Source organism: Luteibacter sp., assembly GCF_009912395.1.
Lineage (GTDB): Bacteria > Pseudomonadota > Gammaproteobacteria > Xanthomonadales > Rhodanobacteraceae > Luteibacter.
Genome location: NZ_WNDO01000006.1, coordinates 114,561 through 215,051 on the forward strand (window position 1 = coordinate 114,561; position 100,491 = coordinate 215,051).

96 protein-coding genes and 2 pseudogenes (1 of these 98 cut by a window edge) are annotated in these 100,491 nt (G+C 65.6%); 51 read left to right on the forward strand and 47 right to left on the reverse strand.

Features of this window, described 5'->3' with window-relative positions:
• The 4 genes from GAK28_RS08170 to GAK28_RS08185 all read left to right on the forward strand — a co-directional run.
• Positions 1–817, forward strand: the 3' portion of a protein-coding gene (locus GAK28_RS08170) for a hypothetical protein (RefSeq protein WP_343161848.1). It extends 3,929 nt beyond the left edge of the window; 817 of the gene's 4,746 nt are visible here — the last part of the coding sequence; its start codon lies beyond the left edge, outside the window; it ends in the stop codon at positions 815–817.
• Positions 818–1,048: 231 nt separating this feature from the next.
• A complete protein-coding gene (locus tag GAK28_RS08175) occupies positions 1,049–1,348 on the forward strand; it encodes a PadR family transcriptional regulator (RefSeq protein ID WP_291776948.1) in 300 nt (99 codons plus the stop codon).
• Positions 1,345–1,953 (forward strand): hypothetical protein, encoded by a 609-nt coding sequence (locus tag GAK28_RS08180; RefSeq protein ID WP_291776950.1) that lies wholly within the window; start codon positions 1,345–1,347, stop codon positions 1,951–1,953. Before GAK28_RS08175 ends, GAK28_RS08180 begins: the two co-directional genes overlap by 4 nt.
• A gap of 34 nt (positions 1,954–1,987) precedes the next feature.
• Positions 1,988–2,692, forward strand: a complete 705-nt coding sequence (locus tag GAK28_RS08185) for a DUF3108 domain-containing protein (RefSeq protein WP_291776952.1) — start codon at positions 1,988–1,990, stop codon at positions 2,690–2,692.
• A 23-nt stretch (positions 2,693–2,715) separates the two neighbouring features.
• Here the strand turns inward: GAK28_RS08185 and GAK28_RS08190 are convergent, their stop codons facing one another.
• Positions 2,716–3,063, reverse strand: a complete 348-nt coding sequence (locus GAK28_RS08190) for a helix-turn-helix domain-containing protein (RefSeq protein ID WP_291776954.1) — start codon at positions 3,061–3,063, stop codon at positions 2,716–2,718.
• A gap of 101 nt (positions 3,064–3,164) precedes the next feature.
• Here GAK28_RS08190 and GAK28_RS08200 point away from each other — a divergent pair.
• A pseudogene (locus tag GAK28_RS08200) lies at positions 3,165–4,218 on the forward strand (MDR family oxidoreductase).
• 40 nt (positions 4,219–4,258) lie between these two features.
• Here GAK28_RS08200 and GAK28_RS08205 read toward each other — a convergent pair.
• Positions 4,259–4,438 (reverse strand): CsbD family protein, encoded by a 180-nt coding sequence (locus tag GAK28_RS08205; protein WP_291776961.1) that lies wholly within the window; start codon positions 4,436–4,438, stop codon positions 4,259–4,261.
• Positions 4,439–4,566: 128 nt separating this feature from the next.
• A complete protein-coding gene (locus GAK28_RS08210) occupies positions 4,567–6,081 on the reverse strand; it encodes a helix-turn-helix transcriptional regulator (protein ID WP_291776963.1) in 1,515 nt (504 codons plus the stop codon).
• A gap of 157 nt (positions 6,082–6,238) precedes the next feature.
• On the opposite strand from GAK28_RS08210, the gene GAK28_RS08215 reads away from it, so the two are divergent.
• A complete protein-coding gene (locus GAK28_RS08215; protein ID WP_291776965.1) occupies positions 6,239–7,201 on the forward strand; it encodes a hypothetical protein in 963 nt (320 codons plus the stop codon).
• A 90-nt stretch (positions 7,202–7,291) separates the two neighbouring features.
• On the opposite strand, the gene GAK28_RS08220 is transcribed toward GAK28_RS08215, so the two are convergent.
• A complete protein-coding gene (locus GAK28_RS08220) occupies positions 7,292–9,697 on the reverse strand; it encodes a di-heme oxidoredictase family protein (RefSeq protein WP_291776966.1) in 2,406 nt (801 codons plus the stop codon).
• 226 nt (positions 9,698–9,923) lie between these two features.
• Between GAK28_RS08220 and GAK28_RS08225 the strand changes: the two genes are divergently transcribed.
• Positions 9,924–10,643, forward strand: a complete 720-nt coding sequence (locus tag GAK28_RS08225) for a hypothetical protein (RefSeq protein WP_291776968.1) — start codon at positions 9,924–9,926, stop codon at positions 10,641–10,643.
• Between the two features lie 22 nt (positions 10,644–10,665).
• On the opposite strand, the gene GAK28_RS08230 is transcribed toward GAK28_RS08225, so the two are convergent.
• Both GAK28_RS08230 and GAK28_RS08235 read right to left on the reverse strand, forming a co-directional pair.
• Complete coding sequence (locus tag GAK28_RS08230) at positions 10,666–11,166, reverse strand: SRPBCC domain-containing protein (protein ID WP_291776970.1); 501 nt, start codon at positions 11,164–11,166, stop codon at positions 10,666–10,668.
• Complete coding sequence (locus GAK28_RS08235; RefSeq protein ID WP_291777212.1) at positions 11,144–11,506, reverse strand: metalloregulator ArsR/SmtB family transcription factor; 363 nt, start codon at positions 11,504–11,506, stop codon at positions 11,144–11,146. Before GAK28_RS08235 ends, GAK28_RS08230 begins: the two co-directional genes overlap by 23 nt.
• Before the next feature lie 124 nt (positions 11,507–11,630).
• Between GAK28_RS08235 and GAK28_RS08240 the strand changes: the two genes are divergently transcribed.
• The 4 genes from GAK28_RS08240 to GAK28_RS08255 are packed head-to-tail and all read left to right on the forward strand — an operon-like array spanning position 11,631 to position 15,482.
• Positions 11,631–12,122 (forward strand): MarR family transcriptional regulator, encoded by a 492-nt coding sequence (locus GAK28_RS08240; protein WP_291776972.1) that lies wholly within the window; start codon positions 11,631–11,633, stop codon positions 12,120–12,122.
• A 12-nt stretch (positions 12,123–12,134) separates the two neighbouring features.
• Complete coding sequence (locus GAK28_RS08245) at positions 12,135–14,261, forward strand: FUSC family protein (RefSeq protein WP_291776974.1); 2,127 nt, start codon at positions 12,135–12,137, stop codon at positions 14,259–14,261.
• Complete coding sequence (locus GAK28_RS08250; protein WP_291776975.1) at positions 14,251–14,448, forward strand: DUF1656 domain-containing protein; 198 nt, start codon at positions 14,251–14,253, stop codon at positions 14,446–14,448. Before GAK28_RS08245 ends, GAK28_RS08250 begins: the two co-directional genes overlap by 11 nt.
• Positions 14,449–14,459: 11 nt before the next feature.
• The gene (locus tag GAK28_RS08255) at positions 14,460–15,482 is read left to right on the forward strand and encodes an HlyD family secretion protein (RefSeq protein WP_291776977.1); all 1,023 of its coding nucleotides are present in this window, start codon (positions 14,460–14,462) and stop codon (positions 15,480–15,482) included.
• 91 nt (positions 15,483–15,573) lie between these two features.
• Here GAK28_RS08255 and GAK28_RS08260 read toward each other — a convergent pair whose 3' ends face one another.
• Together GAK28_RS08260 and GAK28_RS08265 are read right to left on the reverse strand one after the other, a co-directional pair.
• A complete protein-coding gene (locus GAK28_RS08260) occupies positions 15,574–16,164 on the reverse strand; it encodes a GNAT family N-acetyltransferase (RefSeq protein ID WP_291776979.1) in 591 nt (196 codons plus the stop codon).
• A complete protein-coding gene (locus GAK28_RS08265; RefSeq protein WP_291776981.1) occupies positions 16,165–16,371 on the reverse strand; it encodes a DUF465 domain-containing protein in 207 nt (68 codons plus the stop codon).
• A 99-nt stretch (positions 16,372–16,470) separates the two neighbouring features.
• Between GAK28_RS08265 and ttcA the strand changes: the two genes are divergently transcribed.
• From ttcA to GAK28_RS08285, 4 genes are all read left to right on the forward strand, one after another.
• A complete protein-coding gene (gene ttcA, locus GAK28_RS08270; RefSeq protein WP_291776983.1) occupies positions 16,471–17,343 on the forward strand; it encodes a tRNA 2-thiocytidine(32) synthetase TtcA in 873 nt (290 codons plus the stop codon).
• Between the two features lie 36 nt (positions 17,344–17,379).
• Positions 17,380–18,567 (forward strand): amino acid aminotransferase, encoded by a 1,188-nt coding sequence (locus GAK28_RS08275; RefSeq protein WP_291776984.1) that lies wholly within the window; start codon positions 17,380–17,382, stop codon positions 18,565–18,567.
• A 76-nt stretch (positions 18,568–18,643) separates the two neighbouring features.
• Positions 18,644–19,552 (forward strand): recombination-associated protein RdgC, encoded by a 909-nt coding sequence (locus GAK28_RS08280; protein ID WP_291776986.1) that lies wholly within the window; start codon positions 18,644–18,646, stop codon positions 19,550–19,552.
• A 60-nt stretch (positions 19,553–19,612) separates the two neighbouring features.
• Positions 19,613–20,380, forward strand: coding sequence for a YgjP-like metallopeptidase domain-containing protein (locus tag GAK28_RS08285; protein ID WP_291776988.1), 768 nt, complete (start codon positions 19,613–19,615; stop codon positions 20,378–20,380).
• Positions 20,381–20,446: 66 nt separating this feature from the next.
• Here GAK28_RS08285 and GAK28_RS08290 read toward each other — a convergent pair whose 3' ends face one another.
• From GAK28_RS08290 to GAK28_RS08315, 6 genes are all read right to left on the reverse strand, one after another.
• Positions 20,447–21,442, reverse strand: coding sequence for an alpha/beta fold hydrolase (locus GAK28_RS08290; RefSeq protein WP_291776990.1), 996 nt, complete (start codon positions 21,440–21,442; stop codon positions 20,447–20,449).
• A 97-nt stretch (positions 21,443–21,539) separates the two neighbouring features.
• Complete coding sequence (locus GAK28_RS08295) at positions 21,540–23,390, reverse strand: M1 family metallopeptidase (protein ID WP_291776991.1); 1,851 nt, start codon at positions 23,388–23,390, stop codon at positions 21,540–21,542.
• 203 nt (positions 23,391–23,593) lie between these two features.
• Positions 23,594–24,343 (reverse strand): bifunctional demethylmenaquinone methyltransferase/2-methoxy-6-polyprenyl-1,4-benzoquinol methylase UbiE, encoded by a 750-nt coding sequence (gene ubiE / locus GAK28_RS08300; protein ID WP_291776993.1) that lies wholly within the window; start codon positions 24,341–24,343, stop codon positions 23,594–23,596.
• Positions 24,344–24,788: 445 nt separating this feature from the next.
• A complete protein-coding gene (gene plsB / locus GAK28_RS08305; protein ID WP_291776996.1) occupies positions 24,789–27,386 on the reverse strand; it encodes a glycerol-3-phosphate 1-O-acyltransferase PlsB in 2,598 nt (865 codons plus the stop codon).
• A 32-nt stretch (positions 27,387–27,418) separates the two neighbouring features.
• Positions 27,419–28,375: a hypothetical protein gene (locus tag GAK28_RS08310; protein WP_291776999.1), complete on the reverse strand. Its 957-nt coding sequence runs from the start codon at positions 28,373–28,375 to the stop codon at positions 27,419–27,421.
• Positions 28,376–28,634: 259 nt separating this feature from the next.
• A complete protein-coding gene (locus GAK28_RS08315; protein WP_291777002.1) occupies positions 28,635–29,546 on the reverse strand; it encodes an HAD family acid phosphatase in 912 nt (303 codons plus the stop codon).
• Positions 29,547–29,694: 148 nt separating this feature from the next.
• Here GAK28_RS08315 and GAK28_RS08320 point away from each other — a divergent pair, with 148 nt between their 5' ends.
• The 4 genes from GAK28_RS08320 to GAK28_RS08335 all read left to right on the forward strand — a co-directional run bounded on the left by GAK28_RS08320 (position 29,695) and on the right by GAK28_RS08335 (position 33,048).
• Positions 29,695–30,714 (forward strand): hypothetical protein, encoded by a 1,020-nt coding sequence (locus tag GAK28_RS08320; RefSeq protein WP_291777005.1) that lies wholly within the window; start codon positions 29,695–29,697, stop codon positions 30,712–30,714.
• 48 nt (positions 30,715–30,762) lie between these two features.
• Positions 30,763–31,785 (forward strand): hypothetical protein, encoded by a 1,023-nt coding sequence (locus GAK28_RS08325; protein WP_291777008.1) that lies wholly within the window; start codon positions 30,763–30,765, stop codon positions 31,783–31,785.
• Between the two features lie 671 nt (positions 31,786–32,456).
• Positions 32,457–32,741, forward strand: a complete 285-nt coding sequence (locus GAK28_RS08330; RefSeq protein WP_291777012.1) for a hypothetical protein — start codon at positions 32,457–32,459, stop codon at positions 32,739–32,741.
• On the forward strand, positions 32,728–33,048 hold the full coding sequence (locus tag GAK28_RS08335) for a hypothetical protein (RefSeq protein WP_291777015.1): 321 nt from the start codon (positions 32,728–32,730) through the stop codon (positions 33,046–33,048). Before GAK28_RS08330 ends, GAK28_RS08335 begins: the two co-directional genes overlap by 14 nt.
• Before the next feature lie 450 nt (positions 33,049–33,498).
• Here GAK28_RS08335 and GAK28_RS08340 read toward each other — a convergent pair whose 3' ends face one another.
• The 5 genes from GAK28_RS08340 to GAK28_RS08360 all read right to left on the reverse strand — a co-directional run bounded on the left by GAK28_RS08340 (position 33,499) and on the right by GAK28_RS08360 (position 38,638).
• Entirely contained in the window at positions 33,499–34,512 is a 1,014-nt protein-coding gene (locus GAK28_RS08340) for a spore coat protein U domain-containing protein (protein WP_291777018.1), read from the reverse strand.
• Positions 34,509–36,875 carry a fimbria/pilus outer membrane usher protein gene (locus tag GAK28_RS08345; protein ID WP_291777021.1) on the reverse strand — a complete coding sequence of 789 codons (2,367 nt, stop codon included), beginning with the start codon at positions 36,873–36,875 and terminating at the stop codon, positions 34,509–34,511. Before GAK28_RS08345 ends, GAK28_RS08340 begins: the two co-directional genes overlap by 4 nt.
• Positions 36,829–37,491 carry a molecular chaperone gene (locus GAK28_RS08350; protein WP_291777024.1) on the reverse strand — a complete coding sequence of 221 codons (663 nt, stop codon included), beginning with the start codon at positions 37,489–37,491 and terminating at the stop codon, positions 36,829–36,831. Before GAK28_RS08350 ends, GAK28_RS08345 begins: the two co-directional genes overlap by 47 nt.
• A gap of 68 nt (positions 37,492–37,559) precedes the next feature.
• Entirely contained in the window at positions 37,560–38,069 is a 510-nt protein-coding gene (locus tag GAK28_RS08355; protein ID WP_291777025.1) for a spore coat U domain-containing protein, read from the reverse strand.
• Positions 38,070–38,128: 59 nt separating this feature from the next.
• Entirely contained in the window at positions 38,129–38,638 is a 510-nt protein-coding gene (locus GAK28_RS08360) for a spore coat U domain-containing protein (RefSeq protein ID WP_291777028.1), read from the reverse strand.
• Positions 38,639–38,890: 252 nt separating this feature from the next.
• Here GAK28_RS08360 and GAK28_RS08365 point away from each other — a divergent pair, with 252 nt between their 5' ends.
• Genes GAK28_RS08365 through GAK28_RS08390 form a run of 6 tightly spaced genes read left to right on the forward strand, consistent with a single transcriptional unit; the run spans position 38,891 to position 43,857 of the window.
• A complete protein-coding gene (locus tag GAK28_RS08365; RefSeq protein WP_291777031.1) occupies positions 38,891–39,808 on the forward strand; it encodes an alpha/beta hydrolase in 918 nt (305 codons plus the stop codon).
• A 1-nt stretch (position 39,809) separates the two neighbouring features.
• A complete protein-coding gene (locus GAK28_RS08370) occupies positions 39,810–40,217 on the forward strand; it encodes a hypothetical protein (RefSeq protein WP_291777033.1) in 408 nt (135 codons plus the stop codon).
• Positions 40,214–40,408: a helix-turn-helix transcriptional regulator gene (locus GAK28_RS08375; RefSeq protein WP_291777036.1), complete on the forward strand. Its 195-nt coding sequence runs from the start codon at positions 40,214–40,216 to the stop codon at positions 40,406–40,408. The genes GAK28_RS08370 and GAK28_RS08375 overlap by 4 nt, the downstream gene beginning before the upstream one ends.
• A 4-nt stretch (positions 40,409–40,412) precedes the next feature.
• The gene (locus GAK28_RS08380; protein ID WP_291777038.1) at positions 40,413–41,954 is read left to right on the forward strand and encodes an alpha/beta hydrolase; all 1,542 of its coding nucleotides are present in this window, start codon (positions 40,413–40,415) and stop codon (positions 41,952–41,954) included.
• Positions 41,951–42,685: an ATP-binding cassette domain-containing protein gene (locus GAK28_RS08385; RefSeq protein ID WP_291777043.1), complete on the forward strand. Its 735-nt coding sequence runs from the start codon at positions 41,951–41,953 to the stop codon at positions 42,683–42,685. Before GAK28_RS08380 ends, GAK28_RS08385 begins: the two co-directional genes overlap by 4 nt.
• Positions 42,682–43,857 carry an ABC transporter permease gene (locus GAK28_RS08390; RefSeq protein WP_291777046.1) on the forward strand — a complete coding sequence of 392 codons (1,176 nt, stop codon included), beginning with the start codon at positions 42,682–42,684 and terminating at the stop codon, positions 43,855–43,857. The genes GAK28_RS08385 and GAK28_RS08390 overlap by 4 nt, the downstream gene beginning before the upstream one ends.
• A gap of 443 nt (positions 43,858–44,300) precedes the next feature.
• Here the strand turns inward: GAK28_RS08390 and GAK28_RS08395 are convergent, their stop codons facing one another.
• The gene (locus GAK28_RS08395) at positions 44,301–46,394 is read right to left on the reverse strand and encodes a TonB-dependent receptor (RefSeq protein ID WP_291777049.1); all 2,094 of its coding nucleotides are present in this window, start codon (positions 46,392–46,394) and stop codon (positions 44,301–44,303) included.
• Positions 46,395–46,574: 180 nt separating this feature from the next.
• On the opposite strand from GAK28_RS08395, the gene GAK28_RS08400 reads away from it, so the two are divergent.
• Complete coding sequence (locus tag GAK28_RS08400) at positions 46,575–47,411, forward strand: methyltransferase (RefSeq protein WP_291777052.1); 837 nt, start codon at positions 46,575–46,577, stop codon at positions 47,409–47,411.
• Positions 47,412–47,951, forward strand: coding sequence for an rRNA large subunit pseudouridine synthase E (locus tag GAK28_RS08405; RefSeq protein ID WP_291777055.1), 540 nt, complete (start codon positions 47,412–47,414; stop codon positions 47,949–47,951). It begins immediately after the preceding gene.
• 71 nt (positions 47,952–48,022) lie between these two features.
• On the opposite strand, the gene dgoD is transcribed toward GAK28_RS08405, so the two are convergent.
• From dgoD to GAK28_RS08445, 8 genes are read right to left on the reverse strand one after another with little or no spacing between them, the layout of a single operon-like run.
• Positions 48,023–49,174: a galactonate dehydratase gene (gene dgoD, locus GAK28_RS08410; RefSeq protein WP_291777058.1), complete on the reverse strand. Its 1,152-nt coding sequence runs from the start codon at positions 49,172–49,174 to the stop codon at positions 48,023–48,025.
• Between the two features lie 2 nt (positions 49,175–49,176).
• Positions 49,177–49,788: a 2-dehydro-3-deoxy-6-phosphogalactonate aldolase gene (locus GAK28_RS08415; protein ID WP_291777060.1), complete on the reverse strand. Its 612-nt coding sequence runs from the start codon at positions 49,786–49,788 to the stop codon at positions 49,177–49,179.
• A 4-nt stretch (positions 49,789–49,792) separates the two neighbouring features.
• Positions 49,793–50,593 carry an SDR family oxidoreductase gene (locus tag GAK28_RS08420; protein ID WP_291777062.1) on the reverse strand — a complete coding sequence of 267 codons (801 nt, stop codon included), beginning with the start codon at positions 50,591–50,593 and terminating at the stop codon, positions 49,793–49,795.
• Positions 50,590–51,477 carry an SMP-30/gluconolactonase/LRE family protein gene (locus GAK28_RS08425; RefSeq protein WP_291777065.1) on the reverse strand — a complete coding sequence of 296 codons (888 nt, stop codon included), beginning with the start codon at positions 51,475–51,477 and terminating at the stop codon, positions 50,590–50,592. Before GAK28_RS08425 ends, GAK28_RS08420 begins: the two co-directional genes overlap by 4 nt.
• Positions 51,477–52,478, reverse strand: a complete 1,002-nt coding sequence (gene araH / locus GAK28_RS08430; RefSeq protein ID WP_291777068.1) for an L-arabinose ABC transporter permease AraH — start codon at positions 52,476–52,478, stop codon at positions 51,477–51,479. Before araH ends, GAK28_RS08425 begins: the two co-directional genes overlap by 1 nt.
• 4 nt (positions 52,479–52,482) lie before the next feature.
• Positions 52,483–54,003 carry an L-arabinose ABC transporter ATP-binding protein AraG gene (gene araG, locus GAK28_RS08435; protein WP_291777214.1) on the reverse strand — a complete coding sequence of 507 codons (1,521 nt, stop codon included), beginning with the start codon at positions 54,001–54,003 and terminating at the stop codon, positions 52,483–52,485.
• Positions 54,004–54,005: 2 nt separating this feature from the next.
• Positions 54,006–54,995 (reverse strand): arabinose ABC transporter substrate-binding protein, encoded by a 990-nt coding sequence (locus tag GAK28_RS08440; RefSeq protein WP_291777071.1) that lies wholly within the window; start codon positions 54,993–54,995, stop codon positions 54,006–54,008.
• 28 nt (positions 54,996–55,023) lie between these two features.
• Positions 55,024–56,022, reverse strand: coding sequence for a 2-dehydro-3-deoxygalactonokinase (locus GAK28_RS08445; protein WP_291777074.1), 999 nt, complete (start codon positions 56,020–56,022; stop codon positions 55,024–55,026).
• Positions 56,023–56,126: 104 nt separating this feature from the next.
• Here GAK28_RS08445 and GAK28_RS08450 point away from each other — a divergent pair, with 104 nt between their 5' ends.
• Complete coding sequence (locus tag GAK28_RS08450; protein WP_291777077.1) at positions 56,127–56,999, forward strand: LysR substrate-binding domain-containing protein; 873 nt, start codon at positions 56,127–56,129, stop codon at positions 56,997–56,999.
• Positions 57,000–57,444: 445 nt separating this feature from the next.
• On the opposite strand, the gene GAK28_RS08455 is transcribed toward GAK28_RS08450, so the two are convergent.
• The 5 genes from GAK28_RS08455 to rpsU all read right to left on the reverse strand — a co-directional run bounded on the left by GAK28_RS08455 (position 57,445) and on the right by rpsU (position 61,074).
• Positions 57,445–58,062 carry a DedA family protein gene (locus GAK28_RS08455; protein ID WP_291777080.1) on the reverse strand — a complete coding sequence of 206 codons (618 nt, stop codon included), beginning with the start codon at positions 58,060–58,062 and terminating at the stop codon, positions 57,445–57,447.
• Between the two features lie 91 nt (positions 58,063–58,153).
• Positions 58,154–59,899, reverse strand: a complete 1,746-nt coding sequence (gene dnaG, locus GAK28_RS08460) for a DNA primase (protein WP_291777082.1) — start codon at positions 59,897–59,899, stop codon at positions 58,154–58,156.
• A 50-nt stretch (positions 59,900–59,949) separates the two neighbouring features.
• Positions 59,950–60,123 (reverse strand): DUF1328 family protein, encoded by a 174-nt coding sequence (locus GAK28_RS08465; RefSeq protein ID WP_291777084.1) that lies wholly within the window; start codon positions 60,121–60,123, stop codon positions 59,950–59,952.
• Positions 60,124–60,277: 154 nt separating this feature from the next.
• A complete protein-coding gene (locus GAK28_RS08470) occupies positions 60,278–60,721 on the reverse strand; it encodes a GatB/YqeY domain-containing protein (RefSeq protein WP_291777086.1) in 444 nt (147 codons plus the stop codon).
• Positions 60,722–60,858: 137 nt separating this feature from the next.
• Entirely contained in the window at positions 60,859–61,074 is a 216-nt protein-coding gene (rpsU, locus tag GAK28_RS08475) for a 30S ribosomal protein S21 (RefSeq protein ID WP_029213735.1), read from the reverse strand.
• Positions 61,075–61,157: 83 nt separating this feature from the next.
• Here rpsU and tsaD point away from each other — a divergent pair, with 83 nt between their 5' ends.
• The 5 genes from tsaD to GAK28_RS08500 all read left to right on the forward strand — a co-directional run bounded on the left by tsaD (position 61,158) and on the right by GAK28_RS08500 (position 65,487).
• Complete coding sequence (gene tsaD / locus GAK28_RS08480; protein WP_291777217.1) at positions 61,158–62,183, forward strand: tRNA (adenosine(37)-N6)-threonylcarbamoyltransferase complex transferase subunit TsaD; 1,026 nt, start codon at positions 61,158–61,160, stop codon at positions 62,181–62,183.
• A 185-nt stretch (positions 62,184–62,368) separates the two neighbouring features.
• Positions 62,369–62,728 carry a dihydroneopterin aldolase gene (gene folB, locus GAK28_RS08485; protein WP_291777115.1) on the forward strand — a complete coding sequence of 120 codons (360 nt, stop codon included), beginning with the start codon at positions 62,369–62,371 and terminating at the stop codon, positions 62,726–62,728.
• Entirely contained in the window at positions 62,725–63,990 is a 1,266-nt protein-coding gene (locus GAK28_RS08490; RefSeq protein ID WP_291777118.1) for a mechanosensitive ion channel domain-containing protein, read from the forward strand. Before folB ends, GAK28_RS08490 begins: the two co-directional genes overlap by 4 nt.
• Positions 63,991–64,494, forward strand: a complete 504-nt coding sequence (folK, locus tag GAK28_RS08495; RefSeq protein ID WP_291777121.1) for a 2-amino-4-hydroxy-6-hydroxymethyldihydropteridine diphosphokinase — start codon at positions 63,991–63,993, stop codon at positions 64,492–64,494.
• 138 nt (positions 64,495–64,632) lie between these two features.
• Positions 64,633–65,487, forward strand: coding sequence for a DUF6159 family protein (locus tag GAK28_RS08500; protein WP_291777124.1), 855 nt, complete (start codon positions 64,633–64,635; stop codon positions 65,485–65,487).
• Positions 65,488–65,509: 22 nt separating this feature from the next.
• Here GAK28_RS08500 and GAK28_RS08505 read toward each other — a convergent pair whose 3' ends face one another.
• Positions 65,510–66,247 (reverse strand): pteridine reductase, encoded by a 738-nt coding sequence (locus GAK28_RS08505; protein ID WP_291777127.1) that lies wholly within the window; start codon positions 66,245–66,247, stop codon positions 65,510–65,512.
• 52 nt (positions 66,248–66,299) lie between these two features.
• A complete protein-coding gene (locus GAK28_RS08510) occupies positions 66,300–67,220 on the reverse strand; it encodes a hypothetical protein (protein ID WP_291777130.1) in 921 nt (306 codons plus the stop codon).
• Between the two features lie 135 nt (positions 67,221–67,355).
• Here GAK28_RS08510 and GAK28_RS08515 point away from each other — a divergent pair.
• Positions 67,356–69,468: pseudogene (locus GAK28_RS08515) on the forward strand (TonB-dependent receptor).
• Between the two features lie 90 nt (positions 69,469–69,558).
• Positions 69,559–70,752 carry an SAM-dependent methyltransferase gene (locus GAK28_RS08520; RefSeq protein WP_291777133.1) on the forward strand — a complete coding sequence of 398 codons (1,194 nt, stop codon included), beginning with the start codon at positions 69,559–69,561 and terminating at the stop codon, positions 70,750–70,752.
• Positions 70,753–70,826: 74 nt separating this feature from the next.
• On the opposite strand, the gene GAK28_RS08525 is transcribed toward GAK28_RS08520, so the two are convergent.
• Entirely contained in the window at positions 70,827–72,821 is a 1,995-nt protein-coding gene (locus GAK28_RS08525; protein ID WP_291777136.1) for a UvrD-helicase domain-containing protein, read from the reverse strand.
• A gap of 122 nt (positions 72,822–72,943) precedes the next feature.
• Between GAK28_RS08525 and GAK28_RS08530 the strand changes: the two genes are divergently transcribed.
• Together GAK28_RS08530 and GAK28_RS08535 are read left to right on the forward strand one after the other, a co-directional pair.
• Positions 72,944–73,597 carry a thymidine kinase gene (locus GAK28_RS08530; RefSeq protein ID WP_291777139.1) on the forward strand — a complete coding sequence of 218 codons (654 nt, stop codon included), beginning with the start codon at positions 72,944–72,946 and terminating at the stop codon, positions 73,595–73,597.
• A complete protein-coding gene (locus GAK28_RS08535; protein WP_291777141.1) occupies positions 73,594–74,370 on the forward strand; it encodes a hypothetical protein in 777 nt (258 codons plus the stop codon). Before GAK28_RS08530 ends, GAK28_RS08535 begins: the two co-directional genes overlap by 4 nt.
• Before the next feature lie 51 nt (positions 74,371–74,421).
• On the opposite strand, the gene GAK28_RS08540 is transcribed toward GAK28_RS08535, so the two are convergent.
• From GAK28_RS08540 to GAK28_RS08565, 6 genes are all read right to left on the reverse strand, one after another.
• The gene (locus GAK28_RS08540) at positions 74,422–76,134 is read right to left on the reverse strand and encodes a hypothetical protein (RefSeq protein ID WP_291777144.1); all 1,713 of its coding nucleotides are present in this window, start codon (positions 76,132–76,134) and stop codon (positions 74,422–74,424) included.
• A gap of 339 nt (positions 76,135–76,473) precedes the next feature.
• Positions 76,474–77,286 (reverse strand): bifunctional DNA-formamidopyrimidine glycosylase/DNA-(apurinic or apyrimidinic site) lyase, encoded by an 813-nt coding sequence (gene mutM, locus GAK28_RS08545; RefSeq protein ID WP_291777147.1) that lies wholly within the window; start codon positions 77,284–77,286, stop codon positions 76,474–76,476.
• Between the two features lie 166 nt (positions 77,287–77,452).
• Positions 77,453–77,914, reverse strand: a complete 462-nt coding sequence (locus GAK28_RS08550; RefSeq protein ID WP_291777150.1) for a hypothetical protein — start codon at positions 77,912–77,914, stop codon at positions 77,453–77,455.
• 1 nt (position 77,915) lies between these two features.
• The gene (locus GAK28_RS08555) at positions 77,916–79,262 is read right to left on the reverse strand and encodes a Gldg family protein (protein WP_291777152.1); all 1,347 of its coding nucleotides are present in this window, start codon (positions 79,260–79,262) and stop codon (positions 77,916–77,918) included.
• The gene (locus GAK28_RS08560; protein ID WP_291777154.1) at positions 79,262–80,017 is read right to left on the reverse strand and encodes an ABC transporter permease subunit; all 756 of its coding nucleotides are present in this window, start codon (positions 80,015–80,017) and stop codon (positions 79,262–79,264) included. Before GAK28_RS08560 ends, GAK28_RS08555 begins: the two co-directional genes overlap by 1 nt.
• Entirely contained in the window at positions 80,014–80,736 is a 723-nt protein-coding gene (locus GAK28_RS08565) for an ABC transporter ATP-binding protein (protein ID WP_291777156.1), read from the reverse strand. Before GAK28_RS08565 ends, GAK28_RS08560 begins: the two co-directional genes overlap by 4 nt.
• A 235-nt stretch (positions 80,737–80,971) precedes the next feature.
• Here GAK28_RS08565 and GAK28_RS08570 point away from each other — a divergent pair, with 235 nt between their 5' ends.
• Positions 80,972–82,165, forward strand: coding sequence for a fatty acid desaturase (locus tag GAK28_RS08570; protein WP_291777158.1), 1,194 nt, complete (start codon positions 80,972–80,974; stop codon positions 82,163–82,165).
• A 224-nt stretch (positions 82,166–82,389) separates the two neighbouring features.
• Here the strand turns inward: GAK28_RS08570 and rpmG are convergent, their stop codons facing one another.
• Complete coding sequence (rpmG, locus tag GAK28_RS08575) at positions 82,390–82,554, reverse strand: 50S ribosomal protein L33 (RefSeq protein ID WP_036109728.1); 165 nt, start codon at positions 82,552–82,554, stop codon at positions 82,390–82,392.
• Positions 82,555–82,566: 12 nt separating this feature from the next.
• Positions 82,567–82,803, reverse strand: coding sequence for a 50S ribosomal protein L28 (gene rpmB / locus GAK28_RS08580; RefSeq protein WP_291777169.1), 237 nt, complete (start codon positions 82,801–82,803; stop codon positions 82,567–82,569).
• A gap of 301 nt (positions 82,804–83,104) precedes the next feature.
• On the opposite strand from rpmB, the gene secB reads away from it, so the two are divergent.
• The 5 genes from secB (at position 83,105) to GAK28_RS08605 (ending at position 88,458) form a co-directional block, all read left to right on the forward strand.
• Positions 83,105–83,596, forward strand: coding sequence for a protein-export chaperone SecB (secB, locus tag GAK28_RS08585; protein WP_291777172.1), 492 nt, complete (start codon positions 83,105–83,107; stop codon positions 83,594–83,596).
• 2 nt (positions 83,597–83,598) lie between these two features.
• Positions 83,599–84,633: an NAD(P)H-dependent glycerol-3-phosphate dehydrogenase gene (locus GAK28_RS08590; RefSeq protein ID WP_291777174.1), complete on the forward strand. Its 1,035-nt coding sequence runs from the start codon at positions 83,599–83,601 to the stop codon at positions 84,631–84,633.
• A 114-nt stretch (positions 84,634–84,747) separates the two neighbouring features.
• Positions 84,748–87,759, forward strand: coding sequence for a DEAD/DEAH box helicase (locus GAK28_RS08595; RefSeq protein WP_291777176.1), 3,012 nt, complete (start codon positions 84,748–84,750; stop codon positions 87,757–87,759).
• A 115-nt stretch (positions 87,760–87,874) separates the two neighbouring features.
• Positions 87,875–88,177 (forward strand): type II toxin-antitoxin system RelE/ParE family toxin, encoded by a 303-nt coding sequence (locus GAK28_RS08600; protein ID WP_291777178.1) that lies wholly within the window; start codon positions 87,875–87,877, stop codon positions 88,175–88,177.
• Entirely contained in the window at positions 88,174–88,458 is a 285-nt protein-coding gene (locus GAK28_RS08605; RefSeq protein ID WP_291777179.1) for an addiction module antidote protein, read from the forward strand. The genes GAK28_RS08600 and GAK28_RS08605 overlap by 4 nt, the downstream gene beginning before the upstream one ends.
• A 96-nt stretch (positions 88,459–88,554) precedes the next feature.
• Here the strand turns inward: GAK28_RS08605 and glk are convergent, their stop codons facing one another.
• Positions 88,555–89,628 carry a glucokinase gene (gene glk, locus GAK28_RS08610; RefSeq protein WP_291777181.1) on the reverse strand — a complete coding sequence of 358 codons (1,074 nt, stop codon included), beginning with the start codon at positions 89,626–89,628 and terminating at the stop codon, positions 88,555–88,557.
• Positions 89,629–89,843: 215 nt separating this feature from the next.
• Here glk and ugpC point away from each other — a divergent pair, with 215 nt between their 5' ends.
• Positions 89,844–90,938, forward strand: a complete 1,095-nt coding sequence (gene ugpC, locus GAK28_RS08615; protein WP_291777182.1) for a sn-glycerol-3-phosphate ABC transporter ATP-binding protein UgpC — start codon at positions 89,844–89,846, stop codon at positions 90,936–90,938.
• 199 nt (positions 90,939–91,137) lie between these two features.
• Positions 91,138–91,749: a glutathione transferase GstA gene (gstA, locus tag GAK28_RS08620; protein WP_291777184.1), complete on the forward strand. Its 612-nt coding sequence runs from the start codon at positions 91,138–91,140 to the stop codon at positions 91,747–91,749.
• 6 nt (positions 91,750–91,755) lie between these two features.
• On the opposite strand, the gene GAK28_RS08625 is transcribed toward gstA, so the two are convergent.
• Positions 91,756–92,664: a LysR family transcriptional regulator gene (locus GAK28_RS08625; protein WP_291777186.1), complete on the reverse strand. Its 909-nt coding sequence runs from the start codon at positions 92,662–92,664 to the stop codon at positions 91,756–91,758.
• Positions 92,665–92,721: 57 nt separating this feature from the next.
• Positions 92,722–93,288 carry a carboxymuconolactone decarboxylase family protein gene (locus GAK28_RS08630; protein ID WP_291777187.1) on the reverse strand — a complete coding sequence of 189 codons (567 nt, stop codon included), beginning with the start codon at positions 93,286–93,288 and terminating at the stop codon, positions 92,722–92,724.
• Positions 93,289–93,405: 117 nt separating this feature from the next.
• Between GAK28_RS08630 and GAK28_RS08635 the strand changes: the two genes are divergently transcribed.
• The 6 genes from GAK28_RS08635 to GAK28_RS08660 all read left to right on the forward strand — a co-directional run bounded on the left by GAK28_RS08635 (position 93,406) and on the right by GAK28_RS08660 (position 100,180).
• Positions 93,406–93,972: a TetR/AcrR family transcriptional regulator gene (locus GAK28_RS08635; protein ID WP_291777189.1), complete on the forward strand. Its 567-nt coding sequence runs from the start codon at positions 93,406–93,408 to the stop codon at positions 93,970–93,972.
• Between the two features lie 188 nt (positions 93,973–94,160).
• Complete coding sequence (locus GAK28_RS08640) at positions 94,161–96,470, forward strand: TonB-dependent hemoglobin/transferrin/lactoferrin family receptor (protein WP_291777191.1); 2,310 nt, start codon at positions 94,161–94,163, stop codon at positions 96,468–96,470.
• A gap of 14 nt (positions 96,471–96,484) precedes the next feature.
• Positions 96,485–97,558, forward strand: a complete 1,074-nt coding sequence (locus tag GAK28_RS08645; RefSeq protein ID WP_291777194.1) for a ChuX/HutX family heme-like substrate-binding protein — start codon at positions 96,485–96,487, stop codon at positions 97,556–97,558.
• Positions 97,555–98,394 (forward strand): hemin ABC transporter substrate-binding protein, encoded by an 840-nt coding sequence (locus tag GAK28_RS08650; RefSeq protein WP_291777196.1) that lies wholly within the window; start codon positions 97,555–97,557, stop codon positions 98,392–98,394. The genes GAK28_RS08645 and GAK28_RS08650 overlap by 4 nt, the downstream gene beginning before the upstream one ends.
• Entirely contained in the window at positions 98,391–99,428 is a 1,038-nt protein-coding gene (locus GAK28_RS08655; protein WP_291777198.1) for an iron ABC transporter permease, read from the forward strand. Before GAK28_RS08650 ends, GAK28_RS08655 begins: the two co-directional genes overlap by 4 nt.
• Positions 99,425–100,180 (forward strand): heme ABC transporter ATP-binding protein, encoded by a 756-nt coding sequence (locus tag GAK28_RS08660; RefSeq protein ID WP_291777200.1) that lies wholly within the window; start codon positions 99,425–99,427, stop codon positions 100,178–100,180. Before GAK28_RS08655 ends, GAK28_RS08660 begins: the two co-directional genes overlap by 4 nt.
• The last annotated feature ends 311 nt before the right edge of the window (positions 100,181–100,491 follow it).

Genomic DNA, 100,491 nt, shown 5'->3' on the forward strand with positions numbered 1-100,491 from the left:
GTCCAATGCCTATACGGACCAGCAGATCGGCAACGTTGTCAATAATGGAAGCAACGGTTCGTTCCGTACCAACGCCACCGGAGCGAACGGTGCGGTACCTGCTGCGGCCGGCGCCAACTCGGCGGCAGGCGGTGCTGGCGCGGTGGCATCGGCCACCAACAGCACCGCAGTCGGCAATAACGCCACTGCCACGGGCACCAACGCGATCGCGCTTGGTCAGGGCTCGGTAGCGAGGCGGGACAATACGGTTTCGGTGGGTGATGTTGGCAAGGAACGGCAGGTCGCCAATGTCGCCGCAGGCACGCAGGGCACCGATGCGGTCAACGTCAATCAGCTCAACACGATGAAGGCGGGTGGAGTGCGCTACGACCAGAATGCCGATGGCAGCGTAAACGCCAGCAGCGTCACCCTTAATCCAGGCAGCTCGCCCGCTACCGTACACAACGTGGCGGCGAGAACGGCGACGACGGATGCGGTCAACGTAGGTCAGCTCAGCAGTAGCATCAACCAGGTGCAGAACTGGTCCAAGAGCTACACCGACCAGCGCTTCGAAACGGTGAACAGGGACCTCAACAGGGTCGGCAACCGGGCCAATGCCGGTGTCGCTTCCGCGATGGCCATGGCGAGCCTGCCGCAGGCATATCAACCCAACCAGAATGCGGCGGCGGTATCGATGGGTAGCTTCCACGGAGAAACCGGCATCGCCATTGGCGTGTCGACCATCACGGAGAGCGGTCGCTACATACTCAAACTCAATGCCACGACCAACACCCGCGGCGATGCTGGCGTGGGTGTGGGGGCCGCGATGGTCTGGTGAGCCGTCTTCGCGATACATCCCCCCAGCGTGGCCGGGGGGGATGCCGATGGTCGTGGGGATCAACGCGACGAACCTCGCACTGCATCCGCGCCGGCTTCAATGCGGTCCGGGGCGAAGTTCATAGGACTTCCGCTTTCGGCCGCGCTCATCAGTAGCGGCGCTCATAGCGAGCACCGGGTCATGACTTTTCTCCCATTGCCGCCTTAACTCTACATATGTTGTAGTTGTGCCATGAAACGCCATCGTGCCCCCTCACCGCAAATGGAAACGCTGCTGGCCGTATTGGCCTCGGCACCGCGTGAGTGGTTCTACGGCTATCCCCTTATGAAGGCCGCCGGCTTGCAGTCCGGCACCTTGTATCCGTTGCTGGTGCGACTGGAGGCCAAGGGGCTCGTGGAGTCCGAGTGGCGGGAGCCCGAGCAGCCGGGCAAGCCGCCACGGCATGCCTATCGATTGACCTCCGCCGGTGTGGCGCTGGCGCGTACGGTGGTCGAGCGAGGGTCGGACCCCGACGGCGTGCGGGTGCCATGAAGCGTCGACTCGCCCGCCTGTTGATGTCGTGCGCGGTGCGCTGGTCGAGGCATCCATGGGCGGGCGAGGCGATGCGCGCGGAGTTTTGCGCGGCGGAGGAGGATGGCCAGGGTCTGCGCTTTGCCGTGGGTTGCGCGTGGGCTTCTGTGAAGGAACGGATCGATGGCCGTACCGCGATCGCACCCGGGTGGGCTCGACTCGCCGTGGCGATCGTCGTCATGGTTCCCATGGCCGTGTTCGAATTCGGTTGTGGATACCGGGGTATCCAGCTCGTCGTCACGGGGCAAGATCATTACTACGCGTCCCTGATATCCGGTGGTGCAACGGAACAGGCGATGGCCGAGGCGTATCGACGTGCCGCCAGCTTGATGACCACGTTGTTGCTCACCATGGCGATGTGCGAAACCGCGCTCGCGTGGAGCCTGATGCGTGGTCACGGGCATCGCGCGAGACAGATAGCGACCTGCGTGGTCGTCGCGGGACTCACGATGTCCACGCTCATCATGGCCCTCGGCGTCAACGGCGCGTCGCTCGCGCTGTATCTCTGCATTCCCGTCGCACAGTGGTGCGTCGTATCCCGGCTCGTTCCCGACGCCACGCGCTGAGCCCGACGTTTCGTCCCAACCTGGAGGTGTTCCGATGTTCGCAAGCCTTGCGATGTTGACCGTGGCCGCTATCACGACGCCCACCGTGCCCCTCGATGGCGCCCGTCTCTCGGCGGATAGTGCCTGCTACGACATCGTGGTTCGCGGCAAATCCGTGGGCACGACATGGCAACGTATCCGGCCAGCGGAAAAGAACGGGCGTGCGACGTGGGATATCGTCGTCCACCAGCGATTCGCCGATGGAAGCTTCGACATGCGCGATCATTTTGTCGTCGATCGGAAGACCATGCAGCCGCTCAGCCTGGAAAGCGACCGAGGCAAGGACACGACGGCCAAGGGGTGGCATCGCATTCGTATCGCCTATGGCGACCGCCATGCGAGCGGCACCCGGCAAACCGCCGAAGGCACCTCGCCCATCGATACGAACTTCGATCATGCGGTCTGGGACGGGAACCTATGGGGGCTTACCTTCACCGCGCTTCCGTTGAAGGAAGGCGCAACCTTCACCGTTCCGACATGGCAATACGACAAGGGCCTGGAACAACTTACCGTCAAGGTGGTGGGCAAAGAGATCGTGCATACGCCCAGCGGCGATGTATCTGCATGGACCGTGATGGCCGGCGGCTCCCCCGATCGGCTCGTGCATTACCGGATCGCGGTGGATGCACCTGCCGAGCTGGGCTACGAGGCGGGCCCGTTCGCACAGGTGCCGCGAGGCCCGTGCGTCGATCCTTCTTGAATCTCCGTTCCGGTTTGTTGCGGCTAGTCCATGGAGCGGGTCGTCAAGGTATCTCGATGAGCCTCGCCCCAATCACGCAACGCAAGTAATACGGGAACAAGGGTGCGTCCGAACTCCGAGAGCTCGTATTCGACCTTGGGCGGCACTTCGGGATAGACATGCCGAACGATCACGCCATCGGCTTCCAGTTCGCGCAACTGATTGGTGAGCATGGATTGCGTTGCATTGGGAACGCGGCGCGTGAGTTCCATGAAGCGCCGCTTCTCCTTCAGCAGATGAAAAAGGATGACGGGTTTCCAGACGCCGCCGATCACGGACAGCGTGACCTCCACGGCGCAACCGCTCTTACCGTCCCAACGTTTGGCGCGCATACGTACTCCGGAAAACCATAGTACCTACTGAAAATCGTCGTTCTTGTGACTACCAGGGTGCGAGCCTAGCATGGCGCCATCTCGTCACCGCAAGGCTCGTCATGACTTTCAAAGCGCTGCTTACCCGCAAAACGAACGATGGCGTTCATACCGAGTTGGTCGATTTCGACGAGGCCGACCTGATGGAGGGCGACGTCACGATCCAGGTCGAATACTCGACACTCAACTACAAGGATGCCCTGGCGCTATCCAATGAGCGTCCGGTCATTCAGCGATATCCGCTGATTCCCGGCATCGATCTTGCCGGCGTGGTGTTGGCATCGGGGCACGCCGATTTCAAACCGGGCGATCGCGTCGTGCTGAATGGCTGGCACCTGAGCCAGACGCATCATGGTGGTCTGGCGCAGCGCGCCCGCGTACGTGGTGAATGGCTGGCACCTGAGCCAGACGCATCATGGTGGTCTGGCGCAGCGCGCCCGCGTACGTGGTAAATGGCTCAACAAGCTTCCCGACAACCTTTCCACGCGCGACGCCATGGCCATCGGCACGGCGGGTTACACGTCCATGCTGTGTGTGCTCGCCTTGGAGGATGCCGGTGTGGAACCCTCCAAGGGCGACATCCTGGTCACCGGCGCCAATGGGGGTGTCGGCTCGATCGCCGTGGCGATTCTCTCCAAGCTCGGCTACCGCGTGGTCGCCGCCACCGGTCGGCCGGAGCATTCAGCTTACCTGCATGCCCTGGGCGCAGCGGAAATCTACGATCGCGACCGCCTTTCCGAACCGCGCGATACGCCGATGAGCACGGAACGCTGGGCCGGTGTCGTCGACGTGGCTGGCGGCCCGACGCTCGTCAACGCCATCGCCGAGAGGAAGTATCGGGGTATCGTGACGGCGTGCGGTTTGGCGCAGAGCGATGCGCTGGATGGTTCGGTGATTCCGTTCATCGTCCGCAACGTGACGCTCATCGGCGTGGATTCTGTCAACGCACCGCAGCCTGTCCGCCAGCGCGCCTGGGACCGTCTCGCGACGGATCTCGATCCTGGGAAACTCGAAAGCACCGTGCAGGTGATCGGCCTGGCAGACGTGCTGGACGTCTACCAGCAGATCATCCCGGGCAAGGTGCGCGGTCGCATCGTGGTCGATGTGAACGCCTGAACCTTGGCAGCGGCAAAGGGGATGCCGATGGCAGGGGTGATCAGCGCGACGAACCGCGCACCGCGTCGGCCGCCTTGCCGGCCTTGCGCTGCACCTTGCCAACGGTTTTCTCGGCCGTACCTTCCAGTTCGACACGTTTGTTGCCGGTCAGCTTGCCGATCGCTTCCTTGATCGAACCCTTGGCCTGGCGCACGGCGCCTTCGGTGCGATTCTTGTCCATGACATGATCCTCGTTGATAAGGGGCGTCGATCCTTCCGTGTGGAAGGTCGACGCGATCATGCTGCCAGGGTCCACAACGCCAGCCCACATGCGAATGCACCATGTGCACTGGTGCATTCGCGCCGGCTTCAGCGGCGTCGCCGCGGAGTGCGGCCCGGCGGGCCGGCTACGCCTCGTTCGCGCGCCCAGACGATGGCTTCGCTACGACTGTGCACGTCGATCTTCGAGTACAGGGCCGCCACGTGGTTGCGGACGGTGTTGGGCGAGAGGCCTAGCTCTGCGGCGATTTCCTTGTCGGCCAACCCTTCAGCGATATGGCCCAATACGTCACGCTCGCGGCCAGTCAGGTCGGCCAGGCCATAGCTGTCGTTCCCCTTCGGGCGGTTGGCCCGCCGCACGTTGGCCAGCTTTTCGAGCAAGGTCTGGCTGAACCAGGAGGCGTCTTGCATCACCGCTTCGATGGCGGTGACCAGTTCCATCTCGGTGCGCTTGCGGTCGGTGATATCCATCAGCGATATCAGGTAGCAGCGTACCTCGTGGATGGTCACCGTTTCGGCGGAGACCAGGCAGTCCAGGTGCCCGCCGTCCTTGCGTACCAGCGGATACTCGACGTTGAGCATGCTGCCGGTCGCTTCCAGCGTGCGACAGAATTGCTGGTACGCCTGTTGCGACGGAAACAGGCCTATTTCATGGATGGATTTGCCGGCGATATCCTCGCTGGCGTAGTGCGTGGTCTGCGTCACGGCATCGTTGATCTCGATGACCTGCATGGTTTCCGCCTGGCAGATGAGGCTCGGTACCGGCGTGATGCGAAACGCCTTGGCGAAGCGCTCCTCGCTTTGTCGTAGCGCCACCTCGGCGCGTCGGCGCGGTTCGAGATCCATGAAGGTGAACAGCATGCAGGATTCGTCGCCCAGTTCGATCGGCTGGCCGGCCACGACCACGCATTTCGTGGTCCCATCGGGAAGATTGAGCTCGGCCTGCATCTGCGGAATGGTCGCTCCTTCCGACAAGCGCTCCACCGCCAGTTCACGGCGATCCGCCATGGCCAATACATCCACTTCGAACACGCCCTTGCCGATCACCGCTTCGCGCGTGAAGCCGGTCATTTCCAAGAAGCCCTGATTGACCTTGATGTAGCGCTGGTCTTCCAGTCGGCAGATGATGGCCGGCGCGGGGTTGGCATTGAACGTACGCTCGAATCGTTGTTCGGCGCTTGCCCAGTCGCTGGCATCGGCCACGATCAGCACCAGGCAATCCGGATCGCCGTTGCTGTCGGTCAGCACCAGGCTGCGCACGCGATGCACCCATCGTTGCTCGTCGTCGTTGTCCCTTACCACCTCCACCACGACGTCCTCGAACACCTCGCCCGCGATCACGCGATCGATCGGATAACTCCCTTCCTGGAGTCGGTGGTTGTTGCGGTAGCGCAACTGGAAGCGCTGGCGGTACTCGGAGACGGTGGCGCCCAGTTCGGCCAGTTCAGAGGCGCCGTGCATGGTGAGGGCAGCCTCGTTGGCCCAGGTGATCGACTGGTCGGGTTCGATCAGGATGACGCCTTCGCTGAGCCCCGTGATGATTTGCTGGAGCTGCCGGCAATTGGTCGAGGTGGGCGGCGCGGTGGAGTCGGGGGAGGCGGACATGGCATACCAGGGAGGAAGGAGGGGGAGCCAGAAGCGTGCGGTCTGAAGGTAGTCGCGACCTGAGGCAAATGCACTAGCTCCCCTGGTGCAACTGTCTCAGGCGGCGTGGCTCGGCCGTGCGCACACTGATTCACCCCACCCATCGTGAGCTCAAACCATGGCCGTCATCACCACTCCCTTCCACCCGCGTCTCTCCTGGGGCGCCATTCTGGCGGGCTGCGCGCTGTCGCTCGTCACCTATCTCACGCTGAGCGTGCTGGGGACGGCGATCGGCGCGGGGAGCATCGATCCTCTTCACGAGTCCAACCCCGTGAGTGGCCTGGGCATCGGTGCCACGATCTGGCTGATCGCCTCCACGCTCATCTCGGTCGCCGTCGGCGCCTTCATCGCTGGCCGCACCGCGACCATCCGGGGCGGCCTGCATGGCTTGCTCTCGTGGGCGCTCATGTCCCTGGTGACGACCTGGCTGGTGGCCGCCTTGGCGACCAGCGCCGCCGGGGCCGTGACTGGCGTGGTCGGCAAGGGCGTGTCCCTGGCCGGTCAAGGCATCGCCGCCGCGGCGCCGTCCGTGGCGAAGGGTGTCAAGGATGAGCTTCAGCAGCAGGGCGTACAGATGGATTGGAACGACCTTCGCGGCCAACTGGACACCTTGCTCCGCCAGACCGGCAAGCCCGAGCTGAATCCGGACCACCTTTCGGCGCAGACCGATGCCGTGGCACAGGATGGCAAGTCCACGGCCGCGCAGGCCGCCCAGGCTCCGCAGGCGGCCGGCGACGAATTGAGCGCATGGTTCGATCGGGTTCGCTCGGCGGGCAAGCCGGCCATCGACGCCGCCGACCGCGACGCACTCGTGAACATCATCGCGGCGCGTACGGGCAAGTCGCATGACGAGGCGCAGCAGATCGCCGACAACTATGTCGCTACCTACAAGCAAGCCATGGAACGCTACGAAGAGCTGAAGCGCACCGCCGAGCAGAAGGCGCGCGAGGCGGCCGACGTCGCGGCCCGCGGTATTGCACGTGCCGCTTGGGGCACGCTGTTGATGCTTATTCTTGGTGCGGCCATCGCCTTCGCGGCGGGTACGCTGGGCCGCCGTAGCGATCCCATCGTCGAGGCCTGATCAAAGCGAAACGGACCGCCCCGGGATCGGGGCGGTCCGTTGTGCGGATGGGTCACATGAAGCAACGCGACCTATCGGCGAGCCGGACGATCAAAGCGATTGCAGGAACGCCAGCAAGGCCTGGCGGTCCGCCGCCGCAAGAGCCGCGAAACGCTGCTTCGCACGTTCGGCTTCGCCACCGTGCCACATCACGGCTTCAGTGAGGGTGCGGGCGCGACCGTCGTGCAGATAGCCGACCGTGCCGCCGGTGCCCATGACACGCTCCGTGTAGCCGATGCCCCAGAGCGGTGTCGTGCGCCACATCGAGCCGCTGGCGAGTCCTTCCGCATAGTTGTCCGCCAGGTCCGGGCCCATGTCATGCAACAGCAGGTCCGTATAGGGCTTGATCGTCTGGTCGCGCACTTCCTGGAACTCGTGGCCGGAGCCGGTCTTCATCTGCGCGGTGTGGCAGCTGGCGCAATGTGCCGACTTGAACACGGCTTCGCCGCGCGCGATCTTCGGCGGATCCACGTCGAGATACGGCAGCGGCGCCACGCCTTTGGGGAAGCCGCTTTCAACGCTGCGCTGCGCAGGCACGGCGACGAGCGAAAGGTACCGTGAAACGGCCTGCAGATCGGCGTCGGTGAGGCCTTTCTCGGCAGGTGCCGTCTTGCAGGTGGCCGGCCCGGACAGGCATTCCCGGCTTGGGAACACCGAGGTGGTCACCGACATGTCTTCCAGCAAGGCGGAGGCCGATTGGTGGCGCAGGCTGAACTTGCCGGCCTTCCAGCCGAAGCGGCCCAGCCTTACGGCACCGGTATCCGGATCGAAGACGAAGTTCGCCTGGCCTTTCACGCCATCCTCGTCGGGCGTGGCCCGGACGCGCGCAAGGATATCGGCTTCGGGAATGGCTTCGAGCAAGCCCAGGCCGATGATCGGCTGGGCCGCGCGCAGCGAGACGACCTGCGGGACAGGGCCGCTGAACGACAGCCGGGGCTTGCGCAGTTCGACGGACGTGCCGTCAGCCAGCGACACCGAATGCGTATCGAACCCCGCGACGCGGACACTGCGGCCCAGGTCCACCAGCTTGCCCTTGGCGTCGTAGGCGTTCATCTGCACCGTCACGCCATAGTTCGGATCGGGCAGAAGCTGGCCTTGCTGATCGTAGGCGCCCACGCGGACCACCATCTGGTCCACCTTCTGGTTCAGCGTCGCCGGCGCGGGGCTGCGGCCGTTGTTGACGTGGCAGGCGAAGCACGACGATTGATTGAAGCTCGGGCCTTGTAGTCCCACAACGTTCGGATTGCGATCGTTGCCCGGTTCGTTGTGGTCGCCGGTGGTCATGTTGCTATGGAGCAGGCGGCGGCCTTCGACGAAGCGCTGCATGTCCTGCATGCCGATATTGTTCTGCTGCTGCTGGAAGATGAAGGTGCTTCCGTCGCTGTAGTCGTAGGACACCGAGCCGGTGCCGCCTTGCAGCGTTTCATCCGGCAGCGGGGCGCTGTTCAAGCGCGGCTGTATGCCATACCAGGGACGCAACCCGGTGCCGACCACATAGGTCACTTCGGTCGTGTAGTAATGGAACGCGCCGTTGTCGCCCACGGCGGCCATGGCCTCCGGTGTCGAGAAGAAGGCCTGGGTGAACTCGACGGCATCGCCCACCTTCAGCGGACGACTGGGGACGTTCTTCCCGGGTACGAAGATCCCGGTCTCGCCGTTGGTGACGGCGAAGTCATAGAAGCGGGTGGCACCCGGAACGTTCTTGCTGGGGACGAGCACGCCGTTGGTGTCGTAGCTGAGGGCGTCATGTCCGGGAAAGCTGTTGACCGTTGCGCTGCATCCATCGTTGAGGCCGGTGTCCGGATGGAGCAGGGCACCGTTGGGCGGTCGCGGCACGACAGGGCAGTTGGCTTCATCGACACCGTAGAGCTTGGAATCCACGAGCTTGCCCGGGGACATCCAGCCGAAGCCGGTCACGCCGGGGCTGTCGAAGCGATGGAAGAACGAACGACCGCCAGCGCGCTGCGCTTCCTGGAAGTAGTTGTTGATCTTCAAGGTGGGAACGGTCACGCCGGCGACGCGGCTGTTGTCGATGATCTCGACGCCCCACGTGCGGTTCTGGAAATAGTTCTTCACGAAATCCAGATAGTGGCCCGGTCCCTTGTCAACGGGGTTGCCGGCCGCATCGACGGTTTCGTTTTTTCCGTAGCCGATTTCGGCCCAGCCTTCACCGCGTTCGCGGGCATGCCGATTCCTGCCCACCAGGCCGAAGCGGGTGACGAGCGTGCCGTCGGGCAGGGTGAACTGTGTCGACTCAATGGGCTCCGGCGACCCGGGCCACAAAGGCACCATGCCGGTGCCGTCGTGTGGAAACGGAAACGGCGACGTGGCGAGAGGGCGGGCGCCATCGGCGCGGGATTCGCCGCCGTAGGTTGTCAGCAAGGCGGCACCCACGAGGACCGTCAAGGCGCTGGCGGTGAGTCTGAAAAGCGGCAGGCGACCAGATCGTTGAGCCAAGACGTTCCCCTTAAACGTGTCGACATCGTGCGCCACGGTGGCAGGATCTTACGAGCCGGGCCGGCCGCATTGTGTCGATTCAGGCACGTTTTCGCAGTCTGCCTCCCGCCTTGGGAATCAGCTAGATTAGTACAACAACTAAGGACCCCACGGTGACAGGATGACGATGGCGAACGGAGGCCCGCGGACTTCGGCCCGCGACGTGGCCAGGGCGGTTTCGAGGCTGGTGCTACTTATCCTGACCGCCCATGCGGTGGCGTACTTTCTCCATGAATTCGCCCACGCGTTCGTCGCGTGGTTCCTCGATGCGAAGTCCAATCCGCTCGACCTCAACTACGGCGGTTTGTCGCCGGCCAATGTGCTCATGCAGGTCGATGTCGACGAGAACGTCGACTATGCGCCGCTGTTCGCATCGGGTCGTTCCTGGGCCATCGCCAGCATTGCGGCCGCAGGTATCGTGGTGGGCAATGCGTTACCGCTTTTTCTGTTGACTGCATGGATGCGCAGGATGCGAGCCGAGGCAAATACGCATCTCGGGCTCTTCGCGCTGTTCCTGGCGCTGATGTCCGCAGGCAACGTCTTCAGCTACATCCCGATGCGCGTGCTGGCCACGCACGGCGACATGGCGACAGTCGCCCACGCGTTTAACATGCCGGACTGGGTGCTGCTCTTGCTCGGCATCCCCTTGGCCGTGCTTACTCTTGTGGTCTTCTTCGGCCGGACACTCGCCTACGCTCGCCGATTCCTGGATCGGCTCCCTGCGTTGGACTCGGTCCTGCTGGTCAGTGCCATTCCTGCGGTCTACTTCGGATTCTTTGGCAGCGGTGCGGTGATCGGCGGAAGGTACGGCGATACGTCCGAACTCATGGGCCTCGCCTCATTGCTCGTGGGTCTCCCGTTGTCGGCGGCACTCATTGGCGGCCGTCATCGACAGGCGGTGGGGTAGGGCACCGCCTGTCGCGGAACCATCACGCGTTGTCGGCGAGCCAATCGTCCAACTGCGCGAACTGCTCGGGCAGGCCTTCCGCCGAACCGGCGAGGGCTTCCTCGAGGGCTTCTTTCGTGGGATAGATTTCGTGCAGGGTGACGTGCGTCTTGCCGTCATGCTCTTCGAACGTCACCGTGGTCACGGCGCCCTGGTAACTTTCTTCATTCGTCCATTGGATGCACTTGTCCGGGATTACTTCCTTGTACGTGCCGAAGAACGCCATCGGCTTCTCGAAAGCGGGATGACTGAACACGAGGCGATAGGTGCCTCCCGTGCGAATGTCCATGTCGTACGAGACCACGGACATGCCTGCGGACTTTGGAATCCACCAGCTGATAAATAAGTCCGGCGTGCTCCATGCCTTGAAGACCCGATGTACCGGGGCGTTGAACGTCCGGGTCACGATGAGCTCGCGGTCGGACTTGCGTTCGACCGTGGTGGGGTGCTTGGCGGTGGTACTAGCCTGATGTGCTTGGGTCATCGGTCTTCTCCTCGCGTTCCAGTGATTCGACAAGACGATCCAGCGCGTCGAAACGCGCGGTCCAAAGTTGACGGTGCTGCTCGATCCAGGCGGCTTCTTCTTCCAACTGGCGCGGTCCGAGCTTGCAGGTTCGGACGCGGCCGACCTTTTCCGTCGTCACGAGTCCCGCCTGCTCCAGGACGCTGACGTGCTTTTTCATGCCCGTCAGGGTCATGTGGAATCGCTGGGCCAGGTCGGTGATCGAGGCGTGCGAACCCGCAAGCTGTTCCAGCACGCCCCGGCGGGTGACGTCGGAGAGCGCGGCGAACGTGGCGTCGAGGCGAGTCTGATAGTGAACCATATGGTTCACTGTATGCCCCTGCATGAACGCTTGGCAAGTGGCCCTGCTTGCCTATTTGCTTCATGTATTGATATTTCAGAAATGAATAATATACTTCTGAGGTAAGTCGCCCCGGACCGTCCTGATGCCCGATTTCGCCCCCACCGAAGCCCGCCTGCTCGTCACCTGCAGCAAGTACCCGGCCTTTCCGCGCCAGGAAGCGGCGCTTGTCCGCCTGGTGAAGCACCTCTACAAGGAGCTGCACGACCAGGCCAATGCCTCCCTGCGGGAGTTCGGCCTGAACCACCCCGAGTACAACATCCTGATGATGCTGTACGGGTCGGCGGACAACGCCCTCAACCCGTCGCAGCTGGCCGACGCGGCCGGCGAGAAGTCGGCCAACGTCACCCGGCTGACCACCCAGCTCTGCGACAAGGGCCTGATCGCCCGCGCGGGCAGCGACGAGGACCGCCGCAAGGTCACCCTGACGCTCACCCCGAAGGGCGTCGAGACGATCGAGGGATTCATGCCGGACATCATCACGTTGCTTCACCGCCAGGCACGTAATCTGTCCGAAGGGGAGCAGGGGCAGCTCGAAGTCCTGCTCAAGAAAATGCTGGCCGGTTCCGGGGAGTAACGAGTACCCGTCATGTCGACCATGGACCCCACCAACACCGTCCCCGCCTTCCGCCAGGTGCTCGCCGAGAGCCTGCGCGAGGAAGCGAGCGTGTGGCTGTTCGTGGTGAAGACGCTCATTTCGTTCTTCGCCGCCGGCTGGCTGGCCATGCGCTTCGACCTTCCGGCACCGTCCACCGCCATGCTGACGACGATCATCGTCGCCAACCGGCAGTCGGGCATGGTGCTGGCGAAAAGCTTCTATCGCACCATCGGCACGCTGGCCGGCGCCACCGCCGCCATCGGCATCGTCGCCTCGTTTCCGCAGCAGCGTGACCTCTTCCTCGTCGCCCTGTCGCTGTGGATCGGCATCTGCGCGGGTGGCGCCACGCTGTATCGCAACTTCAAGTCCTATGCCTTCGTGCTGGCGGGCTACACCGCGGCGATCGTGGCCGTGCCGGTCATCGACAACCCGCCGGGCGTGTTCGACTCGGCCGTGTTCCGTATCAGCGAGGTGCTGCTCGGCATCCTGGTCAGCGGCGTGGTGAGCGATGTCGTCTTTCCCAGTCGCATGCGCGACGTGCTTCGTCGCACGGCGCGTGAGCAGTTCGCGCACTTCGTCGGTTTCGTGCGTGACAGTACCGAGGGTGCGATTCCGCGCGATGCGATGGAGAAGGCCCACCTGCGCTTCGTCCGTGCGGCGGTCACGCTGGAAGACCTGCGTAGCTCGGTGATCTTCGAGGACGCTGAGGCGCGTGTGCGCAGCAATCACCTGCGCCTGTTCAACCAGCGCTTCATGGCCGCGTCGACCAGCTTCCAGTCGCTGCATCACCTCATCAATCGCCTGAAGCGAGCGAAGCGTACGCGCACGGCCGATACGCTGGTGCGCCTGTATGCGCCGTTGGCCGACGCCTTGCAAGGTCCCATCGAGGCGGGTCTTGCGGCGCGTGTACTACTGCCACACCTCGTGACGGCGCGCGAGACGATGCGTCGCAACGCGCCGGAACTGCGTGCCACGCTCGACGATCCGCAGGACCTGCGCGACTTCGATACGGGTGCATCGCTGCTCAATCGTTTCGCCGAGGAACTGCATGCGTACATCGATGCGGCCGCCTCGTTGCAGTCGCCGCGCGTGGTCGCCGGTTCGGTGGAGCGCGTGAGCTTCGACCGTGGCAACGACTTCCTTGGTGCGGGCATCGCGACGTTCCGTACCACGCTGACGATGCTCATCCTCGGTGCGTTCTGGATCGAAAGCGCGTGGCCGATGGGCGCGAGCGCGATGCTGCTGGCGACGATCTTCGCTGGCCTGTTCGCGACCACCCCCAATCCCACCCGGGTCACCTGGGTCGTGATGCTCGGCTACCTCACGGGCATGGTGATGGGCTTCATCTGCCTGTTCTTTGTGCTCACGAAGATGGACGGCTACGGCTTGCTGGTGCTCGGCGTCGCGCCGTTTCTCGCCGTGGGCCTGGTCATGATGATGACGCCGAAGCTCGCTTTTTATGGTCTCGGCTGGGCCATGGGTTTCGCCTACATCCTCTCCCTGAAGAACGTGCAGACGTATGACCCGGCGCACTTCATCAACGACGCCATCGCGCAGGTGATCGGCCTGGGTGCAGCGGCGGTCTCCTTCGTGGTGATTCCGCCGGCCATCGGCAGCGCGTGGCTGCGCCGCCGCCAGCTGGCCCGCCTGCGCGGGCAGGTGGCCCTGGCCGCCGAGGCGCCGTTGCCGGGCCTGCGTCATCGCTTCGAGAGCGTGAACCACGATCTGGTCAGCCAGGTCGTGGCGCAGACCGAGCCGGGCAGTGCGGACTCGCGGGCGCTGATCGCCTGGGCGCTGGCCGTGCACGAGACCGGTCGCGCCTTGATCGAACTGCGTCACGACATGGGCCGCCGCGACGTGCCGGCCACGCTGCGCCCATATCTCGACGAATCGCTGCGCACGCTGGCCCGTTTCTACGAGAAGCCCGATGCGGCCGGCTACCTGCTCGCCCGCGACGCGGTGGCCACGGCCATCGCCAGCGTCGGCGAGCACGAGGGCCAGAACCACCTGCTCGAACACCTGCACCTCGTCCGGCTGGCCTTGCTCGACGGCGAGTCCGTCCTCGCCGCCTACATGCCGCAGGCCCCCCTCACCAAGGACATTGCCCATGCCTCGTGAACTCGCCCTCGGCGACGCCCTTGTTCCGGGGCTGCTCGTCCTGTTCGTCCTCGCGCTGTTGCTGCTCTGGCTGCTGGACGCGATCGCCGGTCGTTTCGGCCTGTACCGGCTGGTCTGGCATCCGCCGCTGTTCCGCCTGGCCGTCTTCGTCTGTGTCTTCGGCGCCTTCGCGCTGTTCCTGTTCTGAGTGAGAACGCCATGAAACTCGCCACCGTCGTCCGCTTCGCCGTCACCGCGGTCATCGTCGTCATCGCCGCCTTCGTCGGTCACGCCTTGTGGAAGCACTACATGTACTCGCCGTGGACCCGCGATGGTCGCGTGCGTGCGGAAATCGTGCGCATCGCCCCCGATGTCGCCGGCCTGGTCACCGATGTCCGCGTGGTGGACAACCAGACGGTGAAGAAGGGCGACCTGTTGTTCGTCGTGGATCGCGCCCGCTATGAGAACGCCCTGGCCCAGGCCAAGGCGAACCTCAACGCGGCCGAGGCGGCGGCGCGGGCCTCTGGCGCGAACATCAACGCGGCCTCGGCCAGCGCCTTGCAGAGCCGTTCGAACTACGAGATGTACGCCGCGCAGTCCGAGCGCCGCCAGAAGTTGATCAACAACGTCATCTCGGCGGAAGACAAGGCCAACGCCATGGCCGCCGCCAACGCCGCCCGCGCCGGCTGGCAGGCCGCGCAGGCCAGCACCAAGCAGGCCTCGGCGGCACAGCAGCAGTCGCTCGCCGCCGTCGCCCAGGCCGACGTGGAAGTGGCCGCCGCGCAGCTCAACCTGGATCGCACCGAAGTGCGCGCGCCGGTGGACGGCTACGTCACCAACCTCGACGTGCGCGTGGGCGATTACGCCAACGCCGGCGGTGCTCGCCTGGCGTTGATCGACAGCCATTCCTACTGGATCTACGGCTACTTCGAGGAAACCAAGCTGCCGGGCCTGCGCGTCGGCGACGCGGTGGATATCCGCCTGATGAGCGGCGGCGTGCGCCTGAAGGGCAGCGTGGAAAGCATCGCGCGCGGTATCACCGACGCCGATAACCCGACCGGCAGCGACCTGCTGGCCTCGGTGAATCCCACGTTCAACTGGGTGCGCCTCGCCCAGCGCGTGCCGGTGCGCGTGAAGATCGACGCGAACCACCTGCCGCCCGGCACGGTGCTGGCCGCCGGCATGACCGCGACCCTGGTGGTGCATCCCTCGGGTAGCGACACCCGCGTTGCCGAACGCTAACGCTGTTGAACGCTAACGCTGTTGTAGGAGCGCGCTTGCGCGCGATGGGTCGGAGTCGTGAACCCCATCGCGCGCAAGCGCGCTCCTACAGTTAACGGATGGCTAGACGGTTCAACCGCAACTGCAGCCAGCGATCCACGTCAGGCCACTCCGTAGCCAGGATGCTGTAACAAACCGTGTCACGCAGCGAGCCGTCCGGTCGACGCTTATGCGTCCGAAGGACCCCGTCGCGCTTCGCGCCGAGGCGCTCGATGGCCCGCTGGGAATCCAGGTTGAAGCCGTCCGTATGGAATTCCACCGCCACGGCGCCGACGCCCTGGAAGGCGTTGGACAGCAGCAGATGCTTGCAGGCGGTGTTGAGGTGGCCGCGCTGCCAGCGCCGGGCGTACCAGGTGTAGCCGATGGCCAGCCGGTTCGGGTCGGGCACGATGTCGTAGTAGCGGGTGGTGCCGACGATCTGGCCCGAGGTCTTCTCACGGACCGCCCAGGGCGACATCCGGCCTTCTTCCTGCCCGCGCAGGGCCGACTCCACGTAGGCGGTCATGCCACCCGGGGCCGGCACGGAGGTGAACCAGAGCCGCCACAGCTCGCCGTCGGCCGCCGCGGCCTCCAGGGCTGGGACGTGGTCGAGGGTCAGGGGCTCCAGGGCGACATGGGCGTTCTCCAGCCAGGTCGGCTCCATTCAGGCGTCCAGATCCGGGATCAGGCGGCTCTCGATGCGGGAAATGGCGTCCTTCAGCTGCAGCTTGCGCTTTTTCATGCGTGTCAGCTGGAGCTCGTCGCGACTGATCGTCTCGGCGAGCTGCTCGATGGCCGTGTCGAGCTGGCGGTGCTCGACTTTCAGCTCGGCGAGCATGCGATTGAGTTCGGAGGGATCCTGAACCTGCATGGCGGTGGGCCGGGCGTCTGGGGAAAGGGCAAGTTTACCTCCGGGCGCGCCGGTCCGCAGCGGCTACAATAGGGGGCCGCCCGCCCCGAAGCCTGTCCGATGTCCGCCTCCCCCGAAATCGCCCGCAAGCAGACCTACGAAGCCGCCAAGCTGGCCAAGCGCCTGCGCAGGCAGGTGGGCCAGGTCATCGCGGATTTCGGGATGATCGAGGACGGCGACAAGGTCATGGTGTGCCTGTCGGGCGGGAAGGACTCCTACACGATGCTCGATATCCTGCTCTCGTTGCAGGCCAAGGCGCCCGTGCGCTTCGAGATCGTGGCGGTCAACCTCGACCAGAAGCAGCCCGACTTTCCCGAGCACATCCTGCCGGAATACCTCACGGCGCGCGGCGTGCCCTTCCACATCATCGAGCAGGACACCTACAGCGTCGTCACGCGGGTGATCCCGCAGGGCAAGACCATGTGCAGCCTGTGCTCGCGCATGCGTCGCGGCGCGCTGTACCAGTGGGCATCGGCCAACGGCGTCACGAAGATCGCCCTGGGCCACCACCGCGACGACATCCTGGGCACGTTCTTCCTGAACATGTTCTACCAGGGCAGCCTGAAGGCGATGCCGCCCAAGCTGCTCTCGGACGACGGCCGCCACGTGGTGATCCGCCCGCTGGCCTACTGCCGCGAGGACGACATCGCCACCTACGCCGAGGCGAAGGCCTTTCCCATCATCCCCTGCAACCTGTGCGGTTCGCAGGAAAACCTCCAGCGCAAGGTGGTCAAGCGCATGATGGAGGAATGGGAAAAGAATCACCCCGGCCGCAGTGAGACGATCTTCCGCGCGCTGGGCAATATCGCGCCGTCGCAGCTGGCCGATCGCGGGCTGTTCGACTTCGCCGCCCTGGGCGCACGCGAAGGCGCGGCACGCGCCGACGCGCACGAATGGCTTTCCGGTGGCGACACCGGTGACGACAACGACTGATCCTTCCACCTTTTGACGCTTCAAGGCCTGCCGATTATGACCATCTTCTCCTCCGTCGAACTCGCCCCGCGCGATCCGATCCTTGGCCTCAACGAAGCCTATGGCGCCGACAACCGCGCCGATAAGGTCAACCTCGGCGTCGGCGTGTATTACGACGCCAACGGCCGTCTGCCGCTGCTCAAGGCCGTGCAGCAGGTCGAGGACGAGCGTGTGAAGGCCCATCTGCCGCGTGGCTACCTGCCCATCGACGGCATCGCCCTGTACAACGCCGGCGTGCAGAAGCTCCTGTTCGGCGAGGCCTCGCCGCTGCTCCAGGAGCGCCGCGTCGTCACCGCGCAGGCCCTGGGCGGCACGGGCGCGTTGAAGGTCGGTGCCGACTTCCTCAAGCGCCTGAGCCCGGATGTGCCGGTCGCCATCAGCACGCCGAGCTGGGAAAACCACCGCGCGCTGTTCGAATCCGCCGGTTTTCGGGTGGAGGAATACCCGTACTACGACGCCGCCACCCATGGCCTGAACCTCGACGGCATGCTCGACGCGCTGGGCAAGCTGCCCAAGGGCGCCGTCGTCGTGCTGCATGCGTGCTGCCACAACCCGACGGGCGTGGACCTCGGCACCGCCGACTGGAAGCGCGTGATCGACGTCGTGCGCGAGCGTGGCCTCGTGCCGTTCCTGGACATTGCCTACCAGGGCTTCGGCGACGGCATCGAGGAAGACGCCACCGCCGTGCGCCAGTTCGCGGACGCGGGCGTGTCGTTCTTTGTCGCCAGCTCGTTCTCCAAGTCGTTCTCGCTGTACGGCGAACGCGTGGGCGCGCTGTCCATCGTCACCGGTTCGCACGACGAGGCGGTGCGCGTGCAGTCGCAGCTGAAGCGCGTCATCCGCACCAACTATTCCAATCCGCCGACGCATGGTGGCTCGATCGTTTCGGCGGTGCTCAACCACGCCGAGCTTCGCGCGTCGTGGGAAGAAGAGCTGGGCGGCATGCGTCAGCGCATCCGCGAGATGCGCACGGGCCTCGTGCAGCGCCTGGCCAAGGTGGGCGACTTCGGCTTCATCGAGCAGCAGCGCGGCATGTTCTCGTACTCCGGCCTCTCGGCCGCGCAGGTGGACCGCCTGCGCGAGGAGTTCGGCATCTACGCCGTGAGCACGGGGCGCATCTGCGTGGCCGCGCTTAACGACGGCAACATCGACCGCGTCGCCGAGGCGATCGCCAAGGTCGTCTGACCGTTAGACTGGACCGTTTCGCCGGCGGGTGCCTGCACCCGCCACGGCCCTTCATTCGCAAGAGAATCCCCGATACATGTTCTTTCGCAACCTGACGCTGTTCCGTTTTTCCGCCACCGTGTCCGACGATCTCGAGCGCCTGGACGAAGCCCTGCCCGAACACCGCCTGCGCCCGGTCGGGCCCATGGAGCTGTCCACGCGCGGTTTCGTCTCGCCACTGAGCCGCAACGACGAGGCGCTGACGCACAGCGTGGGCCGCAACACGATGGTCACCGTGGGCAGCGAGGATAAGCTCCTGCCCTCGTCCGTCGTGAACGACGAGCTGGCCAACCGCGTGCAGAAGATCGTAGACGAGGAAGGCCGCAAGGTCAGCGGCCGCGAGCGCAAGCGCATGAAAGACGACGTCATGAACGAGCTGCTGCCCCGGGCCTTCGTCCGCAGCTCGCGCATGCGCGCCTACATGGACAAGAAGAACGGCTGGCTGGTGCTGGACACCTCCAGTCGCAAGTCGGCTGAGAACACGTTGAGCCAGATCCGCGAGGCCCTGGGCAGCTTCCCGGCGGTGCCCCTGGCACCGGAAGAATCCCCGCGCATCCTGATGACCCACTGGGTGGCCTCGGGCGACCTGCCGGCCGGCCTGGCCCTGGGTGACGAGTGCGAGCTGCGCGACCCGGCAACGGCCTCCGGCGCCATCGCCCGCTGCCGCCGCCAGGATCTCGACACCGATGAGATTCGTGAGCACCTGCGCACGGGAAAACAGGTGTTCCAGCTTGGTTTGGTCTTCGATGACCGCATTTCCTTCGTACTAGGCGAAGACCTGATCCTGCGTAAAATCAAGTTCACCGACGTCGTGCTCGACGAGCAGGCCGACAGCCACGAATCCGCCGCGGCCGAAATGGACGCGAACTTCACCCTCATGGCCCTCGAGTACGAGCGCCTGCTGGGCAAGGTGGAAGAGTGGTTCAAGCTGCCGCGTCCGGAGTAAGTCGCAGTCGGTGACACGGGTGGATGGGATGTTCGTCGGGATAGGCATGAGAACCGCGACATGGCATCAGACGATAGCGAGTGGCTTGAGCTCTCCACCCCCACCGGCGGCATCATCCGTGTGCTGAAGGCGGCGCATCCGCGTGCGCGCCGCCTTCGACTCACCGTCACGCCCAAGGGCGCGCGGCTCACGTACCCCAACGGGACGCATGCGGCGCAGATGACCGCCTTCCTGCGCCATCACGCCGACTGGCTCGAACAGAAGCTCGGCGAGTTCCATATGGATTCGACGCCGCTGCCGCGGCTGCGTGTCGGCGTGCCCACGACCTTTCCCTTTCGGGGCGAAGATGTCGCGCTGGACTGGGCCGAGGGCCCGTATCCGAAGGTGGAGCAGCACGAGGGCGGCCTGACGCTGGTGATCCCGGGGCCGCACAGTCGTGCGCTGCTGGTTGCGCGCGGGCTGTTGGCAAGCTATTTCGAGGCGCAGATTCGTCGCGACGTATCGCGCTGGTTGCCCGGCTACATCCCGCAGATCAACGCCGCGCCGACGGCGCTACGCATACGTCCGCTGAAAAGCCTCTGGGGCAGCCTCGATACGCGCGATCGCATCAACCTCGATCTCGCGCTGGCGCTCGCGCCGCCGGCGGCGTTGCGCTACGTGCTCGTCCACGAGCTATGCCACCTCAAGGTGCGCAACCACTCGCCGCGTTTCTGGCACTGGGTGGAGAACCTGCTGCCCGAACACAAGGAACAACGCACGTGGCTGCGCGCGCACGGCAGCGAACTGAAGATGCAACTCGACCGCCTGGTCGCCGACGTAGCCGACTAACGTTCAACCCCGCATACCCCTGTAGGAGCGCGCTTGCGCGCGACCCCACGGAGCCTCATCGCTGGGTCAATGCGCCAACGCAAAACTAGTCAACACCCGTGCCGTCTCCTCTGGCTTCTCCAGCATCGGCATATGCCCACACCCATTGAGGATCGTGGCGCCAATCGCCGGCGAGCTCTTCAACCCGCTACGCAGCGTATCGAGCGCCGACACGTCGATCAGCTTGTCGTCATGGCACCACAGGCCGATCACCGGCATGTTGAGCTTGCCGATCACCGGATCGAGCGCATAGGCCTGTTCCGGGCGCTTCAGCTCGTCGAAGGTGCGGGCGATGAAGTCGTGATCCTTGTGGTTGCGCGCGAGCAGCGCGTCTTCCACGCGACCCGGAAGATGCGGCGGCTTGAGGAACACGCGAGCCAGCAGCGCTTCGAGATCGGCGCGGTTTTCAAGCAGGAACGGATTCTTGCCAGCCTTCACGTCACGGGTGAAATCGTTGTCCTTGAAGGTGAGGCCGAGCGAGCTGACCAGCGCCAGGCTGGCCACGCGCTGCGGATGCTGCTCGGCGTAGACACCGGCGATGGCGCCGCCCATGGACTGGCCGACGAGCATGAAGCGCTGGGCGCCCACGGCGGCGAAGAACGGTTCGAGACGAGCCGCCTGTGCGGGAATGCCATAGTCGCCGCCGTCGTTGCGCGACGATTCGCCCCAGCCGGGTAGATCCGGGACGATTACATGGAAGTGCCCGGAGAGATTCTTGATCATCTCCAGCCACACTTCCTTGTTCGACGCGAAGCCGTGGAGCATGACGATGGTCGGGCCTTCGCCGCCCTCGTAGTACGACCAGGTCGTATCGCCCGCCACGACGGTCTTCTTCTCCACGTGCGCCTGCATCGCCATGCGGGCGGCGTCCGCCTTGAGCAGCAGCTGGGGCGCGAACAGGTAGACCAGCCCGGCACCAAGACCCAGCACGAGGGCCACGACGACGAGAAACTTCAGGCGGCGCAGGAGCAGGCGCTGCCAGAGGGGGCGGGTACTGGGGGAGAGGGAGGGGGACTTGGCCATGGGGAGTGACAATCCGTACAAAGGACGCCCCGCAAGATGCGGGGCGTCGGCTCAGGATGCAAGTCTCGCAGGGCAGGGGTGCCCCGCAAGTTTGTGCTTACTTCTTCTTCGATTTGCCTGCGAGGATGCGCTCGACGGCCTGCTGGGTCAGCGGGTGGTAGCCGCTCTTGGCCTTGGCGTAGACGTCCTTGGCATAGGCCAGGCCTTCCGGCGTGCGGGCGAAGGCGCGGTAGATCGGCATGGACAGGTACATGCGGCCAATGCGGGTGATGTGTTCGGCGGCGGCGGTCCACACGTCCTTGTCGCCCGCGGCGATGGCGTGGCTGTACCAGCGCATGCCGATCTCGGCATTGGGCGTGCCCGTGAGGTGCCAGGCGGCGTCGAGGGCCTTGATGCGATCCAGCGGGGTCACGTCGGGCAGGCGATCGAGGAAGTACATCCACTCCTGCGTGTTCCAGCCCTTGGCGTCGAGCTTGGCGGCGTCGAGCGTGCCGGCGAGGAAGTCGGTGCGCTCCTTGTCGATCGCGTCGAAGCGCGGCGACGACGGCAGCGGCGCGTTCTTCGGGATGCCCGGCTGCCAGATCCACTCGCGGGCTTCGGCTTCGCTCATCTTGCCCGGGTATTTGTCGAGCAGGTTCGTCTTCATGTAGGCGAACATCGTCTCGGTATCGATGCTCTGGAAGGCGAAGTGCGCGAAATAGCCCTTCAGGTAAGCATCGAACGTCTCACGGCCGAAGCGCTGTTCCAGCGTGCGCAGGAACCACGAACCCTTGTCGTAGGCGACGGACGAAAGCGAATCGTCGGCGCCGACGCCGTGCGGCTCAGGCGCGAGCTTCTGCGAATTGGCGGGAATATCGCCGATGGTCTTCTGCAGTTCGCGCGCGGAAAGCAGGGCTTCCTCGTCGGCCTGCACCTTGCCGTAGACGGCTTCGGTGATGCGGCCCTGGACGTAGGTGGTGAATCCCTCGTTGAGCCAGATGTCGCGCCATGCGGCGCTGGTGACGAGGTTGCCCGACCACGAATGCGCCAGCTCATGCGACACGAGCGAGACAAGGCTCTTGTCGCCGACCAGCACCGTCGGGGTCGCGAAGGTCATGTTCGGGTTTTCCATGCCACCGAACGGGAACGACGGCGGCAGCACGAGCAGGTCGTAGCGACCCCAGGCATACGGGCCGTAGAGCTTCTCGGTGGTGGCGATCAGCTTCTCGGTGTCCTCGAACTCGTGCGCGGCCTTGCCGACCACGCTTGGCTCGGCGTACACGGCGCTACGCGGGCCGGTTTCCTTCACCGCGATATCGCCCGCCGCGATGGCGAGCAGGTACGACGGGATCGGATGCGGCTGGTCGAACTTGAAATCGCCGTCGAGCGGATGCTTCGCGTCATTGATGGCGCTCATCACCACGCGGATATCCTTCGGCGCGGTTACATGGGCGTCGTAGGTGAAGCGCACGGCGGGCGAATCCTGCAGTGGCACCCACGAGCGCGCGTGGATGGATTCCGACTGCGAGAACATGAAGGGCTGCTTCTTGTCGGCGGTCTGCTCCGGCGTCAGCCATTGCAGGCCCGACGCCTCGGGCACCGTGGCATACGCGATGCGCACGCTGGCCGGGTGGGCCGGCGCCTCGATGGTGAGCTTGGCGCCCAGTTCCTTGTCGCGCGGGGCCAGGGCGAACTTCAGCGGCGAGGCCTTGCCCGACGTGTCCACCGCTTCGACCGAGGCGATCTTCAGGTCGCGGGTGTCCAGGACCAGGCTCTTCGCCTTGCCGTCCTTCCAGTCGAGCTTCAGCGTGGCGTTGCCGGCCAGCTCACGCTTGCCGAAGTCCAGCTTCAGGTCGAGGTCCAGGTGGGTGACCTTGACCACCTCCGGCTGGGCATAGGAATGCGGATCGGCGGCGAAGGCCACCACGGGGAAGGCCATCGTGATGGCGGCGAAGGGAAGCAGGCGCATGGATCGTTTCCGCTGTCAGGAAGGCTCCAGTATGCCATTGTCCGAACTACGGAACTCTATCTTTGCAGCGACAACGCCAAATGCGGTTAATTTTGCTATTGGCAGGACGTTTACTGGGTGGCAGCCAATCACTTCAAAGGAGCATCAAGATTAGGATTTCCCATCTCGATGCTCCTATTGTATGGCTTGAAATAGCTGTTTTTTTAGAGCTTGTAACCACGGTGAATGGCCACGATCCCATTAGTTAGATTGCGAACTTCGACGTGTCCGAAGCCCGCTTCTGTCATCATCTTCTTTAATGCGTCTTGGTCCGGATGCTTGCGAATAGACTCTGCAAGATAGCGATAGCTATCGCCATCATTTGCAAAAAATCGTCCAAGTCGTGGAAGGATCTGAAACGAGTGAATGTCGTATAGCTTAGATAGCAATGGGCTACTCACCTTCGAGAATTCAAGCACAAGGAGGCGACCACCCGGCTTGAGAACGCGCTGCATGTCGGCGAGCGCTTTCTCTTTGTTCGTAACGTTGCGCAGACCAAAGGCGATGGTTATGGCGTCAAAGCTGTTATCGGGAAACGGAAGCGCTTCCGCATTCATTTGCGACCAGCGTAGACCAGATACCAGCCCTCGATCTGTGAGTCGATTTCGTCCCACCCCGAGCATGGCGGCGTTAATGTCGCCAATTACGATTTCACCATCGTCACCTACAATCGGCCGGAGAAGGGCTGCTATGTCGCCCGTGCCGCCGGCCAAGTCCAGAACTCGATCACCTTTGCGGACTCCGCTGACGGCGATAAAGTGACGCTTCCACAATCTATGGACGCCGAACGACATTAGGTCGTTCATCAGGTCATAGTTGCTGGCCACGGAAGTAAAGACCTGTCCAACAAGCTTTTGCTTGTCTTCTACAGGCACATCTCTAAAGCCGAAATGAGTAGTTTTTTGGGAGTCCATGGGGAATGTTACCTCGGCATCGGACAGTTCGCGAGGGCCATGTCCGACGTCAGTATCACGGGTTGAAGAGAATGCTTGCGGGTGTCGCTAATTGATACAGGGGGGCTCTTTCAAAAAGAGGTGAATCGATCAATGGCTAGCGAAAGCCTCGAGATCGATTCTCCGTATCCGGAGGCTGGATAACCCTTTGAGCCGAGTCGTTGAATCACGTCTTTTGTAGCGATTAGTATCTCTGATGCATCTAAGTTACGGGCAAGAGTGCTAATGCGATGAGATCGAAATCGCGCTTCCTCCCAATCAGACTCGATCGCGGCCTCTCCTAGCGCTTTGGCTTCGATCGTTAACTCCGCAACAGCAAGAATGTGATCTTCGTGACTCTGCATATCGCGGCGTACTCTTCAATGTGTCAGTAGTACTCAGAAAGCAACACGTTACAGCACTGGCTTTAATCTCGTTGCTGATGACGATGCTTTTCATTCGCCACATGGCGTTCATGCAGCGAATCGCTGGTACCCGAGGCCTGCGGATCGTCCGGCGGCCGTGCATCGATGTCTCGATCGTTCTCGCCGCCGGGGGTGATCTTGAGGATGGAGTGGCGCACTTCGCGCGCAAGGATCACGCGTGCGTCGCGGACCATGTCTTCCAGTGCTTCGGCGAAGTCGAGCTTGCCCTGTTCGTCGGTCCAGACGATCTTCACTTCGCGCAGCTTCTGGATGAAGCCGCGGAACAGCGCCTTGTCGAAGAACTCCGGCGCCGACAGTTCGTTGAGCAACGAAAGGCGCTGCGCAGTGAGCGTGCAGGCGCTTTCGAGTTCGCCCGCCGACATCGTATGTGGGCCGTTCTTCACCAGCGCCGCGATGGCGATGTAATAGCGCTCGAACGCCTGCAACATGCTGCGCGCGATCACGCGCAGCTGGTAGGCACCGTCGTCCTGGCCCGGTCCACGCTCCAGCACGCGGCCTTCGCCGCTGGCTTCCAGCATGCCGCGGCGAACGAAGAATTCGATCGTCTCCTGCACCTGCGCGGCGAAGCCGTCGGCATCCCACGGCAGGAACAGCTCGGCCTGGATGAACGGGTAGATGATCTTGCCCAGGCGCACCACCGACGAACGCGACATGCGCCGGTTGTTGAGGAAGCACGCGGCTACCCACGCGGCCGGCGCGTTGAGGTGCAGGACGTTGTTGCGGAAGTACGACAGCAGCACCGCCTGCTCGCCCTCGGTGACGAGCACGTCGCCCAGCGGATGACGCACGCGGCGGATCCAGCCCATCTGTTCGCCGTAGGCGATGATGCCCGGCGGGTTCATCGGCGTGATGGTCACGCGGTCGGAGTAGGGCAGTTCCTGGAACAGCGCCTTGGTGAGTTCGAGCTGGGTGAGCAGGTCGTTCTCGGCCATCGCATGCTTCGGCGTCGCCAGCAGGGCGAGCGCGAGCAGGTTGATGGGGTTCACGTCCGCCGCGCGGTTGATGTTGATCTGGATGCGCTCGGCGAGGTCGTCGACCACGCGGTTGAGCCATTCCGGTTTCACATCTGGGTCGGTGGTGGCATCGCGCCACTCGGCCGACGCCGCTTCGAGCATCGGCGTGAGCAGGATCGGCTCGCCGAAGTTGATGGTGACGTGGCCGTAGCGCTGGCGCAGCACCTTCAGGCCGCGCAGCAGGCCGAGCAGGGATTCCTTCTCCTTCGGCTTGCCCGACAGCTCGCCGGCGTACGACTTGCCTTCCATCAGCTTCTCGTAGCCGATGTACACGGGCTGGAACAGCACCGGGCGACGCGGCGCGCGCAGGAAGGCGCGTACCGTCATCACCAGCATGCCGGCACGCGGCGTGAGCAGGCGGCCCGTACGCGAACGTCCGCCTTCGATGAAGTATTCCAGCGGCACGCCGCGATCGACGAGCTGCGCGAGGTATTCGTTGAACACCACCGAGTACAGCGCGTTGCCCTTGAAGCTGCGACGCAGGAAGAACGCGCCGCCACGACGAAGTACCGGACCGATCAGCGGCAGGTTGAGGTTTACGCCCGCCGCGATGTGCGGCGGCACCACGCCGGAGTGATGCAGCTGGTAGGACAGCAGCAGGTAATCGGTGTGGCTGCGATGGCTGGGCACGTACACCACTTCGTGGCCCGGCGCGACGGCGCGGGCCTTGTCGAAGTGATGCATCGCGATGCCGTCGTAGAGCTTGTTCCAGAAGTTCGACAGCACGAACGACGTGGAGCGCACCACCGGATGCGAATAGTCGGCGGCGATCTCCATCGCGAAATCGCGCGCACGGCGCTGCGCTTTCGCGAGGGACAGGTTTTCCTTGCTGGCCGTGGCCGCGATGGCGTCGCGCACGGGCTGCGCGTTGAGCACGGCGTCGACCACCGTGCGGCGATGCGAGAGGTCGGGGCCGATCACGGCCGCACGGATGCGGCGGAAGTGCGTGCGCAGCACGCGGGCGATTTTGCGCGTCAGGCGCTCGTGCGTGAGCCCGCTGGACTCGGCCAGCACGGTGCGCAGCGAGACGGGCGTGGAGAAGTGCACCACGGTGTCGCGGCCGTTCAACAGCAGCGCCAGCATGCGGCGGAAACGGCCGACCACCAGCCAGTTCTCGGCGAACAGCACGCTGAACCAGCCGCTTTCGCGGTTGGGCGCGCGGCCGACGTAGATCGACACCGGCACCACCTGGATATCGCGCGACGGATCATCCTCCAGCGCCTGGATCAGCTGGCCCAGGGGCTCCTTGGGACCACGGGTGTCCGTGCGGCCGAACAGCCAGCCCTGGCGACGGCTCAGCGAAAACACGGAGCGGCGACGGCGGCCGGACAGGTGCAGCAACTGCATCGGGCTGGGCAGACCCGCCTCGCGGCAGGCGCGCTCCAGGATCAGCGCGTCGGACGTGCCGTCGCGCTCGATGGCGTAGCAGACGGCGGCGCCACCCTGGAGCAGGGCGGCAGGCTCGGCGGGCTCACGCTTGATCTTCACCCACGGCTCGAGCAAACGCCCCAGCAGCTTGAACCACCAGGGCGAGCGGGCAACTTGGACGTGCGGATCCGCACTCATCGGAATTTCGGACATCACAGGATTGTACGGCCTTAGCGGGTACGGGCGTCCGCCACGGGGGCGGCGGGCGTGGCGGCGGTGCCGGCGGGGGCGGGTGTGCTGGTTGCCGGCGCCGGTGCGGCCAGGCGGGCATGCTCGGCGCGGACCTCCTGGAGGAGGTCGCTGTCATACCAGCGGCCGTCCAGCAGCACGAGGGTGGTGTCGGTCGAGATCGCCTTGTCGAGCACCGTGTAGGTGATTTTCACGTGTGCCGAGGCACCGCTGTTTTCCAGCGTGTCGATGGTGGCGTCGTTGATGCTCTTGTCCAGCGACAGGCCGTAGACATCCAGCAGCTTCTTCAGGCCCAGCCACGCGGTGGAATAGGTGGCCATCGAGGCCTGGAAATCGAGCGCGTGCAAGGCCTCGGGCGTGGACAGGTGCGCGTTGCGTGCCGTGTCCACGGCGATGGCGATGGCCTGCTTCGCCTTGACCTGGTCGTTCCAGGCCACGGTTTGCGTCCACGGCAGCACCACGTTGACGACATCGCGAAGCTGGCGCTTCTGCGAGGCCGAGAGGTCCTTGTCCTGATCGATGGCGCTGAGTGCCATCGACTGGCCCACGCCGGAGATGAGCGGCATCTGGTCTTTGTAGTCGCGGTCGAAGCGCACCAGTGTCGGGCGCAGGTCGGCGAACAGCTTCTTTTCGGCGTCGGGCTCGGTGAAGCGCTTCACCATGGTGTCGAAGCGGGTGCGGTCCTGCGGATCCACCGGCGCCTGCGCGGCGTCGCGGTGCGTCCAGTCGGCGCGCAAGGTGGCGAAGTCGGCCGGCGGCAGCGCGTGCTGCCAGTACATGTCGAAGCGGCCGTCGCGGATCAACTCCAGCGAGGCGCGCACGGCGTCCTCGGGCGAGCCGCCACCCGGCGTGCCCGGTGGCTCCTTGTCCTTGCCGCAGGCGGCGAGGAGAACGAGTGCCGGGAGGATCAACCAGGCCTTGGTCGTGGAGCGGAACATCGGGCGTCGTCCGTAAACGGCGGGGAGGCGAGGGTACGAGGGCGCCCCGCCGATCACAAGGGTAGTGGGCGGCGCATGAAGGCGCGCATAAAGAAAAACCCCGGAGACGCTAAGCCTCACGGGGTTATCCGGCCCGAAGCCGGCAAGGGAAATGGCCTTGCCCGCATTCCTTTCGGCGCCACGGGTTTCGGCGCCACAAATGATAGTTGGACGACATTGCTAAAGCAATACTTTAGCAAATGTTGCCTAACTCATTGAATCATTTGATTTTCAGTGCGTCGATCTTCTTCTGGCGACGCGCTTCGCGAGGCAGAGTGTAATCGTTGTCGAACAAGGATGCCTCCCAGGCGCCGTACGTCGGGTTCGGCAGCACGAACCAGCGCTCGCCGATCCAGGCCGTATAGGGCGCCATGGCCTTGGTGCGGCCCTCGGCCGTATTGCCCGGGACGTTGGCGAAATCGGCGATCTGGTCGCCGAACTGCATCAGCACGCGGTAGTTCTTCGCCACCAGCTGGCGGCGGCAGCCCTTTTCGCTGCCCACCTGCTCGCAGCCTTCCACGAAGGTGCCCAGGCCCAGGAAGGATTCCTTGCCGGCGACCGGGAAACCGGCCGAGCGCAGGTTGGCGAGGGTGGATTCGTCCAGGTCCTTCGCGCGGTTGGAGATGTAGATCACGGCCACGCCGTGGTCAGCAGCGAACTTCGTGAACTCCACGGCGCCCGGCAGCGGACGCGCGATGGCTTCCTTGCACCAGGCGGCCCAGTCGGCCTCGTTGAACTCGCCGCCCGAGCGCACTAGGCGGGCCTGGTACGGGGAGTTGTCGAGCACCGTCTCGTCGATATCGAGCACCACGGCCGGCTTCAGGCCCTTGAGCGAGGCGTGGGCCTCGCGGTCGTCCTTGGGCAGGGCGTCCCAGGTCGCGTCTTTCTTGGCCTTGAGCAATTTCTCCTGCGCGTTCCGGAAGGTCTGCAGGTAGATGAAGTCGTGCTCGCTGGCGTCCTGCGTCCAGGCCACGGCGTTAAGGTTGTCGTCGGCGGCGGGGCCGGCGGCCGGAGCCGGGGCGATGCCTGGGGCCTGCGGCGCGGGCGTGGCGGTGGCGACGGGCTTCTGTGCGCCGGCGCAGGCGGTCAGCAGCAGGGCCGCGACGAGCGCGGTCGGGACGAACTTCTTCATGGTAGGAAAACCCCTGGTGGATCAGGCATCGCGCCCGTGGGGCGGCGATTGTCCGGGCAGTTTACGACAGCGTGACGACGGACGGACCCTCTGGCATATCGCCCCCCCGTCCTGACAGACTTCGCCCTCATCCAAGACGAGGTCGTTCATGGACGCCGTCCCCTCCCGGATCAGGGTTTCACGCATCGCCAGCTACGTCATGGCAGGCCTCGGCCTGTTCCTCATCCTGTATCTGCGCCTGTTGCCGGCGTTGATGGCGGGCCTGCTGGTGTACGAAGTGGTGGTGTCCCTCGCGCCGCTGATGGGGCGTCGCATCTCCGGCGACCGCGCCCGCGTGCTGGCCGTGGCCATCATCGGCGTCTTCGTGGTGGGCATCATCACCTTGCTGATCCTCGGCGCCATCACCTTCTTCCGCAACGAGATCGGCAATCCGGAAGATCTCTGGCAGAACAAGCTGATGCCGATGGTGGAGCGCGCCCGCCAACAGCTGCCGCAGGCGGTGGTCGATCGCCTGCCCGATAGCGTGGACGACCTGCGCGTCACCGCGCTCGACTGGGCCCGCTCGCACGCTGTCGCCTTGCAGCTCGCCGGCAAGGAAGCCGCGCGCGTACTCGTGCACATTGTCATTGGCCTGGTCCTGGGCGCCTTCGTGGCGCTCAGCCGCACGCGTCCTTCGCACCAGATGGGCCCCTTCGCCGCCGAGCTGAGCCTGCGCTGCGCGCGCCTGGCCGACGCCTTCCACAACATCGTGTTCGCGCAGATCAAGATCTCGCTCGTGAACACGCTTTTCACGGCGATCTTCCTCGTCGGCGTGCTGCCGATGTTCGGCGTGCACCTGCCGCTGACCAAGACCTTGATCGTCCTTACCTTCATCGTCGGCCTGCTGCCGGTGATCGGTAACCTGTTCTCCAACACGGCCATCACCATCGTCGGCCTGTCCATGGGTCTATACGTGGGCCTGGGCGCGCTGGCCTTCCTGATCCTCATCCACAAGCTCGAATACTTCCTCAACGCGCGCATCGTCGGCGGGCAGATCCGGGCCCGGGCCTGGGAGCTGCTGGTGGCCATGCTGGTGTTCGAGGCGGCCTTCGGCTTGCCTGGACTGGTCGCCGCCCCGATCTTCTACGCCTACCTGAAGGCGGAACTGGAAGCCGAGCGATTGATCTGACGTTCATCGCTTCCCTGCTGGAATCCCGCCACCCCAAGGAGCACCAGCATGGTCCAGATACCGTCCGATTCGCGCTATGTCCGCCTCGCCAGCTACGTGCTGGCGGCGCTGGCGCTGTGGGGCATCCTCATGATCCACCTGGTGTCCGCCCTGCTGGCGGGCCTTCTGGTCTACGAGGTGGTGGAGGCGCTCACGCCGCTGATCCGGCGCATCACGCCGGGAGGCGAGGGCGCCAGGACGATCGCGGTAGCCGTGGTCGCCATCGTGGTGGTCGGTGCCATCGTGCTGATCGTGGTCGGGGTGCTGGGCTTCTATCGCCACGACCTGGGCGACCCGCAGCAGCTGTGGGACACCAAGCTGCTTCCGCTGCTCAACAAGGCCCACGAGCAGTTGCCCGGTTTCATCACCACCAACCTGCCTGACAGTTTCGCGGATATGCGCGCACAGGGCATGGACTGGGCGCACCAGCATTCCGGTGACCTGCGCCTGATGGGTACCACGGCAGCGCGCGTGTTCGCGCACGTATTGATCGGCCTGGTGCTCGGCGCCATCGTCGCCATCTCGCACGGTTCGGGCGGCCGCCCGACGCGTCCGCTGGCCTTTGAACTGTCGACCCGCGTGTCGCGTCTGGCCGAAGCGTTCCACAACATCATCTTCGCGCAGTTGAAGATCTCGGCGATCAATACGGCACTGGCCGCGTTGTTCCTGCTGGTCGCGCTGCCGATCCTCGGCGTGCAGGTGCCGCTGGCGAAGACGCTGGTGATAGTCACCTTCGTGGTGGGCCTGCTGCCGGTCGTGGGCAACCTCATCTCCAACACGATGATCACGGTGGCCGGCCTGTCCGTGTCCCTATGGGTCGGCGTCGCCGCGCTGGGTTTCCTCGTGGTGGTGCACAAGCTCGAATACTTCCTCAACGCACGCATCGTCGGCGGACAGATCCGCGCACGCACCTGGGAGTTGCTGGTAGCGATGCTGGTATTCGAAGCGGCATTCGGCATCCCCGGCCTCGTCGCGGGACCCATCTACTACGCCTACCTGAAGAGCGAACTGGAAGCCGAGTCACTCATCTAACGCCACACCCTTGTAGGAGCGCGCTTGCGCGCGATGGGCGCTAGCGATAACCCCGCATCGCGCGCAAGCGCGCTCCTACAAAGGTATCGCGGCGAGGCGCAAAAGCATCAACACGCGGGCGCCGCCTACAGACAACTCCAGGTTGATTTGCTAGGGTAATCCTGCTGCCTGCGTCGTCCTATTCATGCGTTCGCAGACAGCCTTCGCTCCAAGGCGGTGGGGTCGCACGCCACCGGGGATTCGCACTCCCCGATGACGCGCTAACCACCGAGTCATCCTTCAAACCAAGGACACCCCAATGGCTAACACCCATTCTACGGTACTCACCCGCCCGCCGCTTCCCCGCGGTGGCCCACCCTCCGGTGCCCGGGCCGTTCTGGCCTATCCCGAACGCGGTTGACGAACGGCGGCCTCGGCCGCACCCGTGAGGTTTCTCTAGCCGTAAGCACCCGGCACGGTACCGCGTGCCGGTTCACGGGGCCCTGAGTCCGCACCACTTTCGATATCACGCCGCCCGGCGTCCGGTCACGGACACGCCGGAGAACCCCCTCGTCCCGGAGCGATGCGTTTCAACGCGTCAACTTGAAGTTGCTTTACCCGTGGCACGTCCATGCCTGCATGGCGTGCCACACCTGGACAGACGGGAGCGGCACCGACGCAAGGAGCCTGACATGAAGGACACGAACCAACACTGGATTCTGGACGACGACGACGCATCCACCGAAGCGTTACTCAACGAAGCGACCGAATGGTTTGCCTACGCCCGCGGCACCGCGAGCCTGCTCGCCGAATGCCTGGGCAACGACCAGGTCGATGTCGACCCGCACGAACTATCGCTTGCCCTGGGCGGCATCGCCGCACTGGTCGCGGTGGGCACGCATTGCATCCAACGCGCACATACCCAGGTCATCTTCGATCACCCGACCACCCACGAGGTGCCACATGTTGGGGGTTGAATACGGCATGGGCATCGAACTGCTACAGGCGACGATGGCCATCGGCCTGATCGTGGTCAACGTGATGATCTTCGTCGACCGCCGCCACGGCATGACCATCGCCACGCGTGGCGCACGCGGCTTCGCCGTCGCGGCCTTCGCCAGCGCTCTCGTCGCCCTGATGGCACTGGACCACCTGATGATCCAGGTATGGATCCACCCCTCCGATGACACCACCTTCCTGTGGTTCCGCATGGCCATGATCGGCATGGGCCTGACCACGGCGGGCGCGGTGGCCTTCTGGATCCTCTCCCGCTGGCACCCCTAATCGTCGTGGCTGTTGTAGGAGCGCGCTTGCGCGCGATGGGTCTTCGCCGCAACCCTCATCGCGCGCAAGCGCGCTCCTACACCAGCAGGTGCCGATATTTCGCAGGCAGATGCTGGATGCACGGGAGATTTTGCATGGAACTCAACGTCACCTCGTACTTCGCGTTGGTCCGCGTCAATGGCAGTTCGCCCCGTGGTCTTACGAACAGGTCGTTGGGGGCCGTCAGGCTTTAATAGACATCGAAGCGAGCCTGTTCGGGCTGGGTGGACCGGCTATAGGCATCACGCAGGCGAATACGAAGCGAATAGGTTGGGGTGGCGCTTGCGGTGGTGCGACGTCCATGGCCTGTCCTGTGCGTGGAAACAAGCCGCGCAGTCTAGGTTTCTTGTCACACGGGATGCTGTCGGCGCAGGACGACGCGTGCCGTCCACGTCATGCAGGGCGCTCGCGTCAGTATGTGACGGTTACGGTGATCCTGTCCCTGTAGCTGCCGGCCTGCACGGCGCTCTGCGGGCGGATGAGTCCGTAGACCGTCAGTGTCTGCTGCGACCCCGAGCCGGTACCCGACTGCGTATCGGTATTGAGTGTGTTGCCCCAGCGCTGCGAACCGGCGCTGTCGGTGTAGAGGTCGTAGAGGACGTATCCCCCCAGCGCGGAGACCATCCGTCGCTGTCCGCTCGACGCGTTGATGCCGTTGTCCAGGCCGACCTGGAAGGGCGCGCGGTTCGTACAGGTCAGGCGTACCAGCGTCGTCGCGTTGCTGTTGGTGTTCAACAATCCGGACACGTTACCGAACTGCATGTCGGTGGCCGTCGCCAGGACGCAGCTGGCGGCGACCGAGGCCGACACGTTCACCGCGGGCATCGACGTTTGCAGCGGGCCACCGGTACCGCCGGCGGTGCAGCTCGACGGGAAAGTGCCCAGGCTTAGCAAGGCTTCGTTGTAGCTGTAGGTGACCTGATTGTTTGTTGCGGCGAGGATGGCGGTATAGGCACCGGGCGACAGCGTGGATTGCCCGGCCGGGACGCGGCCGTATACCGTCGCGCTGCCATTGACCACGGCGCCGTTGCTGAGGATGCCGATCTGCAGGTTGAACGTGCCCGGTGTATAGCTGCCGCTGAGTCGGGAGCCCCAGGGAACCGTCCGGCCGGCATCCTGGAACAGGCCGTACTGCATGCGGTCGTTGTTCGCGTTGATCATGGTGCGCGGCGCGAAATTGCCCAGGTCATCGGGACCGATGCTGGCGCACAGGGTGACGAAGGCGCCGAACAGCCCGCCCAGCGCACCGGTATAGGTGCAGCTGTAGTTGATCGTCGCCGTCGTATCGACATAGGTCGACATGGGGTTCACTGGCCCGAAGGCCGCACCGGTGACGCTGGTGACGGCGCACGTGGTCGTGGCGGACGCTTGCGGTGCGACGAAGAGTCCCGCCAGCACCAGTGCGATCCATGCCAGCCATTTCATGGCGATTCCTTCTTGCAGGTGAGCGGCCCCAGTTGCGGCAGGTCGGTGGCTTTCTCGGGATACGTGAAGGTGATGCTGCAATGCGACCCATCGGCAAGCTGGACGCGAACGGTGGTATCACCGGCCTTCAGTCGATCCAGGTACACCATGCCGTCGAAACCGACCATCGCCGGTTCGCCACCATCGCCCGTGTCGACGGTGCTGCCCACCGGCAACGACTTGCCCGCATCGTCGACGAGGATCAGCGTGGCGGCTTTCACGTACTTCACAGGGAAACGCACCAACACGCCGGAGCGGTCGGAAGGCGCCACCACGGCGTCCACGCGTTGGATGCGTGCATCGGCGGGCAGGTCGAGGGGATCGATGCCGAGGCGGTTGTCCTGCCAGGCGTTCAGCCGTGCGACCAGCAGCGTGCCATGGCTGTCGGTTTCGCCGATGTGGCGATTTTCCAGGAGCACGGGCACGTCGGGCGTGCCGTCCGTGCTGACCAGCGCGAAGGCGTCGTCGATGTGCCGCGACGTGTAGACGTGGCCGCCCATCCAGACCAGCGCGCCCGTGGCATCGGCGTATCCCATCGTCGAGGGGCCCATATTGTTGGCACCGACGGTCAGCTGCCCACGATCGCCTAGCCAGCCGGCCTCGGCGAGGCCTCCACCGTTCTCCCCGCTGCGGCCCTGCACATGCCAGCCGAAACCGCCGTCGCCATTGATGGGGCTGCTGACATCGGCCGTGGCGAAGGTTTGGTTATGGTCCTTCTGACCGGAGAGGCTCCAAGTGATGCCGTTGTCGAGCGCGATGGTGGCTCCCAGGAAGATGCTGCGGTCGCTGCTCTTGTCCAGGTTCTGGTTGACGCTCAGGTTCAGCGAGACGCCATGACCGACGTTGCGCGTCGCGAACAGTCCGCCATAGCGCGATACCGGCTCGCCCGGGTAGCGCAGGCGAACGTAGTTCACGCCGAAATTCGATTCGCGCACGGTGAAGCCCACCAGCGCGCGCTCGGAAATGCGCGGCGGGGGCGAGCCATAGCTGGACGCGACATCGCGATAGCGGCTGTTGCTGCGCAGGCTGTCGACCGCGACGTTCATGAACTTGCCCATCCACGTATAGCCCAGCCCGTATTGCAGGCCACCGCCGCGCGAACCGGCGAGCGAGCTGTTGAAGATGCTCGCGCCAAAGGGATTCCAGAGCGCGCCCGCGCCGCCGCTGGTCCGGCCGTCTCCTCCTTCGACGTGTCCTTCCAGGGTGAGATGGTCGGTGACGCCGTGGCGCCATGTGCCGCTGCCAACTAGCGCGCTTCCGTACGAAAAGGACGACGTGCCATAGCCTTCGCGCACCTTGCCGATATCGATCGACCAGTCGTCGATGCCGGTGCGCAGCAGCTGCCGTGCGGCATAGAAGGGAAAGGTGACGGTGCTGGTCCTGCCCAGCGCATCGGTGAGCACCACTTGGGCCTGGCCTGCCTGGTCGATGCCGGGAATGGCCGTAAGCTGGAAGGGGCCGGCGGGTACGCGACCGTTGTACTGGCGAACGCCGTCGATATACAGATCCACCGACGAAGGTGCCGTGGCTTCCCCGAAGAACTGCGGCAACGGCGTGGTGATCCGGTAGGGCTGCTGCAGGAAGTCCGTGCCGAGCGAGATACCCCCGATGCGCGTCGCCCGCGACCACGACGTGTAGCCGGTGAAGGTATCGCCGACGGTGAGCGCGAGGGAGTGCTGCGGGAACGAGAGCCGCCACTGCGTATCCAGGCGCACGGTCTGGCTCTGCCAGCCCTCGTTCGGCGTTTGGTAGCGTCGGGCCAGCGATGTGGTGCTGAGTACGCCCAGTCCATCGCTGAATCCGCGCAGTTCCGTGAAGGCGCTCATGTTGCCGAGGCCGCCGCCCTTGGACGCATACACATCGTAGTTGAGCAGCATGCCGGTGCCGCTGGTGGGCGGCGTCGATGCGCGCTCCACGGCGTTGAGCACCTGCCGTGGCAAATGCAGCTGGTTCAGCGGTGCCTCGATGGCGATGCGCTGGTCGCTGGCATCGTAGGTAAAGGTGACGTCCTTCAGATCGCGCAGGCAGCGCTGTTCGTCGCTCGGCGGCAGGTTGAAGCCGATGGCCTGCAGGTCGGCGTTCTGCACGCAGAGGGTGCCATCGCGCTGAATGAAATGCACGAGGCGTCCGGTGCTGTTGCCGTTGATGGTGACTTCCAGGTACAGGTCTTCGCCGGTCAGCCGCTCCCGCGGGGTGACGGTCGGCGGTGGCGGAATCGCGTCCGCGGGGCCATGGGTATCGACGGCATGCACGACGGCGACATCGAGCGCGAGGAGGCTAGCCGCCGCCCGCGCCAGTGACCAGGGTCGATTCCGCCGGCTCACTGTTCACCCTTGCTTTCAGCACGCCGGCGGCGGGCGGCACATCCTTGGGCGTTGGCCAGCTCATCGTGCTGCCCGGCAGCGCATAGCCGACCAGGCCGCGGACCAGCACGGTGCGCTTGCCATGGGTGTCGGTGAAGGACAGTTCCGCGATTTGCGCGTGGCCACGTCCGTCGTTGCGTATGCGCACCACGGGGCCGGAGGGTGTCGTGATCCACTCGGTGTGCAGCGTCGCCGCCACGGCCGGGTCGCCCTTGGGCGCGAGAAACACCGGTATCGAATAGCGCAGCACGAAGTTCAGCCCGTCGTGCTTGTCGTTGGGCAGTTCGTCCACGATGACGCGATACGCGGTTTCCACGCCGTCCGGCGGTGCGCTCGTCCGTATGACGCGCACCATCTGCTTGCCGCCGGCGGGGATGGTCACCATGGGTGGGCTGGCCAGCAGTTCGCGCGACGCGTCGTACAGGTCCTTGCCGTCCGCCTGCGTCCAGCGGAAGACGCGGACCTGCGCATGTAGGGTGTCGCTGCCGGTATTGGTGAGCCATAGCGCATCCGCAGATGTGGCGGCCGCCAGGCGAAGACCGATGGGCGCCACCTGGAGCCCGCTGGCCCACGTCATGGGCGCAAACAGCGTCGCGATGGCCAGTAGTCCGGCCAACCCCCTGGGGGAAAGGCACCGAAACACCGTCAGTACGTGATCGTGGCGGTGATCGTGTCGGTATACGAACCGGTCGCGAAGTTCGTGCTGGGCACGTTGCCGTAGACCGGGATCGGCACGCTCAAGCCGGTGCCGATGCCCGAGTACACGTTGCCGCCCGTTCCCGTGGTGCTTCCCCAGACCGTGGTCGGGCTGACGACGGCCGTCTGGTACAGCTGGTAGGGCACCAGGGTCGTGCCGTTCTTCATGGCGCGGTTGTTGACGCTGGTGCCGTTCAGGCCGTTGTCCAGCGCGATGGTGAAGGGCGCCAGGGGCGTGCAGTTGACGTTGAGCGCACCCTGGTTGGTCACGTTGGTGGCCGTGGATGGCTGCGTACCGAAGTTCACGTTGGTCGGCGCGGTCGTGGTGATGTTGCAGGCCGAGGTGATGGTGATGAGCACGTTGAACGTGTTGGTGGCGGTGGCGGCATGCACGCCGTGGGTCGCGACCACGGCGAGTACGGCGGCGCTGGCGGCGATGAGTGAGCGTAGGCGGATCATGGTGGTTCTCCTTTTTACGTTCACGCGTCGGAACGCGTGCCTCTGAACGTGATGCGCAATCAGTACGTGATGGTGGCCGTGATCGTGTCGCTGTAGGAGCCGGCCGCGACGTTCGTGCTGGGCACGTTGCCGTAAACCGGTATGGGTACGCTCAAACCGGTGCCGATGCCCGAGTACACGTTGCCGCCCGTTCCCGTGGTACTTCCCCAGACCGTGGTCGGGCTGACGACGGCCGTCTGGTACAGCTGGTAAGGGATCAGTGTCGTTCCGTTGTTCATGGCGCGGGTGTTGACGTTCGTTCCATTCAGGCCGTTGTCCAGCGCGATGGTGAAGGGCGCCAGGGGCGTGCAGTTGACGTTGAGCGCCCCCTGGTTGGGCACGTTGGTGGCCGTGGACGGCTGCGTGCCGAAATTGACGTTGGTCGGCGCGGTGGTCGTGATGTTGCAGGCCGAGGTGATCGTGAGCAGTACGTTGAACGTATTGGTCCCGGTGGCCGCGTGGGCACCGTTCATTGCAACCACGCCAAGCACGGCGGCACTGACGGTGAGGCGTAAACGGGACCGGGTCATGGTGTGTCTCCTGATGGAAACGTCGTGCGTTGGAGCGCGTCATGCGGTGCGTGTTTCCGTCGGGAACAGCATTGACGAAGGACACTGTGCCCGTGTGTGAAAATTCGGATGCAATGCCGTATTCGCCTAGCGATGCCGAATTCGCCTGTCTCCATGCATGTGTAAAGGGTGCTTGACACGGCGCCGGGATGCGATCAGGATGCGTGTCAAGCGTGCTTGACACGCTCCATGCCACTGGGGAGGGGCTCTACCATGTCTTACCGCATCGTTTTCCGTCTGGCCGCGCTTGCGATGGCCGCCTGCGCCGCGTCCACCTTGCACGCCGCCGATACGGCGGCCGCACCGTTCGAGGTCGGCACGCTCAAGGTCGAACAGCACGGCCATGGCGGCCGCACGATCATCCTCGTGCCCGGCCTGGCTGGCGGTCCGTGGGTGTGGAAGGACACCGTCGCCGACCTGTCCCGGCACAACACGGTCTACACCGTGACCCTGGCCGGTTTTGACGGCACCCCGTCGCCCAGCGCCGAGGGCAACTGGATGGACCGCGCGGACGCCTCGCTGGCGCAGCTGATCCAGCAGAAGCACCTGGGCAAGCCGATCCTGGTGGGCCACAGCCTGGGCGCCACGCTGTCGCTGCGCTTTGCGGGGACGCATCCGGACCTCACCAGTGGCGTGGTCGCCGTAGACGGCCTGCCGATCTTCCCCGGCATGGATCGCGTGACGCCGGAGCAGCGCGCGGCGATCGCCGCCGGCATGCGCGCGCAGTTCGAATCCGCCAAGCCCGAGGACTTCAAGGCACAGCAGCTTCAATACATGCAGAAGATCGGCACGCTCGATCCGAAGATCGCGGAGCAGGTGGCGCCTCTTAACGCACGCAGCGACCAGAAGGCCGTGGCCCGCTATGCGGCGGAGGATGCCGCGGCCGACTACCGCCCGGACCTGAAGAACGCGAAGGCGCCGATCCTGGAGATCGCACCGTATAGCGAGGCGGACGCGGCACAGGGGCCGGTCAAGCTCACGCAGGACCAGAAGGTGGCTTATTACCAGTCGTTGCTGGCCAACGCGCCCAACGCGAAGGTGGTCGCCATCGCACCGTCGCGCCATTACGTGATGCTCGACCAGCCCAAGGCGTTCGAGAAGACACTCAACGACTTCATTGAGGCCCACTGACATGGCACTGCGCGCCGTCCACAAGCGCTACTTTCGCGAGTTCGTGCCCGCCATGGCGGGCTACGTGGTGCTCATCTTGCTTTCGGTGAGCTGGTTGAAGACCCTCGAAGGAACGACGGCGCGCACCATTGTCACGCTGCTGCCGGTGATTCCCGTCGCCTTTGTCATCCGCGCGATGGTGCGGGTGATCCGCGACCAGGACGAGTTCGAGCGACGTATCGACCTGGAGGCCATCGCGATCGGCGGCGGCATCGGTGCCTTCGGTTTTTTCACCTACGGCATGCTGCTCAACGCCGCGGTCCTTGCGCCGCCGAAACCCGAGGCCGTGGCGATCTGGGTGATGCCGGCGCTGATGTTTTGCTTCGGCGTCGTGAAGTGCCTCCTGCGCCTGTACTATCGCCTGCGATGAACAACCGTGTCCGCGAGCTGCGCTCCGCCCTGGGCTGGTCCCAGGCGGATCTCGGCGAAAAGCTCGATGTCTCACGGCAGACGGTGAACGCCGTGGAGACCGGCAAGTACGATCCCAGCCTTCCGCTGGCCTTCAAGATCGCGAAGCTTTTCGCGCTTCCCATCGAATCCATCTTCACGCCGGAGGATTGACGGCATGAAATGCGCACCACGGATCGCCATCGTCATCGTGATCCTCGCCAGTGCCTTCGGCGCACGGCAAGTCATCCACCGGAACGACGGAAAGCAAGGAGCGGCCGTGCAGGAAGCGCACGCCGCCGCGGCGCCCCGTACGTGGAAACTCGGCTCGCTGGAACTGACACCCTGCGAACTGCCGCAGCCGCATTCGGGCCTGTCCACCGCCGGCTGGTGTGCGCCGTTCGAGGTGCCCGAAGACCGCGAGCATCCCGAGGGCCGGAAGGTCCCGCTGCGTCTCGCCGTGCTGCGCAGCAGTGCGCAGGTGCCTGCCGACGACATGGTGGTGTTCATTGCCGGTGGCCCGGGACAGTCGGCGGTGGAAAGCTACCCGACCATCGCGCCGGCCATGCAGTCGTTGCTGGCCCATCGCAACATCCTGCTGCTCGACCAGCGCGGCACGGGCGAATCGCATCCGCTGAGCTGCCGCGACGAACCCGCCGGTAGCGAGGATGCGCACAGCCTCCAGGACAACGCCATCCGGCGCGATACCAAGCGCTGCCTCGACCAGTTGTCGAAGGACGCCGACGTTCGTTTCTACACCACCACCGACGCGGTGGCGGACCTCGAAGCCGTGCGCGTGGCGTTGGGGTCGCCCAAGCTCGACGTGCTCGGCGTGTCCTATGGCACCCGCGTGGCGCAGCAGTACGCCATGCATCATCCTGCCTCGGTACGGACGCGGGCACTCGACGGCATCGCGCCCAATTCGCTGGTGCTTGGCGAGGAATTCGCGGTGAACCTGGATGCGGCCCTCAAGGCCCAGTTCGCCCGCTGCGATGCCGACCACGCCTGCCATGAACGCTTCGGCGATCCGTACCAGACGCTTTACCAGCTGCGCGACGCGCTGCGGGCCAATCCGCATAACGTCAGCTTCCGCGATCCGCAGAACTATTCATCCGTGCAGCGCGTGCTCAGCGATTTCGCCCTGGCCACCGTGGTCCGCATGTTCGCCTATTCGCCGGAGACGGCCGCGCTGCTGCCGTTGTCGCTGGACGCGGCGGCGCATGGCGATGTCGGTCCGCTGCTCGGCCAGGCCAAGCTGCTGACGGGTGATCTGGGTGACACGATGGATGGCGGTATGCAGTACTCGGTGATCTGCTCCGAAGACGCCGACGAGTTGCAGCCGCGCCCCCAGGATCGCGAGCTGATTCTCGGCGACACCATGGTCGAGGCGTTCCGCACGGCGTGCTCGGTCTGGCCGTACGGCAAGCGTCCGGCGGATTTCCGCCAGCCGCTGAAGAGCGACGTGCCTGCGCTGCTGATGTCCGGCGAGTTCGATCCCGTGACGCCGCCGCGCTATGGCGACGAGGTGTTGAAGGGTCTGCCTAACGGCCGCCACTTCGTGCTGAAGGGGCAAGGTCACAACGTGGTGATGCGCGGTTGCATGCCGCGCCTGTACGCTGACTTCGTGGACAAGGCCGACGCGAAGGCACTGAACGCCTCCTGCCTCGACCGACTTTCCCCGCTGCCCGTCTTCGTGGGTTTCAACGGAGCCACGCCATGATCGAAGTACGTGACCTGCACAAGTCCTTCGGCGAGGTGCGTGCCGTCAACGGCGTGAGCTTCACTGCCCGCGACGGCGAGATCACCGGCCTGCTCGGGCCCAATGGCGCAGGCAAGACGACCACGTTGCGCATGCTCTATACGTTGATGAAGCCCGATAACGGACAGGTGCTGGTGGATGGCCGGGAGGTATGGTCCGACCCGGTCGCCGCCCGTCGCCGGCTCGGCGTCCTGCCGGATGCGCGTGGCCTCTACAAGCGCCTGACCGCGGCGGAGAACATCGACTACTTCGGTCGTTTGCAGGGCCTGTCGAACAAGGAGATCGAACGTCGCCGTGAAGCGCTGATCGATGGCCTGGACATGCGCGACATCGCTACCCGACGAACGGAAGGATTCTCCCAGGGCCAACGGGTGAAGACCGCCATTGCGCGCGCGCTGGTCCACGATCCACGCAACGTGCTGCTGGACGAGCCCACGAACGGACTCGATGTGATGGCCACGCGGGCGATGCGCCGCTTCATGCGGCAACTGAAGGACGAGGGGCGCTGCGTGCTGTTTTCCAGCCACATCATGCAGGAGGTCGCCGCCTTGTGTGACCGCATCGTGGTGATCGCCCACGGGCGTGTCGTCGCCGACGAGACGCCTGCCGAGCTGCTCGCGCAAACCGGGCAGGCCAACCTCGAGGATGCCTTCGTGAGCTTGATCGGTACCGACGAGGGCCTTGCCGCATGAGGGCCTTCACTGCCGTCTACTGGAAGGAAGTGCGCGAGAACCTTCGCGATCGCCGCACCTTGATCAACGCGTTGCTCACGGGGCCGCTGCTCGGGCCGGTGATGTTCATCATGCTGATGAACGTGATGGTGAGCCGGGAACTCGACAAGGCCGACCGACCCATCGACGTGCCGGTGATCGGGGCGGAGCTGGCGCCCAACCTGATCCGTGCGCTCAAGGGTGCGGGCATCGACGCGGCGCCGGCGGTCAGTGACCCGGAGGCCGCCGTGCGCGACCAGCGCGCGGACGTCGTGCTGCGTATCGCGCCCACGTATGCCGAGGCCTGGGGCAAGGGGCAGGCGGTGCAGGTGGAGGTGATCTACGATTCCTCGCGTCGCGATGCATCGACGCCGGTCAATCGCGTGCGCAACGTCATCGAAGCCTACGGCAAGCGCGAGGGTGCGATGCGGCTGATCGCTCGCGGTCTGTCGCCGACCACGGCATGGCCGGTCCAGGTGGCCGAGCGCGACCAGGCGTCGTCGCAGTCGCGCGCCGCGCTGATGTTCTCGTTCCTGCCGTACTTCTTCGTGCTGACGGTGTTCCTGGGCGGCATGTACCTGGCCATCGACCTGACCGCGGGCGAGCGTGAGCGGCAGTCGTTGGAGCCGCTGTTCGTGAATCCCGTGGCGCGCGGGACGATCCTCGCGGGCAAGCTGGCGGCGATCTGCACGTTCTCGCTGGTGAGCCTGCTGCTGAGCGTGGCGGCGTTCTCCACGGCACCGTGGTTCATCCCCGTGGACAAGCTGGGTATCGCGCTCGACCTTGGCGTCCATTTCGGTGCGCAGGTGTTGTTGCTGATGTCACCGTTGATCCTGCTGCTGGCCGCGTTGCAGTCGTGGGTTTCTGCCATGGCCAAGAGCTATCGCGAAGCGCAGACCTACCTTTCGGTGCTGATGGTCATCCCGATTCTGCCCAGCGCGCTGCTATCGGTGATTCCCGTGCGGCCCGAATCGTGGATGTATGCGGTGCCGCTGCTGGGACAGAACCTCGCCATCGTGCAGCTGATCCGCGGTGATGGCGTGAATGCCGAGCAGATGGGCCTGATGCTCGCGGGTGGCTTCGCGGCGGCGATCATCGCCGTGATCGGTGCCGCCTGGATGTACCGTTCCGAACGACTCGCCATCTCCGGCTGATTGCCTTCGTTGTAGGAGCGCGCTTGCGCGCGATGGGTGCTAGCGGCACCCTCCCATCGCGCGCAAGCGCGCTCCTACAACAGCCGGGTCAACGCCAGCGCACATCCACGCCTACCAGGAACGTCCGTCCCGGTGCCGGCTCGTAGTACCGCTCCGAACGACTGGCCATCTCGGGCTGATCCCTTCGTTGTAGGAGCGCGCTTGCGCGCGACGGGTGCTCGCGGCAGCCCCCATCGCGCGCAAGCGCGCTCCTACAACGGCGCGGTCACCGCCAGCGCACATCCACGCCTACCAGGAACGTCCGTCCCGGTGCCGGCTCGTAGTACCGCTCCGAACGACTGGCCATCTCGGGCTGATCCCTTCGTTGTAGGAGCGCGCTTGCGCGCGATGGGTGCTCGCGGCAACCCCCCATCGCGGGCAAGCGCGCTCCTACAACGGCGCGGTCACCGCCAGCGCACATCCACGCCTACCAGGAACGTCCTTCCCGGTGCCGGCTCGTAGTAGCGCCCGTTGCCGTCGTTGACGATCACCGAGCCGATCACATGCCGGTCCGCGAGGTTGTCCACGCGCGCGAAGGTGTTCACCCGCCAGGGGCCTTGGTCGAACACGTAGCCGCCGGACAGACCGAACAGGGCATACCCCGGCGCCGATTCGGTACCGAGATCGTTCACCGACGTCGCCCCCATGGCGTTCATGTCGATGCCGACTTGCCAGCCTTTCTCGGCACCGTATTTCAAGGCCGCATAACCCATCGACCGCGGCACGCCGGGAATACGCGTACCTGCGGCGACAGGAGCTTGCACGCACGGCGTGGCGACGCAGGTCATGAATGGCGAACGGAAGGTCGCCTGTAAACGCGTGTAGCTCGCGATCAGGTGCAGGTCCTTCGCCATTTCGCCGTCGAACGAGGCCTCGATGCCTTGCCGCCGCGAACGCGCGATGTTCTGGTAGGTCGTGCGGCCACCCTGGTTCGTGGTCACCGCCAGTTCGTCGTCGCTGTCGGCACGGAACAGCGCGACGCCCGCGCGGATGCGCTCCGTCGGCTGGAGCTTCACGCCCACCTCCATGTTCTTCGATCGCGATGGCTTGAGGTTGAAGGCCAGCCCCGCGCCACCATCGGCGCGATAGCCGATCTCCGAGAACGTGGGCGTTTCGAAACCCCGGCCCCAGTTGGCGTAGACATGCGCCCACGGTGCAGCCCGCCACAACACGCCGAACACCGGCGTCGTCGCCGAATACTTCACGGTGCCGCTGTCGTCCGGATTCCCGGGCGAGATGTAGCGATCGTCGGAGCGGAAGCGTACCTCGCTGTGACGCACGCCGCCCATGAGCGTCCAGTCGTTCGCGACACGCCAGGTCGCCTGGGCGTATTGATCGAAGTCGAACACGCGGTCGATCTCGTCGCGACGCTTGCGCCCGCGCACGCCGAGTTCGTTGCCGACGAAGTTCTCGTAGCCCTCGCGATGCTGGTGCTGGTTGTCGTAGGCGATACCGGTGGCGATTTCGAAAGGGCGTCCGGCGAGCGTGTCGTGCCACGTCCAGCGTACGTCGCCACCGCCGTACTGGTTGGACAGGTCGACCACGCCACCCGCATTGCCCGGCTGGCTGCGCTGCGTCGCCACGGGGATCGACAGGTACTGCGTGACACTGCGCTGCCCGTAGTACCCCATCACTCGCAGGCTGTTCGCCGCGTCGATCCGCTGTTCGTAGATCAACCCCGCCTGCTGCTGGTCGGCCGACTTGCGCGTGTCGAAGCTGTCGGCGACGGCGGCCACCTGGCGGGGATTGGCCTTGTACTGCGCCCGGGTCAGGCCCAGTGGGTCCTGTGCGCCCGGGATATCCACGGCATTGAGCACGAGGGTCAGCTTGCGATCGTCGTCGATCTGCCAGCCGATTTTCGCGTTGCCCGATTCGCGGCGAGCGGCGCTGTGGTCGCGGTAGCCGCTGGTGCGGAAGTGGCTCACGTCCACGTTGTAGTCGACGGGTCCTTCCACGCCACGCGCATTCACGGACGCACGGAAGTTGCCGTTGCTGCCGCCCGCCGTGCCGAAGCGCAGCTCCGGCGGCTCCGTGCCGTCGGCGGTGAACAACTGGATCACGCCGCCCGAGGCGTTGCCGTAGAGCGCCGAGAACGGCCCGCGCAGCACTTCCACGCGTTCGGCCGAGTCGAGGTTGAAATGGGTCACCTGGCCTTGGCCGTCGGGCATCGTGGCCGGGATGCCGTCGGTGTACAGGCGGATGCCGCGGATGCCGAAGGTGGAGCGTGCGCCGAAGCCACGGATGGAGATCTGAGTGTCCTGCGCGTAGTTCTGCCGGTCGCGCGCGGTGACGCCGGGAATGGATTGCAGGCGCTCGGACAGGTTCACATCCAGCGTGCCGTCCGGTGGCGTCGCCACGCTGTCGATGGCCGCGGGAATGTCATACGGCGACTGGGCCGTGCGCGTGGCCGTGACGACCACGGGGGCGAGGCGTGGGGCGTCCTGGGCCGAGGCGACGCCGGCGCCGATGAGGGCGATGAGGAGGTAGAAGGGACGCATCGGGCCATGATGCCGTTTCTTGCGTGCATATGCCGTTGTAGGAGCGCGCTTGCGCGCGATCGCGCGCAAGCGCGCTCCTACAGGTCGGCCAATTCCACCGGCCTGTCGCAAACGGTAGAGAGCGGGCCGCCGGCCCATGCTAGCCTTCCGGTCCGTCCCTCCAAACCCATCGGTAGCGCCATGAAGAAATTCATTATCGCCAGCGTGATCGGCCTCACCGTGTCCTGTAGTGCCCAGGCCTTCCAGGCCGATCAGCCGAGCCAGGCCACGCCGCCGGCCAGCGCCGGTCAGGTTTCCGCATCCCAGCTCGACCAGGCCATCGCCGGCAGCTGGCGTTCGCCGCAGAACAAGGCGCGCGACGTCTACCGCCACCCGAAGGAGATGCTCACCTTCTTCGGCGTGCGTCCGGACATGACGGTGATCGAGATCTGGCCGTCGGGCGGCTGGTTCACCGAGATCCTGGGGCCCTTCCTCAACGCCAACGGCCACTACATCGGTGCGATCCCGACCGGCTCGAAGGGCAAGGCCGCACTGGAGAAGAAGTTCTCCTTCGGTCCGAAGCAGTATTCGAACGCCAAGCTGCTCGAATTCGACAACAAGACGCCGAACCTCGGCCCGGACGGTTCGGCCCACATGGTGCTGACCTTCCGCAACGTCCACAACTGGGCGGCCGACGGTAGCGCGGAAACGATGTTCAAGTCGTTCTACAAGGTGCTCAAGCCCGGCGGCGTGCTCGGCGTGGAAGACCACCGCGCGGACAAGGGCAAAACCCTCGACCAGGTCGTCAACAGCGGCTACCTGCCGACCGAGTACGTCATCAAGCTCGCCACCGACGCCGGCTTCAAGCTCGATGCGCAAAGCGAGATCAACGCCAACCCGAAGGACAACCACGACCATCCCAAGGGCGTGTGGACCCTGCCGCCCGTGCTCGAACTGGGCGACAAGGACAAGGCGAAGTACCAGGCCATCGGCGAGTCCGATCGCATGACGCTGCGCTTCGTGAAGCCCGCCAAGTAAGTGCTGGTCGCGTTCAACAAGCCCTTCGGGGTGCTTTGCCAGTTCACCGACGAAGCCGGCCGGCGCACGCTGGCCGACTTCGTGCCGTACAAGGGTGTGTACGCGGCAGGGCGACTGGACCATGACAGCGAAGGGCTGTTGCTGCTCACCGACGACGGCAAGCTGCAACACCGGCTGGCCGATCCGAAGCACAAGCAGCCGAAGACATACCTGGTGAAGGTGGAAGGCATTCCCACCGAAGAGGCCATCGAGCGCCTGCGTCGCGGCGTGACGCTCAACGATGGTCCGACCCTGCCTGCCGGGGTCGAGGCCATCGCCGAACCCGACTGGCTATGGCCGCGCGATCCGCCTGTGCGTTACCGCAAGACGGTGCCGGACGCATGGTTGCGCATCGTGCTGCGCGAAGGCCGCAACCGGCAGGTGCGCCGCATGACGGCGGCGGTGGGGTTTCCCACGCTGCGTCTCGTGCGCGAGGCGGTGGGGGGATATCGGTTGGATGGGTTGGGTCTAGGACAGACGCGTGTGATCGACGCGCGTTGAGGGCACCCATCGCGCGCAAGCGCGCTCCTACACACGATGCCCGGTAGGAGCGCGCTTGCGCGCGATGCTTTTCACCACTCCGCCACGGTGCCATCCGGATGCCGCCACAACGGATTGCGCCAGTCGGCCGCTTCGCGGCTGCGTTCGATCACCAGTTCCTCGTCCACGTCGATGCCCAGGCCCGGCGCGGTGAACGGTAGGGCGCAGCCCTGGGCGTCGAGCTTCAGCGCCTCCTTGTTGCGCACGTAGTCGAGCACCTCGCCACCCTTGTTGTAGTGGATGCCGATGCTCTGTTCCTGCAGCGTGGCATTCCAGCTGACGAAATCCAGGTGCAGGCACGAGGCCAGTGCGATCGGCCCCAACGGGCAGTGCGGGGCGACGGCCACGTCGTAGGCTTCCGCCATCGCGGCGATCTTCACGCACTCGGTGATGCCACCGGCATGCGAGAGGTCGGGCTGGAGGATGGAAATACCGCCACGCTCCAGCACGTGCTTGAACTCGAAGCGCGAGAACATGCGCTCGCCGGCCGCCAGCGGAATCGAGGTAAGCGCCGCGATGCGCGGGTAGTACTCGGCCTGTTCGGCCAGCACCGGCTCCTCGATGAACAGGGGGCGGAAGGGTTCCAGCTCCTTCACCAGCACCTTGGCCATCGGCGCGGACACACGGCCGTGGAAGTCGAGGCCGAATTCCACATCGGTGCCGAAGGCCTCGCGGATCTCCGCCACGCGGGACACGGCGGCGTCCACCGCCTTGCTCGTGGCGATGATGGCCATTTCCTCGCAGCCGTTGAGCTTGAAGGTGTCGAAGCCGTGCGCCATGCGCTCCTTGATCTGCGCGATGACATCCGCCGGGCGGTCGCCACCGACCCAGCAATAGGTCTTCATGCGATCGCGCACGCGGCCGCCGAGCAGTTCGTACACGGGGGCGTTGAGCACCTTGCCCTTGATGTCCCACAGGGCCTGGTCGATGCCGGCGATGGCGCTCATGAAGATGGCGCCGCCGCGGTAGAAGCCGCCGCGGTACATGGCCTGCCAGATGTCGTTGATCTGTGCCGGGTCCTTGCCGATGACAAACTCCGAGAGCTCGTGCACGGCGGCTTCCACGGTGCGTGCGCGGCCCTCGATGACGGGCTCGCCCCAACCGACGACGCCTTCGTCGGTCTCCATCTTCAGGAACATCCAGCGGGGAGGTACGCGGTACGTGGTGATCCGGGTGACTTTCATGCTTAGACCGATCGGTAGGCTTTGACGAAGGCTCGCGCGCGCTCTCGGGTTCGTTCCACCGGCTGGCCCGGCTTGTAGAGGTCGCCGCCGAGGCCCGCGCCGATACAGCCCGCGTCGAGGTACTGGCCGAGGTTATCAGGGGTGACACCACCTACCGCAAGCAGGGGCACGTCCGGAGGCAGCACGGCACGCATCGCCTTCACATAACCGGGGCCCATGTTGGCCGCCGGAAATAGCTTCAGCGACTGGGCGCCGGCCGCCAGGGCCGTGAACGCCTCGCTGGGGGTGAGGAAGCCGATGGAGGTGAACATGCCTCGCTCGCGGCCCTTGCGGATCACCGCCGGGTCGGTGTTCGGCGTAACCAGCAGGTGGCCGCCCAGATCGGCGACCGACTCCACGGCTTCCGGCGTGAGCACGGTGCCGGCGCCTACCAGGGCGCGTTTGCCCGCCGCTTGCACGGCGAGGGGGATGCTGCGTTGCCAGTCGGGTGAATTGAGCGGCACCTCGATGGCGTCGAAACCTTCGGCGATGAGGGCCTCGACGTGGTCGACGACCTCGTCGGGGGTGATGCCGCGAAGGATGGCGATGAGGGGAAGGGCAGTCGGCCAGGCCATGGGATCACTCGTGGTAGAGCTGGGAACGGCCGCCGTCGATACGGATATCGGCGGCGTTGATATAGCGGGCTTCGTCGGAGGCGAGGAACAGCGCCGTATAGGCGATTTCCTCGGGCTCGCCGATCCGCTTGTTCGGCAGGATATCGGTCTGCTTGCGGCGTTCGGCTTCCGGATCGGGCGCGGCGTCGAAGCCGGCCTTCGCGATCGCGGTGAGCACGAGGCCTGGCGAGATCGAATTCACGCGGATGTTCTTCGCGGCGTACTCGATGCCCAGCGCCTTGGTCAGGCCGATCAGGCCATGCTTGGCGACGGGGTAGGGGAAGCAATGCGGGATGATCTTGTGACCGTGCACCGAGGCGATGTTCACGATACTGCCGCGACCCAGCGAGAGCATGCCAGGCAGCACGGCCTTCGCGCAGTTCCAGGCACCCTTCAGGTCCACTTCGAAGCAGCGCGTCCATTCCTCGTCGGTCAGCGACAGCGGTTCATTGAACACGTTGATGCCGGCATTGTTGACGAGGACGTCCGGCGCGCCGAAGCGCTCGGTGGCCGCATCGACCATGCGCTGGATGGCGGCGGGGTCGGTGACATCGGCCTGGAACAGCATGGCCTTGTCGGTGTTCAGTTCGTTGAGCGTGCGTCGTGCCTGGGCGTTGTCTTCCAGCACGTTGAGCACCACGGCGGCGCCGTGCGCGGCGAACAGCTTCGCCGTGGCGGCGCCGATGCCCTGCGTGGCGCCGGTGACAACGGCGACCTTGCCGGCAAGGCGGGGGAGGGGCGTGGTGCGCGGATCGGGCGTGCTCATGCGTGGACCTTGTGACCGTAACGGGCTTCGGGCAGGCCGCGACCGACGGGCGGCGTGCCGATGTAGATGGCGCCGTCGAACGGACCGGCGGTGTCGCCCATGCCGAGGTGGGCGGAGGTGATGACCATGCGATCCAGTTCGGGGCCGGCGAAGCTCACGCAGCTGGGCTGCTTCGAGGGCAACGCGATGGTGGCGTCTACCCGGCCGTCGGGCGCGTAGCGCACCACGCGCGAGGCGGCCCATTCGGCGTTCCAGAGGAAGCCCTCGGCGTCGATCGTGGAGCCATCCGGCTCGTAGCCCGGCGTCAGTTCGGCGAACACGCGGATGCGATCCACGTCGCCCGTGGCGGCGTCGTAGTCGCAGGCCATGATCTGCGCCGTGGGCGAGTCGGTGAAATACATCGTCTCGCCGTCGGGACTGAAGCAGATGCTGTTGGTGATCGCGGCCTTGGGCAGAGCGAGCCGCTGCAAGTGGCCGTCGTGCGTGTAGCGCCAGAACGAGGCGACTTTCTCCGGGCCGCGTTCGTTGAGCGTGCCGAAGACGAAGTTGCCCGCCCGGTCGCAGCGGCCGTCGTTGGCGCGCGTGCCGAGGATCTCCGGCTCGATGTCGGTGAGGATGTGCAGCCGGCCGTCGCGCGTGTCGTAGCGCGCCACCTGTTTCTCCAGCGCGAGCAGCAGTACGCCCTTCTCGTGTGTGAGCGCGAAGCAGCAGACGCGGGCGGGCAGGACATTCTCGGTGACGTGACCCGTCGCCGGGTCGTAGGCGAACAGGCGCGAGGTGGCGATGTCGGTCCAGCGGACCAGGCCGGCCAGGTCGTCCCAGATCACGCCTTCGGCGTGGGTCTGGCGCTGGTCGGAAAGGGGCTTGAAGGAGGATTCGGTCATCAGCGGGCTTGCCTGCGGTTCTTGAGCTGGTCCACGAGCACGGCGATCAACAGGATCGTGCCGCGGACCAGGTACTGATAGAAGGCGTCGATGTTCATGAGGCTCATCGCATTTTGCACGGTGCCCATGATGAGAACGCCAACGATCACGCCGCTGATCGTCGCGCGGCCGCCCATCAGGGACACGCCGCCCAGCACGCAGGCCGAGATCACGTTCAGTTCGAAGCCTTCACCCGCGTTCGGCTGGCCGCTGGTCATGCGCGAGGCGAGGATGATGCCCGCCAGCGCCGCGACGACGCCCTGGATGAGGAAGATGGCGATACGCACGCGGTCCACCGCGACACCGGCCAGGCGGGCGGCATCGGGGTTGCCGCCGATGGCGAGGGTATTGCGGCCGTAGATCGTCTTGTTCAGCAGCACGCCGAACACCGCGAAGCAGGCCAGCGTGACCCAGACCGGCACCGGCAGGCCGAACAGCTCGGCGCTGCCCAGGGTGAAGAAGGCTTCGTTGGTGACGCCCACCGCCTGGCCCTGCGAGCTGATGAAGGCGAGGCCGCGCACGATCTCCATGGTGGCCAGCGTGGTGATCAGCGCATTGATCTTCAGCTTGGCGATCACCGCGCCGTTGACGAAGCCCACCAGGCCGCCCGCCACGATGGCGGCCGCGACGCCGATGGCCACGCTGCCCGTGGCGTTGGCGACGATGGCGCAGAACACACCGGCGAAGGCCACGGTGGAGCCCACCGACAGGTCGAAGTCGCGCGAGGCCAGGCAGAACATCATGGTGCAGGAGACCATGCCGATCTGCGACACGGACAGCAGCAGGCCGACCATGTTGTCCCACGAGAAGAAGTACTGCACGGTGACGCTGAGCACCGCGAACAGGGCGATGAAGATCAGGATGAGGCTGTAGTCGTCGACGACCTGCCAGAGCAGGGCGCGGCGGCGGGCCGCCGGCGTCTCGCGGGTCGCACCGATGGCGGCGGCTTGGGAGTCGGTCATGGGATTACCTGGCGTTCGTAGCGGTGGTGCCTTCGGGGAGCGCGGCGGCGAGCACGTTCTGCTCGTTCGCTTCGCCGTGGGCGAACTGGCCGACGATGCGGCCGTGGCACATGGCGATCACCCGATCCGACACGCCGAGCACTTCCGGCAGTTCGCTGGAGATCATCACCACGGCCACGCCGTGCGCGGCCAGTTCGTAGAGCACGTTGTAGATTTCGTTCTTGGCGCCGACGTCGATGCCGCGGGTGGGCTCGTCGACGATCAGCACGCGCAGATCCTTCTCCGCCAGCCAGCGCGACAGCACGGCTTTTTGCTGGTTGCCGCCGGAGAGCAGGCGGATCTCCTGCCGACGATGCGGCGTGCGGATGCGTAGGCGTTCGATGTAGCTGTCGGCGGTTTTCGCCTCGATCCGATCGTTGACGAACAGGCCGGCGGTGAGGTGGTTGCGCCGCGCGCTGATGTTGATGTTCTCGGCGACGGAGCGCACGCCGATGATGCCTTCCTCCTTGCGGTCTTCCGGACAGAAGACCAGGCCATGGCGGATGGCGTCGCGGATGTGCGAGGCCTTCACCGGCTTGCCGTCCACCGTGACCGTGCCAGACAGGCGGCGATCGGCACCGTACACGGCGCGCATGACTTCCGAACGGCCGGCGCCGACGAGGCCGAAGAAGCCGACGATCTCGCCCGCCCGCACGTCGAAGCTCACGGGACGCTGCACGATGTGGCTGGTGACGTCCTTCACGGACAGGCGCACGTCGCCGTGTTCGCGCGGTTTGTAGCCCCAGATATCGCCGATGTCGCGGCCGACCATGCGTTGCACGAGGGTGTCGCGCGTGACGCCTTCGAGCGTGTCGAAATCGGCGACCTTGCGGCCATCGCGGAAGATCGTCGCGGCATCGCACAGTTCGAAGATCTCGTCGAGGCGGTGCGAGATGTAGATCATCGCCTTGCCCTGCGCACGCAGGTCGCGAACGAGGCGGAACAGCACGTCGGTCTCGCGATGCGACAGCGAGCTGGTGGGCTCGTCGAGCGCGAGGATCGTGGCATCGCGCAGGATCGCCTTCACGATCTCCACCATCTGCCGCTGGCCGATCGAGAGCTGGCGCAGCTTCGCGCGCGGATCGAGGTCCACGCCCAGCGCGTCGAGGCGCTCGCGCGTCCAGGCCAAGGCGCGGCGACGGTCGACAAGGCCGAAGCGCGTGGGCAGGCGACCCAGCAGAAGGTTCTCCATCACCGACAGTTCCGGCACGTACTGGAGTTCCTGATGGATCACGGCGACACCGGCGCCGATGGCGTCGGCGGCGCTGCGGAACGCCTGCACGTCGCCATCGATGGCGACGGCGCCCTCGTCGGGGATGTACTCCCCGCCGAGGATCTTCATCATTGTGGACTTGCCGGCGCCGTTTTCGCCAAGCAGGCCGTGCACGCTACCGGCGCGCATGGCGAAGCTCACGTCGGAGAGCGCGCGTACGCCGGGAAAACTCTTCCCGATATGGCGAAATTCCAGGCGCGGCGCGCTGCCCATGGTCAAAGTCCCATTTCCTTGCGGACGTCGGCGACGTTGCCGCGGGTGATCAGGCGGCCCGTGGTCAGGGTCAGCGCCGGCGGGGCCTTGTCGTTCTTGATCCACTCGTACATGTCGATCGAGGTTTCATAGCCATGGCGCTTCGGGCTGATCAGTACGCTGCCGAAGAAGCCGGTCGGCTCGCCCTTGGCGAACTCGTTGAGCGCCGACTTGCTGCCGCCGATACCCACGCCGATCATGTTGTCCGCACGGAAACCGCGACCTTCCGCGGCGCGCACGGCACCGAGCACCGCCTCGTCGTTGAGGCCGAAGGCCACCCAGTGCTTGAACTTCGGGTTCTGCGTGATTGCGATGTTCGCGGCGTTGAAGGCGTTCTCGGTGTCCGTCTTGGCCTGCGGCGCGTTGATGATGTTGGCCTTCGGGAAGCCGGCGGCCGTCAACGAGGCGATGGCGCCGTCGGTACGGTCCTTCGCGGTCGGCAGCTGGTCGTAGGAGATGCGCAGGGCGCCGGTTTCTTCCGGTTTCCAGCCGCGCTTCTTCATTTCGTCGGCGATGGCCTGGCCGACCTGCTCGCCGATCTTGCTTGCCGAGATGCCCATGTGCGGCACCGATTCGATGGGCTTGCCGGCGCCGTCGACGAGGCGGTCGTCCACGGTCATGAGCTTCAGGTGGTTCATCTTCGCCTTGGCGACGATGGAGGGGCCGAGCTTCACGTCGGGCGTGCAGATGACGAAGCCCTGCGCGTGCTGTGACTTGAGGTTGTCGATGGCGGTGAGTACCTGGCCGCCGTCGGGGGCGCCGATCTTCACCAGCGTGAAGCCTTTTTCCTTCGCAGCCTGTTCGGCGTACTTCCACTCATCCTGGAACCAGGGTTCCTCGGGCTGTTTGACGACGAAGCCGATCTTCACCGGCTCGTCGGCGAAGGCCGGCGCGGCCGTGAAGGCCATGGCCAGGGCGAGGGCGCGAAGCCCCAGGGCGATGTTCATCTTCATGCGTTCCCTCCTCGTGTGCGTGCGCAGTTCAGCCGAGCAGCCCGCGCTGGCGCGCGACGGCGATGGCGCCGTAGCCCGCGAGATCGCGCTGTTCGTCGTCGCCCAGCACCGTGACGGTGCCGGAAAAGAAATCGTCGCCTTCCACCAGCCTGCCGATCGCTTCGCGCAGGATGGGCTTGCCGCTGACGACGAAGCGCGTACCCGGGCTCATGCGGATCGCGCTGGAATTCTTGAGCGTGAGCAGGTCCGACCCGAGCACCGCGCCGAGCAGGAAGTTCGCTCGCGCGTTGGCGTCGTAGACCGCGAACTGGTCCAGGATGCGCACGCTGAAGCAGGCGCGACCCAGGCCGATCTTCTTCGCCGACGCGGCACCCGCCAGCAGCATCTCGGGATCGATGCGCTTGGCGAAGCCTTCCTTCAGCGAACCGGCGAGGATCGTGTCATGCGAGATCACATGCAGCAGTTCGCCGGCCAACGTGGTCACGCAGCCGTCGATACGCTGCTTCGCGTCGATGCTGACGAACTTGGAATGCGAGCCCGGCAGGACGATGACGGTCGGCTCGGCGAGGCCGAGGCGTTCGACCAGCGCGAAGGATTCGGTCTCCTCGCCGCGCATCATGTCCATCGCCTCGCAATTGTGCAGGCCGATGTGGTCGACCGCGTTGCGGACGCCCGGTACGAACCAGATCGGCTTGTGCCACACATCGTCGATTGACGATTCGCGCATGGTCCTGGCGAGGTTGTCGATACCGGCCGGTGCCGGTACGTGCGGAATCTCGCACAGGCCCACGTTGGAGGTGATCATGCCCGAGGCCAGGGCGAGGCCGACGTCGTCGCGGTACACCTTCGCGGCGTCGAGGGCTTCGGCGATGGTCTCGCGTACGCCCTCCTTCAGCTTCGCGGTGCTGCCGGTGATCGCGGTATCGCGGACGCCGACCTGGCGTGCGGCGTGGGCGAGCACGTCGCCGTCCCGCCACACGGTGACGCGGGTGTTGGTGGTGCCGGTGTCGATGGTAAGGATGTTCATCGAAGATCCGTTCGAAAGCGCAGCGGATTCTTGGCGTCATTCCTCCGGGCAGGCAAACTAGAAATTCTTCGGGTTCTCCCCAAATTTTTTTTGAAGACGGTGCAATGAAGCGCTCGCTACCCCTCAACGCCGTGCGTGTGTTCGAGCTTGCGGCGCAGCATTTGAGTTTCACCAAGGCCGGTGAAGAACTCTCCCTGACGGCCGCCGCAGTCAGTGCGCAAGTCAAATTGCTGGAGTCCTATCTGGGGACGCCACTATTTGTGCGTAGCAACAATCGACTCGCGTTGACGACGGCGGGGGAGAATTATTTTCCGCGTATCCGCGATGCTTTTCGTGCACTGCAACATGCCACGGACCAGGTGATGGGGCAGCGCAACGTCGGCTTGAGGGTGTCCGTGCCCCCCACCTTCGGCACCAAATGGCTCGTGCCGCGGTTGTTCCGCTTCTTCGCGAAGCATCCCGATATCGCCGTCGAGGTGGTCACCGATGGGGGCGCCGCCGGCTGGGATCTCGCCATCGACGATCGTCTCGTCGAGGGCATGGAACCCTTGGTGACGTCGGGCTACACGCCGGTCTGCGCGCCATCGCTGGCCCAGCGCATCCATGCCCCGAGCGATCTTGTCGATCACCTGCTTCTGCACGAGCGGCCGGGTCGTCGTGCGGCGGCCATCGCGGGTTGGGACCAGTGGTTCGAGCGGGCGGGCGTGGAGCCCTCGGCGATCTCCCGCGAGATGGGCTTCGGCGACGGCACGATGATGTTGCAGGCGGCCATCGAAGGGCAGGGCGTGGCGCTTGCCCAGCAATTGCTGGTGGCCTACGACCTCGCGGCCGGCCGCCTGGCCGAACCGTTCCACATCGACATGCCGTTGCAACACGTGTGGTATCTCGCCGTGTCGCGAGAGGCGGCGTCGAAAGAGGAGACGGACGTGTTCAGGGCGTGGCTATTCGCGGAACTGGGTAGCGACGCCGCAGCCTGACGCCGTCGTTCCAGCGAACGCTGGAACCCAGCGCGAGGCGCTCGATTATCGCGACGCGGCCTCTTACGTAAAGCCGATGCAGCGCCCTCGCCATGCTGGCGAACCGAGGCGCGGGGTTCCTGTTTTCACAGGAACGACGAGCTGGCGAACCGTCGTTCCAGCGCACGCTGGAACCCAGCGCGGTGCAATCGGTTATCGCGTCGCGGCCTCCTACGCAAAGGCCGATGCAGCACCCTCGCGGTGCTGGTGAACCGGGGCGCTGGGTTCCTGTTTTCACAGGAACGACGAGGCTGGCGAACCGTCGTTCCAGCGCACGCTGGAACCCAGCGCGAGGCAATCGGTTGTCGCCTCGCGGCCTCCTACGCAAAGGCCGATGCAACGCCCTCGCCATGCTGGTGAATCGAGGCGCTGGGTTCCTGTTTTCACAGGAACGACGAGCTGGGGCTCAGCAATCCCGCGCGGCGGCCTTGCGCTTGCGCCACCACAGCACGCCGAGGATCACGATCACCGCGCCGATCGCTAGCCAGATGCCCGTCTGGCCACGGCGGATCCACATGGCCAGCCATTCGTGGTTGTGCGCGCCGAAGTAGCCCAGGTACACCCACAGCGGCACGCTGATGAAGGCGGCCAGGCCATCGAGCAGCAGGAAACGGAAGAAGCCCACGCGGTGCGTGGCGCCGGCGGTGATGAACACCGCGGTGCGCATGCCGGGCAGGAAGCGAGCCACGAACATCATGCGGTTGCCGTAGCGCTCGAATTTCTCTTGCACCTTCGCATAACGCTCGGGCGTGAGCAGACGGGCGACGAAGCGCCAGCGCAGGATGCGCGCACCGAAATGGCGGCCGAGCAGGAACATGGTGGAATCGCCCACCAATACGCCCGCGAGGCCAACCAGGACCATGGTGTGAACGTCGCCGTAGCCTAGCCCCGTAATGATGCCGCCGGCGACGAGCGTGATGTCCTCGGGTAGCGGGACGCCCGCGCCACAAAGCATCAGGGCGAGGAACACGGCCACATAGCCGCTCCGCCCGAACACATCGACGAGGTTGTTCAGCAAATCCATCAGTAACGCACGTATCCGGCCCGGGCCGGTCCCTTCATGGAACAAGGAAGGGATGATCCCACGGATCGCATGTCATGCGCGGTGCGCTGCATCATCGGGTCTCCGCCTGGGGCCTGGCCGCCAGGTCGGCCAGCAGGACGCGCAGTTCGGCCTTTTCCGTATCGTCGATCTGGCCGTCGCGCATTCGGTTGATGAGGTAGTCGCGACGCTGTGTCGCGGCCTGGCGCTCCATCTGCAGCAGCGCATCGCGGAACTCCACGCGCTGCATGTCCGCGTCGCCGACCATCTCCGCCTGCATGAGCTTTTGCAGCGATACGTACTCCGGGCGATCGAGGAAGGCTTCGATAAGCACGGCAGCATTGATCCCCGGGCGGGCGCGGGCGATATCGACCAGTTCGGCCAAGAGATGGATGCCGGGCCGGTCCAGGCGCAGGAAGCGGTAGGGCGGCTCGACATCGTCGGCCAGCGACGGCTGGGCCAGCAGCAGCTCGATGGCGCTGCGGACCAGGCTGCGCTGGACGTTGGCATTGCGTTGCACCGGCCGCTGCGCCTGCGGTGGCGCGGCGGCCTCCAGCACGGCACGGGCGCCCGTGCGGCGCTCCAGCTCCTGCGCCATCAGGTCGCGGAACGCGCCATCGGGAAGACGGGCGATAAGCGGGCGCGCCCGTTCGGCCAGGCGTGCCCGGCCGTCGATACGGCTGGTGTCCACGTCGCGCGCCAGTTCCTCGAAGAAGTACTCCGACAGCGGCATGGCTTCCTTCATGCGCTTCTCGAAGCCCTCCTTGCCTTCCTGGCGAACCAGGGTGTCCGGGTCCTCGCCATCCGGCAGGAACAGGAAGAAGGCCTGGCGGCCGTCGCGCATGCGCGGAAGGATCGATTCCACGGCCTTCCAGGCGGCCGCCCGGCCGGCCTTGTCGCCGTCGAAGCAGAAGAACACGTCGGGCGCGGCGCGGAACAGTACCTCGGCATGGTCCGGCGTGGTGGCCGTGCCCAGCGTAGCCACCGCGATCGGCAGGCCTGCCTGGTGCAAGGCGATGACGTCCATGTAGCCCTCGACCACCATGATCCGGGTGAGGTTCTGGTTGGCCTGCTTCACCTGCCACAGGGCAAACAGCTCGCGGCCCTTGTGGAACAGCGGGGTTTCCGGCGAATTGAGGTATTTCGGGCCCTGGTCCGACGAGAGCACGCGTCCGCCAAAGGCGATCACGCGGCCGCGCCGGTCGAGGATGGGGAACATCACCCGCTCGCGGAAGCGGTCGTAGCGGCTGCCACGCTCGTTGCTGGCGATCATGCCTGCATCGTTGAGCAGCTTGCGCTTCTGGTCCGTGGTGCCCAGGGCCTTGAGCACGCCGTCGAAGCCGGCGGGCGCCCAGCCGATGCGGAAGCGTTTCATCGTCTCCGCGTCGAGGCCGCGACGCTCCACATAGGCCTGCGCCTCGGGGCTGTTGCCCAGCTCGCGCTGGTAGAACGAGGCGGCGTCGTCGAGCAGGCCGTAGAGATCGGTGCGGTCTTCACGCGGCTTGTCGTCGCGGCCGCCCTCGTAAGGCACCTTCAAGCCAACCGACTGGGCCAGTTCCTCGATGGCGTCGGGGAACTCCAGGCGGTCGTAGTCCATGATGAACTTGATCGCGCTGCCGTGCGCCCCGCAGCCGAAGCAATGGAAGAACTGCTTCACGGGGCTCACGTAGAACGATGGCGAGCGCTCGTTGTGGAACGGGCAGCAGGCCGTCCACTCGCGCCCCGCCTTCTTCAGGGGCACGCGCCGCTCGATCACGTCGACGATGTCGACGCGAGTGAGCAGTTCGTCGATGAAGTTGTCAGGAATACGGCCGCGCATGGACGCCTAGGATGCCACGCCTGCGCTTCCATCTGGCGCTTGACGAAGGGTCAGGTGGCCAGCTTGAACACGCCGACGACGGCGAGGATGAAGAAGATGAAGAGGATCAGGAAGATCACGAAGCAGACCTTCGCGATGGTCGCGGCGACACCCGAGATGCGGCTGAAGCCGAGGGCGCCGGTGACCAGTGCGATCAGGCCGAAGATGATGGCGTACTTGAGCATGGGATTCCCTCCGCGGGTGGCGCCGGAGGAACTCCCCAGCTTCGGAAGGGAGGATGCGAGCGAGGCCGTGGGGCCGCCGTGAACGGCGGTCGGCTGTTGTAGGAGCGCGCTTGCGCGCGATCGCGCGCAAGCGCGCTCCTACAGAACGCCGGGATCAGCCCAGCTTGGCCTTCACCTTGCCTGCCACGGCACCCATGTCGGCACGGCCGGCGGCTTTCTCCTTCACCAGGGCCACCACCTTGCCCATGTCGCGGGCCGAGGTGGCGCCGGTCTCGGCGATGGCGGCAGCGATCACGGCGTCCAGTTCGGCCTCGCTGAGCTTGGCCGGCAGGTAGGCGTCGATCACGCCCATCTCGTAGCGCTCGATATCGGCCAACTCGGTGCGGCCGGCCTTGTCGTACTGCTCGATGGAGTCGCGGCGCTGCTTCTGCATCTTTTCGAGCACGACCAGCACCTGGGCGTCGTCCAGCTCGATCCGTTCGTCGACTTCACGCTGCTTGATGGCGGCCTGCATGAGGCGGATCACGGCGAGGCGATCCTTCTCTCCGCCCTTCATGGCGGCCTTCATGTCTTCGGTGATCTTTGCCTTGAGGCTCATCGCTTTATCTCCAGGACGACGAAAAGCCGGCTTCACCTTTCGGCGAAGCCGGCTCAGATTTCCGCCTGATTGCGGCGGCAGCGGGCGAACGCGCCAGCCGCGGGTCCACCACCCAGCCGTGAGGCCGGGTGAGGCAATCAGTACATGCGGGTCCGGCGCGTCGTGTCGCGAGACAGACGGCGCAGGTGACGCTTCACCGCGGCAGCGCGCTTACGCTTACGCTCCTGGGTGGGCTTTTCGTAAAATTCGCGCTTGCGCGTTTCGGCCAGAACGCCAGCCTTTTCGCACGTACGCTTGAAGCGACGGAGGGCAAGCTCAAACGGCTCGTTCTCGCGGACTTTAACGCTCGGCATGGAAACTCCACTTGTCTAAACTAACCCGTGAACCCGGGTGAGCCGTGGATTATACCGTGATCAAAACGAAAATTTCAAAGCCCGTGTTGGGCGTGGAAACGTCCTGTGACGAAACGGGCGTGGCTCTGCTCCGCTGGGACCCGGAAAACCCGGGTCGCGGCCTACTTTCCCATGCGCTTTACAGCCAGATCGCCCTGCATGCCGAATACGGCGGCGTGGTGCCGGAGCTGGCCAGCCGCGACCACGTGCGCAAGCTGCTGCCCCTGGTCCGCGAGGCCCTGAAGGAGGCCGGCCTGACCCCGGCCGATCTTGGCGGCGTGGCCTATACGGCCGGCCCCGGCCTGGTCGGCGCCTTGCTGGTCGGCGCCGCCGCCGCCCGCGCCATGGCCTGGGCCCTGGGCGCGCCGGCCATCGGCGTCCACCATATGGAAGGTCACCTGCTGGCCCCACTGCTGGAGGACGACCCGCCGGAACCGCCCTTTGTGGCCCTGCTGGTCTCCGGCGGCCACTCGATGTTGGTCGAGGTGAAGGCCATCGGTGAGTACCGGATCCTTGGCGACACCCTGGACGACGCGGCCGGCGAGGCCTTCGACAAGACCGCAAAGCTCATGGGCTTGCCGTATCCGGGCGGCCCGGCGCTGGCGAAACTGGCCGAGCAGGGCCAACCGGGCGTATTCCGGTTCTCCCGGCCCATGGTCGACCGGCCGGGGCTCGATTTCAGCTTCTCGGGCCTGAAGACCCAGGTGCTGCTGGCCTGGCAGAAGTCCGACCAGTCCGAACAGGTCCGTGCGGACATCGCCCGGGGCTTCGAGGAGGCCATCGTGGACACCCTGGCGATCAAGTGCCGCCGGGCGCTGGAAGCCACCGGGGCGAAGCGCCTGGTGATCGCCGGCGGCGTGGGCGCCAACAAGCGCCTGCGCGCCCAGCTTGCCGAGGCCGGCGCCGCCGATGGTTTCCGCGTCTATTTCCCGCGCCTGCAGTTCTGCACCGACAACGGCGCGATGATCGCGCTCGCCGGTGCGATCCGCCTCGCGGCGGGTCAGCAGCAGGACGAGACGATCCAGGTGCAACCGCGCTGGAGCCTCGAAACGCTTCCGTCAGCGACATAGCCTGTTTGTGCGGCGGGGGGCGTATCAATGCCGAACCCCCTGTAGGAGCGCGCTTGCGCGCGATCCCGCGGCAGCGGGCCAGATTGCCGCAGGATCGCGCGCAAGCGCGCTCCTACGAGAGCGAAGGCTTGCGCAAACGGTGCACGTCACCGACCCTGTCACACTCCCAAGACCGAACACACCCCATGGATATCGTCTTCATCGAAGACCTGCGCATCGACGCGGTCATCGGCATCTACGACTGGGAACGCCGCATCCGGCAGACCCTCTCGTTCGACCTGGAAATGGCCTTCGACAACCGTCGACCGGCGGCCAGCGACGATATTGAGCACACCCTCAACTACAAGTCGATCTCCAAGCGCCTGCAGGCCTACGTCGAGTCGTCCAGCTTCGGCCTGGTGGAAACGCTGGCCGAGCGTTGCGCCGAGATCGTGCGCGAGGAGTTCGGTGTGTCCTGGGTGCGCCTGAAGTTGTCCAAGCCCGGCGCCGTGCGCGGCGCGCGCGCCGTCGGCGTGCGCATCGAGCGCGGCACGAAACCGGAATGATGGCACCGCAGGCGGCGCTCTCCCTCGTCGAGGGTTTCATCGAATCACCTGAATTGCGCCGCGTCGCGCTGGTGGCGGGGCTGTTTCTCGCCGCGTGGATCGTCGGCCTGCTGGGCCGCCTGTTCCTGCATCGCGTGGTCCGTGTCGCCACCCGGCATACCGCATGGCGCTGGGATGACGCGCTCTACGAGCACGGTGCCTTTCGCTGGCTGGCGCGCATGTTGCCGGCCATCGTCATCTACTACGGCATCGATGTCCTGCTGGGCGAGAAGGACAGCATAGGCATCCTGATACGCAACCTCTCCGTGTGCTGGATGATCATCTGCGTGATCGCCGCGCTGGGCCGTTCGCTGGTCGCCTTCGAATCGCTGTACAGCGCCACCCCGGCGGGCAAGCGCTCGATCAAGGGCGTGGTGCAGTTGCTGAACCTCGCGCTGTGGATCGTGGCGCTGGTGCTGGTGATCACCAAGCTCACCCATCAAAGCATCGGCCTGCTGCTGTCCGGCATCGGCGCGATGTCCGCGGTGCTGTTGCTGGTGTTCAAGGACACCATCCTCGGTTTCGTCGCGGGCATCCAGCTCAGCACGAACGACATGCTGCGCGTGGGCGACTGGATCACGATGTTCTCGGCGGGCGTCGATGGCGATGTCATCGACATCACGCTGCACACGGTGAAGGTGCGCAACTTCGATCGCACCATCGTCACCGTGCCGACATGGAAGCTGATCGCCGAGTCGTTCCAGAACTGGCGTGGCATGTCCGAGTCGGGCGGTCGTCGCATCAAGCGCGAGCTGTATGTCGACGCGGCCTGCGTGCGTTTCCTCGAAGACGACGAGATCGAGCGCTTCGGCAAGGTGCACCTGCTGAAGGACTACCTGGAGCGCAAGCGCGAGGACATCCGTCGCTGGAACGACGCGCTGGGCGAACCGGGCAAGCTGCCCGTGAACCGCCGCCGGCAGACCAACATCGGTGCGTTCCGCGCCTACGCCGAGGCCTACATCAAGGCGCATCCCGACGTGCACGACCGCATGACCCGCATGGTCCGCATGCGCGATCCCGGCGCGCAGGGCATTCCCTTCGAGATCTACTGCTTCACCAATACCGTGGTCTGGCTCGACTACGAGCGCATCCAGGCCGATATCTTCGACCACCTCATCGCGATCCTTCCCGAGTTCGGCCTGCGGCCGTTCCAGCAGCCCTCGGGTGGCGACGTGCGCGAGGCCTTTTCCGTCCTGCGCGACGCGGGCATCGTGGAGCGCTGAATGGGCCGTGCCTACCTGAGCCTGGGGTCTAACATCGACGCGGAGCGTTGGCTGTCCGCCGCCGTGAACGAACTGCGCGCTCGTTTCGGGCCGTTGGATGTCTCGCCGGTCTATCGCAGCGCCGCCGTGGGCTTCGACGGCCCCGACTTCCTCAACCTCGCGGTGGCCCTCGACAGCGACCTAGCCCCGCAGGATCTCAATGACTGGCTGCACGCCCTGGAAGACCGCCACGGCCGCGTCCGTGGCGGCGACCGCTACGCCAGCCGCACGCTGGACGTGGACATCGTCCTTTACGACGACCTGGTGATGAGCGGGGAAGGGCATCTGGAGCTGCCGCGCGGCGAACTGCGCCACGCCTTCGTCCTCAAGCCCATGGCGGACATCGCCCCCGACCTCCGTCACCCGGTCGACGGCCGGACCATGGCCGAACTCTGGGGGGCGTTTCCGGCGGACAAGGAACCCCTGGCCGTCGACGCCCCCCTGACCGACCTGCTGCTCCTGTAGGAGCGCGCTCGCGCGCGATGGGTGCTCGTCGCGACCTGTCATCGCGCGCAAGCGCGCTCCTACGGACAAGCGTCCTATGGCGGCCCTCCCGTCCAGATGTTAAAAAACGCCCTCCAGAGATCAGGGAACCTCAAGGACATGGGCAAGTTCGAACGCAGCTGGGCGCTGATGAAGTCCAGTGCCAACATCCTTCGCCAGGACAAGGAGCTGATGCTCTTTCCGCTCCTGGCCGGCATCTGCTCGCTGATCATCATCGCCACCTTCGGTTGGCCGGTGTTCGCGTCGCTTCGCCACCACCACACCGAGTTCGAAGGGCAGCGCCATGCCGCACTGCCGCCGCTGGTGATGCTGCTGGCCTTTGTCTTCTATTTCGTTCAGTACGCGATAGTGATCTTCTTCAATACCGCGCTCGCCTCCGCCGCGCTGATCCGTCTCGGTGGTGGCAATCCGACACTGGGCGACGGCCTGCGCGCGGCCATGGGCAAGCTGCCGAGCATCCTCGGCTATGCGCTCATCTCCGCCACGGTCGGTGTGATCCTGCGCGCGGTGCAGGAGCGCCTCGGCCTCATCGGTCGCATCGTCGTCGGCATGCTCGGCTTCGGCTGGTCGGTCGCGACCTTCCTCGTGGTGCCCGTGCTCGCGGCACAGGACATCGGTCCGGTCGATGCCGTCAAGCGCAGCGCGTCGCTGCTGAAGGGCACCTGGGGCGAAAACGTCATCGGTAATGCGGGCATCGGTGTGGTCGGTGGCGTGCTGACGTTCTGCCTCGTCGCGGTCAGCCTGATCCTCTTCGGCGCCGCCGTGTCCACCCAGTCGGTGCCGTTGATGGTGGCCGTCGGTGTGGTCGGCGTCGTGGGACTCGTGGCCCTCAGCCTGTTCCAGACCGCGATGCATGGCGTGTATTCCGCCGCGCTGTATCGCTACGCGCAGGAAGGCGATCCGGGCCAGGGCTTCGACCGCGCCCTGCTCGAATCCGCATTCCGTCCGAAGTGATGTTTTGAGAGGTGGTGCGCGCTCAGATCGTGAGCGCGCGACCGCCGTCGATACGGATGGTCTGGCCCGTGGTGTAGCGGGCATCCAGCAGCAACCAGCGTACGGCCTCCGCCACGTCTTCCGGCTCGCCCTTGCGAGCCAGCGGCGTCTTCGCGATGAGCGCTTCGGTGGCGTCTTCCGCCTTGCCCGATTCGGGCCACAGGATCGCTCCCGGCGCAACGGCGTTCACCCGCACGTCGGGCGCGAGGTCCTTCGCCAGCGACAGCGTCAGCATCGCCAGTGCGGCCTTCGCCATGGTGTAGATCGGATGATCCGCCAGCGGCCGCTCCGCGTAGATATCCACGATATTCACGATGGCGCCCTTGTTGCGACGCAGTTCCGCTGCGGCAGCCTGGGCGAGGAAGAACGGCGCGCGCGCGTTCGCGGCGAACAGGTCGTCCCATTGCGTACCGGTGGCCGTGCCGACCGGCGTGGGATAGAACGCGGAGGCATTGTTCACCAGGCCGTCGAGGCGGCCGAACGTGTCGATGACCGAATGGACGAGCGAAGGAAGCGCCTCGTCGTCCTCAAGCGCCGCCGGAAAGATCGCCACGCTGCCGTCGCGCGAAGCGTTGAGTTCGGCGGCGAGCGCGGACGCCTCGTCCGCCGAATGGCGATAGTGGATTGCCACGTTGCAGCCACCCGCGTGCAGGCGGCGGACGATGGCGGCGCCGACGCGGCGGGCACCACCCGTGACGAGTATGACCGGCGACTGGTTCATCGAAGTTCCCTATGTATGACCCAGGGAAGCTTGCCGTAAACCGCGGATGACGTCACGTCGCGGGTTTTGCCTTGCGCGTGGTTTTCTTTGCCGGTGCGCGGCGCGCGGTCGTTTTCTTTGTCGCTTTTTTCGCGGCCGTTTTTGCGGTCTTGGCGGCGGCCCGCTTACGCGGCGCGGCTCGCTTCACTGCCTTGCGTGCCGTCGGCGCCACCTCGCCGACGGCCGATTTCTTGCTCGCGGATGCCTTGCTACCGGAGGCGTGGGAGCGGACCGTGTCCGCGATGGGAGCTTGCGTGTCGCCACCATCGCGCGACTTGCCCTTCTTCGTCGACGATCCACCGTCGTCATCGATGTGGATCTCACCGCTGAAAAGATCCATCGCCGTCTTCGCGACCTGTCCCGTGTCGTAGTACGCATACGCACCTACGCCCAGCGCACCGACCACCGGCAGCCAGCGCGAGATGCCCTTGCCCACGGCGCGCTTGGACACGCTCACACCGATGCGGCCGGCCAGTCGTTGCAGCACGCTCGTGGCGGTGCTTCGAAAGACGAGGCGATCGCCCACCCGAATCGCGATATCGCGGAACGCCTGCGCGGCCGTATGCCGGAACAGGCACCACAGCATCTGTTCGCGACCCAGCTTCGCCGTCTTGCCATACGCGGCGGCGATGTCGCTCACCAACTGTCCCTGGATGCGCCAGATCGCGACCAGCTCGGGCAGCACGGTCAGCCAGCCCAGCGGACCGGGAGGGAGAGCGAGGGAGCCGGCGGTGAGGGCCGCCTTGTTGGCGGCCGCGCTGGCGAGACGCCGGCATTCCTCCTCCACGGTGCCCTTGCTGGCGCGCGGCACGTCGCTTTCGGGAATGCGGCTGACGAATTCGAGGATGGCCCTGGCGACCGGACTGTCGTTCCGGTCACCGGCGGTGACGGGAACGATTTCGCGGGAGGTCGACTCGGAATCGCGTTTTGTCATGAAGGTATCCGGCAGGAAAGCGATATGCCGCCGATTGATAGCGCATCATCCTTAACGCTTGCGTGAAAGCGATTGGAAAGGTTCTGTCATGAAACTGTGTATCGCAACATTATAACATTTTACGAAAGGCTCCCGATGACTCCCGCCCGCCTCGCCCTCAGTATCGCCATGGCACTCGCCTCCGTAGCCGTTTATGCGGATGACGCCCCTCCGCAAAAAGCATACGAATCTGGGCGAGGTCGATGTCACCGCCCGCCTCGACGAAGCGCGCAACAGCCTTTCGCCGGACACCGGCAGCAGCCAGTACGTGATGGATCGCCAGACCATCCAGGCGCTTCCGCTGGGCGATTCCACGCCGCTCAACCAGGTGATCCTCCAGGCGCCGGGCGTCGTGCAGGATTCCTACGGTCAGCTGCACGTGCGCGGTGACCACGCCAACCTGCAGTACCGCATCAACGGCGTGCTGATCCCCGAGAGCATCGGCGGTTTCGGCCAGACGCTCGACGCGCGCACCATTGACAGCGTGAAGCTGCTCACCGGTGCGCTGCCGGCGCAGTACGGTGATCGCACCGCCGCCGTCGTGGACATCACCACGCGCACCTCGAAGCAGGACGGCGTTGGCGGCAGTGTCGGCATCACCGGCGGCCAGTTCGGCACGATCAACCCGAACGCATCGCTGTTCGGTCGCAGCGGCGACTGGAGCTGGTTCCTCACCGCGAACTACCTCGAGAACGATGTCGGCATCGAGAACCCGACCTCCAGCCGCAAGCCGATCCACGACCACACCAACCAGGTGAAGGCGTTCGGCGACGTGTCGTATCTCATCAACAACGACACCCGCCTGAGCTTCATGTTCGGCGTGACCAACAATCGCTTCGAGCTGCCGAACAACCCGAACCAGACCCCGCAGTTCGGTTACCTCGACGTCACCAACTTCGATTCCTCCAAGCTCAACGACCGCCAGCAGGAAAAGACCCGCTTCGGCGTGCTGAGCCTGCAGGGCAAGCTCGGCGAGACGGCCTACCAGGTCTCGGCCGGCGCACGTTACAGCGGCCTGGACTTCACGCCGGACGACATCGGCGACCTGATGTTCAACGGTGTCGCCTCCACGGTGCGTCGTTCCAACCGCGCCACCACGCTCCAGGCCGATTTCTCGACGCCGCTGGGCGACAGCCACACGCTGCGCTACGGCATCTACGGTGAGTTCGAGCGCGCCACGTCCAGCAACAACGCGCTGGTCTTCCCGACCGACGACACGGGTGCGCAGGCCTCGACCATGCCGCTCAACATCGTCGACGCGAGCCGCGTGCTGGCCCGCACCTACGCGGTGTACCTGCAGGACGAGTGGAGCATCGGCGACAAGTGGACCGTGAACTACGGTGTGCGTGGCGACCGCTACGACGCCTTCCGCGTGGAAAGCCAGCTGAGCCCACGCCTGGGCGTGGTGTACCAGCCGACCGATAGCACGACGATCCACGCGGGCTACTCGCGCTATTTCACGCCGCCGGCGTCGGAGATGATCTCGCCGACCTCGATCGCCAAGTTCGTGGGCACCACGAACGCCCTGCCGGACAACGGCAACGACACGCCGCTCGCCGAGCGTTCCAGCTACTACGACATCGGCATCTCGCAGAAGATCGGCAGCGCGTGGACCTTTGGCCTGGACAGCTACTACCGCAAGGTCTCGCGCATCCAGGACGAAGGCCAGTTCGGCACGGCGCTGGTGTACTCCACGTTCAACTACGACCAGGGCCGCGTGAAGGGCACCGAGTTCACGATGAACTACGACGGTGGCGCGCTCACGGCGTACTTCAACTTCGCGTACAACCGCTCGGTCGGCAAGAACGTCATCACCAGCCAGTACAACTTCCAGCCGGACGACCTGGCGTACATCGCGAATCACTACATCCACCTCGACCACGACCAGAAGTTCACCTCGTCCGGTGGTATCAGCTACCTGTTCGGCGATTCGACCCGGATCGGTGCGGACTACCTGTACGGCTCGGGCCTGCGTCGCGATGGCGCGGTGCCCAACGGTGACACGATGCCGGACTACTTCCAGCTGAACCTCAGCGTGGGCCGCGACTTCCACTTCTTCGAAGGCGGTGCCGCCACCCACGCCCAGCTGGCCTTGGTCAACGCACTGGATCGCACCTACCAGCTCCGCGATGGCACGGGCATCGGCGTCGGCGCCCCGCAGTTCGGTCCCCGCCGCGGCGTGTACCTGTCGCTGCAACAGGACTTCTAAGCCCCAGCAAGCGCGCTCCTCCCCGTAGGAGCGCGCTTGCGCGCGATCCGTCGCTACGAATCGCCGCCCCCGGTCAGGTATCCTGACCGCATGACCGACCGCCTCCCCGAACCCGGCGCCGACGAGCGCGCCCATTCCGAACACCTGTCCGGCCTGCTCCGCGAGGAAATCGCCTCGCACGGCCCGATGCCGTTCTCGCGCTTCATGGAGCGCTGCCTCTATACCCCCGGCCTGGGCTACTACAGCGCGGGCAAGACCAAGTTCGGTGCGGATGGCGACTTCGTCACGGCGCCCGAGCTGGGCACGCTGTTCGCCCGCTGCGTTGTCCGCGCCTTCGAACCGGTGCTGGCCTCCATCGGCTCCGACGCCGACTTCCTCGAAGTGGGCGGTGGCAGCGGTGCCTTCGCCGAAGCGGCCCTGCGCGCCCTCGATGCCGCCGGACGCCTGCCACGTCGCTATTTGATCCTGGAGCCCAGCGCCGACCTGCGCGAGCGCCAGCGCGAACGCCTCCACGCCAACCTGCCGCCTGCCCTGGCGGCGCGCACCGTATGGCTGGACGCGCCGCTCGAAGAAGAGTGGGCCGGCGTGCTGTTCGCCAACGAGGTGATCGACGCGCTGCCGACCACGCGTTTCACGACGAAGGACGGCGAAGTCTACGAAGAGCACGTGGTGCTCGACGGCGATGGCCGTTTCCATCGCATCGACCGGCCTGCCGACGTGCTCGTCAACGGTGCCGTTCGCCACGTCGAGCGCGATCTCGGCCGTGAGTTCGAAGCCGGTTACCGTACCGAGATCCTGCCGCAGCTGCCGTACTGGATGCAGGCGGTGGCGGGTACGCTGACCCGGGGCGCGATGATCTTCGCGGACTACGGCTACACGCGCGGCGAGTTCTACATGCCCGAGCGCACCGACGGCACGCTGCGCGCGTTCTACCGGCATCGCGCGCATGGCGACGCGTTCTTCCTGCCTGGCCTCCAGGATCTCACCGCCTCGGTGGATTTCACGGCGCTGGCGGAAGCCGGCAACAGCGCAGGCTTCGGCGTCGCGGCCTATCTGCCGCAGGCGCAGTTCCTCATCGCGGCCGACATGCAGGAGTTTTTCGAGAACGACTACCTGTCGTCGGACGACGAGGCGACGCGGTATCGCCTCGCGCAGGAAGTGAAGAAGCTCACGCTGCCGGACCAGATGGGCGAGCGCTTCCAGGTAATGATGTTCGCGCGCGGCATCGAGCCTTCGGCGTTGCCGGAGGCTGTGCTGGCGGCGGATCAGGGAAGTCGTCTGTAAGCGCGATCCCGAAGTTGCGGTGGTTTTTCTGTAGGAGCGCGCTTGCGCGCGACAGCCAACGAAGCGGGGTGGCTCTAACCGCCCCCCGCCAACATCGCCCGGATCCGCGCCATATGCGACTCTGCGGTCTCCTTCTTCACCTCGGCATCCGCCTCCGGATCCTGCCCATCCCAATGCAGGTCATCCTGCGGTAGCTCATCGAGGAACCGGCTGGGATCGTTCGACAGCACTTCTCCGTACTTGCGCGTGCGCGCGGCGAACGACAGCGTCAGCATCTCTTTCGCCCGCGTGATACCGACGTACATCAGGCGACGCTCTTCGTCGAGGCGTCCTTCGTCCAGCGCGCCTTCGTGCGGCAGCGTGCCGTCCTCGCAACCCACGATAAAGACGAAGCGGAATTCCAGCCCTTTCGCCGAATGCAGCGTCATCATCCGCAGCGCATTGCCCGGGTCGTCACGATCGGCATGGCTCAGCAAGGCGAGCTGCTGCGCGATGTCGCCGGTGCGGCCACCGTCGCGGCCCATGGCGCGGAACCAGTCCATCAGCTCGCGGATATTGCCCAGACGACGCTCGCGCAGCGTCTCGTCGGGCGTGGTCGCCGCGATGTGCGCGCCGTATCCGGTCTTTTCCACCACTGTGGCGACGAGGTCGGCGGCGCTTTCATGCACGGCGTGGCTGCGCAGTTCGTCCATCAGGCGCGAGAAGCTGGCCAATGCCGAGGCCGGGCGCGCCGAGATGCTTTTCAGCGCGGCGTCGCTGCGCGCGGCGTCCAGCAGCGAGGCATTTCGCGTCTGCGCGATCTGGCCCAGCTTCTCCAGCGAGGTGGAGCCGATCTCGCGCTTGGGTACGTTCACCACGCGCAGGAAGGCCGCGTCGTCGGTGGGGTTGGTGAGCAGGCGCAGATAGCAAAGGATGTCCTTCACTTCCGCACGATCGAGGAACGACAGCGCACCGCTGAGGTGATACGGCACGCGTGCCAGGCGCAAGGCCTTTTCGAGCGGACGTGCCTGGAAGTTGCCGCGATACAGGATGCAGAAATCGTCCCAGCGGCAGCCCTTGTCCTTGTACTTCTCGTGCAGCGTCGCCGCGATGGCCGCGATGCGCTCCGCCTCGTGGTCGCCGTCCTTGCACTCGATCACGCGAATGGGCGGACCTTCGACATGGTCGCTCCACAGCTTCTTCTCGTGGACGTGCGGATTGTTCGCGATGAGATGGTTCGCCGCGCGCAGGATACGTTTGGCGCAGCGGTAATTCTGTTCAAGCTTGATGACCCGCAGTTGCGGGAAGTCGCGGCCGAGCTGGTCGATGTTCTCGGGGTTGGCGCCGCGCCAGGCGTAGATGCTCTGGTCGTCGTCGCCCACGCAGGTGAACCGCGCCTTCGGGCCGGCGATGGTCTTGAGCAGACGATACTGCGCGTCGTTGGTGTCCTGGTATTCGTCCACCAGCAGGTAGCGCAGGCGCTCCTGCCAGATGGCCCGCGCGTCGGCGTCGGTTTCCAGGATGCGCAGCGGCAGGCGGATCAGGTCGTCGAAATCCACCGCGTTGAACGCGGCGAGACGCTGCTGGTAGAGGTCGTAGATCGTCGCGGCCTCGATCTCACGTGGCGAGCGCGCGGCGGCCATGGCTTCCTCGGGCGTGAGACCCGAGTTCTTCGCCTTGCCCAGCAGGTTGCGGATGCCCATGATCACCTCGGGCTTCACGCCCTTGGGCGACAGCTCCTTGATCATGTTGGCGCTGTCTTCGGCGTCCAGCACCGAGAAGCCGCGGCGCAGCTGCGCGCGCTCGTGCTCGATCTGCAGGAACTTGAGGCCCAGCGCGTGGAACGTGCAGACGGTCAGCGCACGGGCAGCGTCGTCGGAAATCAGCTTGCCGACACGCTCGCGCATCTCCTTCGCGGCCTTGTTGGTGAAGGTGATCGCGGCGATCTTCTCCGCGGCCAGGTGCCGCCGGGAGATCAGGTGCGAGATCTTCTCCGTGATGACGCGGGTCTTGCCGGAGCCGGCGCCGGCCAGCACGAGGAGGGGACCGTCGCAGTACTCGACGGCCGCGTGTTGTTGGGGATTGAGCATCGGATCGGCCGGGGCGGACTGGCGGACGAGGTCCCGGATGGTAGCAGGTGCCAGGGGAGGGGGCTCAGGACCGGGATGCCCGGTTTGGGTACCATGTCCGGTCACGAACGGACCGGGCCCGCATGGCTAAGCTGTATTTCTATTACTCGGCAATGAACGCCGGCAAGACCACGACCCTGCTGCAGAGCGCCCACAACTACCACGAGCGCGGCATGCGGACGCTGATCCTCACCCCGGCGCTGGACAACCGCTTCGGGGAAGGCGTGGTGGCGTCCCGTATCGGCCTCCAGGCGCGCGGCCTGCGCTTCGACGGCGAGGCGGACGTGCTGGCCCTGGTCGAGGCGGACATCGCCGCCAAGGGGCCGCTGCACTGCGTCCTGGTGGACGAGGCCCAGTTCATGAGCAAGGCCCAGGTCTGGCAGCTCTCCGACGTGGTGGACCGCCTGGGCATCCCGGTGCTGGCCTATGGCCTGCGCACCGATTTCCGTGGCGAGCTTTTCGAGGGCAGCCGCTACCTGCTGGCCTGGGCGGACAATCTCGAGGAGATCAAGACGATCTGCCACTCGGGTCGCAAGGCCACCATGGTCGTCCGCGTGGATGAACAGGGCCGCGCCGTCACCCAAGGCCCCCAGGTTGAGATCGGCGGCAACGACCGCTATGTCTCCGTGAGCCGTGCCGAGTTCAAGAGCATCACGGCCGGCGATGGCCGGATCGAGCTCCAGCAGCCCCCGCTGCCACTCGGCGAGAACGACACCAACGAAGGAAATTCCGCGTGACCGAGACGACGACCCCCGCCGCCGAATGGCCGCGCCCCTACTGGCAGCCCAGCGACGAGCAGGCTGTCCTGCTCTACTTCGTGTTCGGTGCGTTCGACGAGGACGTGCTCATCCCGTCGTCGAAATACGGTAGCCCGGGCCTGCCCGAAGGCATCGAGATGCAGCGCATGCAAAACAGCGTGCTGGCCCGCTGGGACGGCTATCCGCTCTCCGGCGCGCTCGGTGAACTGCTGAAAGAAGACAGCCCGGAAGGCTTCCAGGCCGCCAAGGCCGCGCCGCACGTCATGGTGATCCGCGGCCGCTTCCCGGATCGCGAGAGTCTCGATTACCTACGCGACACCCTCGGTGTCGTGGCCGCGCTGACCGAGGTCGGTGGCAAGGTCGTGGTCGATCCGCAGATCCTCACCCTGTTCGAGGCGAAGGACTGGCGTGAGCACTACCTGGTGCCCGGTGGCGCGCCGCCGCGCCACCACGTGCTGATCCTGTGCAGCCCCGAGGAAGGTACCAAGGGCCGTTCGTGGATCCGTACGCGCGGCATGCGCAAGTTCGGTCGCCCCGACATCAGCGTCACCAATGTGCCTGATCGCGACATCGATAGCGTCGGCGTGCTCACGGAGAACTTCGTCGAGCTGGCCGCGCTGGGATCGCGTTTCGAGGAGGGCCAGCTGATCGACGTCACGGGCGTGCGTGGTGGCCTGAAGATCGCCCTGTCGGGTGACGAGACCGATCCGCGCTTCAACAATTCGCATGCGGCGATGCGCTGGCCGGATTGATATCGACGATCGAGCATGGGCTGGGCCGTCCAGGGACGGCCCAGCCACGGTTCATCGATTGGATGCTTCCATGAGGACGCCGGACACCTTTCCGTCTAGGCCATTCTTTCGGTAGAACGTTGCGCGGTAGCTGGGGTCGCTTACGCTCTGCTCGAAGGTGGGCAGTGAGAAGTACTTGATGTCCTTGAGGATCTCGATCTGGATGTTATCGTCCTTGTGGGCGCCATTCGGGCTGTCGTAGATGGTGACGTGCTGCCCTTTTTTCATGTTGTAGAAACGGGCTGAGCGCGCTTCGTCGTTGTCGCAGCCATAGGGATCATGCTGGAAGTTCACGAATTGCCTTCCGCTGCCTGGCATGACCAGGGTGCAGACGATGTTCTGCGACGTATGGTTTCCTTCGTAGAACACGATCATGGGTGGCTCCGGATATCCCAGCGTCACCGAGGACACTTTTCCATCCAGGCCATTGTTGTGGTTCACCCACTTGAGAAGGATGCCATCGGGCCAGCGGGCAGTTTCGAACGAGTTGATCGTGATCTTCTCGAAGTCCTTCGTCACCTCCAGGGTCGTCCAGTCGTCCTCCCTTGAGCGGGACGGCGAGTCGTAGATCGAAATCACCGAGCCGGCCTTCAGGTTGAGGAGCGTGGCCGATCGAGCCTCGTCGTTCTCGCAGCCGCTGACCCGCTGGTTGGATGCCTGGAAGTTCACGGCGTATGGACGTCCCGTGTAGGGGATGGCGCAGACCGCGTCCTGCGTCGCGTTGTTGCCTTCCCAAAGCACCATGCCACCATGGCTAAGCGTCGCGGCGTACTCGAGCGCGTCGCCCTGGTGGTAGAAATCGACGGCGATGAAGTTCGGTGTCCGGTCGGTCTTCGCGCGACACTTGTCCTCGACCCGCTTCCACAGGTTCGAGAGATTGTTATCCGACCGCGCGTGCAGTGTTTCACCCTGGCTGTGGAACTGATTCATCAGGAACAGGCTGGGCCAGCGCTTCCCGCTGAACTTGACTTGCTTGTTGTTGAGCGCAGGCTTGAAGGGATGGTTGTCGCACGACCAGTTGTGGCTAAAGATGGTGTCGCCGAGATTCCAGTTGTTTTCTACCATGGCGTCACGATCGAGCATGACGGTCGCCTTGCCATTGCCCACGTTGAACGTACCGTGGTTGCTCGTGCTGTCGGTGAACAGCAGGATGCGCTGCCCCTTGGCGATCATCTGGCGAGCGGTCGGCCATTCGGCGCTGTCCGGCCAGGACGCGGGGTCGAAGGTCATGTTTGCCAGACCTGGGGAAAGCTTGAGTTCCGCTTCCAGCTGGGCTTTCGTTACCTGGTCTTCGAAGAAAACGGTAAGGATCGCCTCGGGATGCTGTTGCATATGGGGCAGAATGTCTTCGTTGAACCAGTTGGCCAGCGAATAGATTTTCGTATTGATGGGGTTGGTGCAGCTTTCGTGGCAAACGAAGACGCGACCCTTGTATTCATGCAGGTCCAGCATCAGTCCACCCACGCCATCGCGGAGCTGGGTCCCTATGTTCTTGTCCTGGTTGCGGAGGATCGGAGTGTAGTAAGCGAAGGAGTTATGCGTGGCCGCAAAGGTGAGCTGATTGAACGGGCGATCCAGCGGAATGCCGAACGGCTGGGAGGGAACGCCCTCGGGCATCGCCGACGTGGTGAGGGGGGCGATGGGGGGCGTGGTGTATCCAGCCGAGGCGAAGCCGGGCAATACGGAGGCGAGCGAAAGCAATAAGCGTGCGAGCGAAGGTCGCATGATGAATTCCTTGTCATCATGGGGATGCAAATCCGTGCCGCTTGGGGACGCGACAGGTATCGATGTGGGGTGGCGCCGACCGGCGCGAGTCGGGGAAGTGGCTACATGGCGATACGATCCTTGTTCGCAAGTTCAGTGCGTAGGGGATCGTGTCATGCACCTGGTGCACACGCACGGAGTTTTCCATGCGAATTGTCTTCTTTCGCTGAAAGATGGCTCAGGATAAGGATTTAAGCGTGTGGGCGATCACTGACGCCTGCATGGTCATTCGATGGCACGACGCATCGGCATGTGAGAAGCATCGCCCATGCCGGTCGGTGCGTCGTCTCGCTCGTGGGGTCAGCGCTGGCAGGTGGGGCAGTAGAAGGACGCACGTTGTCCGAGTGTCACGACACGGATGGGTGTGGAGCACACCTTGCATGCTTCGCCGGCACGTCCGTAGGCGAACAACTCCTGGAAGAAGTAGCCCGGTGCGCCATCGGGCGAGAGGAAGTCGCGAAGCGTGGTGCCGCCACGCGTGATCGCGTAGGCAAGGATGCGCTTCACCTCGGTCGCCAGCTTTGCATAACGCTCGCGCGATACCTTGCCAGCCGCGCGGCGCGGGTCGATACCCGCGGCGAACAGCGCCTCGCTCGCGTAGATGTTGCCGACGCCGACCACGACGGCGTTGTCCATGAGGAAGGTCTTCACGGGCGCGGAGCGTCCGCGTGACAGGTGCCAGAGCAGGTCGCCGTCGAAGTCGTCGGTGAGTGGCTCGGGACCGATGCCTTCCAGTAGTTCGTGCGTTTCGCCGGGTGCTTGCCACAACAACGCGCCGAACCGGCGCGGATCGGTAAAGCGCAGCAGCTTGTCGTCTTCCAGCACGATGTCCACGTGGTCGTGCTTGTTCACCGGCGTATCCGTCGGCAGCACGCGCAGCATGCCCGACATGCCCAGGTGGAGCAGGGCGGTGCCCACCTGCGTCCGTAACAGAAGGTACTTGGCGCGCCGATCCACGCTGTCGATCACCTGGCCCGGGAGCAGGCGGGATACCTCGTCGGGAATGGGCCAGCGAAGGTCCGGGCGACGCAGCACCACCCGGCTGACACGACGGCCTTCCAGGTGCGGAGCGATCCCGCGACGGGTGGTTTCGACTTCGGGCAGTTCAGGCATGGGCGGAAGATGGGGCTTGGGTGCGTTGCTGGCAAGCCTGGCGTGGCGACAACCCAGCCGTTGCCCACCGCCGTTGCCGTAATGTCGTTGTAGGAGCGCGCTTGCGCGCGATCCCGCGGCAGCGGGCCAGATTGCCGCTGCCGCGGGATCGCGCGCAAGCGCGCTCCTACAGAAGGCGAGGGGCTCTGGGTAACGCTTGGGCTGGCACGAGCGCGATCCGGTCGCCGACGCGGGCGTAGCGCTGCTTGCCCAGCGCCGTCATCTCGCCGAAGGCGATGCGCTGGCCGTCGATGACCAGGACGGCCAGGGGCGGTGCCAGGCCGATTTTCGCGGGGTCGAAATCGCTGGCGGCTTTCCAGTCGTTGACGGGGGTGGCGGCCAGCGAGGCCAGTTCCGCCGCGCGACCTTCGTCCGTGGGGGCGCCAGAGGCATCGACCCAGCGGCCGTCACGCCGGTCGAAGCGCTGCGCAGAGTAGCCCTTCAAGCTCACTTCGAGGTGACCGACCGTGTCCGGATCCAGTGCGGTTAGCAGGTGCGCACGCGCATCCGCCTCGTCGGCATGCCACTGCCATACGACGGCGGCGACCAGCGCCGCCAATACCGCCAGTGCGATCAGCCTCGCCTTCATGTCAGCGCCTCCGACGACGCCAGGCGATGCCCGCGCCCAGTCCGAGCAGGATCAGCGGCAGGGCGATGAGGAAACCGAAGGTGATCGCGTTGAGTCCCGTCTGCGACAGCGCGATCACGCGATCGGGCGCGCCACGCGCGGGCAGGTTCACCAGCACGTCGTCGCCGAGCAGCCAGTCGATCACGCGCTCGCCGAGGGCGCGATTGCCGCCGTTACCGACGAAGGTATTGGACAGGAAATCGCCGTCGCCGATCACCACGGCGCGCTGTTCGCTACGGGTCGGGTTCGGTGACAGCCGGTTGAGCGCGAAGCCGAAGTCCAGCGGCCCCTTCAGTTCCCCGTTCTCCGGATGGAAGGCGATCGTCGAGGCGTTCTGGTTGTCGATGCCGCCGAACGCCGTCCAGCTGCGTTCGCCCGAACGCAGGAAGGGCACCACGGCCCAGTCGTGCGCCGAGACCTGCGCAAGCGCGGACACCTGCGGAAACAGCGTCGTATCGCGGAAGGCGCGAGTGATCGCATGGAACGGGTAGTCGCCGACCACGACGATGCGCGGGTCCTGCACGTTGAGCGTGCTGCCCTGTCCGTCGACCAGCACGCCTGGCAGTACGCGGATGCCGAGCACATCGGCGAGCGGGCCGGTGCCGAGATCGTCGTTGGTTGGCTCGGTGAGCCACAGCAGGTTGCCACCGTCACGCACGTAATCGACCAGCGCACTCACGCTGCCGGCAGGCAGCGCGGCGACCGGGCTGGCGAGCACGACGAGGTCGGTGTGTTCGGGCACGCCGCGTGTCTGGCTGAAGTTGAGTGGCACCGCGCGCACACCGCGCCGCTCGACCTGGCCCATGAAAACGCCCAGGTCGGCATTGGCGCGGCCGTCCGCCTGGCGTTCGCCGTCGCCGGTGACGAAGGCGATCACGCGTTCGCCGCCGCGCGCCAGTCGTTCGAGCGCGTTGGAGAGGTTTCGCTCGTTGATCGGGCTTTCCACGCGCTGCTCGTGTCCTTGGTAACGGACCAGCAACGCGCCGTCGCCACCGATACCCAACTGACGTGAAGCGGCCGGATCGAGGTCGGGGTCGACGAAGGACAGCGAGAGGTCCTTCTTTTCGCGCAGGTAGCGTTCCATGGCACCGGCGATCTGCTCGCGCAGCGGGCCGGTCGGCGAGATGTAGCCGACCACCTCGACCGGGCCCTCCAGCGTGCGCAGCACGGCCACGCTTTCCGGTGCGAGGCTGGCGCGCGCGCCGCGCGTCCAGTCGCTCGTCCAGCCATGTCGTGCGCTGAGGAAGCCGATGCAGCCTGCGCCGACGAGCAGCGCGATGACGAAGAACAGGCGATCGAAACGACGCATCACTGGCGCTCCCGGTCGGCGCCGAGGCGACGCACGGCGAGGGTGAGCGATACGCCGATCGCCAATGCGAACCAGACGATGTCGGCCGACGACACCAGCCCGCGCAGCAGGTTCTGCAGGTGCGTCGCCAGGGTCAGCCATTCGAGGAAGCCGCCGCTGACGCCGGCCGCCTGGGCGCCGCGATCGATCGTCCACAGCGCGAGAGTGACGATGAGCGCTGCCGCCGCTGCGATGGCCGGAAAGCCGGTGGCGGCCGAGCAGGCGATGCCGACGGCGGCGAGTGTCGCCAGGGTCAGCGCGGTGCCGAGCGTGGCGGCGGCGAGCTTGCCCCAGTCGGCGGTGCCATGCGCGCCCACGGCCAGCGGCATCGCCAGCGTGGCGAGCAGCCACAGGCCCAGCCAGGCGAGCACCGCAAGGTATTTGCCCAGCACGATCCGCCATGCGGGCAGGCCGGTGGAGAGCAGCAGGGGCAGGGTGCCGGTGCGACGTTCGCCGGCCAGCGACGACATGGTCATCAACGGCACGACCAGAAAGGCCAGCTTCACCAGCTCGGCGAGCAGGGGGATCGCGACCAGGTCGGTGAAACCCGGTGCGTCGGCCAGGGCGGCAAGCTTCACCTGCGCGCCGAGGAACTGGCCCAGGCCCAGCACGAAGGTCCAGGCCAGCCAGGCGATGGTGAGCGCCGCCAGCGCCCAGGCGAGCGGGCGGACGGCGAGTCGGCGCAGTTCCAGCCGGGTCATCGCGGTCAGGCTCATGCGGTGGCTCCCGTGGCGATGCCGAAGAAGGTCTTCTCCAGCGCGGCGTGATCGCCCAGGGGCGCGTCGTGGCGCAGGCGACCCTCGTGGAGGATCGCCACGCGATCGCACACCGCGACCACCTCGCCGAGCACATGCGTGGACAGGATGACGGCGGAGCCTGTCGCCGCGCGCTCGCGGATGAGCTTGCGCAGTTCGCCGACCTGGACCGGATCGAGGGCGTTGGCGGGTTCGTCGAGGATCAGCAACGGTGGCTCGTGAAGTAGGGCGCAGGCCAAGCCGAGGCGCTGACGCTGGCCCTGCGAGAGCACGCCGGCCAGGCGTCGGCGCAGGTCGCCAAGCTGGAGGCGTTCGATGACGGCATCCGCCCCGCGTCGGGCCTGTGCCTTGCCGATGCCGCGCAGGGCCGCGAACGCGCCCAGATGCTCGTCCACCGACAGCTCCGGCCAGAGCGGCGCGGCCTCGGGCAGCCAGCCGATCAGGGTGCGGGCGAGGGTCGGCGCGTTGTCGAAGCGGCGGCCGTCCAGTTCGATGCGGCCCTCTTCGGGCCGCAGGGCACCGGCGAGCATCGCCAGGGTGGTGGACTTGCCCGCGCCATTGACCCCCAGCAGGCCCAGCACTTCGCCCCGATTCAGCTTGAAGCTCAGGTCGGAAACGGCGGCGCGGCCGGCGCGCCGCCGGGAAATCCCGGCCACGTTCAGCATGGGCGTCTCATTCATGCCTTTACGTCGCCCAACGACGGCGTACGCGCAAGGATTTGCGGGCATCTTGCCGCAGCGAGTTGATCTGTCTGAACGGCAGGGGTGGGAATCATCGGGGGATTGTGCGCAAACGGCCGTTGAAACGACAGTCGCGGGCTTCACATTTCGGTTTACACCGTGCTGGTGGGTATGGAAACCCCCCGTTAGACTGGGCCTTGCACATACCCTTCATCCCTTGCGCGGTACCGACCCGATGCTCGACACCCTGCTCGATTTCCTGGCCAACGGCTTCACCCGGGCGACCTGGGGGGAGATGGTGGTCTACATGCTGGTGGTGACCCAGCTCACCATCTTCACGGTGACGCTGTACTACCACCGTAGCGCGACCCATCGCGGCGTGGATTTCCACTGGACCCTCAACGGTTTCTTCCGTTTCTGGGGCTGGCTCACCACCGGCATGGTGGTGAAGGAGTGGGTGGCCATTCACCGCAAGCACCACGCCAAGGTTGAGACCGAGGAAGATCCGCATAGCCCGCAGATCTTCGGCATCAAGAAGGTCTTCCTTGACGGCGTGTCGCTCTACCGTGAGGCCAGCTACAACAAGGCCGACATGGAAAAGTACGGTCGCGGTACGCCCGACGACTGGTTCGAACGCCACCTGTTCGGCAAGCATCCGTACTGGGGCCCAACCCTGATGGCCGTGATCGACGTGTCGCTGTTCGGCGTCGTCGGCATGGCCCTGTGGGCCATCCAGATGCTCTGGATCCCGTTCTGGGCCGCCGGCTTCGTCAACGGCATCGGTCACTGGTGGGGCTACCGCAACTTCGAAAGCTCCGACACGGCTACCAATATCTCGCCGTGGGGCTTCTGGATCGGCGGTGAAGAGCTGCACAACAATCACCATGCCTTCCCCAGCTCGGCCAAGTTCGCCCTGCGCAAGTGGGAGTTCGATATCGGCTGGTCGGTGATCTGCGGCCTGCGTACCCTGCGCCTGGCCAAGGTGCTGCGCGTGGCGCCGACGCTGAACATCCGCCCGAACGTGCACCTGCCGGACGCCGAGACGCTCAAGGGCGTGCTGACGCTGCGCTTCCAGGCCACCACCGACTACTACCGCAACGTCATCCTGCCGACGCTGCGCGAAGAGGTCGGCCAGGCCGGCGAAACCATCAAGGCCGTGCCGCGCCGCGTCCGTCGCGCCCTGGCCGACGGTGGCCGCTGGCTCGACCACGACGCCCGCGAGCGCATGCATGCCGCCCTGGACAACCGTCCGGCGCTGCGTACGGTCTGCGAGTTCCGTGCCCGCCTCGTGGCGCTGATGGACGAGCGCGGCGCCGAGAAGGCGCTGAAGGCCCTCCAGCAGTGGATCGTGGAAGCCGAGGAAAGCGGTATCCGCTCGCTGCAGCAGTTCGCGCAGCGGCTGAAGGGCTATTCGGCCGTCGGTGCGTAAAGCCTTCTGTTGTAAAAAGCCCGCCGTCTCGCGACGGCGGGCTTTTTTTATGCGTCGTCTCGACACTCGCCGTTGACGGTTCGTCGCGACACCGCCGTTGTAGGAGCGCGCTTGCGCGCGATGGGGGATGACCGCAAGCACCCATCGCGCGCAAGCGCGCTCCTACAGGGGGGGCGGATTGGCGTCCATAAAAAAAGCCGCCTTTCGGCGGCTTTTTCGCAAGATCACTTGATCTTGCCTTCCTTGTATTCCACGTGCTTCCGGACGACGGGGTCGTACTTCATGAAGACCATCTTTTCCGGCGTGTTCTTCTTGTTCTTGGTGGTCGTGTAGAAATGACCGGTGCCGGCGGTGGAAATCAGGCGGTGCTTGTCGCGCTTGCTTGCCATGGTGTGATCTCCTTAGATCTTCTCGCCGCGGGCACGGAGGTCGGCCAGCACGGCTTCGATGCCGTTCTTGTCGATCGTGCGCAGGGCGTGGTTCGAAACGCGCAGCTTGACCCAACGGTTCTCGCTGGCGACCCAGAAGCGACGCTCGTGCAGGTTCGGCAACCAGCGGCGACGGGTCTTGTTGTTCGCGTGCGAGACGTTGTTACCGGTCCGCACACCCTTTTGGGTGACTTGGCATCTACGGGCCATGTGGCCTCCTTATAGATTCTGTTGGACCGCCCTTTGGCCAGGACGGCGACGGCCCAGCAACGACCCGGGATGGGGGCGCCACGCGATGGCTGGAGATGGAGCGCTTCCGCCGGTTACGGGCCCGCGTCGCGTGACGGACCCACCCGACATGTCGGGATGGCATAGGGAAGCCGGGCATTCTCTCAGATTCCCACGTCCGACCGCAAGCCGGACTGTGCGCTGTCACATGATGTATGAAACAATCCGGCCTTTCGCGCCGCTGGCGTGAATCCACACCACACGACGCATTCGAGGAAAGACCATGGCAGAGATCAACGCCAACGGCCAGGCCGGCCAGCCGCAGCTCGTGCTGCAGAAGATCTACGTGAAGGACGCCTCCTTCGAGGCCCCCAACGCCCCGCAGATCTTCCAGGAAATGGGCGAAACCGAAGCCCAGCCCCAGGTCCAGCTGAACCTCGGCCACAAGGCCACGGACCTCGGCAACGACATGTACGAAGTCGTCCTGAGCCTCACCCTGACCTGCGCCCTCGGCGAGCGCACCGCCTACCTGGCCGAAGTGCACCAGGCCGGCATCTTCGGCATCGCCGGCTTCGCCAACGACGACCGCGACGGCATCCTGGGTTCCTACTGCCCGAACCTGCTGTTCCCGTACGGCCGCCAGATGGTCTCCGCCATGGTCCAGGAGGGTGGTTTCCCGCCGTTCCTGCTCCAGCCGATCAACTTCGACGCCCTGTACGCCGAACAGCAGCGCCAGCAGCTCGAAGGCGCCGGGGCCCATCCGCTCAACAGCTGAGCATGAGTTCCCCCTCCCGACCCACCGTCGCCGTCCTCGGCGCCGGTTCCTGGGGAACCGCGCTGGCCGCGCTGCTGGCGCGCAACGCGGTTCCCACCCGGTTGTGGGGGCGCGACGCGGATGCGCTGGCGGCCATGGCCGCCGCGCGCCGCAACCTGCGCTACCTGCCCGATCTGGATCTCCCGCCCGAACTCACCTACGAGAGCGATCTGGCCGCCGTCCTGAAGGGTGCGGACATCATCCTCGTCGTGGTGCCGAGCCATGCCTTCGCGGCCATGCTCGACCAGATGGTCCCGCTGCTCGATCCGGGCGCGAAGATCTCCTGGGCCACCAAGGGCTTCGAGACCGGCACGGGCCGTTTCCTGCACGAACTGGTCAACGAGAAGCTGCCGGGTCGTCCGGCCGCCGTCGTGACCGGGCCGTCGTTCGCTCGCGAGGTCACCGCCGGTCTGCCCAGCGCCGTCACCGTGCACGCCACCGACGAGGCCTTCGGCAAGGAACTGGCCGTGCTCCTGCACGCGCCGAACTTCCGCGCTTATACGGGCCACGACATCCTCGGTGCCGAGCTGGGTGGCGCGATGAAGAACGTGCTGGCCGTGGCCACCGGTGTCGCCGATGGCATGGAGCTGGGCCTCAACGCCCGCGCCGGCCTGATCACCCGTGGCATGAACGAGATGCTGCGCCTGGGCGTTGCCCTCGGCGCCCGCGCGGAAACCCTGATGGGTCTGGCTGGCCTGGGCGACCTGGTGCTCACCTGCACCGGCGACCTCTCGCGCAATCGTCGCCTGGGCCTCGCCCTGGGCAAGGGCGTGTCGCTCGACGAGGCCGTGCGCCAGATCGGCCAGGTGGTGGAAAGCGTGGTCACCGCCGACGAGGTTGCCCGACTGGCGAAAGCCCATGGGCTCGACCTGCCCATTTCCGCCGCCGTCCAGGCGGTGCTGCATGGCGAGGTCACCCCCGCCGAAGGCCTGCGCACCCTGATGGGACGCGAGCAGAAGGCCGAGTATCCCGTCGACCTGTTCCCGGGTCGCGGCTGAGATACGGCCCGGTTCGCTGAACCGGGCCGGTCCACTGGGTAAAAAGTCCTACCGGTCCGTCATCATCCCTTTGCTAAGCTTCCTGTTTTGGTCGCGCTGGCGGGAACGACACGGATGCATCAACCGGACGACAAGCGCAGGCATACCGGGGCGGCGGGAACGCTGCCGGCGGCATGGCGTCGCGTGCTCGGCGACAAGGGGACCCCGGTCGCCTCGGCCGAGCGCACGGTGCTGGGTTTCTTCCTCGAGGGCGTGAACGACGACCACGAGCCGGCCGCCCGGCTGGACGTGGCGCCCGTGCTGCTCACGATGGGCGAGGACGGCCGTTATTCCCGGCCGCTACCGCTGGACGCCCACCACCTGCCGGAGACGTCGCTCTCCGTCACCGAGAAGCGCCTCGCGGCCACGGTGCTCGGCCTGCCGCAGTCCCTGCGCAAGAGCCGTAGCTACGCCCGCTTCATCGGCACCCTCGGCGACCACCTGCTGGCAGATATCCTCGATAGCGCACCGTGCTTTTTCGGCGGAGTTGCCGGCCTTCAGCTGTCGCGCGGCAAGGCCGTGCCGCTCAACTGGCGCTGGCAACTGGAGAAGGACGGCAGCCAGAAACTGCTGCCCGTCGTGCCGACCAGCCAGCGCTTGTTCCGCGTGGGCACGCTGTGGTTCCTCGACGCCGAACACGCCGAGGTCGGTCCCTTGCAGGGCGACCCGGACGAAAGCGCATGGCTCGATCTGCCACCGCTCTCGCCCGAAAACACCGGTGCCTTCCGCGACGGCCTCGCCCACGCCATCACCGGTGATCGCGTGCCGGCGCCCCAGGTCTTCGGTGAACTGAAGAAGGCCGAGGTCGCACCGCGCCCGATGCTCACCCTGCACGCGCTGACCCGCCATGCACGTCTCGCGGCCGGCACGCCGCCGCTGGCCTATGGCCGCCTGTCGTTCGACTACGCGGGCGAGCGCCTGCCGGGCCGTGGCGGCGAACCGCTGGTGCGCCGCGTGCGCAACGGCGTGCTGCTCGAAATCACCCGCCGTCGCGCCGAGGAACTGGCGACGATGGAGCGCCTGGAGGCCGTCGGCCTCAATCCTGCCGTGGACACCGAGGGCCTGCCCTGGGACATGGCCGACACGCTGCCCGAAGACGCCTGGCTGTTTCCCGGCAAGGGCTACGCGGGCGCGCTCGAAGTGAACACGCCCGCGCGCTGGCTGGCGCTGCGACCCAAGCTCGAAGTCGATGGCTTCGTGCTGGAGTACGCGCCCAGCTTCCCGTTCGAGGTGCTGGAAGGCCCGGTGCACTGGTACGGCAAGGCGCAGGAAGACGACGCCGACCGCGCCTTCGACCTGGAGATCGGCATCGAGGTGGAAGGCAAGCGGGTGAACCTGCTGCCTGCCGTCGCCCAGGCGCTGGCCGAGCATCAGCTCAGCCTGAGCCCCGCACCCGGCGAGGCCGAGGATTCGGTCTGGTACGCGCCCGTCGACGAACGTCGACGCGTTCCTGTGCGCCTGAAGGAACTGCGCGGCCTGCTCGCGCCGCTGGCGGAATATCTGGAAAAGCCGCGCCAGCAGTTGCACCTGCCGCGTGTACAGGCCGGGCGCCTGGAAGAACTCGCCCAGGCGCTGCCCAGCGGCGGTTCGTTCGAGGCGCCGGATCGCCTGCGTGGCTTCACCCGCCGCCTGCGCGAAGCGGCCGAGCGCGCCAGCGATGCCGTGCCGGAAGGCTTGCAGGCCACGTTACGCGGTTATCAGCGCGATGGCCTGCGCTGGATGAATGCGCTCGCCGAAGCCGGTACGGGCGGCGTGCTCGCCGACGACATGGGCCTGGGCAAGACGCTTCAGCTCATCACGCATCTGCTCGCGCTGAAGGAAAGCGGCGGACTTAACGCACCGGCGTTGGTGGTCGTGCCCACGAGCCTCGTGCCCAACTGGGTGTCGGAGGTGGCGCGCTTCGCGCCGCAGCTGCGCCTGTTGGCGTTGCATGGTCCGCAGCGCGCGGAAGTATTCGCGCACATCGCCGATCAGGACGTCATCCTCACCACGTATGCCTTGTTGCCGCGCGATGTCGAGACGCTGAAAAAGCAGCCGTTCTCGCTGGCCGTGCTCGACGAGGCGCAGCAGGTGAAGAATCCTCGTACGCAGGCGCGTCGCGCCTTGCTCGCGTTGAACGTGCCGCGTTGCCTGTGTCTTACGGGCACGCCGCTTGAGAATCACCTTGGTGAACTGTGGTCGCAGATCGATCTCGCGGTGCCGGGCCTGCTCGGCGACGAGGGCGCGTTCCGCCGCCACTATCGCGTGCCGATCGAGAAGCACCAGGACGTCGCCTGCCAGGAACGTCTCAACCGTCGCATCGCGCCGTTCATCCTGCGTCGTACCAAGGCGCAGGTGGCATCCGAGCTGCCGGCGAAGACGGAGATCACGCGTCGCGTGGTGATGGAGCCGAAGCAGCGCGACCTGTACGAAAGCCTGCGCCTGTCGTTGGCCGAAGAGCTGCGCGAGGTGATCGCGCAGCGCGGCATCGCGCACAGCGGCATCGTGGTGCTCGACGCGTTGCTGAAGTTGCGCCAGGTCTGCTGCGATCCGCGCCTGGTGAAGCTCGAAGCCGCGCGTGGCGTGCGCGAGTCGGCGAAGTTCGAACTGCTGATGGACATGCTGCCCGCGTTGCTGGCCGAAGGCCGTCGGGTGTTGTTGTTCAGCCAGTTCACTGAAATGCTGCGCCTGATCGCGCACGAACTGGATCGGCGTCGTATCAGCTACGTCACGCTCACGGGCGAGACACGCGATCGCGCCGAACCTGTGCAGCGTTTCCAGGACGGCGAGGTGCCGTTGTTCCTGCTGTCGCTCAAGGCCGGCGGCGTCGGCCTCAACCTCACCACGGCCGACACGGTCATCCACTACGACCCATGGTGGAATCCCGCCGCCGAGGCGCAGGCCAGCGACCGTGCGCACCGCATCGGCCAGGACAAGCCGGTGTTCGTCTATCGCCTCATCACGGCGGGCACGGTGGAAGAGCGCATCGAGGAACTGAAAACACGCAAGGCCGAACTGGCCGACGCGGTCCTCGAAGGCGGCGGCAGCCGCGAACGCCTGAGCTTCGACGAAAGCGACCTCGACGCGCTGCTCGCGCCGTCGGTGTAGGTCGGCTTTGCTAGGGACGATGGGCCGAGGGCAGGCCCATCGCCTCCTGCAGGTCGCCATCTCTGAACTTGTAATCCATGGTTCACGATCGTAATCTATGGGTTACGGTCGGTGCATGTACGAGATCTACCAGACCCGGCTATTCCAGAGGTGGCACGACCGCCTCCATGATCGTCATGCGATTGCCCGTATCGACGCGCGACTGCGTCGTATGGAGTCCGGTCATTTTGGTGATGTGAAGCACGTCGGCCAAGGTGTGCGGGAAGCGAGGATCGATCATGGTCCCGGATATCGCCTTTACTACATACAACGCGGTGTCCGATTGATCGTCTTGCTCATGGGTGGCGACAAATCCAGTCAGGGGCGCGATATCCGACGCGCCGTCGAACTCGCCGAGGCGTGGGACACACAGGTATGAAAGAAAAATTCACCCGCTGGGATCCGGTCGATCACCTTCACACTGAGGCAGACCAACTCGCCTATCTTGATGCCTGCCTTATCGAGGACCCGGGCGACGGCAGCCTCATCCGCGCGGCGCTGGGCGATATCGCACGGGCGCGGGGCATGAGTTCGGTGTCTCGGGCGGCGGGAATTTCCCGCGAAGGGCTGTATCGGGCATTGTCGGAAGACGGTAACCCGGAATTCGCCACGGTGATGCGCGTGATGCGCGCGCTGGGCGTGCAGCTGAAGGTGGCGTGACACGATCTGTGTAGGAGCGCGCTTGCGCGCGATGGGGGTTATCGCAAGCCCCATCGCGCGCAAGCGCGCTCCTACAGGTAAATCACCGCGGGATGATCAGCCGCGGTGCAGCGGGCTGCCGCCGGCTTCGACGATCGCCAGGGCGGCGCCGCCGATGAGGCCCGGTTCCGGGTTCATGATGGCCTGGGTCGGCACGGTTTCCATGGTGTCGCGGAAACGGCCCTTGGCCTCGAAGCGCTCGCGGAAATGGCCGGCCTGGATCCACGGCAGCAGGATCGGGGTCATGCCACCGGTGAGGTATACGCCGTCCCACGCGCCCAGCGTGAGCACGAGGTCACCCGCGACGCTGCCGAAGATGCCGGCGAAGGTCTCGACCGCACGCGTGCACATCGGGCAGCTATCGTCGCCACCGGCCTTCTGGCCCGGCAGCAGCGCGCGCTTGGTGATGTCCTCGGCGCGGATCGTGTCGTCCGGCTTCTGCCCCGAGATCTCGCAGATGGCGGAGTAGAGGTTTTCCAGGCCCTGGCCGCTGATCAGGCGCTCGTTCGAGACGCGGCCGTAGCGGAGGTTCAAGACCTTGAGGATCTCGATGTCCTCGGGGCTGTGCGCGGCGAAGCCGGCGTGGCCGCCTTCGGTCTGCAGCACGCTGACCTTGTCGCCACGGATCAGCAGGCCGCCGACGCCCAGGCCGGTGCCCGGGCCCACGACGACGAAGGTCTGTTCGTCCTTGGCGCCGATCTTCGGCACCGGCAGGTTGCCGACGGCCTCCAGTTCGTGGTGGCCGCCCTTGTCGATGACCTTGTCGGCGGTCATGAGCATCACCGCCATGGACTGCGCGGCGAAGTCGTTCACGAGGTGGACCCATTCCAGGTCCAGCTGCTTCGCGAGGGCGTGGCCGTTGATGGCCCAGGGGTTATTGGTGACCTTGACGGTCTCGCCGTTATCGATGCGACCGGCGGCGGCGATGATCACGCGCTGGGCGGGGTGCCCGGTTTCCTTGAAATACTGCTTCGCGGCGTCGGCCAGCGAGGGGTAGTCCTTGACGTGGTACCGACGGATGCTTTCCTGGATAAGCGGTTGTTTTTCTTTCGGATGTGCGATGCCGAACCGCACATTGGTGCCGCCGAGGTCGGCGAGCAGGGTCGGCGCCGCAGCGCTAACGTTGGCCATGTTGAAAAACCTGTCGTGTCACGGATAGCCCGCAAGGGTGCCTCGGGCGGGGGCTGTCGTCCAGTGACGATTTCTTCAGCGAGTCGTTCACGGCACGCCGTGCAAGACCCTTCACCGACACTATGACGTAAACGATTACGTCGGCAGAATACCCCATTGTCCGGCGCGTGGGCAGGCTTGTCTTGCGCGTGACGGGAGCAACGGGAGAGCAGGTGATGGCAGCAGTCCGCCTCGACAAGGTGCGCAAGGTTTACCCCAACGGCCACGTGGCCCTGAAGGAAGCGAGCTTCGACATCGCCGACGGCGAGTTGCTGGTGCTGGTCGGCCCTTCGGGCTGCGGCAAGACCACCCTGCTGCGAATGATCGCCGGGCTGGAGTCGATCTCCGGCGGCACGATGACCATCGGCGACCGCGTGGTGAACGACGTGGCGCCGAAGGATCGCGACATCGCCATGGTCTTCCAGAACTACGCGCTCTACCCGCACATGAGCGTGCGCGAGAACCTCGGCTTCGGCCTGCGCCTGCGCGGCGTGGAGAAGCCGGAGATCGACCGTCGCGTCGCCGACGCGGCCGCGATGCTTGGGCTGGAGGAGCGTCTGGACCACCGTCCCGCCGCGCTTTCCGGCGGACAGCGCCAGCGCGTCGCGCTGGGGCGCGCGATGGTCCGTGACCCGGCGGTGTTCCTGCTCGACGAGCCGCTGTCCAACCTCGACGCCAAACTGCGCCTGTCCACCCGCGTGGAGATCGCGCGCATCCACCGTCGCGTCGGCGCGACCATGGTCTACGTCACCCACGACCAGATCGAGGCCATGACGCTGGGTCAGCGCATCGTCGTGCTCAATGGTGGCGTGATCCAGCAGCTCGACACCCCGATGAACCTCTACAACAAGCCGGCCAATCTGTTCGTCGCCGGTTTCCTCGGTAGCCCGTCGATGAACCTGTTTCACGGCACGCTGCGTCGCGAGGACGGCCTGCGCCTGGTGATGAAGGACACGTCCATCGCCCTGGGCACCGACGCTCCGGCGCTTGCCGCATGGATCGACAAGCCGCTGATCGTCGGCTTGCGCCCGGAAGACCTGCTGACCGTCGCCGACCATGCCGGCACCGTGGAGCGCCTGAGCGCGCACGTCGAAGTGGTGGAGCCGGTGGGCAACGAGGTGTTCCTCAACATGCGCCACGGTGGCGATGAACTGGTCTCCCGCGTGCCGCCGCATTCGTCGGTGCAAGCTGGCACCGATGTCGCGCTGGGCTTCCTTCCGGAACGCCTGCATTTCTTCGATCCGGAAAGCACGACACGGATCGACGCCTGAGTTTCGATGCTTGAATCGCCGCAGGCATTGTCCAGCGGCATGAAAAATCAATTCGTGCCATCCGTGTTTTTGGGGGCGCATCGCGTACCTAGACTCCTGCCCATCGCATTGTGCCTGTTCATGGCGCGATGCGACGGCGAGTCGCGCAGCGTACGTCGCGACGCCAGTGATGTCCTTCCCCACATCCAAGGATGCTTGCATGAAACTGTATTTTTCCCCCGGTTCCTGTGGCCTAGCCGCGCAGATCGCACTGCGCGAGGCAGGCGTGCCGTTCGACCTGGTGAAGGTCGACTTCGCCACCAAGCGCACCGTTGACGGCGATTACCTTCAGGTGAATCCCAAGGGCTTCATCCCTGCGCTTGAATGGGATGACGGCGCGATCGTGACCGAGGGTGCCGTCATCCTTCAATGGATCGCCGATCACCATCCCGATGCCAGGCTGCTGCCGCCGGTCGGCACGGTGGATCGCTATCGCGCCATGGAGTGGCTGAACTATGTCGCCACCGACCTGCACAAGGGTATGGCCGTGATGTTCTCGACGCTCGTCGACGGCGATTCGAAGGTGCGTTTCGCCGAAGGCAATCTCGCGCTCCGGTTCGCCTACGTGGACGATCACCTGGCGACGAACGACTACGTGCTGGGCGACCGTTTTTCGGCGGTGGATACCTATCTGTACAACGTGCTGCGCTGGCCACCGCGAGTGAACATCGATATCTCGGCCTACGCGGCGATCCAGTCCTTCATGCGGCGCATGGAGCAGCGTCCGTCCGTCGTCGCCTCGGTCGCCGCGGAGCTGTCAACGAATCGCTGAGCCGCATCAAGGCAGGGCGGGATGCGTCGACAGGAGCTGTTCGGTCCAGTCGACGAACGCGCGGATCTTCGCCGAGAGATGCCGGTTGAGTGGATAGACGACATGGATCGGCATGGGATCGCTGGTCCAGTCGTCCAGCACCGGCACCAGTCGCCCGTCGGCGATCATCGGGGCCATGAGAAACGTGGCCATCTGTACGATACCGAGGCCACTCAATCCCGCGGCGGTGTACGCGTAGCTGTCGTTCAGCGCGACAGGGCTGTCCAGCGACACCTGGACGCGTTCGTCGCCACGTGAAAAATTCCAGTCGAACATCCTGCCGGTGCGTGCCGAGAAATAGTTGACGCACCGATGGCCGCTCAAGTCGTTGGGATGCGTCGGACGACCATGGCGGGCGAGATAGTCCGGGGACGCGCAGGTGGCGTAGCGCATCGTGCCGACCCGGCGCGCGATCAGGGTGGAGTCGGCCAGTTGCCGGTCGCCGCGGATGGCGCAGTCCACGCCTTCCTCGATGAGGTCGATGGGACGATCGCTGCAACCCAGTTCCAGGCGGATATCCGGGTATCGCGCGAAGAACGTCGGCAAGGCGGGGATGATGATCTCGCTGGCCAGTCCCGTGGGTGCGTCCACGCGAAGGCGCCCCGAAGGGCTGAGGTGGCTTGAGGCCACGCCATCGTCCGCGTCGCGCACGTCAGCCAGGATGCGTACGCAGCGCGCGTAGTAAGCGGCCCCTTCCGCGGTGACGCGGACATGCCGTGTCGTGCGGTTGAGCAGCTTCACGCGAAGCGCCTTCTCCAGCGACTGCACCAGGGTGGACACCGTCGCCTTGGGCAGCTGCATGTTGTCTGCCGCTCGCGTAAATGATCCGGCGTCCACCACCTGGACGAACACCTCCATGGCCAGCAGCTTGTTCATGTCGTCATCCGTATAAGAGAAAAAAGCGGCGGGGCGCAGGCCACCGCCGCCTTCGCGTCACGCGTTGCCGCGCGCGATCTTCGACTGGTCGAACAGGCGCAGCACCGGGAAGTCGATGTCGGTGCGGGCTACCTTCCAGAAATAGTTCGTGAGGAAGTTGAGGATCAGGTGGCCGAACACTTCCGACACGTCTTCGTCGGTCCAGCCGGCATCCTTCACGGCCTGCACTTCGGCGTTGGTCAGGTCGCCCTTGTGGCGGACGAGAAGCAGCACGAAGGTGAGCAGCGCTTCTTCCTTCGGGTCGGTGGACTTGCCGTGGCGGGCCAGCTCGATGTCCTCGTCGGTGAGCTTCTGCAGCCTGGCGATGGCCGCCAGCAGGGAGATGCAGTACTCGCAGCCGTTTTCCTCGCCGATGGCGAGGCCGATCTTGCGGGCGAGCTTCTTGTCGAAGCGGCCCTCAGAGAGGTTCTGGAACAGGGTCAGGTAGCTGTTCATCATGGCCGGCGAGTTGGTCATGGCCGACATCAGCAGCGGGTTCTTGCCGAACTTGGCCGTGGTCTTCTCGAAAATCTCGACCTGGGCGGGGGTGGCGGTATCGAGCGTGAGGACGGGAATGCGTGACATGGGGGTTCCTTAAGTAATATACCGATCGTTCGGTAATATTAAGATGGGCGACGCTCTCTATCCCTGTCAAGAAATATTTGACCGAATGTTCGGTTACAATCGTCGCAGGAGTACCCCATGCCCAAGCCCCGCAAGATCGAAGACGACGAACTGACCCGGAAGCTGACCGCCATCTTCAAGGAGGTCGGGTACGACGCCGCGTCGCTGGCCAGCCTGTCGGAGGCCACGGGCCTGAAGAAGGCGAGCCTCTATCACCGGTTTCCGGGCGGGAAGGAACAGATGGCGGAGGAGGTGCTGGCCGCCACGCGCGAGATCCTGAGCGAGCACTTGTTTCCCGCTCTTGCCGACGCCGCGCCCCCGGATCGGAAGATGGCCGCCTTCGCGACCATCGTCGACGCGTTCTACGCCAGCGGTAACGAGTCATGCCTGCTCAACGTGCTGGCGCCACCCCGCGGCCAGGAGAACGGGCGTTCCGTGGCCATCGCGTCCATCTTCCAGCAGCTGTCCGACGCGCTGACGCAGGTGGCGGAAGGGGCCGGCTCACCCGCGGAACAGGCAAAAATCCGGGCGGAGCAGGCGCTCGTGGAACTGCATGGTGCCCTCATCCTGTCCAAGGGGATGGCCGATCCCTCGGTGTTCCAGCGCATGCTGACGCGCCTGCCGGGCATTGTCCTGGCCGCCTGAGTCGCGCCCGCGTGGCCTCTTCGTCACGATGTTGTGAATAAGAACCATTCTTATTAAGATGGTGTGACGCCGCTCACGAAAGCGGTGACACCACTATCCGGCCGCCAGCCCGGAGGCACCGCCTCCTTCGCAAGCAACCGCCAACGTGCCTGCCCCGGCACGCATGTCCTTAGCGAAGGAAGACATCCGTGTTGCAAAAGAACGCTCTCGCCGCGCTGATTGGCGCGGCCATCGCCTGTGCCGGCGCCGCGCATGCCGCGGAAGCCGCCAATCCCGCCACCACCGACGACCTGCCGCGCATCACCGTTACGGCCATCGGTTCCGCCTTCAAGTTCGACGTGCCGGCCACGGTCACCGTGATCGACCGGCAGAAGATGGATCGCCATCTCGTGGCCGACATCCGCGACCTCGTGAAGTACGAGCCGGGCGTCTCGGCCATCGGCACCGCCGGTCGCTGGGGCCTGGACAGCTTCAACATCCGCGGCCTCGACGGCAATCGCGTTGCGATCCTCACCGACGGCGTGCCCGCGTCGAACTCGTTCGGCTTCTCCACCACCGGTATGCGCGCCGGCCGCAGCTTCGTCGATCCGAACACGCTCAAGAGCGCGGAAATCATCCGCGGCCCCGCGTCGGCCCTGGATCCGTCCGACGCGCTCGGCGGCACCGTGCGATACGTCACCAAGGACCCGGCCGATTACCTGAAGGACGGCAAGGACGTCTTCATGTCGGTGAAGGAGCGCTACAACAGCGCTGATCGTTCGCTGGGCACCTCGCTGACCCTGGCCGGCGGCACGCCAACCAATGGCGTGGTCTTCGTGGCCGATCATCGTGAAGCCAGCGCGCTGAACAACAAGGGCGACATCTCCACGTCGAACTACCTGCGTACGCGCCCCGATCCGCTCTCGGCAAGCACCACCAGCGTGCTCGGCAAGTATGTGCACGTCGCCCCATCGGGTCGCGAAGACAACATCACCGTCGACATCTACCGCAACAGCGTCACCACCGACGTGCTCAGCGCGCTGGGCCAGCCGGGGCAGACTCTCCTGCAAAGCGACAAGGCCGACGACCGCGCCACGCGCTTCCGCATCTCCGCCGGCCAGCGCTACACCAACATCGACCTGGGCATCGCCGATCGCCTGGAATGGAATGCCTACTGGCAGAAGTCCGAGACCGAATTCACCACGCAGACCCTGGCCAACGTGGTCTCGCGTCGCACCACCTACGACCGCACCTACCTGAGCGATCTCAGCGAAAAACTCTTCGGCGGCCGACTGGCGCTGTACAAGACGATCACCGGTGGCAGCGTCGAACAGCGCATCGCCTACGGCGTGGAAGCCTCGCGCACCACGCCCACCGGTTCGCTCGGTGGCCAGGGCCGTGACGTGAATACCGGCATCGTCTCCAGCAACACGCCGTACATGCCGGAGAACTACCCGCTGCGTTTCTTCCCGCGTAACGACACCGATCGCTACTCGGTCTTCGCCCAGGACGAAATCGCGTTGCTCGACGGCCGCCTGCGCATCACCCCGGGCGTGCGTTGGGATCAGTACGCGTTCAAGCCGGACCATAGCGACCCGTACTACGCCAGCCCCTTCGTGGCCGACGGCCTCAACGACGTGAAGAAGGATCGCTTCTCGCCGAAGCTGGGCGTCACCTACGCTGTGACCGACGCCATCGAGGTCTACGGCCAGTATTCACAGGGCTTCCGTCCGCCGTTGTACAGCGAGCTGGCCGTGGCCTGGGGCACCACGCGCCTCTACGGCATCGTGCCCAACCCGAACCTCAAGCCGGAAACCAGCAAGGGCGTCGAGATCGGCATCCGCGGCAACGGCGAGCTGGGTTACTTCTCGGCGAGCGCGTACTACAACCGCTACCGCAACTTCATCTTCGGTGGCTACACGCTCGACCGTAGCCAGTGGCCGCTGTGGGCGCAGCAACAGAACCTGCTCATCGTGATGCAGGCCGTGAACTTCCCGAAGGCCACGATCAAGGGCGTGGAAGCGTCGGGCGGCCTGATGCTGGGCGCGCTCAACGATTCGCTGCAGGGCTGGCGCATCGAAGGCAATCTCGCCGCGTCGCGCGGCGACAAGCAGGTCTACGGCCAGCCGGGCTGGTCGCCGCTGAACAGCGTCGATCCGCTGAGCGCGGTGCTGGGCATCTCCTATGACGCCAAGACCTGGGGTGCCGAGCTGATCGGCAAGGGCGTGCGCCGCAAGTCACGCCTGGACAGCGATTCGATCTTCCATGCGCCCGGCTACGCCACGCTCGATCTCTACGCGCACTGGAAGCCGGTGGAGCCCGTCGAACTCATGCTCGGCCTCACCAACCTCACCGATCGCAAGTACTGGGATTGGGGCAACCTCCACGGCGGCACGCTGACCAACGTCGGCAGCTTCAGTGGCAGCGGCGTCGACGACGCCCAGTTGCGCAACGCCCAGATCGAACGCCTCACGATGCCCGGTCGCGCGGTCAGCGCCTCCGTGCGCTACACGTTCTGAAGGAGTCAGTCGTCATGCAAGAAACCACCGCTTCCTCGTCGCCGCGGATCGACATCCCCGCCCTCATCAACGGCTATCGCCACCTGCGCGAGAGCGAGCCGGGCCTGCGCGCCCGTGACGCCGCCCAGCGCCTCGGCGTCAGCGAAGGCGCGCTGGTGGCCAGCCGCGTCGGCGACGGCGTGACCCGCCTCGAAGGCGACCTGCCCACGCTGATCCGCGACCTGCCGCAACTGGGCCGCGTGATGGCGCTGACCCGCAACGAGTACTGCGTCCACGAGAAGAAGGGCCAGTACAACAACATCGACATCGGCGGCACGATGGGCATCGTGCTCGACGAGGAGATCGACCTGCGCCTGTTCCTCAAGCATTGGCGCTATGGCTTCGTGGTGCGCGAGCAGTCGCGTGGTCGCGAGCTGGAAAGCCTGCAGTTCTTCGACGGTGACGGCCGTGCCGTGCACAAGATCTACCTCACCGACGAAACCGATCGCTCGGCCTGGCGCATGCTGGTGCATCGCTACACGGCGGCGGTGCAGTCGCCGCTGATCGATTGCGTGGCCGTCGAGGAGCCGCTGCCGGAACAGCTGGACGACGCCTCCGTGAATGTCGACTCCCTGCGCGACCATTGGCGCGCGCTGCGCGATCCGCACGACTTCTTCGCGATGCTCAAGAAGCACAAGGTCACCCGCACGCAGGCCTTGCGCCTAGTCGGTAGCGAGTTCGCCGACCGGGTGGACAACGACGCGCTGCGCACCGTGCTGGAAGCGGCGGCGGATGGCGGCGAGCCGCTGATGGTCTTCGTCGGTTCGGCGGGCGTGGTGCAGATCCATACCGGCCCGGTGCAGAACGTGAAGATGGTGGGCGACTGGCTCAACGTGCTCGACAACACCTTCAACCTGCACCTGCGCACCGAAACCATCGACAGCGCCTGGATCGTGCGCAAGCCCGTGCCCGAGGGCGTGGTCACCTCGCTGGAACTGTATGCCGCCGATGGCACGCAGATCGTGCAGGTGTTCGGCAAGCGCAAGCCGGGTATTCCCGAACGTGACGATTGGCGCGCGCTGCTGGCCCGCGTGGAGGTGAAGGCATGAACATGAAGCGTTATGGCCTGCTGGCCCTGCTGTTGGTGCCGTTCGCGGCGACCGCGGCTACCCGTGTTGTCTCCCTCGGCGGTGACGTGACCGAGACGGTCTATGCGATCCATGCGCAGGCCGATCTCGCGGGCGTGGATTCCACCAGCCTGTACCCGGCGGAGGCGACCCAGCTGCCGAACGTCGGCTACGTTCGCCAGCTCAGCGCCGAAGGCGTGCTGGCGCTGCGTCCACAGCTGATCCTCGCCACGCATGACGCGGGCCCGGAGACGGCGATAAAGCAGATCCGCGACGCGGGCGTGCGTATCGAGACCTTGCCGGTGTCGCGTACACCGGAGGATATCGAGGGCAAGATCCGCACGATCGGCCAGCTGCTCGGCCACGAGAAGGAAGCGACGGCGTTGGCCGACCAGGTCGCCGCGCGCTTCGCTACGCTGGCGAAAGCGGTGCAGGCCATGGGCACGCATCCGCGCGCCGTGTTCCTGATGTCGACGGGGCAGGGCAGCCCCATGGCGGCTGGCAAGGATACCGCCGCCGATCGCGCCATCGTGCTCGCGGGTGGCGTCAACGTCGCCACGGGAATGGAGGGCTACAAGCCGGTGTCGCCGGAGGCGCTGGTGGGCCTGAAGCCTGACGTGATCCTGCTGATGAAGGAGCGCGAGGATGCCGTGGGCGGCCTAGAGGGCGTGCTGAAGCTGCCGGGCGTGGCGGACACGCCGGCCGGCAAGGCGAAGCGCATCTACTTCGTGGAGGGTCAGGCGCTGCTCGGCTTCGGTCCGCGCACGATTGATGCCGCGTCGGATCTGCAACGCCGCTGGGCGACGGCCGCGCGATGAACGCCGTGACCGCCGCCATCCCGCGCGCGCGTTCGCGTCGCGGCGTCGCTCTCTTGGCCCTCGTGGCCTTGTTGCTGGCGGCGTCGCTGTGGAACCTGTCGCAAGGTGCCATCGATATTCCCGCGCGGCAGATCGTGGCCGCGCTGGCGCGTTGGTTCGATGGGATCGCGGCGATCGACGACGACAACGTGGTGCTGATGCTGCGGCTGCCGCGTTTGATGCTGGCCGTGCTGGTCGGTGCCGCGCTGGCCAGTGGCGGCGCGTCGATGCAGGGGCTGTTCCGCAATCCGCTGGCGGACCCGGGCCTGATAGGTGTGTCGTCTGGCGCGGCACTCGGTGCCATCGCGGCGATCGTGATCGGCCACCAGTCCGGTTCGTGGCTGGTGGCGTTGTCCGCCTTCATTGGCGGCCTGGTGGCGACCTCCATCGTGTACATGTTGGGGCGTCGGCGACCGGGTGTGGCGAACCTGCTGCTGGCCGGCGTGGCGATCAACGCCATCGCGATGGCGGGTGTCGGCATGCTCACCTACATGGCGAGCGAGCATCAGTTACGTGACCTGACGTTCTGGACGCTGGGGAGCCTGGGTGGGGCGACCTGGTCGAAGGTGGGCATCGTGGCGCCTTGGATCCTGTTGCCGCTGCTTTGCATGCCGAAAGCGGCGAACGCGCTCAATGCGTTGCTGCTGGGTGAGGGCGAGGCGTCGTTGCTGGGTTTCCGTCCGGAGCGGTTGCGTCCGTTGCTGGTCGGGCTGGTGGCGTTGGCGGTGGGTGCGGCAGTGGCGTTTTCGGGGGTGATCGGTTTCGTGGGGCTGGTGGTGCCGCATCTGCTGCGCATGGTGTTCGGCCCCGATCATCGGTTCCTGTTGCCGGCGTCCGCACTGGGTGGTGCGTCGCTGCTGGTGGGCGCGGATGCGTTGGCGCGTACGGTAGTGGCGCCGGGTGAATTGCCGATCGGCGTGTTGACGGCATTGGTGGGCGGTCCGTTCTTCCTGTGGTTGCTGGTGCGCAAGCGAGTGGGGGAGGGTGTGCGATGAGTGTCCTCGTCGCAGACCGCATCACACTGTATCGTGGCGGGCGCCCCGTGCTTCGCGAGGTGTCGCTTACCGCCAGGTCTGGGCGTTTGCTGGTGCTGGTCGGCCCGAATGGGGCGGGCAAGAGCACGTTGTTGGGGGCGTTGTCCGGGCGCCTGGCACCCGACGCGGGTAGCGTGACGCTTGAGGGTCGCGCCTTATCGGAGTGGGCCCCACGTGAGCTGGCCCGTCGTCGGGCGATGCTGTCGCAGCGAGTGGATCTGGAGTTCGGTTTCGGCGTGGACGAGGTGGTGGCGTTGGGGCGCAGTCCGCATCCGGCCGATACCTTGCGCGATGCGCGCATCGTCGATGCGGCGTTGCGTGCGGCGCATGCGTGGAATCTGCGCGACCGCAATTACACGGGTCTTTCCGGTGGCGAGCAGCAGCGTGTGCAGCTGGCGCGGGTGCTTGCGCAGGTGTGGGATGGGGGCGCGCAGGGCTGTTGGTTATTGCTCGACGAGCCGGAGGCGGGCCTGGACATCGCGCATCAGCATTTCATCCTTCGTCGCGCGAAGGAGTGCGCCGAGGCGGGGTTCGGTGTGATCGCGGTGCTTCACGATCTGAACCTTGCGGCGCGATATGCGGACGATATCGCGGTGTTGGCGGAAGGGGAGTTGCGGCGACATGGTGCGCCGGAAGATGCGCTCGACCCTTCGTTGCTGTCGGGGATTTATGGGATTCCGCTGGCGCACGGCATGGGGATCGATGCGGCTTGATAAGGTTGGCTGCTTTGCAGCCCGTGTTTTTAACGGCTTGCGCCGTACAGCCGCTTCGTAGGGTTGGCTCGCCTTCGGCATCGCGCGCGGCGCTCGGGCGTGGCGGTGGAGCCGTCGGGCCGCCGCCGGGGCGCGCCGGCTCCGCCGTCCCTCGGGAAAGGTTGGCCGCTGTGCGGCCCATGTCTTATGGCTTCGCCCCTTCGGGCTCGGGCAGGTGGTCGAGGTTCCTCGACTCGGCATCCTGCCTCGGCGAGGAATGGCGGTCTTCCTGACCGCCACCGCTGCGCGGCCTTTTTCGCCCACCTACCCTC

Bases quoted from the DNA above. Each gene is read 5' to 3' on its own strand.
- GAK28_RS08175 (WP_291776948.1), top strand. From the start codon at position 1,049: ATGAAACGCCATCGTGCCCCCTCACCGCAAATGGAAACGCTGCTGGCC.
- GAK28_RS08180 (WP_291776950.1), top strand. From the start codon at position 1,345: ATGAAGCGTCGACTCGCCCGCCTGTTGATGTCGTGCGCGGTGCGCTGG.
- GAK28_RS08185 (WP_291776952.1), top strand. From the start codon at position 1,988: ATGTTCGCAAGCCTTGCGATGTTGACCGTGGCCGCTATCACGACGCCC.
- GAK28_RS08190 (WP_291776954.1), bottom strand. From the start codon at position 3,063: ATGCGCGCCAAACGTTGGGACGGTAAGAGCGGTTGCGCCGTGGAGGTC.
- GAK28_RS08205 (WP_291776961.1), bottom strand. From the start codon at position 4,438: ATGGACAAGAATCGCACCGAAGGCGCCGTGCGCCAGGCCAAGGGTTCG.
- GAK28_RS08210 (WP_291776963.1), bottom strand. From the start codon at position 6,081: ATGTCCGCCTCCCCCGACTCCACCGCGCCGCCCACCTCGACCAATTGC.
- GAK28_RS08215 (WP_291776965.1), top strand. From the start codon at position 6,239: ATGGCCGTCATCACCACTCCCTTCCACCCGCGTCTCTCCTGGGGCGCC.
- GAK28_RS08230 (WP_291776970.1), bottom strand. From the start codon at position 11,166: ATGACCCAAGCACATCAGGCTAGTACCACCGCCAAGCACCCCACCACG.
- GAK28_RS08235 (WP_291777212.1), bottom strand. From the start codon at position 11,506: ATGGTTCACTATCAGACTCGCCTCGACGCCACGTTCGCCGCGCTCTCC.
- GAK28_RS08240 (WP_291776972.1), top strand. From the start codon at position 11,631: ATGCCCGATTTCGCCCCCACCGAAGCCCGCCTGCTCGTCACCTGCAGC.
- GAK28_RS08245 (WP_291776974.1), top strand. From the start codon at position 12,135: ATGTCGACCATGGACCCCACCAACACCGTCCCCGCCTTCCGCCAGGTG.
- GAK28_RS08250 (WP_291776975.1), top strand. From the start codon at position 14,251: ATGCCTCGTGAACTCGCCCTCGGCGACGCCCTTGTTCCGGGGCTGCTC.
- GAK28_RS08255 (WP_291776977.1), top strand. From the start codon at position 14,460: ATGAAACTCGCCACCGTCGTCCGCTTCGCCGTCACCGCGGTCATCGTC.
- GAK28_RS08260 (WP_291776979.1), bottom strand. From the start codon at position 16,164: ATGGAGCCGACCTGGCTGGAGAACGCCCATGTCGCCCTGGAGCCCCTG.
- GAK28_RS08265 (WP_291776981.1), bottom strand. From the start codon at position 16,371: ATGCAGGTTCAGGATCCCTCCGAACTCAATCGCATGCTCGCCGAGCTG.
- ttcA (WP_291776983.1), top strand. From the start codon at position 16,471: ATGTCCGCCTCCCCCGAAATCGCCCGCAAGCAGACCTACGAAGCCGCC.
- GAK28_RS08275 (WP_291776984.1), top strand. From the start codon at position 17,380: ATGACCATCTTCTCCTCCGTCGAACTCGCCCCGCGCGATCCGATCCTT.
- GAK28_RS08280 (WP_291776986.1), top strand. From the start codon at position 18,644: ATGTTCTTTCGCAACCTGACGCTGTTCCGTTTTTCCGCCACCGTGTCC.
- GAK28_RS08285 (WP_291776988.1), top strand. From the start codon at position 19,613: ATGGCATCAGACGATAGCGAGTGGCTTGAGCTCTCCACCCCCACCGGC.
- GAK28_RS08290 (WP_291776990.1), bottom strand. From the start codon at position 21,442: ATGGCCAAGTCCCCCTCCCTCTCCCCCAGTACCCGCCCCCTCTGGCAG.
- GAK28_RS08295 (WP_291776991.1), bottom strand. From the start codon at position 23,390: ATGCGCCTGCTTCCCTTCGCCGCCATCACGATGGCCTTCCCCGTGGTG.
- ubiE (WP_291776993.1), bottom strand. From the start codon at position 24,343: ATGGACTCCCAAAAAACTACTCATTTCGGCTTTAGAGATGTGCCTGTA.
- plsB (WP_291776996.1), bottom strand. From the start codon at position 27,386: ATGAGTGCGGATCCGCACGTCCAAGTTGCCCGCTCGCCCTGGTGGTTC.
- GAK28_RS08310 (WP_291776999.1), bottom strand. From the start codon at position 28,375: ATGTTCCGCTCCACGACCAAGGCCTGGTTGATCCTCCCGGCACTCGTT.
- GAK28_RS08315 (WP_291777002.1), bottom strand. From the start codon at position 29,546: ATGAAGAAGTTCGTCCCGACCGCGCTCGTCGCGGCCCTGCTGCTGACC.
- GAK28_RS08320 (WP_291777005.1), top strand. From the start codon at position 29,695: ATGGACGCCGTCCCCTCCCGGATCAGGGTTTCACGCATCGCCAGCTAC.
- GAK28_RS08325 (WP_291777008.1), top strand. From the start codon at position 30,763: ATGGTCCAGATACCGTCCGATTCGCGCTATGTCCGCCTCGCCAGCTAC.
- GAK28_RS08330 (WP_291777012.1), top strand. From the start codon at position 32,457: ATGAAGGACACGAACCAACACTGGATTCTGGACGACGACGACGCATCC.
- GAK28_RS08335 (WP_291777015.1), top strand. From the start codon at position 32,728: ATGTTGGGGGTTGAATACGGCATGGGCATCGAACTGCTACAGGCGACG.
- GAK28_RS08340 (WP_291777018.1), bottom strand. From the start codon at position 34,512: ATGAAATGGCTGGCATGGATCGCACTGGTGCTGGCGGGACTCTTCGTC.
- GAK28_RS08350 (WP_291777024.1), bottom strand. From the start codon at position 37,491: ATGACGTGGGCCAGCGGGCTCCAGGTGGCGCCCATCGGTCTTCGCCTG.
- GAK28_RS08355 (WP_291777025.1), bottom strand. From the start codon at position 38,069: ATGATCCGCCTACGCTCACTCATCGCCGCCAGCGCCGCCGTACTCGCC.
- GAK28_RS08360 (WP_291777028.1), bottom strand. From the start codon at position 38,638: ATGACCCGGTCCCGTTTACGCCTCACCGTCAGTGCCGCCGTGCTTGGC.
- GAK28_RS08365 (WP_291777031.1), top strand. From the start codon at position 38,891: ATGTCTTACCGCATCGTTTTCCGTCTGGCCGCGCTTGCGATGGCCGCC.
- GAK28_RS08370 (WP_291777033.1), top strand. From the start codon at position 39,810: ATGGCACTGCGCGCCGTCCACAAGCGCTACTTTCGCGAGTTCGTGCCC.
- GAK28_RS08375 (WP_291777036.1), top strand. From the start codon at position 40,214: ATGAACAACCGTGTCCGCGAGCTGCGCTCCGCCCTGGGCTGGTCCCAG.
- GAK28_RS08380 (WP_291777038.1), top strand. From the start codon at position 40,413: ATGAAATGCGCACCACGGATCGCCATCGTCATCGTGATCCTCGCCAGT.
- GAK28_RS08385 (WP_291777043.1), top strand. From the start codon at position 41,951: ATGATCGAAGTACGTGACCTGCACAAGTCCTTCGGCGAGGTGCGTGCC.
- GAK28_RS08390 (WP_291777046.1), top strand. From the start codon at position 42,682: ATGAGGGCCTTCACTGCCGTCTACTGGAAGGAAGTGCGCGAGAACCTT.
- GAK28_RS08395 (WP_291777049.1), bottom strand. From the start codon at position 46,394: ATGCGTCCCTTCTACCTCCTCATCGCCCTCATCGGCGCCGGCGTCGCC.
- GAK28_RS08400 (WP_291777052.1), top strand. From the start codon at position 46,575: ATGAAGAAATTCATTATCGCCAGCGTGATCGGCCTCACCGTGTCCTGT.
- dgoD (WP_291777058.1), bottom strand. From the start codon at position 49,174: ATGAAAGTCACCCGGATCACCACGTACCGCGTACCTCCCCGCTGGATG.
- GAK28_RS08415 (WP_291777060.1), bottom strand. From the start codon at position 49,788: ATGGCCTGGCCGACTGCCCTTCCCCTCATCGCCATCCTTCGCGGCATC.
- GAK28_RS08420 (WP_291777062.1), bottom strand. From the start codon at position 50,593: ATGAGCACGCCCGATCCGCGCACCACGCCCCTCCCCCGCCTTGCCGGC.
- GAK28_RS08425 (WP_291777065.1), bottom strand. From the start codon at position 51,477: ATGACCGAATCCTCCTTCAAGCCCCTTTCCGACCAGCGCCAGACCCAC.
- araH (WP_291777068.1), bottom strand. From the start codon at position 52,478: ATGACCGACTCCCAAGCCGCCGCCATCGGTGCGACCCGCGAGACGCCG.
- araG (WP_291777214.1), bottom strand. From the start codon at position 54,003: ATGGGCAGCGCGCCGCGCCTGGAATTTCGCCATATCGGGAAGAGTTTT.
- GAK28_RS08440 (WP_291777071.1), bottom strand. From the start codon at position 54,995: ATGAAGATGAACATCGCCCTGGGGCTTCGCGCCCTCGCCCTGGCCATG.
- GAK28_RS08445 (WP_291777074.1), bottom strand. From the start codon at position 56,022: ATGAACATCCTTACCATCGACACCGGCACCACCAACACCCGCGTCACC.
- GAK28_RS08450 (WP_291777077.1), top strand. From the start codon at position 56,127: ATGAAGCGCTCGCTACCCCTCAACGCCGTGCGTGTGTTCGAGCTTGCG.
- GAK28_RS08455 (WP_291777080.1), bottom strand. From the start codon at position 58,062: ATGGATTTGCTGAACAACCTCGTCGATGTGTTCGGGCGGAGCGGCTAT.
- dnaG (WP_291777082.1), bottom strand. From the start codon at position 59,899: ATGCGCGGCCGTATTCCTGACAACTTCATCGACGAACTGCTCACTCGC.
- GAK28_RS08465 (WP_291777084.1), bottom strand. From the start codon at position 60,123: ATGCTCAAGTACGCCATCATCTTCGGCCTGATCGCACTGGTCACCGGC.
- GAK28_RS08470 (WP_291777086.1), bottom strand. From the start codon at position 60,721: ATGAGCCTCAAGGCAAAGATCACCGAAGACATGAAGGCCGCCATGAAG.
- rpsU (WP_029213735.1), bottom strand. From the start codon at position 61,074: ATGCCGAGCGTTAAAGTCCGCGAGAACGAGCCGTTTGAGCTTGCCCTC.
- folB (WP_291777115.1), top strand. From the start codon at position 62,369: ATGGATATCGTCTTCATCGAAGACCTGCGCATCGACGCGGTCATCGGC.
- GAK28_RS08490 (WP_291777118.1), top strand. From the start codon at position 62,725: ATGATGGCACCGCAGGCGGCGCTCTCCCTCGTCGAGGGTTTCATCGAA.
- folK (WP_291777121.1), top strand. From the start codon at position 63,991: ATGGGCCGTGCCTACCTGAGCCTGGGGTCTAACATCGACGCGGAGCGT.
- GAK28_RS08500 (WP_291777124.1), top strand. From the start codon at position 64,633: ATGGGCAAGTTCGAACGCAGCTGGGCGCTGATGAAGTCCAGTGCCAAC.
- GAK28_RS08505 (WP_291777127.1), bottom strand. From the start codon at position 66,247: ATGAACCAGTCGCCGGTCATACTCGTCACGGGTGGTGCCCGCCGCGTC.
- GAK28_RS08510 (WP_291777130.1), bottom strand. From the start codon at position 67,220: ATGACAAAACGCGATTCCGAGTCGACCTCCCGCGAAATCGTTCCCGTC.
- GAK28_RS08520 (WP_291777133.1), top strand. From the start codon at position 69,559: ATGACCGACCGCCTCCCCGAACCCGGCGCCGACGAGCGCGCCCATTCC.
- GAK28_RS08525 (WP_291777136.1), bottom strand. From the start codon at position 72,821: ATGCTCAATCCCCAACAACACGCGGCCGTCGAGTACTGCGACGGTCCC.
- GAK28_RS08530 (WP_291777139.1), top strand. From the start codon at position 72,944: ATGGCTAAGCTGTATTTCTATTACTCGGCAATGAACGCCGGCAAGACC.
- GAK28_RS08540 (WP_291777144.1), bottom strand. From the start codon at position 76,134: ATGCGACCTTCGCTCGCACGCTTATTGCTTTCGCTCGCCTCCGTATTG.
- mutM (WP_291777147.1), bottom strand. From the start codon at position 77,286: ATGCCTGAACTGCCCGAAGTCGAAACCACCCGTCGCGGGATCGCTCCG.
- GAK28_RS08550 (WP_291777150.1), bottom strand. From the start codon at position 77,914: ATGAAGGCGAGGCTGATCGCACTGGCGGTATTGGCGGCGCTGGTCGCC.
- GAK28_RS08555 (WP_291777152.1), bottom strand. From the start codon at position 79,262: ATGCGTCGTTTCGATCGCCTGTTCTTCGTCATCGCGCTGCTCGTCGGC.
- GAK28_RS08560 (WP_291777154.1), bottom strand. From the start codon at position 80,017: ATGAGCCTGACCGCGATGACCCGGCTGGAACTGCGCCGACTCGCCGTC.
- GAK28_RS08565 (WP_291777156.1), bottom strand. From the start codon at position 80,736: ATGAATGAGACGCCCATGCTGAACGTGGCCGGGATTTCCCGGCGGCGC.
- GAK28_RS08570 (WP_291777158.1), top strand. From the start codon at position 80,972: ATGCTCGACACCCTGCTCGATTTCCTGGCCAACGGCTTCACCCGGGCG.
- rpmG (WP_036109728.1), bottom strand. From the start codon at position 82,554: ATGGCAAGCAAGCGCGACAAGCACCGCCTGATTTCCACCGCCGGCACC.
- rpmB (WP_291777169.1), bottom strand. From the start codon at position 82,803: ATGGCCCGTAGATGCCAAGTCACCCAAAAGGGTGTGCGGACCGGTAAC.
- secB (WP_291777172.1), top strand. From the start codon at position 83,105: ATGGCAGAGATCAACGCCAACGGCCAGGCCGGCCAGCCGCAGCTCGTG.
- GAK28_RS08590 (WP_291777174.1), top strand. From the start codon at position 83,599: ATGAGTTCCCCCTCCCGACCCACCGTCGCCGTCCTCGGCGCCGGTTCC.
- GAK28_RS08595 (WP_291777176.1), top strand. From the start codon at position 84,748: ATGCATCAACCGGACGACAAGCGCAGGCATACCGGGGCGGCGGGAACG.
- GAK28_RS08600 (WP_291777178.1), top strand. From the start codon at position 87,875: ATGTACGAGATCTACCAGACCCGGCTATTCCAGAGGTGGCACGACCGC.
- GAK28_RS08605 (WP_291777179.1), top strand. From the start codon at position 88,174: ATGAAAGAAAAATTCACCCGCTGGGATCCGGTCGATCACCTTCACACT.
- glk (WP_291777181.1), bottom strand. From the start codon at position 89,628: ATGGCCAACGTTAGCGCTGCGGCGCCGACCCTGCTCGCCGACCTCGGC.
- ugpC (WP_291777182.1), top strand. From the start codon at position 89,844: ATGGCAGCAGTCCGCCTCGACAAGGTGCGCAAGGTTTACCCCAACGGC.
- gstA (WP_291777184.1), top strand. From the start codon at position 91,138: ATGAAACTGTATTTTTCCCCCGGTTCCTGTGGCCTAGCCGCGCAGATC.
- GAK28_RS08625 (WP_291777186.1), bottom strand. From the start codon at position 92,664: ATGAACAAGCTGCTGGCCATGGAGGTGTTCGTCCAGGTGGTGGACGCC.
- GAK28_RS08630 (WP_291777187.1), bottom strand. From the start codon at position 93,288: ATGTCACGCATTCCCGTCCTCACGCTCGATACCGCCACCCCCGCCCAG.
- GAK28_RS08635 (WP_291777189.1), top strand. From the start codon at position 93,406: ATGCCCAAGCCCCGCAAGATCGAAGACGACGAACTGACCCGGAAGCTG.
- GAK28_RS08645 (WP_291777194.1), top strand. From the start codon at position 96,485: ATGCAAGAAACCACCGCTTCCTCGTCGCCGCGGATCGACATCCCCGCC.
- GAK28_RS08650 (WP_291777196.1), top strand. From the start codon at position 97,555: ATGAACATGAAGCGTTATGGCCTGCTGGCCCTGCTGTTGGTGCCGTTC.
- GAK28_RS08655 (WP_291777198.1), top strand. From the start codon at position 98,391: ATGAACGCCGTGACCGCCGCCATCCCGCGCGCGCGTTCGCGTCGCGGC.
- GAK28_RS08660 (WP_291777200.1), top strand. From the start codon at position 99,425: ATGAGTGTCCTCGTCGCAGACCGCATCACACTGTATCGTGGCGGGCGC.